103 protein-coding genes, 1 tRNA gene and 1 pseudogene (2 of these 105 only partly in view) are annotated in these 115,343 nt (G+C 52.6%); 53 read left to right on the top strand and 52 right to left on the bottom strand.

What is annotated here, in order from left to right:
• The 4 genes in view from HV302_RS16610 to cecR are tightly spaced (each overlapping or abutting the next) and all read right to left on the bottom strand, a layout consistent with a single transcriptional unit that may run on beyond the window.
• A protein-coding gene (locus HV302_RS16610; RefSeq protein WP_181626302.1) for an ABC transporter permease crosses the window boundary here: on the bottom strand, nucleotides 1–431 show its beginning. Its footprint begins 703 nt before the window's first position; the window shows 431 of its 1,134 coding nt (coding positions 1–431); the start codon lies at nucleotides 429–431; the stop codon falls past the left edge of the window.
• On the bottom strand, nucleotides 424–2,160 hold the full coding sequence (locus HV302_RS16605; RefSeq protein ID WP_103283655.1) for an ATP-binding cassette domain-containing protein: 1,737 nt from the start codon (nucleotides 2,158–2,160) through the stop codon (nucleotides 424–426). Before HV302_RS16605 ends, HV302_RS16610 begins: the two co-directional genes overlap by 8 nt.
• Nucleotides 2,153–3,148, bottom strand: a complete 996-nt coding sequence (gene hlyD, locus HV302_RS16600; RefSeq protein WP_019076344.1) for a secretion protein HlyD — start codon at nucleotides 3,146–3,148, stop codon at nucleotides 2,153–2,155. Before hlyD ends, HV302_RS16605 begins: the two co-directional genes overlap by 8 nt.
• Complete coding sequence (gene cecR, locus HV302_RS16595) at nucleotides 3,145–3,822, bottom strand: transcriptional regulator CecR (RefSeq protein WP_016152358.1); 678 nt, start codon at nucleotides 3,820–3,822, stop codon at nucleotides 3,145–3,147. The genes hlyD and cecR overlap by 4 nt, the downstream gene beginning before the upstream one ends.
• 221 nt (nucleotides 3,823–4,043) lie before the next feature.
• Between cecR and rhlE the strand changes: the two genes are divergently transcribed.
• The 4 genes from rhlE to HV302_RS16575 all read left to right on the top strand — a co-directional run bounded on the left by rhlE (nucleotide 4,044) and on the right by HV302_RS16575 (nucleotide 9,879).
• On the top strand, nucleotides 4,044–5,387 hold the full coding sequence (gene rhlE, locus HV302_RS16590; RefSeq protein ID WP_181626301.1) for an ATP-dependent RNA helicase RhlE: 1,344 nt from the start codon (nucleotides 4,044–4,046) through the stop codon (nucleotides 5,385–5,387).
• A 96-nt stretch (nucleotides 5,388–5,483) separates the two neighbouring features.
• A complete protein-coding gene (gene dinG / locus HV302_RS16585) occupies nucleotides 5,484–7,634 on the top strand; it encodes an ATP-dependent DNA helicase DinG (protein ID WP_046274637.1) in 2,151 nt (716 codons plus the stop codon).
• A 29-nt stretch (nucleotides 7,635–7,663) separates the two neighbouring features.
• Nucleotides 7,664–8,632, top strand: coding sequence for a DNA-binding protein YbiB (gene ybiB, locus HV302_RS16580; protein WP_046274638.1), 969 nt, complete (start codon nucleotides 7,664–7,666; stop codon nucleotides 8,630–8,632).
• Between the two features lie 161 nt (nucleotides 8,633–8,793).
• Entirely contained in the window at nucleotides 8,794–9,879 is a 1,086-nt protein-coding gene (locus tag HV302_RS16575; protein WP_104651554.1) for a malate/lactate/ureidoglycolate dehydrogenase, read from the top strand.
• Nucleotides 9,880–9,977: 98 nt separating this feature from the next.
• On the opposite strand, the gene ybiJ is transcribed toward HV302_RS16575, so the two are convergent.
• The 5 genes from ybiJ to mcbA all read right to left on the bottom strand — a co-directional run bounded on the left by ybiJ (nucleotide 9,978) and on the right by mcbA (nucleotide 14,441).
• Entirely contained in the window at nucleotides 9,978–10,238 is a 261-nt protein-coding gene (gene ybiJ, locus HV302_RS16570) for a DUF1471 family protein YbiJ (protein WP_016152363.1), read from the bottom strand.
• 300 nt (nucleotides 10,239–10,538) lie between these two features.
• A complete protein-coding gene (locus HV302_RS16565) occupies nucleotides 10,539–10,805 on the bottom strand; it encodes a DksA/TraR family C4-type zinc finger protein (RefSeq protein WP_003035233.1) in 267 nt (88 codons plus the stop codon).
• Nucleotides 10,806–10,880: 75 nt separating this feature from the next.
• Entirely contained in the window at nucleotides 10,881–11,558 is a 678-nt protein-coding gene (gene ybiX / locus HV302_RS16560) for a PKHD-type hydroxylase YbiX (RefSeq protein ID WP_047359437.1), read from the bottom strand.
• Between the two features lie 43 nt (nucleotides 11,559–11,601).
• Nucleotides 11,602–13,887, bottom strand: coding sequence for a catecholate siderophore receptor Fiu (locus tag HV302_RS16555; protein ID WP_181546250.1), 2,286 nt, complete (start codon nucleotides 13,885–13,887; stop codon nucleotides 11,602–11,604).
• A 293-nt stretch (nucleotides 13,888–14,180) separates the two neighbouring features.
• Complete coding sequence (gene mcbA, locus HV302_RS16550; protein WP_016152367.1) at nucleotides 14,181–14,441, bottom strand: DUF1471 family periplasmic protein McbA; 261 nt, start codon at nucleotides 14,439–14,441, stop codon at nucleotides 14,181–14,183.
• 210 nt (nucleotides 14,442–14,651) lie between these two features.
• Here mcbA and rlmF point away from each other — a divergent pair, with 210 nt between their 5' ends.
• Nucleotides 14,652–15,578: a 23S rRNA (adenine(1618)-N(6))-methyltransferase RlmF gene (gene rlmF, locus HV302_RS16545; protein WP_047359435.1), complete on the top strand. Its 927-nt coding sequence runs from the start codon at nucleotides 14,652–14,654 to the stop codon at nucleotides 15,576–15,578.
• On the opposite strand, the gene ybiO is transcribed toward rlmF, so the two are convergent.
• From ybiO to rhtA, 6 genes are all read right to left on the bottom strand, one after another.
• Complete coding sequence (gene ybiO, locus HV302_RS16540; protein WP_046274641.1) at nucleotides 15,575–17,812, bottom strand: mechanosensitive channel protein; 2,238 nt, start codon at nucleotides 17,810–17,812, stop codon at nucleotides 15,575–15,577. The genes rlmF and ybiO overlap by 4 nt on opposite strands.
• A gap of 118 nt (nucleotides 17,813–17,930) precedes the next feature.
• The gene (gene glnQ / locus HV302_RS16535; RefSeq protein WP_003035246.1) at nucleotides 17,931–18,653 is read right to left on the bottom strand and encodes a glutamine ABC transporter ATP-binding protein GlnQ; all 723 of its coding nucleotides are present in this window, start codon (nucleotides 18,651–18,653) and stop codon (nucleotides 17,931–17,933) included.
• Nucleotides 18,650–19,309 carry a glutamine ABC transporter permease GlnP gene (gene glnP, locus HV302_RS16530; RefSeq protein WP_003035248.1) on the bottom strand — a complete coding sequence of 220 codons (660 nt, stop codon included), beginning with the start codon at nucleotides 19,307–19,309 and terminating at the stop codon, nucleotides 18,650–18,652. Before glnP ends, glnQ begins: the two co-directional genes overlap by 4 nt.
• Nucleotides 19,310–19,416: 107 nt before the next feature.
• The gene (gene glnH, locus HV302_RS16525; RefSeq protein WP_016152370.1) at nucleotides 19,417–20,163 is read right to left on the bottom strand and encodes a glutamine ABC transporter substrate-binding protein GlnH; all 747 of its coding nucleotides are present in this window, start codon (nucleotides 20,161–20,163) and stop codon (nucleotides 19,417–19,419) included.
• Between the two features lie 365 nt (nucleotides 20,164–20,528).
• Nucleotides 20,529–21,032: a DNA starvation/stationary phase protection protein Dps gene (dps, locus tag HV302_RS16520; RefSeq protein WP_006685362.1), complete on the bottom strand. Its 504-nt coding sequence runs from the start codon at nucleotides 21,030–21,032 to the stop codon at nucleotides 20,529–20,531.
• A gap of 303 nt (nucleotides 21,033–21,335) precedes the next feature.
• Nucleotides 21,336–22,223: a threonine/homoserine exporter RhtA gene (gene rhtA, locus HV302_RS16515; protein WP_016156069.1), complete on the bottom strand. Its 888-nt coding sequence runs from the start codon at nucleotides 22,221–22,223 to the stop codon at nucleotides 21,336–21,338.
• A gap of 411 nt (nucleotides 22,224–22,634) precedes the next feature.
• Between rhtA and ompX the strand changes: the two genes are divergently transcribed.
• Nucleotides 22,635–23,150: an outer membrane protein OmpX gene (ompX, locus tag HV302_RS16510; protein WP_016152372.1), complete on the top strand. Its 516-nt coding sequence runs from the start codon at nucleotides 22,635–22,637 to the stop codon at nucleotides 23,148–23,150.
• Nucleotides 23,151–23,213: 63 nt separating this feature from the next.
• Here the strand turns inward: ompX and HV302_RS16505 are convergent, their stop codons facing one another.
• Together HV302_RS16505 and mntS are read right to left on the bottom strand one after the other, a co-directional pair.
• The gene (locus tag HV302_RS16505; RefSeq protein WP_019076355.1) at nucleotides 23,214–24,800 is read right to left on the bottom strand and encodes a phosphoethanolamine transferase; all 1,587 of its coding nucleotides are present in this window, start codon (nucleotides 24,798–24,800) and stop codon (nucleotides 23,214–23,216) included.
• Nucleotides 24,801–25,075: 275 nt separating this feature from the next.
• On the bottom strand, nucleotides 25,076–25,204 hold the full coding sequence (gene mntS, locus HV302_RS16500; protein ID WP_016152374.1) for a manganase accumulation protein MntS: 129 nt from the start codon (nucleotides 25,202–25,204) through the stop codon (nucleotides 25,076–25,078).
• 186 nt (nucleotides 25,205–25,390) lie between these two features.
• On the opposite strand from mntS, the gene mntR reads away from it, so the two are divergent.
• Together mntR and HV302_RS16490 are read left to right on the top strand one after the other, a co-directional pair.
• Nucleotides 25,391–25,864 (top strand): manganese-binding transcriptional regulator MntR, encoded by a 474-nt coding sequence (gene mntR, locus HV302_RS16495; protein ID WP_003831586.1) that lies wholly within the window; start codon nucleotides 25,391–25,393, stop codon nucleotides 25,862–25,864.
• Entirely contained in the window at nucleotides 25,861–26,970 is a 1,110-nt protein-coding gene (locus HV302_RS16490; RefSeq protein ID WP_181626300.1) for an anion transporter, read from the top strand. Before mntR ends, HV302_RS16490 begins: the two co-directional genes overlap by 4 nt.
• Before the next feature lie 80 nt (nucleotides 26,971–27,050).
• Here HV302_RS16490 and ldtB read toward each other — a convergent pair whose 3' ends face one another.
• The gene (ldtB, locus tag HV302_RS16485; protein WP_003035268.1) at nucleotides 27,051–27,971 is read right to left on the bottom strand and encodes a L,D-transpeptidase; all 921 of its coding nucleotides are present in this window, start codon (nucleotides 27,969–27,971) and stop codon (nucleotides 27,051–27,053) included.
• 232 nt (nucleotides 27,972–28,203) lie between these two features.
• Here ldtB and HV302_RS16480 point away from each other — a divergent pair, with 232 nt between their 5' ends.
• From HV302_RS16480 to HV302_RS28355, 3 genes are all read left to right on the top strand, one after another.
• On the top strand, nucleotides 28,204–29,796 hold the full coding sequence (locus tag HV302_RS16480) for an ABC-F family ATPase (protein WP_049043037.1): 1,593 nt from the start codon (nucleotides 28,204–28,206) through the stop codon (nucleotides 29,794–29,796).
• Between the two features lie 108 nt (nucleotides 29,797–29,904).
• Nucleotides 29,905–30,249: a hypothetical protein gene (locus tag HV302_RS28360; protein WP_326928719.1), complete on the top strand. Its 345-nt coding sequence runs from the start codon at nucleotides 29,905–29,907 to the stop codon at nucleotides 30,247–30,249.
• Nucleotides 30,203–30,751, top strand: coding sequence for a hypothetical protein (locus tag HV302_RS28355; protein WP_326928718.1), 549 nt, complete (start codon nucleotides 30,203–30,205; stop codon nucleotides 30,749–30,751). Before HV302_RS28360 ends, HV302_RS28355 begins: the two co-directional genes overlap by 47 nt.
• 69 nt (nucleotides 30,752–30,820) lie before the next feature.
• Here the strand turns inward: HV302_RS28355 and HV302_RS16470 are convergent, their stop codons facing one another.
• The 4 genes from HV302_RS16470 to HV302_RS16455 form a co-directional block, all read right to left on the bottom strand.
• Complete coding sequence (locus HV302_RS16470) at nucleotides 30,821–32,083, bottom strand: DUF1479 domain-containing protein (protein ID WP_181626299.1); 1,263 nt, start codon at nucleotides 32,081–32,083, stop codon at nucleotides 30,821–30,823.
• A gap of 153 nt (nucleotides 32,084–32,236) precedes the next feature.
• Nucleotides 32,237–33,052: a Cof-type HAD-IIB family hydrolase gene (locus HV302_RS16465; protein ID WP_016152381.1), complete on the bottom strand. Its 816-nt coding sequence runs from the start codon at nucleotides 33,050–33,052 to the stop codon at nucleotides 32,237–32,239.
• A 121-nt stretch (nucleotides 33,053–33,173) separates the two neighbouring features.
• On the bottom strand, nucleotides 33,174–35,606 hold the full coding sequence (locus HV302_RS16460) for a glycyl radical protein (RefSeq protein ID WP_181626298.1): 2,433 nt from the start codon (nucleotides 35,604–35,606) through the stop codon (nucleotides 33,174–33,176).
• 5 nt (nucleotides 35,607–35,611) lie between these two features.
• Nucleotides 35,612–36,511, bottom strand: coding sequence for a glycyl-radical enzyme activating protein (locus HV302_RS16455; protein WP_181626297.1), 900 nt, complete (start codon nucleotides 36,509–36,511; stop codon nucleotides 35,612–35,614).
• 132 nt (nucleotides 36,512–36,643) lie between these two features.
• Here HV302_RS16455 and fsa point away from each other — a divergent pair, with 132 nt between their 5' ends.
• Nucleotides 36,644–37,306 carry a fructose-6-phosphate aldolase gene (gene fsa, locus HV302_RS16450; protein WP_181626296.1) on the top strand — a complete coding sequence of 221 codons (663 nt, stop codon included), beginning with the start codon at nucleotides 36,644–36,646 and terminating at the stop codon, nucleotides 37,304–37,306.
• A gap of 119 nt (nucleotides 37,307–37,425) precedes the next feature.
• Here fsa and moeB read toward each other — a convergent pair whose 3' ends face one another.
• The gene (gene moeB / locus HV302_RS16445; RefSeq protein WP_016152385.1) at nucleotides 37,426–38,175 is read right to left on the bottom strand and encodes a molybdopterin-synthase adenylyltransferase MoeB; all 750 of its coding nucleotides are present in this window, start codon (nucleotides 38,173–38,175) and stop codon (nucleotides 37,426–37,428) included.
• Nucleotides 38,175–39,410, bottom strand: coding sequence for a molybdopterin molybdotransferase MoeA (moeA, locus tag HV302_RS16440; RefSeq protein WP_019076362.1), 1,236 nt, complete (start codon nucleotides 39,408–39,410; stop codon nucleotides 38,175–38,177). The genes moeB and moeA overlap by 1 nt, the downstream gene beginning before the upstream one ends.
• 176 nt (nucleotides 39,411–39,586) lie before the next feature.
• On the opposite strand from moeA, the gene HV302_RS16435 reads away from it, so the two are divergent.
• The 6 genes from HV302_RS16435 to gsiD all read left to right on the top strand — a co-directional run bounded on the left by HV302_RS16435 (nucleotide 39,587) and on the right by gsiD (nucleotide 46,839).
• Entirely contained in the window at nucleotides 39,587–40,375 is a 789-nt protein-coding gene (locus tag HV302_RS16435; RefSeq protein WP_181626295.1) for an aminoglycoside adenylyltransferase family protein, read from the top strand.
• 192 nt (nucleotides 40,376–40,567) lie between these two features.
• The gene (gene iaaA, locus HV302_RS16430) at nucleotides 40,568–41,533 is read left to right on the top strand and encodes a beta-aspartyl-peptidase (protein WP_016156081.1); all 966 of its coding nucleotides are present in this window, start codon (nucleotides 40,568–40,570) and stop codon (nucleotides 41,531–41,533) included.
• Nucleotides 41,520–43,391 (top strand): glutathione ABC transporter ATP-binding protein GsiA, encoded by a 1,872-nt coding sequence (gsiA, locus tag HV302_RS16425; protein ID WP_047415279.1) that lies wholly within the window; start codon nucleotides 41,520–41,522, stop codon nucleotides 43,389–43,391. The genes iaaA and gsiA overlap by 14 nt, the downstream gene beginning before the upstream one ends.
• 28 nt (nucleotides 43,392–43,419) lie before the next feature.
• Nucleotides 43,420–44,958 carry a glutathione ABC transporter substrate-binding protein GsiB gene (gene gsiB, locus HV302_RS16420; RefSeq protein ID WP_181626294.1) on the top strand — a complete coding sequence of 513 codons (1,539 nt, stop codon included), beginning with the start codon at nucleotides 43,420–43,422 and terminating at the stop codon, nucleotides 44,956–44,958.
• A gap of 46 nt (nucleotides 44,959–45,004) precedes the next feature.
• Nucleotides 45,005–45,925 carry a glutathione ABC transporter permease GsiC gene (gsiC, locus tag HV302_RS16415; RefSeq protein WP_016152391.1) on the top strand — a complete coding sequence of 307 codons (921 nt, stop codon included), beginning with the start codon at nucleotides 45,005–45,007 and terminating at the stop codon, nucleotides 45,923–45,925.
• A gap of 2 nt (nucleotides 45,926–45,927) precedes the next feature.
• Complete coding sequence (gene gsiD, locus HV302_RS16410) at nucleotides 45,928–46,839, top strand: glutathione ABC transporter permease GsiD (protein WP_016156084.1); 912 nt, start codon at nucleotides 45,928–45,930, stop codon at nucleotides 46,837–46,839.
• A gap of 57 nt (nucleotides 46,840–46,896) precedes the next feature.
• Here the strand turns inward: gsiD and rimO are convergent, their stop codons facing one another.
• Nucleotides 46,897–48,222, bottom strand: a complete 1,326-nt coding sequence (gene rimO / locus HV302_RS16405; RefSeq protein ID WP_016152393.1) for a 30S ribosomal protein S12 methylthiotransferase RimO — start codon at nucleotides 48,220–48,222, stop codon at nucleotides 46,897–46,899.
• A gap of 230 nt (nucleotides 48,223–48,452) precedes the next feature.
• On the opposite strand from rimO, the gene bssR reads away from it, so the two are divergent.
• Both bssR and HV302_RS16395 read left to right on the top strand, forming a co-directional pair.
• Nucleotides 48,453–48,836 (top strand): biofilm formation regulator BssR, encoded by a 384-nt coding sequence (bssR, locus tag HV302_RS16400; RefSeq protein ID WP_094760733.1) that lies wholly within the window; start codon nucleotides 48,453–48,455, stop codon nucleotides 48,834–48,836.
• 102 nt (nucleotides 48,837–48,938) lie between these two features.
• Nucleotides 48,939–50,036: a PQQ-dependent sugar dehydrogenase gene (locus HV302_RS16395; RefSeq protein WP_181626293.1), complete on the top strand. Its 1,098-nt coding sequence runs from the start codon at nucleotides 48,939–48,941 to the stop codon at nucleotides 50,034–50,036.
• Nucleotides 50,037–50,041: 5 nt separating this feature from the next.
• On the opposite strand, the gene HV302_RS16390 is transcribed toward HV302_RS16395, so the two are convergent.
• On the bottom strand, nucleotides 50,042–50,668 hold the full coding sequence (locus HV302_RS16390) for a glutathione S-transferase family protein (protein ID WP_181626292.1): 627 nt from the start codon (nucleotides 50,666–50,668) through the stop codon (nucleotides 50,042–50,044).
• A 328-nt stretch (nucleotides 50,669–50,996) separates the two neighbouring features.
• On the opposite strand from HV302_RS16390, the gene dacC reads away from it, so the two are divergent.
• Complete coding sequence (dacC, locus tag HV302_RS16385; RefSeq protein ID WP_065554553.1) at nucleotides 50,997–52,199, top strand: serine-type D-Ala-D-Ala carboxypeptidase; 1,203 nt, start codon at nucleotides 50,997–50,999, stop codon at nucleotides 52,197–52,199.
• 45 nt (nucleotides 52,200–52,244) lie between these two features.
• On the opposite strand, the gene deoR is transcribed toward dacC, so the two are convergent.
• Both deoR and ybjG read right to left on the bottom strand, forming a co-directional pair.
• A complete protein-coding gene (gene deoR / locus HV302_RS16380; protein WP_016156090.1) occupies nucleotides 52,245–53,003 on the bottom strand; it encodes a DNA-binding transcriptional repressor DeoR in 759 nt (252 codons plus the stop codon).
• Between the two features lie 64 nt (nucleotides 53,004–53,067).
• Nucleotides 53,068–53,676, bottom strand: a complete 609-nt coding sequence (ybjG, locus tag HV302_RS16375) for an undecaprenyl-diphosphate phosphatase (protein WP_137352034.1) — start codon at nucleotides 53,674–53,676, stop codon at nucleotides 53,068–53,070.
• 297 nt (nucleotides 53,677–53,973) lie between these two features.
• Between ybjG and HV302_RS16370 the strand changes: the two genes are divergently transcribed.
• Nucleotides 53,974–55,206: an MFS transporter gene (locus HV302_RS16370; protein ID WP_047501216.1), complete on the top strand. Its 1,233-nt coding sequence runs from the start codon at nucleotides 53,974–53,976 to the stop codon at nucleotides 55,204–55,206.
• Between the two features lie 28 nt (nucleotides 55,207–55,234).
• Here the strand turns inward: HV302_RS16370 and HV302_RS16365 are convergent, their stop codons facing one another.
• From HV302_RS16365 to HV302_RS16355, 3 genes are all read right to left on the bottom strand, one after another.
• Nucleotides 55,235–55,516: a hypothetical protein gene (locus HV302_RS16365; RefSeq protein WP_019076373.1), complete on the bottom strand. Its 282-nt coding sequence runs from the start codon at nucleotides 55,514–55,516 to the stop codon at nucleotides 55,235–55,237.
• 106 nt (nucleotides 55,517–55,622) lie between these two features.
• Complete coding sequence (locus HV302_RS16360) at nucleotides 55,623–56,438, bottom strand: Cof-type HAD-IIB family hydrolase (RefSeq protein WP_047359406.1); 816 nt, start codon at nucleotides 56,436–56,438, stop codon at nucleotides 55,623–55,625.
• Entirely contained in the window at nucleotides 56,438–57,646 is a 1,209-nt protein-coding gene (locus HV302_RS16355) for an MFS transporter (RefSeq protein WP_029139467.1), read from the bottom strand. Before HV302_RS16355 ends, HV302_RS16360 begins: the two co-directional genes overlap by 1 nt.
• A gap of 85 nt (nucleotides 57,647–57,731) precedes the next feature.
• Between HV302_RS16355 and HV302_RS16350 the strand changes: the two genes are divergently transcribed.
• On the top strand, nucleotides 57,732–58,292 hold the full coding sequence (locus HV302_RS16350) for a TetR/AcrR family transcriptional regulator (RefSeq protein ID WP_029139468.1): 561 nt from the start codon (nucleotides 57,732–57,734) through the stop codon (nucleotides 58,290–58,292).
• Here the strand turns inward: HV302_RS16350 and HV302_RS16345 are convergent.
• Together HV302_RS16345 and HV302_RS16340 are read right to left on the bottom strand one after the other, a co-directional pair.
• Nucleotides 58,279–59,076, bottom strand: a complete 798-nt coding sequence (locus tag HV302_RS16345) for an SDR family NAD(P)-dependent oxidoreductase (RefSeq protein WP_181626291.1) — start codon at nucleotides 59,074–59,076, stop codon at nucleotides 58,279–58,281. The genes HV302_RS16350 and HV302_RS16345 overlap by 14 nt on opposite strands.
• 270 nt (nucleotides 59,077–59,346) lie before the next feature.
• Nucleotides 59,347–61,032: an aspartate:alanine antiporter gene (locus HV302_RS16340; protein WP_016152406.1), complete on the bottom strand. Its 1,686-nt coding sequence runs from the start codon at nucleotides 61,030–61,032 to the stop codon at nucleotides 59,347–59,349.
• Between the two features lie 269 nt (nucleotides 61,033–61,301).
• Here HV302_RS16340 and HV302_RS16335 point away from each other — a divergent pair, with 269 nt between their 5' ends.
• Nucleotides 61,302–61,682 (top strand): inner membrane protein YbjM, encoded by a 381-nt coding sequence (locus tag HV302_RS16335; RefSeq protein ID WP_181626290.1) that lies wholly within the window; start codon nucleotides 61,302–61,304, stop codon nucleotides 61,680–61,682.
• A 34-nt stretch (nucleotides 61,683–61,716) separates the two neighbouring features.
• On the opposite strand, the gene HV302_RS16330 is transcribed toward HV302_RS16335, so the two are convergent.
• The gene (locus tag HV302_RS16330) at nucleotides 61,717–61,980 is read right to left on the bottom strand and encodes a GrxA family glutaredoxin (RefSeq protein ID WP_016152408.1); all 264 of its coding nucleotides are present in this window, start codon (nucleotides 61,978–61,980) and stop codon (nucleotides 61,717–61,719) included.
• 172 nt (nucleotides 61,981–62,152) lie between these two features.
• On the opposite strand from HV302_RS16330, the pseudogene HV302_RS28050 reads away from it, so the two are divergent.
• From HV302_RS28050 to rlmC, 10 genes and pseudogenes are all read left to right on the top strand, one after another.
• A pseudogene (locus tag HV302_RS28050) lies at nucleotides 62,153–62,442 on the top strand (YbjC family protein).
• Nucleotides 62,426–63,148: an oxygen-insensitive NADPH nitroreductase gene (gene nfsA, locus HV302_RS16325; RefSeq protein WP_220131628.1), complete on the top strand. Its 723-nt coding sequence runs from the start codon at nucleotides 62,426–62,428 to the stop codon at nucleotides 63,146–63,148. Before HV302_RS28050 ends, nfsA begins: the two are co-directional and overlap by 17 nt.
• A gap of 59 nt (nucleotides 63,149–63,207) precedes the next feature.
• Nucleotides 63,208–64,110, top strand: coding sequence for a 30S ribosomal protein S6--L-glutamate ligase (rimK, locus tag HV302_RS16320; protein ID WP_016152412.1), 903 nt, complete (start codon nucleotides 63,208–63,210; stop codon nucleotides 64,108–64,110).
• Nucleotides 64,111–64,200: 90 nt separating this feature from the next.
• Nucleotides 64,201–64,677, top strand: a complete 477-nt coding sequence (locus tag HV302_RS16315) for a YbjN domain-containing protein (protein ID WP_016152413.1) — start codon at nucleotides 64,201–64,203, stop codon at nucleotides 64,675–64,677.
• Nucleotides 64,678–65,110: 433 nt separating this feature from the next.
• A complete protein-coding gene (potF, locus tag HV302_RS16310; protein ID WP_016152414.1) occupies nucleotides 65,111–66,223 on the top strand; it encodes a spermidine/putrescine ABC transporter substrate-binding protein PotF in 1,113 nt (370 codons plus the stop codon).
• 138 nt (nucleotides 66,224–66,361) lie between these two features.
• A complete protein-coding gene (gene potG / locus HV302_RS16305) occupies nucleotides 66,362–67,495 on the top strand; it encodes a putrescine ABC transporter ATP-binding subunit PotG (RefSeq protein ID WP_016152415.1) in 1,134 nt (377 codons plus the stop codon).
• Nucleotides 67,496–67,504: 9 nt separating this feature from the next.
• Nucleotides 67,505–68,458 (top strand): putrescine ABC transporter permease PotH, encoded by a 954-nt coding sequence (potH, locus tag HV302_RS16300; protein ID WP_019076381.1) that lies wholly within the window; start codon nucleotides 67,505–67,507, stop codon nucleotides 68,456–68,458.
• Nucleotides 68,455–69,300, top strand: a complete 846-nt coding sequence (gene potI, locus HV302_RS16295) for a putrescine ABC transporter permease PotI (RefSeq protein WP_047501199.1) — start codon at nucleotides 68,455–68,457, stop codon at nucleotides 69,298–69,300. Before potH ends, potI begins: the two co-directional genes overlap by 4 nt.
• 59 nt (nucleotides 69,301–69,359) lie before the next feature.
• Nucleotides 69,360–69,848 carry a YbjO family protein gene (locus tag HV302_RS16290; protein WP_181626288.1) on the top strand — a complete coding sequence of 163 codons (489 nt, stop codon included), beginning with the start codon at nucleotides 69,360–69,362 and terminating at the stop codon, nucleotides 69,846–69,848.
• A gap of 41 nt (nucleotides 69,849–69,889) precedes the next feature.
• Nucleotides 69,890–71,017, top strand: coding sequence for a 23S rRNA (uracil(747)-C(5))-methyltransferase RlmC (gene rlmC / locus HV302_RS16285; RefSeq protein ID WP_181626287.1), 1,128 nt, complete (start codon nucleotides 69,890–69,892; stop codon nucleotides 71,015–71,017).
• Between the two features lie 322 nt (nucleotides 71,018–71,339).
• On the opposite strand, the gene HV302_RS16280 is transcribed toward rlmC, so the two are convergent.
• The 3 genes from HV302_RS16280 to HV302_RS16270 form a co-directional block, all read right to left on the bottom strand.
• Nucleotides 71,340–71,427 (bottom strand) — tRNA-Ser (locus HV302_RS16280).
• A 149-nt stretch (nucleotides 71,428–71,576) separates the two neighbouring features.
• Entirely contained in the window at nucleotides 71,577–72,254 is a 678-nt protein-coding gene (locus HV302_RS16275) for an isochorismatase family protein (RefSeq protein ID WP_016156101.1), read from the bottom strand.
• A 16-nt stretch (nucleotides 72,255–72,270) separates the two neighbouring features.
• Nucleotides 72,271–73,131 (bottom strand): pirin family protein, encoded by an 861-nt coding sequence (locus HV302_RS16270; protein ID WP_181626286.1) that lies wholly within the window; start codon nucleotides 73,129–73,131, stop codon nucleotides 72,271–72,273.
• A gap of 108 nt (nucleotides 73,132–73,239) precedes the next feature.
• Here HV302_RS16270 and HV302_RS16265 point away from each other — a divergent pair, with 108 nt between their 5' ends.
• Nucleotides 73,240–74,151, top strand: a complete 912-nt coding sequence (locus HV302_RS16265; protein ID WP_016152423.1) for a LysR family transcriptional regulator — start codon at nucleotides 73,240–73,242, stop codon at nucleotides 74,149–74,151.
• A 79-nt stretch (nucleotides 74,152–74,230) separates the two neighbouring features.
• Here the strand turns inward: HV302_RS16265 and infA are convergent, their stop codons facing one another.
• From infA to trxB, 5 genes are all read right to left on the bottom strand, one after another.
• Nucleotides 74,231–74,449 carry a translation initiation factor IF-1 gene (gene infA, locus HV302_RS16260; protein WP_002211347.1) on the bottom strand — a complete coding sequence of 73 codons (219 nt, stop codon included), beginning with the start codon at nucleotides 74,447–74,449 and terminating at the stop codon, nucleotides 74,231–74,233.
• A gap of 285 nt (nucleotides 74,450–74,734) precedes the next feature.
• Nucleotides 74,735–75,439, bottom strand: a complete 705-nt coding sequence (gene aat / locus HV302_RS16250; RefSeq protein ID WP_016152424.1) for a leucyl/phenylalanyl-tRNA--protein transferase — start codon at nucleotides 75,437–75,439, stop codon at nucleotides 74,735–74,737.
• 44 nt (nucleotides 75,440–75,483) lie between these two features.
• Complete coding sequence (gene cydC, locus HV302_RS16245; protein WP_181626285.1) at nucleotides 75,484–77,205, bottom strand: heme ABC transporter ATP-binding protein/permease CydC; 1,722 nt, start codon at nucleotides 77,203–77,205, stop codon at nucleotides 75,484–75,486.
• Nucleotides 77,206–78,972 (bottom strand): heme ABC transporter permease/ATP-binding protein CydD, encoded by a 1,767-nt coding sequence (cydD, locus tag HV302_RS16240; protein WP_181626284.1) that lies wholly within the window; start codon nucleotides 78,970–78,972, stop codon nucleotides 77,206–77,208.
• 114 nt (nucleotides 78,973–79,086) lie between these two features.
• The gene (gene trxB / locus HV302_RS16235) at nucleotides 79,087–80,055 is read right to left on the bottom strand and encodes a thioredoxin-disulfide reductase (RefSeq protein ID WP_047359391.1); all 969 of its coding nucleotides are present in this window, start codon (nucleotides 80,053–80,055) and stop codon (nucleotides 79,087–79,089) included.
• 547 nt (nucleotides 80,056–80,602) lie between these two features.
• On the opposite strand from trxB, the gene lrp reads away from it, so the two are divergent.
• The 8 genes from lrp to HV302_RS16195 all read left to right on the top strand — a co-directional run bounded on the left by lrp (nucleotide 80,603) and on the right by HV302_RS16195 (nucleotide 92,773).
• Nucleotides 80,603–81,097 (top strand): leucine-responsive transcriptional regulator Lrp, encoded by a 495-nt coding sequence (lrp, locus tag HV302_RS16230; protein ID WP_002439523.1) that lies wholly within the window; start codon nucleotides 80,603–80,605, stop codon nucleotides 81,095–81,097.
• A gap of 134 nt (nucleotides 81,098–81,231) precedes the next feature.
• On the top strand, nucleotides 81,232–85,137 hold the full coding sequence (gene ftsK, locus HV302_RS16225) for a DNA translocase FtsK (RefSeq protein WP_181626283.1): 3,906 nt from the start codon (nucleotides 81,232–81,234) through the stop codon (nucleotides 85,135–85,137).
• 111 nt (nucleotides 85,138–85,248) lie between these two features.
• On the top strand, nucleotides 85,249–85,860 hold the full coding sequence (gene lolA / locus HV302_RS16220; protein ID WP_003831898.1) for an outer membrane lipoprotein chaperone LolA: 612 nt from the start codon (nucleotides 85,249–85,251) through the stop codon (nucleotides 85,858–85,860).
• 10 nt (nucleotides 85,861–85,870) lie between these two features.
• Nucleotides 85,871–87,214, top strand: coding sequence for a replication-associated recombination protein RarA (gene rarA / locus HV302_RS16215; protein WP_181626282.1), 1,344 nt, complete (start codon nucleotides 85,871–85,873; stop codon nucleotides 87,212–87,214).
• Between the two features lie 92 nt (nucleotides 87,215–87,306).
• On the top strand, nucleotides 87,307–88,599 hold the full coding sequence (serS, locus tag HV302_RS16210) for a serine--tRNA ligase (protein WP_003831902.1): 1,293 nt from the start codon (nucleotides 87,307–87,309) through the stop codon (nucleotides 88,597–88,599).
• Between the two features lie 236 nt (nucleotides 88,600–88,835).
• On the top strand, nucleotides 88,836–91,280 hold the full coding sequence (gene dmsA, locus HV302_RS16205; RefSeq protein WP_019076391.1) for a dimethylsulfoxide reductase subunit A: 2,445 nt from the start codon (nucleotides 88,836–88,838) through the stop codon (nucleotides 91,278–91,280).
• A gap of 10 nt (nucleotides 91,281–91,290) precedes the next feature.
• Nucleotides 91,291–91,908, top strand: a complete 618-nt coding sequence (locus HV302_RS16200; protein WP_181626281.1) for a DMSO/selenate family reductase complex B subunit — start codon at nucleotides 91,291–91,293, stop codon at nucleotides 91,906–91,908.
• Nucleotide 91,909: 1 nt separating this feature from the next.
• Nucleotides 91,910–92,773: a dimethyl sulfoxide reductase anchor subunit family protein gene (locus tag HV302_RS16195; protein WP_016152432.1), complete on the top strand. Its 864-nt coding sequence runs from the start codon at nucleotides 91,910–91,912 to the stop codon at nucleotides 92,771–92,773.
• 29 nt (nucleotides 92,774–92,802) lie between these two features.
• On the opposite strand, the gene ycaC is transcribed toward HV302_RS16195, so the two are convergent.
• On the bottom strand, nucleotides 92,803–93,429 hold the full coding sequence (ycaC, locus tag HV302_RS16190) for an isochorismate family cysteine hydrolase YcaC (RefSeq protein WP_016152433.1): 627 nt from the start codon (nucleotides 93,427–93,429) through the stop codon (nucleotides 92,803–92,805).
• Nucleotides 93,430–93,814: 385 nt separating this feature from the next.
• Between ycaC and HV302_RS16185 the strand changes: the two genes are divergently transcribed.
• A complete protein-coding gene (locus HV302_RS16185; RefSeq protein WP_137352027.1) occupies nucleotides 93,815–94,963 on the top strand; it encodes an MFS transporter in 1,149 nt (382 codons plus the stop codon).
• Nucleotides 94,964–95,008: 45 nt separating this feature from the next.
• Here HV302_RS16185 and HV302_RS16180 read toward each other — a convergent pair whose 3' ends face one another.
• From HV302_RS16180 to HV302_RS16160, 5 genes are read right to left on the bottom strand one after another with little or no spacing between them, the layout of a single operon-like run.
• Nucleotides 95,009–95,485 (bottom strand): PTS sugar transporter subunit IIA, encoded by a 477-nt coding sequence (locus tag HV302_RS16180; protein WP_016152435.1) that lies wholly within the window; start codon nucleotides 95,483–95,485, stop codon nucleotides 95,009–95,011.
• 53 nt (nucleotides 95,486–95,538) lie between these two features.
• Nucleotides 95,539–96,450, bottom strand: coding sequence for a transketolase family protein (locus tag HV302_RS16175; RefSeq protein ID WP_181598388.1), 912 nt, complete (start codon nucleotides 96,448–96,450; stop codon nucleotides 95,539–95,541).
• Nucleotides 96,450–97,247 (bottom strand): transketolase, encoded by a 798-nt coding sequence (locus HV302_RS16170; protein WP_181626280.1) that lies wholly within the window; start codon nucleotides 97,245–97,247, stop codon nucleotides 96,450–96,452. The genes HV302_RS16175 and HV302_RS16170 overlap by 1 nt, the downstream gene beginning before the upstream one ends.
• A 12-nt stretch (nucleotides 97,248–97,259) precedes the next feature.
• Nucleotides 97,260–98,525, bottom strand: coding sequence for a PTS ascorbate transporter subunit IIC (locus tag HV302_RS16165; protein ID WP_104651581.1), 1,266 nt, complete (start codon nucleotides 98,523–98,525; stop codon nucleotides 97,260–97,262).
• A 16-nt stretch (nucleotides 98,526–98,541) separates the two neighbouring features.
• Complete coding sequence (locus tag HV302_RS16160) at nucleotides 98,542–98,817, bottom strand: PTS sugar transporter subunit IIB (RefSeq protein ID WP_016152439.1); 276 nt, start codon at nucleotides 98,815–98,817, stop codon at nucleotides 98,542–98,544.
• Between the two features lie 121 nt (nucleotides 98,818–98,938).
• Between HV302_RS16160 and HV302_RS16155 the strand changes: the two genes are divergently transcribed.
• Complete coding sequence (locus HV302_RS16155; protein WP_181548111.1) at nucleotides 98,939–99,787, top strand: MurR/RpiR family transcriptional regulator; 849 nt, start codon at nucleotides 98,939–98,941, stop codon at nucleotides 99,785–99,787.
• Between the two features lie 57 nt (nucleotides 99,788–99,844).
• Here HV302_RS16155 and pflA read toward each other — a convergent pair whose 3' ends face one another.
• The 4 genes from pflA to ycaO all read right to left on the bottom strand — a co-directional run bounded on the left by pflA (nucleotide 99,845) and on the right by ycaO (nucleotide 106,135).
• Nucleotides 99,845–100,585, bottom strand: coding sequence for a pyruvate formate lyase 1-activating protein (gene pflA / locus HV302_RS16150; RefSeq protein ID WP_003035751.1), 741 nt, complete (start codon nucleotides 100,583–100,585; stop codon nucleotides 99,845–99,847).
• A 185-nt stretch (nucleotides 100,586–100,770) separates the two neighbouring features.
• Nucleotides 100,771–103,053 carry a formate C-acetyltransferase gene (gene pflB / locus HV302_RS16145; RefSeq protein WP_016152441.1) on the bottom strand — a complete coding sequence of 761 codons (2,283 nt, stop codon included), beginning with the start codon at nucleotides 103,051–103,053 and terminating at the stop codon, nucleotides 100,771–100,773.
• A gap of 59 nt (nucleotides 103,054–103,112) precedes the next feature.
• A complete protein-coding gene (gene focA, locus HV302_RS16140; RefSeq protein WP_181626279.1) occupies nucleotides 103,113–103,970 on the bottom strand; it encodes a formate transporter FocA in 858 nt (285 codons plus the stop codon).
• A 404-nt stretch (nucleotides 103,971–104,374) separates the two neighbouring features.
• Nucleotides 104,375–106,135: a 30S ribosomal protein S12 methylthiotransferase accessory factor YcaO gene (gene ycaO / locus HV302_RS16135; RefSeq protein ID WP_181626278.1), complete on the bottom strand. Its 1,761-nt coding sequence runs from the start codon at nucleotides 106,133–106,135 to the stop codon at nucleotides 104,375–104,377.
• Nucleotides 106,136–106,271: 136 nt separating this feature from the next.
• Between ycaO and HV302_RS16130 the strand changes: the two genes are divergently transcribed.
• From HV302_RS16130 to msbA, 8 genes are all read left to right on the top strand, one after another.
• A complete protein-coding gene (locus tag HV302_RS16130; protein WP_016156114.1) occupies nucleotides 106,272–106,964 on the top strand; it encodes a DUF421 domain-containing protein in 693 nt (230 codons plus the stop codon).
• A 212-nt stretch (nucleotides 106,965–107,176) separates the two neighbouring features.
• Complete coding sequence (serC, locus tag HV302_RS16125; protein WP_181626277.1) at nucleotides 107,177–108,265, top strand: 3-phosphoserine/phosphohydroxythreonine transaminase; 1,089 nt, start codon at nucleotides 107,177–107,179, stop codon at nucleotides 108,263–108,265.
• Nucleotides 108,266–108,333: 68 nt separating this feature from the next.
• A complete protein-coding gene (aroA, locus tag HV302_RS16120; RefSeq protein WP_181626276.1) occupies nucleotides 108,334–109,617 on the top strand; it encodes a 3-phosphoshikimate 1-carboxyvinyltransferase in 1,284 nt (427 codons plus the stop codon).
• A gap of 233 nt (nucleotides 109,618–109,850) precedes the next feature.
• Nucleotides 109,851–110,534: a (d)CMP kinase gene (gene cmk / locus HV302_RS16115; RefSeq protein WP_016152447.1), complete on the top strand. Its 684-nt coding sequence runs from the start codon at nucleotides 109,851–109,853 to the stop codon at nucleotides 110,532–110,534.
• A gap of 113 nt (nucleotides 110,535–110,647) precedes the next feature.
• Complete coding sequence (rpsA, locus tag HV302_RS16110) at nucleotides 110,648–112,321, top strand: 30S ribosomal protein S1 (RefSeq protein ID WP_003035776.1); 1,674 nt, start codon at nucleotides 110,648–110,650, stop codon at nucleotides 112,319–112,321.
• Between the two features lie 160 nt (nucleotides 112,322–112,481).
• On the top strand, nucleotides 112,482–112,766 hold the full coding sequence (gene ihfB / locus HV302_RS16105) for an integration host factor subunit beta (RefSeq protein ID WP_003035780.1): 285 nt from the start codon (nucleotides 112,482–112,484) through the stop codon (nucleotides 112,764–112,766).
• Nucleotides 112,767–112,972: 206 nt separating this feature from the next.
• A complete protein-coding gene (locus HV302_RS16100; RefSeq protein ID WP_181626275.1) occupies nucleotides 112,973–115,237 on the top strand; it encodes a ComEC family protein in 2,265 nt (754 codons plus the stop codon).
• Between the two features lie 36 nt (nucleotides 115,238–115,273).
• A protein-coding gene (gene msbA, locus HV302_RS16095; protein ID WP_047414130.1) for a lipid A ABC transporter ATP-binding protein/permease MsbA crosses the window boundary here: on the top strand, nucleotides 115,274–115,343 show its 5' end (the start). 1,679 nt of this gene lie beyond the right edge of the window; 70 of the gene's 1,749 nt are visible here — the first part of the coding sequence; it begins with the start codon at nucleotides 115,274–115,276; the stop codon falls past the right edge of the window.

Genomic DNA, 115,343 nt, shown 5'->3' with positions numbered 1-115,343 from the left:
CCTTCGACATAACCCTGTACAAAGTTAGCGGTATTCGGTTCACTGCCGTCGGTGATCACCTGGATCGGCGCCACGTCGTTGGGTCGCGCCATCTGCTGGGCGAAATCCACCGGGATCACCACCAGCCCGCGAATGCGCCCGGCCTGCATTTTCTCAATCAATTCCTGACGGTTATCGCTGATGGTGGCGTCAATATACGGTGAACCGGTCATGGTATGGGTAAAATCCAGCGCCTCTTCGCTTTGCTGTTCGAGCAAAATCCCTACCCGCAGCTTGCTGGAGTCGAGGTTGATCCCGTAGCCGAAGATAAACAGCAGCAGCAGCGGGATCACCACCGCAATCAGCCAACTGCTGGGATCGCGGACGATCTGGCGCGTCTCTTTCACGCACAGCGCGCGTATGCGACGCCAGGAGAGAACGGAGTTACTCATGCGTATGCTCCTTATCCCAGTCATTGATTAGCGTGATAAAGGCCTGTTCCATGGTCGGGTCTGGCGTCTCACTGTCAGCAGCCTGAGCTTTCAGGTCGTCCGGCGTACCGCTGGCAATCAGTTTGCCGCGATACACCAGCCCGATGCGATCGCAGTATTCTGCCTCATCCATAAAGTGGGTGGTCACCATCACCGTGACGCCTTTTTCCACCATACTGTTGATATGTAACCAGAACTCCCGACGGGTGAGGGGATCGACCCCGGAAGTGGGTTCATCGAGGAACAGAATGTCGGGTTCATGCATCAGCGAACAGGCCAGCGCCAGGCGCTGTTTAAAGCCCAGCGGCAGTTCGTCGGTGGCGTGGGAGGCGATACTCTTCAGGCCGAATGCCTCGCTCATCCGCTCGATTTTCTCCTTCTGCGCCCGACCGCGCAGGCCGTAGACGCCGGAGAAAAAGCGCAGGTTCTGTTCAACCGTCAGGTTGCCATACAGGGAGAATTTTTGCGCCATATAGCCCAGATGCTGGCGCGCTTTACCGGAGCTGACCTTCAGGTCCATGTCCAGCACCAGCGCTTTACCCGAGGTGGGGACCAGCAGGCCGCACATCATTTTAAAGGTGGTGGATTTGCCCGCGCCGTTGGGGCCTAACAAACCAAAAATCTCGCCGCGCTGCACGGCAAAGTCTACGTGGTCGGTAGCGGCAAAATCGCCAAATTTTTTGGTCAGCGCTTTGGCTTCGATCACCGTTTCACCTGGCGTGCCTTCCACGGTATGCAGGATAGCGCCCAGCGGGGACTCCGATGTTCCGGCCCCGCCGAGTAAATCGATAAAGGCATCCTCGAAGCGGGGGGCGGTTTCGTTGATGGTTATCTTCGGCATGCCGTCAGCGTTTTGAATCTGCTGGGCCGTCGCTTCTTTTTTCAGGATTAAGCGGACGGATTTCCCCTGAATCATCCCGTCGCTAACCTGCGGCAGTTTTAACGTGCGTTGCAGCAGTCGGCGGTTATTTTCCTGCGAACTGCTCATCAGGAAGCTGCGACCCGACATGGTTTGCGTAAGCTGAGTGGGATCGCCCTGATACAGCAATTCACCTTCGTTCATCAGCAGCACATCACGGCATTGTTCAGCTTCATCCAGATACGAAGTGCTCCAGAGGATCAGCATGCCGTCCCCGGCCAGCTCATGAACCATTTGCCACAGTTCGCGACGGGAAATAGGGTCGACGCCCACGCCAGGCTCATCCAGCAGTAACACGCTGGGTTCACCGACCAGCGTACAGGCAAGTCCGAGCTTCTGCTTCATGCCGCCGGAAAGCTTGCCGGCCAGTCGTCCGGTAAACGGCCCCAGCGAGGTAAATTCCAGTAGTCGGGCAAAGGTTTTTTCTCGCGCTTCACCGGTAACGCTACGTAAATCTGCATAGAGATTAAGGTTCTCCATGACGGTCAAATCTTCATACAGACCAAATTTCTGCGGCATGTACCCCAGTACCGCATGCAGCGCGCTGTCGTCTTTGATGGGATCAAAACCAATTACCGTTGCGCTACCGGCGTCGGGTTTCAACAGCCCTGCCAGCATTCGCATCAGCGTGGTTTTGCCAGCGCCATCCGGCCCGACCAGCCCGGTCACGTAGCCCGCATGAACGGTACAGTCGAGCGGGGCGACGGCCGGTTTATCCATTCCGGCAAAGTTTTTCGTCAGTCCATTCAGCGTAATGACGGCGTCATTCATGCCGTGCCTCATCGCTGAACTTTATCGTTACCGGCATTCCCTGGCGCAGCGCATCGTCCGCGTCGGTCACCACAATACGCAGGCGATAAACCAGGTCGGTGCGCAGGTCAGGGGTCTCGACTGTTTTTGGGGTAAACTCGGCGGTGGGCGACACGAAGCCGATTTTACCGTGATACGGTTTGTCCGGACGGCCATCGGTGTAAAGCAGGATTTCGCGTCCTGGCTGCGCCTGGCTCAGATTTCGTTCATCAACGTAGGCGCGAACCCATACCGGACGCGTGAGTGACAGCGTCAGTACCGTGCCCCCTTCGTTCAGCATGCTGCCGGGTTCGACCGCACGGGTGAGTAACGTGCCGTCAGACGGGGAGGTCAGCGTGGTGTCATGCAAATTAAGCTCTGCCTGGGCCAGCTCGGCCTGAGCTTGTTCGAGCGTGGCTTTCGCCTGCTCAATGTCCTGCACACGATTACCGCTGCGGTATTGGGTGAGTTTATCCTGTGCGGATTTCAGAGAGGCCAGCGCCTGATCGCGTGATGAACGGGCGTTTTCCAGATCGTTGGCGGAGATAGTGCGGCTTTTCCACAATCCCACCTGCCGATTGTAAAAGTTTTGCGCGTAATCATAGGCTGCCTGCGCCTGTTTGACTGCCGCTGCGGTTTGCGCGATCTCCTCTTCACGATACCCTGCCAGCATCAGATCGTATTGCGCCTGGGCGGCGGCAACATTCGCTTTTGCCTGCATTAATGCGTTTTCGTACGGTGCACGGTCCAGTTCGCCCAGCACCTGACCGGCGGTAATGGCATCGCCTTCGTCAACCGCCAGCGAGGCCAGCCTGCCGCCGACGCGAAAACTCAGGTTGACGCTACGGATATCGACATTGCCGTACAGCGTCAGACCGTTATCTTGCCGACTTTGATACCACCACGTTCCACCGGCAATCACGGCAACGAGGGCCGCGATGACCAGCCCGAGAACGACAGGTTTTTTCATGACTCCAGACTCCTTTGCGTTAAACCTTGCAGAATAAGATCGATGTGACAGGTGATCGTTTGGTCAATCAGCGCCGTTTTATCCTCATCAAATTGTGACCAGCCCGTACGCAACAGAATGGTTTCTTTCCCCAGACGAAAGGCCAGTACCTCGCCGAGTAGGGCGTGGGTGTGCAGGATCATTTGGGTATCGTTGGCATCGCCGCCGGTATAGGCAGCAATCAGGCGCGTCAGGTGAGTATGTAGCGGATTGATAACCTGGTCGTGCACCAGTTGATAAGCCGCGGTGGGGGAAAGCTGTTCGCGCGAAATAAATTTGCTCAGGTTAACGGTATCGTCCTGGGTTAACAGCATGATCATATTTTTGCAGGCGCGGAGGATCAGTTCGCGCATCGCGCCACGATCCGGTTCCGGCTGAGCAAACAGACGCTCGGCTTCTTCAGCGTGCGGGCGAAACTGTGAGCCGATAAAATCCGCAATCCACTGGGCGCAGGCGAGATATAAATCCTCTTTTGAGCCAAAATAGTAGGTGATGGCAGCAATATTTTGCCCGGCCTGCGCGGCGATATCGCGCGTTGTGGCGTGCAGACCATACTCGCCAAACTGCGCCAGCGCGGCGGCAATGAGCTGATTTTTCGCCTGTTCACCTTTGGTTGTCATGGTGGGTGTATTCATAGCACGACTCAGATCTTAATCAATCGATTGATTAAGATTATGACTGATGTGTAACCTTGTCCAGTCCGGACCGTTATTTTTCAGCGCAGGGATAATTTATGCGGCATATCACAAAAACTGCTACACTCCGCCCCTTCATGACATTGTGGTTTTTGTCATCTTTATTATATGTATCTCCCTGAAAACGACACCGGTAACGGTCAGGGGGGTTCGGAGTTGTTATGTCTTTTGATTCCCTTGGTTTAAACCCTGATATTTTACGTGCCGTTGCCGAGCAGGGTTACCGTGAACCTACCCCTATTCAGCAGCAGGCGATCCCTGCCGTGCTGGAAGGCCGCGATCTGATGGCTAGCGCCCAGACCGGTACGGGGAAAACGGCAGGTTTTACCCTGCCGCTGTTGCAGCACCTGATTACCCATCAGCCGCATGGCAAAAGCCGTCGTCCGGTGCGTGCGCTGATCCTTACGCCAACCCGCGAACTGGCGGCCCAGATTGGCGAAAACGTACGTGATTACAGTAAGTATCTGAATATTCGCTCGCTGGTGGTCTTCGGCGGCGTGAGCATTAACCCGCAGATGATGAAGCTGCGCGGCGGTGTGGATGTGCTGATCGCCACGCCTGGTCGTTTGCTCGATCTGGAACACCAGAATGCGGTGAAACTGGATCAGGTTGAGATTCTGGTACTGGATGAAGCTGACCGCATGCTGGATATGGGCTTTATTCATGATATCCGTCGCGTTCTGGCGAAATTGCCGGCAAAACGCCAGAACCTGCTGTTCTCAGCAACGTTCTCTGATGATATTAAGTCGCTGGCCGAAAAGCTGCTGCACAATCCGCTGGAAATCGAAGTGGCGCGCCGTAATACCGCGTCAGAGCAGGTGACTCAGCACGTTCATTTCGTTGATAAAAAGCGTAAACGTGAACTGTTGTCGCAGATGATCGGTCAGGGCAACTGGCAGCAGGTGCTGGTGTTTACCCGTACCAAACATGGTGCGAACCATCTGGCGGAACAGCTGAATAAAGACGGCATTCGCAGCGCGGCGATCCACGGTAATAAATCTCAGGGGGCGCGTACGCGTGCGCTGGCTGATTTTAAATCCGGTGATATTCGTGTGCTGGTGGCAACCGATATTGCCGCGCGCGGTCTGGATATTGAAGAGCTGCCGCACGTGGTGAACTACGAGCTGCCAAACGTCCCGGAAGATTATGTGCACCGTATTGGTCGTACCGGTCGTGCGGCCGCTACCGGCGAAGCGTTGTCTCTGGTGTGCGTTGATGAACACAAGCTGCTGCGTGACATCGAGAAGCTGCTGAAAAAAGAGATCCCGCGAATTGCGATGCCAGGCTACGAGCCAGACCCGTCCATCAAAGCCGAGCCGATCCAGAATGGTCGCCAGCAGCGTGGCGGCGGTGGTCGCAGTCAGGGTGGCGCAGGGCGTGGCCAGCAGCCGCGTCGTCAGGATGGCGGTGCGCCAAAAGCGAAACCGCGTAGCGGCGAAGGCAAACCGGCGGGCGATAAGCCTCGTCCACCGCGCCGTCCGCGCAAACCGTCTTCAGCGCAGTAATTGCGAGCCCGGCCGAAAGGTCGGGCTTTTCTTTTTGCGACACGTATCAGAAAGTGCCACAATAGTGGCTGTTTATACAGTATTTCAGGTTTTCTCATGGCACTAACGGCTGCGCTAAAAGCGCAAATTGCCGCCTGGTATAAGGCGCTTCAGGAACAGATCCCCGACTTTATTCCCCGTGCGCCGCAGCGGCAGATGATTGCTGACGTCGCGAAAACGCTCACTGGGGAAGAAGGGCGGCATCTGGCAATTGAAGCGCCGACCGGGGTGGGGAAAACGCTGTCGTACCTGATTCCCGGTATTGCCATAGCGCGTGAAGAACAAAAAACGCTGGTGGTCAGTACCGCCAACGTTGCTTTACAGGATCAGATCTACAGCAAAGATTTACCGCTGCTGCGCAAAATTATCCCCGATCTGCGTTTTACCGCCGCGTTTGGTCGCGGGCGTTATGTCTGCCCGCGTAATTTAGCGGCGCTGGCCAGTAGCGAACCCAATCAGCAGGATCTGTTGGCCTTTCTCGATGATGACCTGACGCCCAACAACCAGGAAGAACAAAAGCGCTGCGCCAGGCTAAAAGGCGATCTCGACAGCTACAAGTGGGACGGGCTGCGCGATCACACGGATATCGCTATCGACGACGGACTCTGGCAGCGCCTGAGCACTGATAAAGCCAGCTGTTTGAATCGTAACTGTCACTACTATCGTGAATGCCCCTTTTTTGTCGCCCGCCGTGAGATTCAGGAAGCCGAAGTGGTGGTGGCTAACCACGCGCTGGTGATGGCGGCCATGGAAAGCGAAGCTGTTTTGCCGGAGCCGAAGAACCTGCTGCTGGTTCTTGATGAAGGTCACCATTTGCCGGACGTCGCGCGTGATGCGCTGGAGATGAGCGCAGAAATCAGCGCCCCCTGGTATCGACTGCAGTTGGATCTGTTTTGCAAATTAGTGGCCACCTGCCTGGAACAGTTTCGTCCAAAAACCACGCCGCCGCTGGCGAATGCCGAGCGTCTGAACGGTCACTGTGAGGAACTGTATGAGCTGATTTCATCGCTCAATAACATTCTTAATCTGTACATGCCTGCGACCCAGGAGGCGGAACACCGCTTCGCGATGGGCGAACTGCCTGCGGAAGTGATGGAGATTTGTCAGCGTCTGGCGAAGCTAACAGAAATGCTGCGCGGTCTGGCGGAACTGTTCCTCAACGATCTCAGCGAAAAAACCGGCACCCACGATATTGTGCGTCTGCATCGGGTTATTTTGCAGATGAATCGGGCGTTGGGCATGTTTGAGGCGCAAAGCAAACTGTGGCGGCTGGCTTCGCTCGCGCAGTCGTCAGGCGCGCCGGTGAGTAAATGGGCGACGCGCGAAGTGCGTGACGGGCAGATCCACGTCTGGTTCCACTGTGTGGGGATCCGTGTGAGCGATCAGCTTGAACGACTGCTGTGGCGCAGCGTACCGCATATTATCGTGACCTCCGCCACGCTGCGTTCGCTCAACAGCTTCTCGCGTTTGCAGGAGATGAGCGGGCTGAAAGAAAAAGCAGGGGACCGGTTTATCGCGCTGGATTCACCGTTTAATCACGTTGAGCAAGGCAAAATCGTCATTCCGCAGATGCGCTACGAACCGTCAATTGATAACGAAGAGCAGCATATCGCGGAAATGGCCGCCTATTTCCGCGAACAGCTGGAAAGTAAAAAGCATCAGGGCATGCTGGTACTCTTTGCCAGCGGTCGGGCAATGCAGCGTTTTCTTGAGCACGTTACCGATCTGCGTCTGCTGTTGCTGGTACAGGGCGACCAGCCGCGCTATCGACTGGTGGAGCTGCACCGCAAGCGGGTGACCAACGGCGAGCGTAGCGTACTGATTGGGCTGCAATCTTTTGCCGAAGGTCTGGATTTGAAAGGCGACTTGCTGACCCAGGTGCATATTCACAAAATTGCTTTTCCGCCTATCGACAGCCCGGTGGTGATCACCGAGGGCGAGTGGCTGAAAAGCCTGAACCGCTACCCCTTTGAGGTGCAGAGCTTGCCCGCAGCGTCGTTCAATTTGATCCAGCAGGTTGGGCGACTCATTCGTAGCCACGGCTGCTGGGGAGAAGTGGTTATTTATGACAAGCGTTTATTGACCAAAAGCTATGGCAAGCGTTTACTGAACGCATTACCCATATTTCCTATAGAGCAACCTGCTGTGCCAGACGTTATAGTAAAACCAAAAGAAAAAGCGAAACCCACGCGTCGCCGTCGGCGTTAACGATGCGAGCAACAGGCAAGGAGTTATCGATGGATTACCGCAAAATCATCAAAGAGATTGGGCGAGGAAAAAATCACGCGCGTGACCTGGATAAGGATACTGCTCGCGGACTGTATACCCATATGATGAACGGCGAGGTGCCCGATCTTGAGATGGGCGGTGTACTGATTGCGCTGCGCATTAAAGGCGAAGGCGAAGCGGAGATGCTGGGCTTTTACGAAGCGATGCAGAACCACACCATTCGCCTGACTCCGCCAGTGGCCAAACCCATGCCGATTGTCATTCCCAGTTACAATGGCGCGCGCAAGCAGGCAAATTTGACTCCGCTGCTGGCGATTTTACTGCATAAGCTGGGCTTCCCGGTGGTGGTGCACGGTGTCAGCGAGGATCCAACCCGCGTGCTGACTGAAACCATTTTCGAACTGATGGGGATTGCGCCGACGCTGCATGCCGGGCAGGCGCAGGCAAAGCTGGATGGTCATGAGCCGGTGTTTATCCCGGTGAGTGCGCTGTGTCCTCCGCTGGAAAAACAGCTGGCGATGCGCTGGCGAATGGGCGTGCGTAACAGTGCGCATACGCTGGCTAAATTAGCCACGCCGTTTGCCGAAGATGCCGCGCTGCGTCTTTCCAGCGTTTCTCACCCGGAATACGTGTCGCGCGTGGCGAAATTTTTCGGCGATATCGGTGGGCGTGCCCTGTTGATGCACGGTACCGAGGGTGAAGTGTACGCCAACCCGCAGCGCTGCCCGCAGATAAGCCTGATAGATTCGTCCGGCGTGCGAGTGCTACAGGACCGGCAGAGCGAGATGCCCGATGAGCCGGTCCCACTGCCGGTGGCTAAAGACCCGGAAACTACCGCGCGCTGGATTGAGCGTTGTCTGGCGGGCAGTGAGCCGGTTCCGGCATCGCTGAAAATCCAGATGGCCTGCTGCCTGGTAGCAACCGGTGAATCCGCGACGCTGGCTGAAGGACTTGACCGCGTCGAGCAAAGCTTCTGATTTTTCTTTCTCCCGACGGGTCATTTGCCAGTCCCGTCGGTTCACGCTTTCCGGCAACGTGAAATTTCTGCACGTTTATTGATCTCCTGAGCGCTGTGGCGCAGCATAGTTTGTTGAAAAATAAGAACCACAATCAACACGCGACACAACAGGAGATAACAATGAACACTGGACATCGCTTCCATGTGCCAACGCTGCACGCCTTTATCCAGGCCGTTTTTCACCAGATGGGAAGCAATGAGCTGGAGGCGCGGCTGGTGGCCGATCATCTGATAGCCTCTAACCTCGCCGGCCACGACTCCCACGGTATCGGCATGATCCCAAGCTATATTCGCTCATTTTCGCAGGGACACCTGCAGATCAACCGTCATGCCAAAGTGGTCAACGATGCGGGAGCGGTGATTACGCTTGACGGCGACTGCGCATTTGGTCAGGTGGCGGCCCACGAGGCAATTACGCTTGGGATCGAAAAAGCGCGCCAGTACGGTATCGCTGCCGTGGCATTACATAATTCGCACCATATTGGACGCATTGGCTACTGGGCAGAGCAATGTGCGGCGGCGGGTTTTGTTTCGGTGCACTTTGTGAATGTGGTAGGGATCCCGATGGTCGCACCGTTTCATGGCCGCGATAGTCGATTTGGCACCAACCCCTTCTGCGTGGTGTTCCCGCGTAAAAATACGTTCCCGTTGTTGCTGGACTATGCAACCAGCGCCATCGCGTTTGGCAAAACCCGCGTGGCATGGCACAAGGGTGAGCCGGTGGCTCCGGGATGCCTGATTGATGCTAATGGGGTACCCACAACCGATCCCGCCGTAATGCAGGTCTCTCCGCTGGGGTCGTTGCTGACCTTCGCCCAACACAAGGGTTATGCGCTGGCGGCAATGTGCGAAATTATGGGGGGAGCGCTTTCTGGTGGTAAAACCACACATGAAGAGAGCCTGCAGACCAGCGCGGATGCCATCATTAACTGTATGACGACCATCATTATGAATCCGGAACTGTTTGGCGCGCCGGACTGCGACAACCAGGTCACGGCCTTTGCTAAGTGGGTGAAAGCGTCCCCCCATGCTGAAGATGCCCCGATCCTGTTGCCAGGGGAGTGGGAGGTGAATACTCGTGAAGAACGGCTGGAGCAAGGTATTCCGCTGGATGCCGGAAGCTGGCAGGCGATTTGCGAGGCGGCGTTGCAAATAGGGATGCCAGACGCCGTGTTGCAGGAATTCCGTCAACGACTGGAACACTAAGCAAAAAAAAAGCCCGTCCAGTGGCGGACGGGCAAACAAAGGGTAACAAACAGGGTCAATGAGGGTTGGAGCATTGGGTCGTACAGGTAATCTTTCGGTTATTTATAGATAACCGCGGTGCCGCTCATTTTGTCTTTGCCGATAGCGGAAGTGATGCTGTAACCCGTTGCGCCAGCAGCAGTCGCTTTTTCAGCCAGTTTTGCTTCCAGGCCGTCCAGCGTGGTGGCGCCGTCAGCAGATACCACACCAATTTTGTTCATGTTTTGCGCCTGAGTAGAGGAAACTGGCTCGGCAGCGAAAACGCCAAATGACAGGGTAGACAGAGCGATGGCGGCAACAGCAAATTTGATATTTTTCATGATTAATTTCTCGCAGGTTTGTTCTGTTAGTCAGTGTTCTTTAAGAAGACGTTGTTTCGTCGATGTGAGAAGTATCACGTTTTTTTATGCGAGATAAAATCGAATAGAATTGACGACATTAATCAAAAAAATTGAATGACAAATAACTTATTGAATATTAATAAATTCGAAAGAGGGATTTACAGTTCTTGTCATTGCGCTTTACAGAGAAACCGACAACGGCACAATTTGCTACACAGAGTGCAAAAAAGCGTGCTCGTAAAGGAAATCGTATGCGCTGAAACTTTCGGTAAAGATAAGTCAACGTAGCTGGCTGTCTTTCGAACCTCTGCGATTATATCCTGAAAATGCAGCGCTATGTGAATCTTTATCCTGCTGGCATGTGATGCACAAGCGTACGCCGGGCACGGCCTCCCGTCTGGCCTGAGGGATTGGATTACCACATTCTTCGCATTCATACAGACTTTCCCCCGTCGGTAACTCACCGCGGGCGCGGGCAACAGCATCTTCAATAGTATTGTTGATCTGTTCGTTAACAGCGTCGTCATTTGCCCATCCGGATGCCATACCTACCTCCTGCTGATGTCTACAGAATAAGTATAGCGAATGTGATGGCTGAAAAACGACCACGCGTCAGCGGTATCAGATTTCAGACCATTCGCGCAGCAGGTTATGGTAGAGATTGAGAAGCGACAGGATCTCGCTACTCTCCCCATGACGTGTCTTCAGGGACTGGATGTTTTTATCCAGTTCAAAAAGCATGGCGCGATTTTTATCGTCCCGGATCATCGACTGGAGCCACATAAAGGATGCCACCCGAACCCCACGGGTCACCGGCGTAACGCAGTGCAGGCTGCTGGAAGGGTAAAGTACCAGATCGCCTGCCGGAAGTTTTACCGCATGCTGGCCGTAGGTGTCATTGACCAGCAGCTCTCCTCCCTCATAATCGTCGGGATTACTCAGGAATAAGGTGGCGGAAAGATCTGTGCGCATCCAGCCGTTTTGCGGATGACTACGCACCGCGCCGTCAACGTGAAAACCGTAGGTCTCGTTGTCCTGGTAGCGATTGAACAGCGGTGTGGAGAGCGTTTTCGGTAATGCAGCGGCGAAGAATAACGCGCTGTTGTTCACCGCGTTTTGTACCGCCTGTTGTAAAACGCCGTAACGTTCACTTTGCGTATTCACCTGCTGGTTGTTTTTAACCTGCGCGCCCTGAGCGCCCGTGGTTGCGCGGCCATCAACCCAGTCGGCAGCGTCCAGCTGTTCGCGAAACCAGGCGACATCCTGCGCCGACAGAATGCCGGGAATGTGATACATCATCAGTGTTTCTCCTGAAAGTGGGGCTTACGCCCCACGTAAAAGATCAGAAATGCATATTTGCCGTGAGCAGGAAGGTTCTTGGCTCACCCGGATGGTAACGGTATCCACTCTTATTAATGGAGGATACATAATCGGTGTCGAACAGGTTATAGACGTTCAACTGGAAATCGAGATTGCGATTCACGCGATAACCCAGTTTCGCGTCGGCGACCCAGTAACCTTCGGTGTAGGATGGCGTACCCACGGCCCCGTCGGAACCGCGATGCATACTGCCCACGTAGCGAGCGCCCGCGCCAACAGAGATATCATCGGTAGCCTGATACTGGTTCCACAGCGTGAACGCATGTTCTGGCGTATACGGCAGAGATGAAGAACCATCCTGAGCAACGTTTTTGCCGCTGTGGATCGTCGCGCGCTGCTGGGTGTAACCCCCAATAACCTGCCATGCGGGAGTGATGTTCCCTGCTACCGAGAGTTCGTAACCTTCAACGCGCTTCTCCCCGTACTGGGAATATGTGCCGTCGTCGTTCTGCTCAACTTCGTTCTCAATATCCGTACGGAAAATCGCGGCAGTTAACAGCAGGCGCTTATCCAGCACCTCCCATTTGGTGCCGATCTCGCTGGTTTTCGCTTTCTGCGGTTTGAAATCGGTACGGTTCGCACTGTTACCGCTTCCGCCCTGAGCGAGGGCAAAGTTGCTGCCGCCCGGCGGTTGCTGAGAAACGGCGTAGTTAATGTAAACGTTACCGTTATCGGTCAGGTGATACAGCGCGCCCGCTTTCCAGTTCACCAGATTGCCTGATTTGGCAGTATCCACGGTGGTGACCGGAGAACCTTTCGCCACGCCTGTCGGACACGCGACCGCGCCGCGACCAGAAGCGCCGCAAGCGGTGGCGCTGTCATATTCCGTGCGGTAATTGTCGAGGCGAATACCACCGTTTAGTTCAAACTCACGGGTAATCTGTAGCGTATCAAAGGCGTATACACCGAAGGTATCGGTTTGCCCGTTAGCATTAGCGCCGTTACGAGATAATCCACCGATATTCACATTGCTGTCGGGATGATAGATATTTACCGGCGGCGGGGTGATCGGGTTTACACCATAGTTGGTTTGCGTTTCACGCGTTAGCTCCACGCCGGTGCTGATGTCGTGACCGATGGAGCCCGTGTAAAATTTTGAGGTCAGGTTGGTCTGGTTGGTCAGGATCTTATTGCTGACATCTTTGGTATTAGCCAGGCGTGACCAGGTCCAGGTGTCGACGCTGCTGGTGGGTTGGGTGATGTTAGTCGCGCCGCCCATCACCGCCGTCATCAGATAATCCTGCTTAATGCGTGACCAGCGGGTGGTGTTGCGAATAGTGGTGCTGTCGTTCAGATCATGTTCAAAACGCATCGTTGCGGTATCGGTCGTTGAATCGTCGTAATCCGAGTTGGTACCGTAGAAGTTATGCGTATCCACTTTTCCTGACTGATTCAGTGCAGCAGTCCCCGCGGAAGGTGCGGAATATCCCGGCAGACCGATGGTGGGGACACCGCCATCCGGGGTGTTGTGCTGGGTGACATGCAGATAGTTCAGATACAGTCGGTTCTCAGTGCCTAAGCCAAAGGCGAGAGAGGGGGCCACACCATAACGTTCATTCTTAACGTTATCGCGACCGGCATCATGCGTTTTTTCACCCATCAGGTTTAACCGTGCAGCGGTGGTCTCGCCGATGACCTGGTTAATGTCCAGCGTACCACGGCGGAACCAGGCGCTACCGACGCTGGCCGAGGCATCGATCCCTGAGTCGGTGCGCGGCTGTTTGCTGATCATATTGATGGAGCCCGTTGGTGCGCTACGGCCATAGTCGGTGCCGGAGGGGCCTTTGATCACTTCAACCTGTTCGGTATTGAAAGTGTCGCGCGTAACGCTGCCAATATCTCGGATACCGTCGATATAAATACTGTTCGAGGTATCCGCACCACGCATGTACACCGCGTCACCGGTGGTGGAGTTACCGTTCTCACCGGCGAAAAACGCGCCAACGCCCGGTACGTTTTTCAGCGCATCGGTCAGATTGGTTGCACCTTGATCCTTAATCACCTGCTCAGAAATCACTGTCATGGTGCGGGTTGTATCCGCTAGCGGGCGGGAGAACTTAGGGTCGGCAGACTGCGTTGGGGCGTATAACGAAGGTTTGGCCGCTTCAACAACCAACGTATCTTCTTGTTTTTTATCTTGATCGCCCGCGGCGACAGCCTGAGCTACCGGAGACAGGCCAATACACAGACCGGCAAAAAAAGTCAGTGAATGAAAACTACTGGCAGGCAAATTGCGATTTTTATCCATGTTAGTGAGTGACTTATTATTTTTTGAGTAGACGGTTTCACTCGCGCGAAGGGACATCTCTGTGGATGTTATACCCTGCAGGCCTCGCGGGAGTGAATGTGTAATTGATAATGATTTTGATAAGCATTACTAATCAGTGCGACGTTTTAGCATTCATTAATTCAAAAATAAATACATTTATTTACATTGGATTCAAAATTGCTACACGATGATTACAATTTGAGCGGTGAACGACGTGAACAGTAGGTAGCAAACTGCATTCGGGGTGAATGCAGTTGGGCTAAGGTGAGGGACTACTTATAGATAGTTGCGCTGCCGTACATCTGGTTTTTACCGCCCGCAGAATTGACGACAAAGCCTTTTGCGCCTTGCTCTTTCGCTTTCTCTGCCAGCTTGTCTTCGAGATCGCTCAGGTTAGAGGCTCCGGTAGCGAAAACAGTGCCGGAAGCTTGTAGCTGGCCGGTTTGAGGGCTGGTGTAGGGCTGTGCAGCAAAGGACGCAAATGTCATGCCGGTCAGTACGGTAGCGGCAAGGAATGTGAGGCATTTCTTCATGGTGATATCCTCTGAGAAACAACAGGTCGTGCCTGATAAGTTTAGGCCGTCAGAGGATGACATTTACCGCAAAAAACTGGTGATGAGCCGTCTGTTTTTTGAACAATCAGCAAGCCATCAAATAGGTATAAAAAAAGCAAATTTCCTTGCTGTGTGTTTACCGCGTGGCGTTATGCGGGTATCTTACGCCGCTGTTAAAAGGAGAATGCTATGCCCCCCCAGAAACCGGGATTACACCCACGCAACCGCCACAATGGCCGTTATGATCTTGCGACTTTATGCCAGGTTACACCCGAGTTGACGCAATTTCTCACCCTCACGCCAGGCGGCGAGCAGAGTGTTGATTTCGCGAATCCGCAGGCAGTGAAGGCGCTCAATAAAGCACTGCTGGCGCATTTTTATGCGGTGAAAAACTGGGATATTCCAGACGGTTTTCTGTGCCCGCCGGTTCCTGGTCGCGCTGACTACATTCATCATCTGGCCGACCTGTTAGGTGAAACCAGCGGAACCATTCCGGCAAATGCGAGCGTGCTGGACGTGGGAGTTGGGGCAAACTGTATTTATCCGCTGATCGGCGTGCATGAATACGGCTGGCGATTCACCGGCAGTGAGACCAGTAGCGAAGCGTTTAACAGCGCTCAGGCGATCGTAAACGCCAATCCGGGGTTAACCCGTGCTATTCGTCTGCGTCGCCAGAAAGATGCTACGGCAATCTTCAACGGTATCATTCACAAGAATGAGCAATATGAAGCCACATTGTGTAACCCGCCTTTCCATGATTCTGCGGCTTCAGCCCGCGCCGGAAGCGAGCGCAAACGTCGTAATCTGGGGCAGGATAAAGATGATGCGCTGAACTTTGGCGGGCAGCAGCAGGAGCTGTGGTGTGAAGGCGGTGAAGTGGCATTCATCAAAAAAATGATCGCCGAAAGCCAGGCCTTTGGCCGTCAGGTGATGTGGTTCACCACGCTGGTTTCGCGCGGTGAGAATTTGCCTCCGCTGTACCACGCGTTAACGGATGCGGGTGCGGTGAAAGTGGTTAAGAAAGAGATGGCCCAGGGGCAAAAGCAGAGTCGCTTTATTGCCTGGACCTTTATGGATAACGATCAGCGTCGCCGTTTTATGGCGCGTAAACGCTAAAGCGTTGGCTCGGTTGGCGGCAGCGGTTCGCTTGCTGCCGACGCAGGGCCATTCACCGGTGCAGGCAAGACCTGATAGGTCTGTACCGGCGCGCGTACGTTGGCCAGATCGAAGTATTTCTTCACCTGGCTGTCGAGCGCGAAACGTACCGTCCACTGTTTCAGCGGTAATGTGGTAAATGAGACCCGTAGCGTGAAGGCCGTATTGGTTAACCCCACAATCCCGGCAAACGACGGCTCGCCAATAATCAGCCCGCGAATATCGTCCTGTTCCATCACTGCAGCCACAGCGTCTTTCAACGCCTGATTCGCTTTATCTGCATCCTCATGGCGGTCTACGTCGTAATTGGCGACGACCGATCCAATCCCGCGCACAAAGTTGGCGAAGGTCGTTATCGATGACCAGGGAATGATATGGTACGCCCCGGTGTCCTGACGGACGCCCACAGAGCGGATGGACATCCGTTCAACCGTACCGGTGAGTGGACCGATAGTCACCAGGTCACCTGTGTTCATGCCATTTTCGAACTGAATAAAGATCCCGGTAATAATATCTTTTACCAGCGTTTGCGAGCCGAAAGAGATAGCCAGCCCCAGCGCCCCGGCCCCGGCCAGTAAGGGCGCGATATTGACGCCAATTTCGGATAGCACAATCATGATAGTGATCGTGCTGATGATCACCGCCAGCGCGTTGCGAAACAGCGTCAGCAGGGTGCGGGTACGAGCGCTGGGGAGCGGGCGGCCGTGAATATCGGAAGCCAGACGATTTTCAATCAGGCTGGCAAGGATCGTCCAGCCGATGGCGGAGAAGAATAAAATCAGCGCGATACGGATCAGGATATCCACCGTTTTTTCTCCTGCGCCGTAATGCAGCCAGTTCCAGAAGTCGAACAATCCCCAGGCATTCAGTAGCAGCATTACCGCGACGCACACCGTCAGGATCCTGGCCACGCTTAACGCCGTCGACAGCCAGCCATTCAACCGTTTTTGTAATTCCGGATAGCTGCGCTGGGTGTGTGGCGAAAGGGTAATAGTCTTGGCTATCCAGCGGGAAAGCATACCGGAAACAAAGGCGGCGATCCCAATGATCACCAGACTGCGCAGCGTAGCGCCCATCATGAATTTCAGGCTGTTGCCAGGATCAAACAGCGAGAAGAAAAACAGCACAATGAAGTAGGCGCTGGCCAGCCAATGCCATACCAGCGCAAAGGCGCGGATAAACAGGCTGAAAAACGCTAACGATCTTTCCGCCAGATTCAGCAAATGCTGCGTTATCTCTTTCTTGTTTCTGAAAATCAGGTACAGCGCCCATAGCGTGATACACAGCATGATGATGACGTTGGCCATCGCGCCGACCTGCACGTTGACCTGATTCGAGATAATGGGCACGGCAACGATAAGTCCGTATCCAATCAGGCTGCTCAATGAACTTAAACGGCGATTCCAGTAGCGCGCACCGGCATCCTGAATGTTAAACGGGCGCAGTTCGGCCACCGTCGGGCAAAATATCAGGCGTAGAATGGCTTTGAAGAACTCAATCAGCGCAAAGGCATTGAGAAACAGACTTTGCTGAAAGGCGATAGTGCGGCTACCGGCGTTCATTCTGTCGCTCAGTATCTGCCCGACAAACAAAGTCAGCGCCAGCAGAAGCAAATCGATAATGAATGCGCCGACGATCATCGCCGGAAGCTGGAGCCAGTTGCTGCGTTCGCGGTTTTTCCGTCGTGCCCATTGCCCCATTTTGCGATACAGCGGCAGCGCGCACAGGCGAAGCAGCCAGAAAAAACCGAACACTGACGCCGCCAGCATTAAAAAATGGGTCAGGGCATTGGTGAACGTTTGCGGGTTGAAGGTCTTGTGTGGTGCATCGGTAATATTGCGGTAAAGCTGAGCAAAGCGGCTGGAGAGCGCCTCACCGTAGTGGCGGGTGACATCCGTGACGTTTTCCAGCACCGTTTTTTCTTCCGTTAACGTGGGCGGAACAATGGTTGGCACCGGCTCGGCAGGGGGCGCTGTCGCCACTTTGCGTAACTGACCGATCAGTTCCTGGCGCGAGGCGTCATTTTCCAGCACATCAGCCAGTGCGCCGTAGGCCGCTTTCTTCTGTTCAACATCCGGCTCTTTCGCCGGCGCGGTTTGCGCGTTGGTTGACGTTGGCGTAGTGACGCCAGGTATCGTCACCGCCTGAGTCGGGAGACTCACCAGACAAACAAAGATGAACAGGATCCAGCGCATGACTCCTCCCATGAGAAAATAAATTCAAAAGGATAAGTATAGATGTCAGGGCGGGGGAGAAATGAAATGAGAGGATTCTGGTGAAAAACCTCCCTTCAGGCGAAGGGAGGGAGAGCTATCAGGAAACGTGCTGCAAGAATTCCTGTAAACGTTGGCTGGGCGGATTTTCAATCAGGGCCTGCGGATTACCGTCTTCGGCAATACGTCCCTTATCGATGAAAATCAGGCGTGAAGCCACTTTTTCGGCAAAGCCGATTTCGTGGGTCACAATGACCATGGTCATCCCTTCCTCCGCCAGATCCTGCATAACTTTCAGAACTTCGTGGCGCAGTTCCGGGTCCAGCGCTGAGGTTGGCTCATCAAACAGCATCATTTTAGGCTTCACCGCCAGCGCACGGGCGATCGCCACACGCTGCTGTTGACCGCCAGACAGTTCAGAAGGGTAGTGATGCGCACGCTCGGCCAGACCTACTTTCGCCAGCAGCTCTTTAGCCAGTTTCTCGGCCTGTTCTTTATTCGCCCCGCGTACGCGCTGCGGTCCGAACATGACGTTTTCCAGCGCCGTCAGATGCGGGAACAGGTAGAACTGCTGAAACACCATCCCGGCTTCCTGGCGGATTAACCGCTCGTCTACCTTTGGATCGTTTACCTTCAGACCGTCGACGATCAGATCGCCAGAGGTTATCTCTTCCAGTTTGTTAATGCAGCGCAGCAGGGTTGATTTACCGGACCCGGATGGCCCGATAATTACCACCACTTCGCCCTGCTGAATGTTCAGGTCAATATTGTGCAGCACCTGGGTTGGGCCAAAGTGCTTAGAAACGTTTTTAAATTCAATCACAGGATTTTCATCCTTCTTTCCAGACGACGCAGAATGAAGCTCAGCACCAGCGTAATGATCAGATAGAACACCGCAACGGCGCTCCAGATTTCCAGTGCGCGGAAGTTACCGGCAATGATTTCCTGGCCCTGACGGGTCAGTTCAGCGACGCCAATGACAATAAACAGCGAGGTATCTTTAATGCTGATGATCCACTGGTTGCCCAGCGGTGGCAGCATACGACGCAGCGCGAGAGGTAAAATAACGTGGCGGATAGTCTCTGTACGTGAAAGCCCAAGCGCCAGTCCGGCTTCGCTGAATCCTTTATGGATTGAGAGCACCGCGCCGCGGGTGATTTCCGCAATATAGGCGCCGGAGTTGATCATGATGGTGACAACAGCGGCGCTAAAGGGATCAATGCGTAAATCGTTAAATGCCATTGGCAGGGCAAAGTAAATAAACATCACCTGCACAACGATTGGCGTACCGCGAATGACTTCGATAAACACCAGCGCTACGTGGTTGGCTATCCAACCGCCGAAAGTACGCGCAAACCCTGCTGCAAGCCCGATTATCAGACCGCCTGCCAGACCGAGGACCGAGATCCACAGGGTCATTTTGGCGCCTTCAATCAAAAGCGGGATGGCGGGCCAGATGGCACTCCAGTCAAACTGCATATTTCGTTCCTGTTACCGTGGTGAGAAAAGTAATGAGCCATAACGCGATGACTCAAAATTGCAGGCCCGGCGGCGCTGGCGCTACCGGGCGTTACAGAACGTTCTTGTTATTTAGGTTCGGTACCGAACCATTTTTTGTAGATTTCGTTGTATGTGCCGTTCTCTTTCAGCGTTTTCAGCGCGCCGTTCACTTTCTCACGCAGTTCATCGCTGCCTTTCGGGAAGGCGATACCGTACTGCTGGGCTTCCAGGGATTCGCCTACAGCTTTGAACTGACCGTTGCCAGCGGTTTTGATGAAGTAAAGAATGTTTGGCGTGTCGTGCAGCACGGCGTCTGCGCGGTTGGTGCCCAGTTCCATATATGCGTTATCGATATTCGGGAACTGACGCAGATCTTTGGTTTTGATGTTAGCTTTCGCGTAATCAACGGAACCCGTGCCGCTCTTCACAGCGACGACTTTACCATCCAGATCTTTCACGCTTTTCACGTCGTTATTATTCGCTTTGACCATCACTAACAGACCGCTTTTGTAGTAGCCGTCAGAGAAGTCGATCGCTTTTTTACGCTCATCAGTGATGGTGATACCCGCCAGCGCCAGGTCGATATTCTTGGTTTGCAGAGCCGGGATGATGCCGCTGAAATCCATTGGTTTCAGTTCATAATCCAGCTTCAGTTCTTTGGCCACGGCAGCCCACAGATCCACATCAAAACCAACGTATTTGTCACCCTGTTTGAATTCGAACGGTACAAATGCGGTGTCGGTTGCGACAACCAGTTTCTTATCTGCGGCATGGGAGGACACCGCAAAAGCCAGGGTAAGTGCAGCCAGTGAGACTTTTAATACAGACTTCATAGGATTTCCTTTTATATCCACGGGGCGATCCCCTGCGAGAACATATGGCTTAATGAAAAAATCGTGCCAGTTTTGCAACTCATTGTTTTAACAAGAGGGTGTCTCGTTTCTCTGCACAATAAGTAGGGCAAAGCGGGTAATCTGCACTGTTTTGGGGCACCCATTTGGTGCGTACCTGACACAGTGCAAACGGTATGACTATTTAGCGTAAAAATTGTTGATAAAACAATCTTTCGTTAACGATTGTGTGAAGTGATTATTACAAATAATTTACTTTGGAGTGACGAACGATCAATGTCATGCACCATAGATGTGCAAAACCCCCGCCAGGGCGAGGGTTATATAGGTAATTCTTATGTCTGCTGTTATTCAATGTTGGCTTCGATAAACCACAGGAATTTGTCGAGGTCGCGTGAAGCGGCGGTGAAGATATCTGCTGTATCTTCGTCTTTTGCTTCGCTAATGGCTTTACGGACGCTGTTAGCGACGACGGCATAACGATCGGCCAGCTCTTTTAAGTGGTCCTGTACGCTATGGATATCCAGCGGATAGCTTTTCAGAGGCGTTTTGCTGTTAATAACCTGGGTGGTACCCAATGCCACACCGCCTAACTGTACGGCGCGCTCAGCCATGGTATCGAGGTGGTCGGTCAGGGCAGTACGGAAGCCATCGAGCATTTCATGCACAGCAATGAAGTTCGCGCCACGCATGTTCCAGTGAGCCTGTTTGGTGATCAAAGACAGGTCGATGAACTGGATCACTTGCTGATTCAGCAGCTCTACGGTCGCTTTCTTTTCGCTATCTGTTACATCGTTGCGGGTATAAAGGAGGGCAGATGCTTTTGTTTTTACCAGTTTTGCGGTACTCATATTTTCATATCCTCTTGATAATTATGTCCCAGCTCTTCAACGGGAATAAGTATAGCGTGAATTTTGGATTTATTTTTCTGGTGTTACCTATCACTTTAATAGCAAAGAGAGGGGTAGATATGAAATAACTAATAAAATCATATAGATATGATGTTTGTTAATGGAGGTGTGTTATTTTTATGTTAATGTAAAAATTTCAAGAAATATGCAGATGAGAAAATTATATTTATTAGAATAATTATCACGCAGATTTACAATTGGATATTCTGCATGATTATGCAAACCATGCAGAATATTAAGTGGTTAATTCACGTCAACTTGCTTAATTTGTGGTTCTTTGCGAATAGTGAGCGTCGAACCCATTGATGCGACAATAATGGCGCCCAGAGCGAGCGTCTGGACAAGCGTCAGCGTTTCACCGAGGAAAATCATTCCTGAAACCGCAGCCAGTGCGGGTTCCATACTCATCAGAGTACCAAAAGTGCGTGTTGGCAGCCGCGTCAACGCAATCATCTCCAGCGAGTAGGGAAGCGCAGTGGAGAGGACCGCAATGGCCAGGCCTAACGGCAGAATGGACCAGTGCCACAAGGCATCCCCAGCCTGGAGCGCGCCGATGGGTACAAAAATCAGCGCCGCAATTAATGACCCTACCGCAACGGTCGCCGGACCATGTTCCGCGCCGGCACGCTGCCCGGTAAGAATATAGATTGCCCAGCAGGCGCCAGCGCCCAGCGCCAGCGCAGCACCGGTTAAATCCACGTGAGAAACGTCCTGACCTAACGGCAGCAGGAACCAAAGCCCGAGTACAGCCAGTGCAACCCAAATGAAATCCACCGGACGTCGGGATGAAAACAGTGCTACCGCGAGCGGGCCGGTGAACTCCAGCGCTACGGCAATTCCCAGCGGGACGGTCTGGATTGACAGATAGAAGAGATAGTTCATCCCGCCCAGAGACAGACCATAAAACAGCAGCGGCAGGCGTTGTTCTTTGGCGAATCGCAAACGCCAGGGTTTAAAGAAGGCAATAAGGATGAGGGTGCCCAGCGCAAGGCGCAATGCGGTAACGCCCGGCGCACCGACGAGTGGGAATAGCGATTTTGCCAGAGATGCTCCGCTTTGAATGGAGGACATAGCAATAAGCAAAACCAAAATAGGCAACCAGACTGGCGCTTTACGTGACGACCCCGGCATCCTTTCTCCTGTCAAATGATAATTACACGCCTTCATCTGCGCGACGTTGCAAATTTGCTACGACACGGATGACGTGATGTATAGAAAAGTAAAACAGCGAGTGTAATGGAAATACGCACCGCTGGTTGAGTATTCGTTGAAAAAAAAATTGCTCAGTTCCGTACAATGGCATGAAAGTGATGGATTAATAATCTGTGTGATTAGGAATATTCTGGATGAATGTGCCATATTGTGCGCGCAATAATGGCATTTTTGGTTAGAAAAGTGATGTTAATTGAAAGAGATAGCGGGTTTCTGAAACGTTCTGTTACATGAAAGACCCTGTTAGACATCGCGAATCGCAAAGAGTTTCCCATCAATTTTTGGTATATTTAAAACTTAGGATTTACTTGAAGCACATTTGAGGTGGTTATGAAAAAAATTGCATGTCTTTCAGCACTGGCCGCTGTTCTGGCTTTCTCCGCAGGTACTGCTGTAGCTGCGACTTCTACCGTTACCGGTGGTTACGCTCAGAGCGATGCTCAGGGCGCAGCGAACAAAATGAACGGTTTTAACCTGAAGTATCGCTACGAGCAGGACAGCAATCCGCTGGGTGTTATCGGTTCCTTCACTTACACTGAAAAAGATCGTACCGATGCGTCTGGCGACTACAACAAAACCCAGTACTACGGTATCACTGCTGGCCCGGCTTACCGTCTGAACGACTGGGCAAGCATCTACGGTGTAGTGGGTGTTGGCTACGGTAAATTCCAGAACGCAGCATCCCCGGCTGATAACCACACCACCAGTGACTACGGTTTCTCTTACGGTGCTGGTCTGCAGTTCAACCCGATCGAAAACGTTGCTCTGGACTTCTCCTACGAGCAGAGCCGTATTCGTAGCGTTGACGTTGGCACCTGGATCGCTGGCGTGGGTTACCGCTTCTAATCACTTCGGTGATACAAAAAATCCGCCTCTCGGGGCGGATTTTTTTTGTGCGCAATTCAGAGATTAACGAGATTTGATCTCAAAGATGTCGGTACCCAGATGGTTGTAGTCCACCTTCTGCAATTTGAAGTTGGTGATGTACACCGGGCCAGCCTTTTTCTCTGAAATAAAGCGATAGCTGTTGGTGATTTCCTTCGCGCTTATCCCCGTCCACTGCGAGAAAAAGCTGAGGAAATCATTGGCGGAGCGACGGGCTTTAATCACCCGGTGCGCTTTATCATCGCTCGACAGCACCATAAATGGTACCTGGAAATTCTGCTGGAACTGATCGTCATGCGCCAGGTACTGCACCTCTTTCCCCCGCTCTTTAAACGCGAGGCCATGATCGGAGAAATAGACCATCGAGAAGCTGTTACCGCTGTTACGTAACTGATCGTAAAGCTGGCGCAGCAGGTCATCCGTCTGCGTCATCGTGTACAGATAGCAAGATGTCTCTTTCGACTGGACGAAAGTCTCGTATTTACCCTGCGTACGGTCGCAGGCCTGCGGATGCGAGCCCATTAAATGCAGCACGATAAGCTGTGGCTGAGTGCGCTCGGTTGCCAGCACCTGGGCGGTCATCTTCAACAACGCTTCGTCACGGGTATTTTTATCCGCTTCGAAATCACCGCTTTTGAGAAACTGAACTTCATCAGCTCGCTTCGCAATGCTGGCGATGGCCGTATCGTATTCACCAATCTGTCCCTGATTGGAGAACCACCACGTCTGGAATCCCGCGCGGTTGGCCAGAGTGACAAAGTTATCCTGGAACTGGGGTTTATTGTCGACCACCCGATTCAGCGTCAGGCCGAGTGATTTTTGTGTCGAACCGCTTGCCGCAATGTAATCCGCGAAGATGTAGCCGTTAACGGAACTGGCAAACGGGGTGTTATCCCAGTGGCCGCCAAAAGCGCCTAACGCATCGCGGCGGGCGCTTTCGCCGATGACCACCACGTAGGTATGATACTTCGGCTTCACGGCGGTTACCGTCCAGCTGTCTTTCACGCTCGCCAGCTTCGCCATACGCTCTTGTTCGTCGAGCACTTCGTTGTTATTAACGATAACGTCCTTGGCAAAGCGGAAAACCGGATAGCCGGTGTCTTTCAGCTTGAACACGCCGCCCCAGGCCAGGTTTTGCACCGGGGTCACAAAGAACGCGACAACGCTGAACAGCAAACAAATGCTGTCGAACTTGTTCCAGCTACGCTGCGGCACCTCTTTTTTACGGCGTACGGCGATAACACCGAGGGCGAAAATAAACACCCCAACCAGATAACTGTACCAGGGGAAGATGGTCAGGATTTCAGTAGACTCTTCCATATTGGTTGAGTGCAGCGCCAGCAAGGTATTGAAGTTCGGCGAACCGTAAGCCTGGCCAAACGGGAAGTACATTGCCGCTACCAGCGAGCAAATGCCAATCAGCACTTTCTGCGCACGCGGCGCGCTGCGCCACAGCAGCATCAATATACAGGTGAAAGCAACGCTATAGAGCAGGCTAAGCGGATAGCCCAGCGCAAGGTTGATCAGCAGAGACTGTAAGAAATAGAGGCCAGTCCACGGACTAATCGCCCGGCTACGAGCAATGATTGAATCTTTGAGGGTTAAATTCATATGCCACTGTTACAAAAACGCCATGTGCTTACCCTGGCGCTAAGGGTCATTGCCTGCCTGAGAGAGCGAGAAGGGGGATAGGGTCCGCATCCGCGAGCCGCAATATATGCAGGGCTGCGAAAAGATAGAGTGTGTGCAAGAGAAGGTCAACTACTACTAAGAAATTGTTTTGCGAGGGGCGTGGCAAAACTGACAAAAAGAAGGGTTATTGGCACGAAAACGATCACCGTATCCGAGTTACGGCAGGAAATGAAGCGGCGTACCGCGACGCCGCATTATTTATCTGCAGGTTTATCCTGCTCTGGTTTGCTGTTAATCATGTCGCACAGCATAGAGATCAGCATTAACCGTACTTTAAAGGGAGAGTGGCTAAACACGCGTATACACCTCTTAAATTCATTCATATAAACCTCCTGACTTCACGATCCCATCAGTCCTTGAGGGATGTCTTTATTATATACAGATATAGCACAGGCTATATTATATAGCTATTGCTAAAACGTTAATTTTTTGTGCCCACGCAACTCTGGTTTACAATGAGCGTTCTCTAATCAGATGCCGTTAACGCGTCACAGTAACGAGGAAGCAGAATGAGTCGTCGCGCAGGTATGCCAACAACAAAAAAAGTGACGCAATTGGTGAATGTCGAAGAACACGTTGAAGGATTTCGTCAGGTCCGGGAGGCACATCGCCGTGAGCTGATTGATGACTACGTAGAGCTGATTTCCGATCTCATTATTGAGGTGGGTGAAGCGCGCCAGGTAGATATGGCAGCACGGCTTGGGGTTTCCCAGCCGACGGTTGCTAAAATGCTTAAGCGTCTTGCTTCAGTTGGGTTGATTGAAATGATCCCCTGGCGGGGCGTGTTTTTAACCGCAGAAGGTGAGCGACTGGCTCAGGAGAGTCGGGAGCGTCACCAGATTGTGGAGAACTTCCTGCTGATGTTAGGTATCAGCCCGGAAATTGCCCGTCGCGACGCGGAGGGAATGGAGCATCACGTCAGTAAGGAAACGCTGGAGGCTTTTAGCCGGTTTACGCAACAGCAAGGCACAGGCTCTGAATGAGTTTTCCTTTACTATGCGCCTTACAGCGCGATCGCTTTTTTCAGCTGTTAATCATCGTCGGGGTTGTACTGAGCCTGTTCGTGCCATTTATGCCAAGGTCGTGGCCGGGGGCGATAGACTGGCACACGATTATTACGCTTAGCGGCCTGATGTTACTGACCAAAGGCGTGGAGCTAAGCGGTTACTTCGATGTGTTAGGGCGCAAGATGACCCGGCGCTTTAACACCGAACGTCAATTGGCGATATTTATGGTGCTGGCGGCGGCGCTGCTGTCGACGTTTCTGACCAACGATGTTGCGCTGTTTATTGTTGTTCCGCTGACGATCACCCTGAAAAAATTGTGTGCCATTCCTGTAAATCGCCTGATTATCTTTGAGGCGCTGGCGGTAAACGCCGGATCGTTGCTCACGCCAATAGGTAATCCGCAAAACATTCTGATGTGGGGACGCTCCGGCTTATCGTTTACCGCGTTTACCTGGCAGATGGCGCCGCTTGCGGGGACCATGATGCTGACGCTGGTGGTGTTGTGCTGGTTCAGTTTCCCGCATAAAGCTTTGCATTATCATACCGGTACGCGCGCGCCTGACTGGCAACCGCGCCTGGTGTGGAGCTGTCTGGGGCTGTATATCATCTTCCTGGCGGCACTGGAGTTAAAACAAGAGCTGTGGGGCCTGGCGATCGTCGCGGCAGGATTCATGGTGCTGGCTCGCCGCGTGATCCTCAGCGTGGATTGGACGCTGCTGTTGGTGTTTATGGCGATGTTCATTGATGTGCACTTGCTGACGCAGCTCCCGGCCTTGCAGGAGATTACCCACCAGATTGGCACGCTTTCAGCGCCGGGGCTTTGGTTGACGGCCATTGGCCTGTCGCAGTTTATCAGTAATGTTCCCAGCACGATTTTGCTGCTGAACTACGTCCCGCCAACGCTGCTGCTGGCCTGGGCGGTCAATGTGGGCGGTTTTGGGTTGTTGCCGGGATCGCTGGCGAATCTTATTGCTTTACGGATGGCAAACGATCGACGGATCTGGTGGCGTTTTCATTGGTATTCGGTGCCGATGCTAATATGGGCGGCGCTGGTAGGGTATGGTTTATTGCAGGTGATGTGAGGATGGTGCCCGATGGGGCTGGCGCTTATCGGGCCTACAGGTTAAGTAGGCCCGATAAGGCGAAAGGGCAGTTTTGATGCTTAGTTCAGACGAACCGGCATACCTGAACGGTTCTGTACCGCCTGCTCAACGACGGCCTGATCGACGTCAGACTGACCGGTGATGCTGGTAATGCTCTTGTTCAGCGTAATCGGTACGATTTCCCCGCCTTCGAACTGTGCTTCAGTGGTAGACAGTGGGTTGTGTACCTCGATGTAACGGCTGCCGTCTGGTTCAGTCGTGGCTTTTACCGGCTCATCGATAAACTGTACGCGGGTGCCGACCGGCACATTTTCAAACAGGAATTTGATGTCGTCGTTACGCAGACGCACGCAACCGTGGCTGACGCGTAAGCCGACGCCGAAGTTAGCATTGGTGCCGTGGATGGCGTACAGGCGACCGATATACAGCGCGTACAGGCCCATCGGGTTATCCGGACCTGCCGGAACAACAGCTGGCAGCGGTTCGCCCGCAGCGCGGTATTCCGCATGCATTTTTGCCGTTGGCGTCCAGGTTGGGCCCGCTTTTTTACGTTCTACTTTGGTGGTCCAGTTGATTGGCGTGTCTTTGCCCAACTGGCCAATACCGATCGGCAGAACAATAACGGTGTTGGTGCCTTTCGGGTAGTAGTACAGACGCATTTCAGCGCTGTTAATAACAATACCTTCATGCACGGTATCCGGCAGGATCAATTGCTGAGGTATGTTCAGGACGGTGCCGCCCTTCGGCAGGAAGGTATCCACGCCCGGGTTGGCTTCCAGCATATTAGACAGACCCATCTGATACTCCGCCGCAAAATACTCCAGCGGTTGGGTGTTGCCTTCAGGAATAGTGATGACCTGGTTTTGGCCGATCAAACGGCTGCCATCGGTAGGCAGCGGGTACGTGACGGCAGAAGCGGTGTTACAAAAACCAACTATTGCGAGTGCCGCCGCGAAAAGCGTTGTTAATTTCATATTCATGTTCATGTATGCGAGATTCAGTGCCAGGCAGGCTAGTGGGTTGAGATTTATGTAGTGTTGGGCACGCATTATATGTGCAATCTGAGCAACAAGGAATTCGGATGTGTACTAAATCACATTTTTTTCCTTTTGCTTTCACTTTATCCCTTCAGCATCAAGGCGCGATCTTATTGCAGACTTATGGCATAATAAGCGGTTCGTCACATATTTCTTTCTCTTTCAGGATACGCCAGTGTTAGTTTCCAGCAACGTCACCATGCAGTTCGGCAGTAAGCCGCTGTTTGAAAATATTTCCGTCAAATTTGGCGGCGGCAACCGTTACGGCCTGATTGGCGCGAACGGTAGCGGTAAATCCACTTTTATGAAAATTCTCGGCGGCGACCTCGAACCGACGCTGGGCAACGTTTCCCTCGATCCGAACGAGCGTATTGGTAAGCTGCGTCAGGATCAGTTCGCCTTTGAAGAGTTCACCGTGCTTGACACCGTGATCATGGGTCACGGTGAACTGTGGGAAGTAAAGCAGGAGCGCGATCGCATTTACGCCCTGGCCGAAATGAGCGAAGAAGACGGCTATAAAGTTGCTGACCTTGAAGTTCAGTATGGCGAAATGGACGGCTACTCTGCGGAAGCGCGTGCGGGTGAACTGCTGCTGGGCGTAGGTATTCCGGTAGAACAGCATTATGGCCCGATGAGCGAAGTCGCCCCCGGCTGGAAGCTGCGTGTGCTTCTGGCACAGGCGCTGTTCTCTAACCCGGACATTCTGCTGCTCGACGAACCAACGAACAACCTGGATATCGACACCATCCGCTGGCTGGAGCAGACGCTGAACGAGCGTGACAGCACCATGATCATCATTTCGCACGACCGTCACTTCCTGAACATGGTCTGTACGCACATGGCGGATCTGGACTACGGCGAACTGCGTGTTTATCCGGGTAACTACGACGAATATATGACGGCGGCAACCCAGGCGCGTGAACGTCTGCTGGCTGATAACGCCAAGAAAAAAGCGCAGATTGCCGATCTGCAATCCTTCGTCAGCCGCTTTAGCGCCAACGCATCTAAATCTCGTCAGGCGACTTCTCGTGCGCGTCAGATTGATAAGATCAAGCTTGACGAAGTGAAGGCGTCCAGCCGTCAGAACCCGTTCATCCGCTTCGAACAGGATAAGAAACTGTTCCGTAACGCGCTGGAAGTGGAAGCGCTGACGAAAGGGTTTGATGAAGGTCCGTTGTTTAAAAACTTTAACCTGCTGCTGGAAGTTGGCGAGAAAATTGCCATTCTTGGTGCCAACGGCGTGGGTAAATCAACCATGCTGAAAACGCTGGTCGGCGAATTACAGCCGGATAACGGTACCGTGAAATGGTCTGAAAACGCCCAGGTTGGTTACTACGCTCAGGATCATGAGTACGAATTCGAAAACGATCTGACGGTCTTCGAGTGGATGAGTCAGTGGAAACAGGAAGGCGATGATGAGCAGGTAGTACGTAGCTTCCTTGGTCGCTTGCTGTTCAGCCAGGACGATATCAAGAAACCTGCTAAAGTGCTGTCCGGTGGTGAAAAAGGACGCATGCTGTTCGGTAAGCTGATGATGCAGAAACCGAATATCCTGGTAATGGATGAACCGACCAACCACCTGGATATGGAATCTATCGAGTCGCTGAACATGGCGCTGGAAATGTACCAGGGTACGCTGATCTTCGTTTCTCACGACCGTGAGTTCGTCAGTTCGTTGGCAACCCGCGTGATTGAAATTACGCCGGAACGCGTAATCGACTTCACCGGTAACTACGAAGATTACCTGCGTAGTAAAGGTATTGAATAAGTCTCTCCCCGCACTTTTCTGAAAAAAAGTTCTGCTTATTAATCTTAGCCACAATTGTGGCTAAGATACTTTCCATAACTACCTACACAGGGAAAGGAAATAAGTCAGATGGAACCGCTTTCTTTAGCCAATCTTAAATTAAACTTACTAAGTTTAAACAACAGCAACGAGCATCCTTTCATTTTACGTGAAGATGGCGATGATATTGTTGCATCCTGGAATATCGTAGATGCTGAGTGGATAGATTACTTCAGTCAATACGGATTGCAAAAACAATATGAGTTAAGACTGTTCTTCGATGAAAGTAAAAAGCAGATTAGCTATCGGGAAAAAACTACCGATGTGGAGTGGGATTCAGATTTGGGTGGGTTCAGATTGAGCAAATCTGTCCAAATCGGGCAACGTCTTGAGTTTTCTGCTGGGGGATCCTTGGGGGAAAAAAGAAGATGGTAGCTTTGGTAAAATTGATGGCTACAAATTTGCATCAACGGAAATTACCGACCCTGTTTTTGATATAGTTCGTGATGCTGGATGGCTGGTTCGTGGTGTGTTAGCAGACAAGAAAAAAAGGAAATTTGTTATTGCGGGAGCGGTGATTGCCGCACTAATTATTTTTATTGGTATTGGCACTTTCCTTTTTTCCACGATGGGTGATTTGAAGGATGCTGCGCGAACAGAGATAGATTTGCTCCGTAATGGACAATATGTTCAGGCTTATCAGGCAAGCTCTTCTTTTCTGCAAAGAAAAATGAACAGCGAGGATTTTAAGCTTGTAACCGAGTCTGTTCATTTTGATGATATTAGCGAATACAGTTTCGATAGTTTCAATGTAGTAAATGATGTTGGTTCTTTGTCTGGAAGCGTAGAGTTTAAAAACGGAGAGTCTGGCGAGATTAACGTTACAATGCTCAAAGAAAATGATAAATGGAAACTGGCAGCAGTATCAATAGAATAAAAAAATATCCGGTTTTTGTCATGTAGTGAAGAAAACCGGACTGTTTTAAAGGCGTTGGAAGGGGACGGATTATTCCATCCCCAGCGCACGCTTGCCATGGATATTCAAATCATCCAGCGTGAAGCGTCCTTCCCAGTGAGTTTCATAATCCTCGCGTGGGAAATCACCTGGCGATACGCCTTTTTCCAGCGCGGCCTTCACTTTATGGGCGTAGGCCAGATTCTTTTCGCACATCGGTGCGGCAGGGATGTACATCACGTTGCCCCAACCCTGCTGATTTTCTACCGGCGCGACGGAGTGGATCACATCGCAATGCCACCAGACGGAGTCTCCGGCGTCCAGTTGCGGAATGCTGGTTAACGCTTCAATCAGCAGCGGATGCCATTGCGCAGAAATCGGCAGAACTCTGCCGGGCGCTACGCCGCAAAGTTCATCTTCCGGCACATCGTCAAGCAATGGGCGTAACAGTACCCAGGCCATTGCTTCAGGGATAGGGACCACGTGCAACAACCCCTGACCTGGCAGCATATCAGAGAGTGCAGTCCAGCCCTGGAAGGTACGGAATACTGAACATTTGGTGGTGTTATCCACCGTGTACTCTTCTACTTCAGTGCGATGCGCGGCCTGCCACGGGTCGTAATCTTCCAGCTTACCATTGAAAACATTAGCAAAGACCTGCTGATATGCCGGCAGAAGCCAGCGTTCCAGCGCACCGGAATCCGTATGCGCGCCCAGCCCTTTGGACGTCGTTCCCGGTGGACGACGGCGTATGCGGTCGGGGTAGATAATGCTGACATCCGGGTTAAACCATTGCTTACCTTCGCCTGCAAATGCCCAAAGACGGTTGAGAAATGACTGCGCATTTGCCATTTCTTCACTCTGACGGGCCTGCATCTGCGCCTGGGACCAGTAGATGGGGTAGATTTCAGGCCGCGATGCGCTCAGGGTACCAAAGAAATTATCGCCCGGTCCTTGGTAAACGTCGTCAAAATGGTTGCGGTCCAGATAGTCCAGCATTGACCTATCCCAATCGAGGGCTTGTTCGCGAGAGAAATGGCCTTTAATGACCGCGCATCCGCGACGCTTAATTTCTTCACGCTGCTCAGTACTCACGCGACCTGCCTTGATATCCGCATAGGACAACACAGGCCATACCGGAGAGCCTTGCGCTTTGAGGGCGTTGATTTCCGCCACGCGATTAACAATGGCCTCGCTCAACTGATTGAAAATCGACTGAACATCTCCAAGCTGTTCACGCAATTGCTTTTTCATCTGCCGGATTGCCGCTTTGTGATCGGTGGGCAACGTGTCGCTGGTAAAAGTAAAAGCCATATCCACCTCGCATTAACTTTCATTCGAAACTTATTTAACTTACAGGTGATAATATAAGTTAAAATTTAGTTAACGCAAGTTTAAAATTTGATGGTGTGAGAAACATGAAAAAGCGTGGAAACCGGGGCAAGGGGATACCCCGGTTGGGCAGGATTAGCAATTAAAAGGGGAAGTGTTATCCAGCACCGCCTGAATCACGTTCAGCGCGCCCTGATGGTTATTGTCGTCGGTCTGATAGCGGGCAATCGATTTGATACTCTCTGCCGCATTGGCCATGGCGAAAGAGTAGCGCGCCATTTTCAGCATTTCTGCGTCATTGCCGCTATCGCCAATGGCGACCACGTTTTGCGGGGACAGGTTCCAGCGCTTTAGCAGACGGCTGATTCCGTTGGCTTTATGCAAACCTGGAATGATCAGGTCGATAAATCCAAAGCCGCTGGTGACGGGCTTCATTATACCGTCAAGGGCAGAATGAAGGTGATCGATCACTAATGGGATTTGTTGGTCCGGTAAATTCAGCGAGAACTTGAACAGCACATCATCGATGTCCTGATAATCCTTCACGGGTTTCAGGCGATGGTAGTGTTTTGACATCAATGCGACAAAGGACTCGGGGGCATTTTCGCTAACGTAGGCGCTTTGCAGGCCACAAGCCACAAAGTTGAGATGCGTATCTTTGAGCAGTTCGCCAATGACAATGCGGGATTCGTGGCGGGTCAGCTCACCGTGAAACAGCTGTTTGCCATGTTCAAAAACTAACGCCCCGTTCTCGGCAACAAAAGAGATCTCATTTTTGAGTTCCGGGAAAAAGGAGATCAGTTGGTAATACTGATTGCCGCTGGCCACGACAAATTCAATATCTCGTTTTTTCAGTTCCTGATACTGCGCCATAAAACGTGCATGATCGTATTTTTTGGCGTCGTCGAGAAAAGTTCCGTCCATATCGGTGACGATAACTTTGATGGTCATACTTGCTCCTGGCTCATAACTGCGACCAGAAACATTTTAATAACAATGTGAGCTAAAGCACAAATTTATTTCATTCGAAAGAAGAATACCCGGCAAGCGAAATGCCGCCGGGTAAGGGGGATTACAGCATATGTTCAGTACGTGCGATGATATCGTCCTGCGCATCTGGAGACAGCGCGGTGAAGAAGGCCGAATAACCTGCTACACGGACCACCAGGTCACGATACTGATCCGGGTGCTTTTTGGCTTCCAGCAGCGTTTCACGGGAGACAATGTTGTACTGAATATGCCAGCCTTTGTGCTCTTCAAAGAAGGTACGCAGCAGGATCATCAGCTTTTGCTTATCGGATTCATTCTCCAGCGTGGCCGGGTTCAGCTTCTGGTTTAACAACACGCCGCCGAGGATTGAACCGGTCGGCAGTTTACCCACCGAGCCAATTACCGCTGTTGGGCCGAGATGGTCCGTTCCGGAAGCCGGGCTTGCGCCTTCTGCCAGCGGAGTGTGCGCCTTACGACCATCCGGTGTGGCCATCGTTGCCGCGCCAAACGGTACGTTTGCGGAGATCGATGAGGTACCCGCGTAGTAATTGCCGCCAACCGGGCCACGTCCGTAACGCGGATTATGATACTGTTTCAACTCATTGATATAGGTCTGATAAGCGCGGGCCAGCAGCGTATCAACGCTATCGTCATCGTTGCCGTATTTCGGTGCGCCGTTGATCAGCCGCTGGCGTAATTGTTCGTGGGTCAGACCGTCAAAATCGTCGGCCAGCGCGGCGGCCAGCTGTTGCTGACCGATAGCGCCTTGTTCAAAGACCAGTTTCTTCACCGCAGCCAGGCTGTTGCCGAGGTTGGCAATACCCACCTGCAAACCCGATACCCAGTCGTATTTCGCACCGCCTTGCTTAATGCTTTTCGCGCGTTCAATACAGTCATCTACCAGCGCAGAGCACAGAATATCGTGTACGTTCTCTTCCAGCATGGTGTCGACAACATACTCAATTTCGATAGATTTACGCGTGTAGTAGCGAATCTGCGCATCCCAGGCGTCCATCACTTCGTCGAAATTGTTGAAGTTACCAGCCGAGAGCGCTTTTTCCTGTGGCAGAAATACTTTACCGCTGGTGGCATCGCGACCACCTTCCAGCGCTGCCAGCATCACGCGGGCAAAGTTAATAAAGCTCATACCGGTACAGCGGTAGCCCCATTTGCCGCCAACGGCGGTTTCGATGCAACCAATGGCCGCATAGTCATAGGCGTCCTGCGGTTCAATGCCAAGCTTAATGAATTCAGGTATGACGATTTCGTCGTTATTAAAGGCAGGCATCCCGAAGCCGCAGCGGATCACCTGTACACAGGCATCCAGGAAATCATTACTCATCCCTGCATGATAACGCACGCTCAGGTTTGGCTGAGTAGAACGCAGGCGACCGCAGGATTCCAGAATGGCGTAGGAGAGCGGATTGACAGCATCCATTGCCTGACCGTTGACCAGGTTTTGGCCACCAATGGTCACGTTCTGATACAGCGGGCTACCCGCCGAGGCTTTCGAATGGGAGCCGGAGCGGATTTTGTTCACTTCCAGCAGTTTCAGCCAGCAGCTGTGTAGCAGCTCAATGGCGTGCTCACGATCGAGGCTCTGGTTCAGTTCTACGTCACGACGGTAGAACGGATAGAGGTACTGATCCATGCGACCAAACGACACTGAGTGACCATTCGATTCAATTTGCAGGATCAACTGGATGAAATAGCACAACTGCAGCGCCTGCCAGAACGTTTTTGGCGGCTCATGGGCGATAACATCGCAGTTGTCCGCCATGGTCAGCAGTTCATCACGACGACTGGCGCGAGTTTCCGTGGCCGCCATTTTACGTGCCAGCGCGGCAAAGCGCTCAATGTGCAGACTGACGGCCTCCAGCACGGTATCAATCGCTTTCAGAAACTGATCGCCATGAAGGTCTTCCAGACATGTCAGATTGATGCGGGAACGACGTTCATCAACTTTGTGGCGCAGGCCGTCGAGACCCTTTTCCAACAGCAGCGGGAAGTTTACCGCCAGGTGTGCGTCACCGGAGGTCATGTTACCTTCAGCTTTGATAATGCCGGTTTCCAGCAACCCTTTCTGCTCGTCCGTAAACATCCCGTAGCAGCGATCCTGCACGGTCTGACCACGCCACCATGGACACACCTCGTGCAACACGCGTTTGTTCTCTTCGCTTACCGCAAAGCCCGCGCCCGGCCTGTCGGCGAGGTCATCGATCTCTTTTTCAATCCACGACACGGTGTATTCCGGGAAGATTGGCGCGGCACGCACTTCGCTTGCCTGGTTACCAATGATCAGTTCGTCATGCTTGATCCAGATGGTGCGTTCCGCCAGATGATGGGCCAGCGCCAGCGCGCGGCGAACCGGGATAGGTTTATCCAGATGCTGTTGATACATCTCGGTATAGTGCTGGGCGCGCTCGGTACAAACCGGCGGCTTCACGATGTGGATCAGGGCCGTTTTATGCGCTTTGATACGGTCGCTGAGTGTGTCCAGTTTCAGAGTGGTCATGGCGATTATCCTCGTAGGGTCGCGGTTAAACCTTTAAGGCTGGCGTACTGCTGGGCAAATTCGAGCAGCGCAGGCGCATCAAGCGGTTTATCCGGTGCGTTGTAGGGTTGACTGAGTAAGTGGTATTTGTTGATGCCCAGCGTGTGGTAGGGCAAAAAATGGATCTCATCGACGTGAAGCTCGTCGGCAGCAAAATCGGTAATGGCCTGAATAGCGGCTTCGTCAGCGTTGAACCCCTGAATCAGGGGGACGCGGATAACCATTTTTTTACCGGCGGCGGCCAGTTTTTTCAGATTTTCCAGTACGCGAGAGGCGCTGCCATCGGTCCACTGTTTAAACGGCGCGTCGGCGACATGTTTTAAATCGGCCAGGAACAGGTCGACGTCAGGTAATGACGGTTCAATATACTTCCACGGGACATGCAGACAGGTTTCAACCGCTGTATGAATACCTGCATCGTGGCTGGCTTTGAGCAGCGCTGCCGCCAGTTCTGGCTGCATAAAGGGTTCACCGCCAGACAGGGTGAGACCCCCGCCGCTGCGATCGTAAAACGGTTTATCACGCACTACGGTCGCCATGATGTCGTCCACGCTTTTTTCCTCTCCGCAGACGGTCAGCGCCTGGGTTGGACAGCAGTGGGTCAGCGCCGTGAGCGCATCATCGGTCAGTTTTTCGCGATGAATCAGCAATCCGTTCAGCGCGCGTTCAATCACCTTCGGTGCGGCCTGAGCACAGAGATCGCAACCGTCGAGGCACAAACGTGCGTCATAGAGCAGATCCTGCGTGCGGGCGCGGCTTTCCGGATTCTGGCACCACCGACAGCCCAGGGAGCATCCCTTAAGGAACACCACAGTACGGATACCGGGACCATCATGTGTGGAATAGCGCTGGATATTGAAAATCATAAGCGGCCTCTCATCTTTCGTATAAAGATTAAATTACTTTCGAATGAAAGTTATATTGACGTACGTCAACTAACCGTGAGGTTTCGCCGTGCTACCTTTTATTCATGCTAATTATTCGTTTGAGGAAAGGTTATGGAACTCTATTTAGATACGTCTGACGTTGACGCGGTAAAAGCTCTGGCGCGGGTTTTTCCGCTGGCAGGGGTGACCACTAACCCAAGCATTGTGGCGGCAGGTAAGCAGACGCTGGAGGTGTTACTGCCGCAACTGCAGGAAGCGATGGGAGGGCAAGGACGCCTGTTTGCTCAGGTAATGGCGACCACCGCCGAAGGCATGGTCAGCGATGCGCGTAAGCTGCGGGCAATCATTGCGGATATCGTGGTCAAAGTGCCGGTCACGGCAGAAGGTCTGACGGCCATTAAATTGCTGAAAGAAGAGGGGATCCCGACGTTGGGTACCGCGGTATACGGCGCTGCTCAAGGGCTATTAGCTGCGCTTGCGGGGGCCGAATACGTTGCGCCATACGTTAACCGTGTGGATGCGCAGGGGGGGGACGGCATTCAGACGGTGACCGATCTGCAGACCTTACTGAAAATGCATGCCCCGCACGCCAAAGTACTGGCCGCCAGTTTTAAAACGCCGCGTCAGGCGCTGGATTGCCTGCTGGCAGGCTGCGAGTCCATCACGCTGCCGCTGGATGTCGCTCAGCAGATGATTAGCTCTCCGGCCGTTGATGCTGCCGTAGCGAAGTTCGAGCACGACTGGCAGAGCGCATTTGGACGCACTTCTCTGTAAGTCTGTTTTGCCGGATGGCGGCTGACACCTTATCAGGCCTACACAATGCGCTGTTGTAGGCCTGACAGGAGGCGTTAGCATCGCTCTCTGGCAATAGTGTGGTGCCGACGATTTCTCTGCTAACTCCCGCAGACCTCACAGGTGGGATTGCGCATCAGCTTCATTTCGCGAAACTGGCAGGTCATGGCGTCGTACATGACGATTTTTCCTGAAGCCGGTTTACCGTAGTTAGCCAGCAGCTTAATGGCTTCCATCGCCTGTAACGAGCCGATCACGCCGATCAGCGGGGCCATCACTCCGGCCTCTACGCAGGTCAGGGCGTTTTCACCGAACAGACGGCTCAGGCAACGGTAGCAGGGCTCTCCTTCCTGGTAGGTAAATACGGTAATTTGTCCTTCCATGCGAATTGCCGCACCGGAAACCAACGGAATCCTGGCGGCGAAGCATCCGGCATTCAACTGATTGCGGATGCTGACATTATCCGTACAGTCCAGCACCAAATCGTGTTCGGTAATAAGCGTGTGAATCTCGCTCTCGTCCAGCAGCGCATTCACCGGTGTAATGGCGATATAAGGGTTAATCCGCGCCAGTGCGTCGCGGGCGGATAGCACTTTTGGCTGTCCAACGGTCGCATCGCTGTGCAGCGTCTGGCGCTGGAGGTTCGACACGGAGACCGTGTCAAAGTCGAGCAAGGTTAAATGCCCGACGCCAGCGCCTGCAAGGTACTGAGTTGCTGCACATCCCAGTCCCCCCACACCAACGACCAGTACCCGCGCCTCCTTGAGCGCTTCCTGACCTTCGAAATCGAAGCCGCGCAGAATGATTTGCCGGTTATAGCGCATCATCTCCTGGTCGCTGAGTTCTGCCATTACAGGCCTCCAAACAGTGCGTTAAACGGCTCGACCTCAACCCATTCGCCGGCTTCGACGTTACCGCGATCGCGCTCCAGCACGATAAAACAGTTACCCTGGCTAAAAGAGCTAAAAATATGCGAGCCCTGGTGCCCGGTAGTGGTGACTTCCAGTTCGCCTTCAGCGGTACGCTGCAATACACCGCGCTGAAAATCCAGACGGCCAGGTGTTTTCTTCAGGCGTGAAGCGGTGCGCACGCGCTGGCGAGGCGGTAGTCCACAGGCGGTGTTGCCGCTGAGTTTCGCCAGGAGCGGTTGTACCAGTTGATAGAAGGTGAGGGCCGCAGACACTGGATTACCCGGCAGACCGCAAAACCAGCTGTTGCTCAGTTTGCCAAACGCGAACGGTTTGCCCGGTTTGATGGCCAGCTTCCAGAAGGCAATTTCTCCCAGCTCTTCCAGAATAGTTTTAGTGTAATCCGCTTCGCCTACTGAAACGCCACCGGAGCTGATGACGACATCGGCCTGGCTGTCGGCTTCGATAAACGCGGCACGCAGCGCGTTGGGATCGTCGCGAATAATCCCCAGGTTGATCACTTCGCAGCCCAACTGTTGCAGCATCAGGTGAACGGTCAGACGGTTAGTGTCATAAATCTGCCCGTCTCCCAGCGGCTGACCTGGCAACTGCAGTTCATCACCGGTGGAGAACAGCGCCACGCGGACTTTGCGCACTACGGGAGCATCGGCAACACCGAGCGAAGCCAAAACGGGAAGCTCGGCGGTTGTCAGGCGAGTCCCGGCGGGAAACACCACCGCGCCGTTTGCAATATCTTCACCGCGCAGACGAATATTTTGCCCGCGGCGGACTTCGGCGGTAAAACGCACCCCGTCGTCAGTTTGTTCCGTTTGCTCCTGCATCACCACTGCTTCACAACCAGCAGGCACCGGGGCGCCGGTCATAATACGGATGCAGGTTCCCGCAGGCCACTCGCCATGGAAAGGCTGACCGGCAAAGGCTTTACCCGCCACCGCAAGCGGCTGATCAGATTGTAAATCGGCTAATCGTACCGCATAGCCATCCATTGCTGAGTTATCGAATCCCGGTACATCAATGGGGGAGACAACGTCGGTGGCCAGAATACGGCCAAAACATTGAACCAGCGGCAGCGTTTCGACGGCGGTGAGCGGGGTAATACGCGAAAGCATCTGAGAGAGAGCCGTTTCAAGCGGCATCAGTCCGGCGGTAAATTCCATGAGAAGACTCCTGCGGGGCAAAATCGAATCTGCTCATTATGTCAGAAAATGGACGCGGGCAGTATGCTACCTCAGACTTAGAATCAGATCTGGTAAAGGTTTTGTGCCAGGGATAGCGCTGCAGGAAGAATGCAGTATAGACTCAATATTTCCGCTCTTTTTTCCCAGGGGGCTAAATGGCCAATATTATTCCAGACGCAATTCGACGACAGGTGGAGGCCGCCAGTGCGTGCATCCGTCAGATTTTCGAGGGGAATCTCATTGCCCTTCATTTGTATGGCTCTGCGGTTGAAGGCGGCTTAAAACCCCAAAGCGACATTGATTTATTGGTCACCCTGCGTGAACCCATAAATGCCCGACAAAGAAAAAAACTGATGCAGGATTTGCTGACCATTTCAGCGCCTCCCGGCACCTCCGGGCCATATCGTGCGTTGGAAGTGACCGTTGTTCTGCACTCGCAGATCGTGCCGTGGCGATTTCCACCGGCGAGAGAAATGCAGTTTGGCGAATGGCTGCGTGATGATATTCGCGCTGGCGTGTTTGAACTGGCAATGGTGGATGCTGATCTTTCTATTCTGCTGACCCAGGCCCGGCGCGCCAGCGTACCGCTGTTCGGTGAACCGGCTGAGATGTTATTTAACGTCATTCCGTTTAGCGATGTATTGCAAACATTTCGGCATATCCTTGAGATGTGGCAGAAACCGGCTGATTTAGAGGGGGACGAGCGTAATATCATCCTTGCTCTGGCACGTATCTGGTATAGCGTGGTTACGGGTAATATTGTCGCTAAAGATGAGGCCGCATCCTGGCTTCTGCCGCAATTACCCGCTGAGCATGCTGATTTGCTGCAAGCAGCGCGTGCGGAATATCTGGGGTTAACCAAACATAACTGGGCAGCGTGTATGCCGTCTGTAGAACGCTTTGTATTTTATGCAAAAAAACAGATTACCGATCGGCTTGAATAATTTAGCACCAACGTCGAGAGATCTCCTTTCCGTTAAACACATCTGAATGGCCTGATGAGACGGGGTGTGAGGTGCGAGCCTTTACCTTTACATGACGTCTGCATCTTTCTATATTCAAAAATCGAATCAATAAGTCACCGAAATTCTGATATTTATAACCCTCCAGTACCCGCCACCTAATGGACGAATAAAATGGGTAAAGCAGTCATTGCAATTCACGGCGGCGCAGGGGCTATCACCCGCGCGTTACTGAGCCAGGAGCAAGAATTGCGTTATATACAAGCGCTGTCGGATATCGTTGAAACCGGCCAACGGATGCTTGAAGACGGTCGTAGCGCACTGGATGTGGTCACCGAAGCCGTGCGTTTGTTGGAAGAGTGTCCGTTGTTTAATGCCGGAATTGGCGCGGTGTATACCCGTGATGAAACCCATGAACTGGACGCCTGTGTGATGGACGGTAATACGCTAAACGCGGGAGCCGTCGCCGGGGTTAGCCATCTGCGCAACCCAATTCTCGCGGCACGCCTGGTGATGGAACACAGCCCACACGTCATGATGATAGGTGAAGGGGCTGAAAACTTTGCCATTGCGCAGGGTATGGAGCGCGTTTCGGCGGATATTTTCTCGACGCCAGAACGCTACGCTCAACTGCTGGCAGCGCAATCGGCGGGTGAAACGGTGCTGGATCATAGCGCGACCCCGCTGGATGAAAACAACAAAATGGGTACTGTGGGTGCGGTCGCGCTGGATATGTTTGGCAATCTGGCGGCGGCAACATCGACCGGCGGAATGACCAATAAATTACCGGGTCGGGTAGGTGACAGTCCGCTGGTCGGCGCTGGCTGTTATGCCAATAACGCAAGTGTGGCCGTTTCCTGCACCGGAACCGGTGAAGTCTTTATTCGTGCGCTGGCGGCCTATGACATTGCGGCGTTGATGGACTATGGCGGCCTGAGTTTATCGGAGGCGTGCGAACGCGTAGTAATGGAAAAATTACCGGCGCTCGGCGGTAGCGGCGGTTTAATTGCCGTCGATCACGAGGGCAACGTCGCCTTGCCCTTTAACAGCGAAGGCATGTACCGTGCCTGGGGATATGCAGGCGATACGCCAACCACCGGTATTTATCGGGAAAAAGGAGATACCGTTGCCACACAGTGATGAGCTTGACGCCTGCGACGTGCTGGCAGTCAGCAACCTGAACATTGCCTTTGAACAGGAGCAACAGCGCATCAGTGCGGTGCGTAATCTGTCATTTCGCCTGAAGCGTGGTGAAACGCTGGCGATAGTGGGTGAATCCGGTTCAGGAAAGTCGGTAACAGCCTTGTCGCTGATGCGTTTGATTGAACAGTCAGGCGGCGAGGTGAGCTGCGATGAAATGCTCCTTCGACGCCGTAACCGACAGGTTATTGAGCTGGGTGAACAGAGCGCGTCGCGGATGCGTCACGTGCGTGGCGCAGATATCGCCATGATCTTCCAGGAGCCCATGACATCGCTTAATCCGGTATTTACCGTGGGTGAGCAGATTGCTGAGTCAATCCGTTTGCATCAGGGGGCCAGCCACGAAGAGGCGATGGTGGAAGCGAAACGGATGCTCGACCAGGTGCGTATCCCCGAGGCGAAGGCTATTTTATCGCGCTATCCGCACCAGCTTTCTGGCGGCATGCGCCAGCGGGTAATGATCGCCATGGCGCTATCGTGTCGCCCTGCGGTTTTAATTGCCGATGAACCGACTACCGCGCTGGATGTCACTATTCAGGCACAGATCCTGCAACTGATAAAAGTGTTGCAGCAGGATATGTCGATGGGAGTGATCTTTATTACCCACGATATGGGCGTCGTAGCGGATATTGCCGATCGCGTGCTGGTGATGTATCAGGGCGAGGCGGTAGAAACCGGCAGCGTTGAGCAGATTTTTCACGCTCCCCAGCATCCTTACACCAAAGCGCTGCTGGCAGCCGTGCCGCAGCTTGGGGCGATGACCGGACAAGCGTACCCGCGCCGGTTTCCACTCATTTCGTTACACGATCCCAGCCATGTAGAACCACAGACTGAACAGGATACCGTGGTTGAAGGCGAGCCTATTTTGCAGGTACGTAATCTGGTGACGCGTTTTCCGCTGCGCAGCGGCATTCTTAATCGGGTGACCCGCGAGGTGCATGCGGTGGAAAACGTCAGCTTTGACCTGTGGCCCGGGGAGACGCTCTCGCTGGTGGGGGAGTCAGGCTGCGGGAAATCCACCACCGGTCGGGCGCTGCTACGTCTGGTAGAGTCTCAACGCGGGGAGATTGTTTTCAACGGACAGCGTATCGATACCCTGGCCGCCAGTAAGCTACAGCCGCTGCGTCGGGATATTCAATTTATCTTCCAGGACCCCTATGCTTCGCTCGATCCGCGTCAGACCGTGGGATATTCCATTTTAGAACCGCTGCGGGTGCATGGGCTACTGCAAGGCGATGCGGCGGCAAAACGGGTTGCATGGCTGCTGGAACGCGTAGGATTGCTCCCTGAGCATGCCTGGCGCTATCCGCATGAGTTTTCCGGTGGTCAGCGTCAGCGTATCTGTATTGCCCGGGCGCTGGCGCTCAATCCCAAGGTGATTATTGCCGATGAGTCAGTCTCGGCGCTGGATGTCTCAATTCGCGGGCAAATTATCAACCTGTTGCTCGACCTCCAACGAGAAATGGGGATTGCGTACCTGTTTATTTCCCACGATATGGCGGTGGTGGAGCGGATCAGTCATCGGGTGGCGGTGATGTACCTTGGGCAAATCGTCGAGATCGGCACCCGACGCGCGGTGTTTGAAAATCCGCAGCATCCGTACACCCGCAAACTGATGGCGGCAGTCCCGGTCGCCGATCCCTCACATCACCGGCCCCAGCGCGTGCTGCTGTCGGATGATATCCCCAGTAATATCCGCAAACGCGGTGAAGAGATTTCCCCCGTTTCACTACAGCAAGTTGGCCCGGGGCATTATGTTGCGCGTCCGCAACCAGAAAATGCGCTTTCGCGTTTATAACAGGCAGGCAGGGTTTAAGGAGAATAACATGACAAAAATTGTTGCTCGAAAATGGCTGGTTGCTGTGGGAGTGGCCTCTGCGCTGGCCGCCACACCTGGCTGGGCCGCCAAAGATGTAGTAGTGGCGGTAGGATCCAATTTCACCACCCTCGATCCCTACGACGCAAACGACACGTTGTCGCAGGCGGTAGCGAAGTCGTTTTACCAGGGGCTGTTTGGCCTTGATAAAGAGATGAAGCTGAAAAATGTGCTGGCGGAGAGTTATACGGTTTCTGATGATGGCCTGACTTATACCCTTAAGCTGCGACAGGGTGTGAAGTTTCAGGACGGCACCGACTTCAACGCCGATGCGGTTAAAGCTAACTTCGACCGGGCCAGCAACCCGGAAAACCATCTGAAACGCTACAACCTGTATAAGAATATCGATAAAACCGAGGTCGTCGATCCGTCGACGGTGAAGATAACGCTGAAGCAGCCGTTCTCTGCATTTATCAATATTCTGGCGCACCCGGCTACGGCGATGATCTCTCCCGCCGCGCTGGAGAAATACGGCAAGGAGATCGGTTTCCATCCCGTGGGGACCGGGCCGTATCAGCTTGAGACCTGGAATCAGACGGATTTTGTAAAGGTTAAGAAGTTCGCGGGTTACTGGCAGCAAGGGCTGCCAAAGCTGGATACGATTACCTGGCGTCCGGTGACCGACAACAACACGCGTGCGGCAATGCTGCAGACCGGGGAAGCGCAGTTTGCCTTCCCGATCCCTTACGAGCAGGCGGCGCTACTGGCGAAGAATAAAAACCTGGAACTGGTGGCCAGTCCGTCTATTATGCAGCGTTACATCAGCATGAACGTCACGCAAAAACCGTTCGATAACCCGAAGGTGCGTGAAGCGCTGAATTATGCCATCAACCGTCAGGCGCTGGTGAAAGTGGCGTTTGCCGGTTACGCGACGCCAGCAACCGGCGTTCTCCCACCGTCGATCGCCTATGCGCAAAGCTATACGCCATGGCCATACGACCCGGCAAAAGCGCGCGAACTGCTGAAAGAAGCGGGTTATCCGAACGGTTTTACCACCACGCTATGGTCTTCTCATAACCATAGTACCGCGCAAAAAGTGCTGCAATTTACCCAGCAGCAACTGGCGCAGGTGGGCGTTAAGGCTCAGGTGACGGCGATGGATGCCGGTCAGCGCGCGGCGCAAGTCGAAGGTAAAGCGCAGAAAGAGAGCGGGGTACGCATGTTCTACACCGGCTGGTCTGCCTCTACGGGTGAAGCAGACTGGGCGCTGTCACCGCTGTTTGCATCTCAAAACTGGCCGCCAACGCTGTTTAATACGGCGTTCTACAGCAATAAGCAGGTGGACAGTGATTTAGCGGCAGCGTTGCAAACCAACGATCTGGCCCAGAAAGCGAAGCTGTACAAGGATGCGCAGGATATTATCTGGAAAGAGTCGCCTTGGATCCCACTGGTAGTGGAACAACTGATTTCGGCGCACAACACCAGATTGACCGGGTTCTGGATCATGCCGGATACCGGATTTAGCTTTGATGATGCGGATTTAAAATAAGCTATTCATCCGGCCCCGCCACGCAGGGGCCGGCGAAGGGAGTGTGATGCTTAACTATGTTTTCAAGCGCCTGCTGGGGTTGATTCCAACTCTGTTGATTGTAGCGGTGCTGGTATTTTTATTTGTTCACCTGCTACCCGGCGATCCGGCCCGGCTGATTGCTGGACCGGAGGCTGACGCTGAGGTTATCGAACTGGTGCGTCAGCAGTTGGGTCTGGACCAGCCGCTGCATATTCAGTTCTGGCATTACATTACTAACGTGTTGCAAGGCGATTTTGGAACCTCAATGGTTTCTCGTCGCCCGGTCTCCGAAGAGATAGCCAGTCGTTTTATGCCATCGCTATGGCTGACCATTGCCAGCATGGCGTGGGCGGTGTTATTCGGCATGACGGCAGGGATCATTGCTGCTGTATGGCGCAATCGTTGGCCGGACAGATTGAGTATGACGCTCGCCGTCACCGGGATCTCTTTCCCGGCGTTTGCGCTCGGCATGCTGCTCATGCAGATATTCTCCGTTGAGCTTGGCTGGTTACCCACCGTTGGCGCTGATACCTGGCGGCACTATATCCTCCCGTCTATTACCCTGGGTGCGGCGGTGGCTGCGGTGTTAGCCCGGTTTACCCGCGCTTCGTTTGTCGATGTGCTCAGTGAAGACTATATGCGTACCGCGCGGGCCAAAGGGGTGAGTGAAACCTGGGTGGTGTTAAAACATGGTTTGCGTAATGCGATGATCCCGGTGGTCACCATGATGGGGCTACAGTTTGGCTTTTTGCTTGGCGGCTCAATTGTGGTTGAGAAGGTGTTTAACTGGCCAGGGCTTGGGCGGCTGTTGGTGGACTCAGTCGAAATGCGCGACTATCCGGTGATTCAGGCCGAGGTGCTGTTGTTTTCTCTGGAGTTTATTCTTATTAACTTAGTGGTGGATGTGCTCTATGCCGCCATTAATCCGGCTATCAGGTACAAGTAAGGATGCGATTTTTTAACTGGCGCCGACAGGCGATTTTAAATGCGATGCCCCTTGTTAAGCCTGAGCAGATACGCACGCCGTGGCATGAATTCTGGCGTCGTTTCCGTCGCCAGCGCATGGCGATGTTAGCGGGGTTATTTGTCGTGCTGCTGATAATGGTGGCGATTTTTGCTCGCTGGTTAACGCCATTTGATGCCGAGAATTACTTCGATTATGACCGTCTGAATGACGGACCGTCGATGCTGCACTGGTTCGGCGTTGACTCGCTGGGGCGGGATATTTTTAGCCGCGTGCTGGTGGGGGCGCAAATCTCGCTGGCGGCGGGGGTCTTTGCCGTATTTATTGGCGCAGCGATTGGCACCGTGCTGGGTCTGCTGGCGGGATACTACGAAGGCTGGTGGGATCGACTGATTATGCGTATCTGCGATGTGCTGTTCGCCTTTCCGGGCATTTTGCTGGCGATAGCCGTGGTCGCTGTGCTGGGCAGCGGCATTGCAAACGTGATTATTGCCGTGGCCATTTTCTCCATTCCGGCCTTCGCGCGGCTGGTGCGCGCAAATACGCTGGTGTTAAAGCAGCAGACCTTTATTGAATCCGCGCGCAGTATTGGTGCCAGCGATGCGACCATCATCTTCAACCATATCTTGCCGGGTACGGTTTCATCGATCGTGGTCTTTTTTACCATGCGTATTGGCACGTCGATTATCTCTGCCGCGAGCCTGTCATTTCTGGGATTGGGTGCGCAGCCGCCGACCCCGGAGTGGGGGGCAATGCTCAATGAAGCCCGCGCTGATATGGTGATCGCGCCGCACGTGGCGATTTTCCCGGCGGTGGCGATATTCCTGACGGTGCTGGCGTTTAACTTACTCGGAGATGGTCTGCGCGACGCGCTGGACCCGAAAATTAAAGGATAAATCACAGGGCCGGATAAGACGTAACGCTTATCCGGCCTACAGTTGGGTTGCGCTTATTTAAACGCGGGTGCCCCACAGATCGTATTCATCAGCGTTTTCGACCTTCACGCGGATGATATCGCCAGGTTTCACCTTGGTTTCGCCATTCAGGTATACCGCGCCGTCGATTTCAGGGGCGTCAGCCATGCTGCGGCCAATCGCGCCTTCTTCGTCAACTTCATCAACGATAACCAGAATTTCGCGGCCCACTTTTTCCTGCAAACGTTCAGCGGAGATTTGCTGTTGCAATTGCATAAAGCGGTTCCAGCGTTCCTCTTTCACCTCTTCCGGGATTTGGTCCGGCAGGTCATTGGCGCCAGCGCCTTCTACCGGGCTGTATTTAAAGCAGCCCACGCGGTCCAGACGCGCTTCCTTCAGGAAGTCGAGCAGCATCTGGAAGTCTTCTTCCGTTTCACCCGGGAAACCGACAATGAAGGTTGAGCGCAGCGTCAGTTCAGGGCAGATTTCACGCCACTGCTTGATGCGTGCCAGTTGTCTGTCCACGGAGCCTGGGCGTTTCATCAGCTTAAGAATACGCGGGCTGGCATGCTGCAGCGGGATGTCCAGGTACGGCAGGATTTTCCCTTCCGCCATCAGTGGGATCACGTCATCAACGTGCGGGTAGGGATAGACGTAATGCAGACGAGTCCAGATCCCCAGTTTTGATAACTGCTCGCACAGATCAACCATGCTGGTTTTGACCGGCTCGCCGTTATGGAAACCGGTGCGATGCTTCACATCCACGCCGTACGCGGAGGTATCCTGAGAAATGACCAGTATCTCTTTCACGCCCGCATCCACCAGACGTTTGGCTTCGCTGAGGACGTCGCCAATCGGACGGCTCACCAGATCGCCACGCATCGACGGAATAATGCAGAACGTGCAGCGGTGGTTGCAGCCTTCAGAAATTTTCAGATAGGCATAATGACGCGGAGTGAGCTTGACGCCCTGTTCAGGAACCAGGCTCAGGAACGGGTTGTGCTTCGGTTTGGGCACATAGTGGTGAACGTGCTCCAGAACCTGTTCGTAGCTATGCGGCCCGGTGATTTCCAGCACCTTCGGGTGGACTTCACGGATCTGATCGACTTTCGCGCCCAAACAGCCGGTGACGATCACCTTGCCGTTTTCGTTCAGCGCTTCGCCGATTGCTTCCAGCGACTCCTGAACCGCGCTGTCGATAAAGCCACAGGTGTTAACGATAACCATATCCGCGTCGTCGTAGCTTGGCACAACGTCATAGCCTTCGGTACGAAGTTCGGTCAGGATGCGTTCAGAATCGACGAGGTTTTTCGGGCAGCCGAGGGAGACAAAGCCGATTTTCGGCTGGTGGGTTACATTGCTCATAGCGTAAAAATTGTTCAGTTATTGGAATATTCAGGGCACGGATTCTACAGAGTTCTGAATAAAAATTGTATCGCAATCTCATACCATCAGTCGCCACGCCCGGCGTGGAATTAAAGATTATTTGTAAATAGTGTTAATTTTCGGTGATGGATTGATCCTGGACACGACTTTGTTCAAAAAATGACCATACTATTAAGTTGCACCATAGTTGGAAAGAGGAGGAACAAAGTATGGTTGTTGACAGACTGAGAACCGATCTTCTCAACAAATTGATAAACGCCCGTGTCGAACTTGCCGCTTATCTGCTGTTGAGAAAAGCGAAAGGCTACATGTCAGTCAGCGAGAGCGATCGTCTGCGTGATAATTTTTTTGTACTGAATCGCGAATTGCACGAGCAATCACAGCTTCACGGTATGCATCTTGATCAGGAAGAGTGGAATGCCCTTCATCGTGCTGAAGGGGCGTTAGCCGCCGCCGCTGTTTGTCTTATGAGTGGACATCACGATTGTCCAACCTTTATCGCCGTTAACGCAGAGAAACTGGAAAACTGCCTGACAACGCTGACGCTAAGTATCCAGTGTTTGCAATCTTATTCAACGCTGGAACACGTCTGAATCAGGGGGAGGGCGCTCCCCCTTTTCGTTAAGATTATGTAAATGTGGCAGGATAATTCCCCTTGCTGGCTACGCTTTATGCAGAGCCATTAAGGAGGTGTTATGCGTCGACTCTTTCTCTGTGCTGTCCCACTCGCGCTATTTTCCTCTTATGCCGCCGCGGTAGAGGTGGAAGTGCTGCAAACGAAACTCGATCATCCGTGGTCGCTGGCGTTTTTACCCGACAATCGCGGCATGCTCATTACGCTCAAAGGCGGCCAGCTTCGACTTTGGCAGTCAGGGAAGGGGCTTTCCGACCCGCTGACCGGCGTACCCAAAGTCTGGGCGAATGGTCAGGGGGGATTGCTTGATGTGGCATTAGCTCCGGATTTTAAACAATCCCGCCGGGTGTGGCTTAGCTTTGCTGAAGCTGACAGTGAAGGTAACGCCGGGACAGCGGTTGGTTACGGACGACTGAGCGACGATCTCAAACATCTGCAAGGGTTCCAGACCATTTTTCGCCAACAGCCGAAGCTCTCCAGCGGAAACCATTTTGGCGGACGTATGGTTTTTGATGGCAACGGTTATCTGTTTATTGGTCTTGGTGAAAATAATCGACGTTCTACCGCCCAGGATCTGGATAAGCTGCAGGGCAAGGTCGTACGACTGACCGATGAGGGAAAAATTCCGCCGGATAATCCGTTTGTGAAGCGGGCAGGAGCACGGGCAGAGATTTGGTCATATGGTATCCGCAACCCGCAGGGGATGGCGATGAATCCCTGGAGCGATACGCTGTGGCTTAATGAGCATGGTCCACGCGGGGGCGATGAAATCAATATCCCGGAGAAAGGGAAAAACTACGGCTGGCCGCTTGCGACCTGGGGCGTTAACTACAGTGGTCTTAAAATTCCCGAAGCAAAAGGCCCAATTGTTGCTGGAACAGAGCAACCCATCTTTTACTGGGAAAAGTCACCGGCGGTCAGCGGAATGGCTTTTTATAATAGCGATACCTTCCCACAGTGGCGGCAGAAGTTATTCATTGGCGCGTTGAAAGATAAAGAAGTGATCGTGCTGAGCGTCAAAGGGAATGCCGTCACCGAAGAGGGTCGTCTGTTGCAGGAAAGGGGACAACGGATCCGTGATGTGCGCGTCGGACCAGACGGGTACTTATACGTACTAACCGACGAGTCCGACGGGGAATTACTGAAAGTGAGTCCCTGATTGAGTTAGCTGACCGGGATCATTACGACTTTTTGAAACGCCGGACGTTCGGTCAGTTGCTGATACCAGTTCTCCAGATGTGGGCGTGGGGTCCAGCTCAGGCCAACGTTGAACAGGTTATAGATAAACGGCGCAACGGCGATATCGGCAGTGCCAAATTCAGCCCCGGAGAACCATGGCTGGTCCGACAGCGCGTTATCCAGAATAGCAAACAGGTTATCGCACACCTGACTACCCGCCTCGATTGCCGCCATATCGCGTTTCTCGGCAGGGGTTCTGACCAGGCCAAACAAGATAACCCGATGCGCAGGACTTAGCGTCTGGTTTGCCCAGTCCATCCATTTTTCACCGACGGCGCGCGCGGCCGGGGCGTCAATCCACAAACGCTTTTGTCCGTACTGAGCTGCCAGATAGCGGACAATGGTATTGGATTCCCACAGAACAACGTCCGTTTCATCATCGCGTAGCAGCGGGACCAGTCCGTTCGGGTTGAGTGCCAGATAGTCGGCATCGCGGTTACCGCCATGCTGTCCGCCCGCCAGAATTTGGTTATACGGCAGTTCCAGTTCCTCGAGCGTCCACAATACTTTTTTTACGTTGGTCGAGTTATTGCGACCCCACAGTGTAATCATAGTAACCCCGCAAATTAATTGAGCAGCTTTATGGCTGCAGATGCCATCTGACTAGCCCACATGGTGGGGTAAACCTAATATTTACGCAACAAAGTCTAAAAAAATCGTGCCAGGAGCAGCGCAGCGCGGTGTTATTGCATAAACTTTAAAAACTTTACCAACTTACGGTTTCTTTAAGCTCGTTAGTGCGTTATTACTCACCGCACTTATTTTACACGTCATCCATCAGACCTTTTCTGCATGGGTTGGCCAGGGTCGCTTGGCTGGTTTTGTGTAAACACGGTGTGGTATGACGTGGTTTTTTGGAATGGATACTCGGGTGGCATTTATGACGCAATACTTCTCTTCACTTCGCAGCTTTGCTGCAGGTTCTGCACTCTTAATCCTTTTGTCGCCGAGCGTACAGGCGGCGGAGCAACCAACGGCCCCACCGAGCGTCGACGCGCGCGCGTGGATCCTAATGGATTACGCCAGCGGTAAGGTTCTGGCGGAAGGTAATGCTGATGAGAAACTGGATCCTGCCAGTCTGACCAAGATCATGACCAGCTATGTAGTCGGTCAGGCGCTGAAGGCCGGGAAAATTAACCTCAACGACATGGTCACTGTGGGCAAAGACGCCTGGGCGACCGGTAATCCGGCCCTGCGCGGTTCGTCGGTTATGTTCCTCAAGCCCGGCGATCAGGTTGCAGTGTCCGATCTGAATAAAGGCGTTATTATCCAGTCTGGTAACGATGCCTGTATCGCACTGGCTGATTACGTTGCGGGCAGCCAGGAATCCTTCATTGGTCTGATGAACGGCTACGCGAAAAAACTGGGGCTGACCAATACCACTTTCCAGACCGTGCATGGCCTGGATGCGGCAGGACAGTTCAGTACCGCACGTGATATGGCCCTGCTCGGGAAGGCGCTAATCCACGATGTACCGGAAGAGTACGCTATCCACAAAGAGAAAGAATTTACCTTTAATAAAATCCGCCAGCCGAACCGCAACCGTTTGTTGTGGAGCACCAACCTGAACGTGGACGGTATGAAAACCGGTACCACGGCCGGGGCGGGATACAACCTGGTTGCTTCCGCGACCCAGGGGGATATGCGCCTGATCTCCGTGGTGTTGGGGGCGAAAACCGACCGTATTCGTTTTAATGAGTCAGAAAAGCTGCTGACCTGGGGCTTCCGCTTCTTTGAAACCGTTACGCCGATTAAACCGGATGCCACTTTCGTGACGCAGCGCGTCTGGTTTGGCGATAAGAGTGAGGTTAATTTGGGCGCCGGAGAAGCGGGCTCGGTGACTATCCCGCGTGGTCAGCTCAAAAACCTGAAGGCCAGCTTTACCCTGACCGAACCACAGTTAACCGCGCCGCTGAAGAAAGGCCAGGTTGTGGGGACTATCGACTTCCAGTTGAACGGGAAATCCATCGAGCAGCGTCCACTGATGGTGATGGAGGCCGTGGAAGAGGGGGGATTCTTTAGTCGCATGTGGGACTTTGTGATGATGAAATTCCACCAGTGGTTTGGCGGCTGGTTCTCTTAAGCTTAGCGTTTGCCGGATGACGCTATCGCCATCCGGCAGTATCGCTTAATACATCAGTTTGATACGTTGCGCTTTCGCGTGCTCAACAAACGCCTCGTCAGGACGGCTATCGCTGACGATGGTATTAAAGCGTTTTACTTCACCCATCCGCGCAGGACGCACCTTACCAAATTTGCTGTGATCGACCACCAGCACGTGATGCTGCGCCATCGACATCGCCCAGTGTTTCACCGGTAGCTCTTCCAGGTTAAAACAGGTCGCGCCTTTCTCAATATGAACGCCAGCTGCGGAATAAAAAGCGATATCCGGGCACAGGTTGTTCAGCGTTTCCTGGAAATCAAGCGGTTTGAAAATTGCGTTGCTGGCATGGAATTCGCCACCACACAGAATGACGCGGCACTGCGGTTTTTCCTGCAGCACCAGAAACGTATTCAGCGAGTAGCAGATTGCGGTGAAAGGCAATTCATTGTCGATAGCCTCAATGATCCACGGCGTGGTGGTACCACAGTCGAAAAAGATAGTCTGATGTGCCTGCACGAGGCTTGCCGCCATCTGGGCGGCACGGCGCTTTTCATCTACCAGTCGGGATTTTTGATCGCTGATTAAATAGTGATTGGCGCTGCGGGGTTCCAGAACAATATAGCCCCCGAGCAAGACGACGGGAGCATCGTGATTATTCAGGTCGCGACGAATGGTCATCTCAGATACGCCCAGCAGCGTCGCGGCTTCTTTGAGGTGTAATTTATCGCTGCGTTTCAGCGCCTGCAGTAATTGACCAATACGCTCGTCGCGTCGAGTTTCCATAGTTCCCCTGGAGAGTAGAATAAGTGCTCAGTATCGCGCTTAATACTACTCTTTTTACCGTGGGTTAGTCACGCACCCAGCCTTTACGGATGGGCAGAGCGAAGCAGGCGCGATAGCCATTTTGCAAGCCGAGGTACAGGGGCTCGCCAAACCGCTGCCAGATCATCTGGGCGCTCAGGCAGCCAATCAGCCCGACGAGTAATCCTCCCAGCATATCCAGCGGCCAGTGTACGCCAAGGTAGACCCGCGACCAGGCAATCGCCACAGCAACGACCATCAGCAGAGCGCCCGTCCACAGGCGATGCCAGAACAGGAAAGCCAGTGCAAAGGTAAAGATAACCGTACCGTGATCGCTCGGGAAAGAGTCATCCGCCGCATGATGCAGGAAGTTGTAACCGATGTGGTTAACAAACGGACGATCGTGAGGGAACAGATGCCCCATCAGCCATGAAATCGTCAGACCGACGATCAGCGCAATCGCCATTTTTATAACTAACTGGCGCTGGAGAGTAACCTGGGCCCGCGGCCCCCAAAGCCAAAGCACAACGGCTAACAGCGGTACGATGTTAATCAGGTCTTTGGCAATAAAAATGGCAAGCGATATCATCCATTGCGCAGAGTCCGGCGTGGCATTGATGAGATAAAAAAGTGAGTTGTTCAGATTTTCCAGCATAACGTCCAGACTCAGTGTAATCGTTAAAAAGGCCCAAGAGGGGAGAGCATAAAATTGCTTTCACGGGATAAAAAGCGGTCTTGTCTTATTTGTCTGTTAAATGACTATTTTTCAGACAATTAATGAGACTTATTGAACATGATAGCGGTCTCAACTTAAATTAACCTTAACGCAAAATGTTCCTGAGCAAATGAGTGTAAAAATGTGCGCAATTTGCTTTCAAATCACATAATTCACTATCACCAGTACGGCGCATTTATTACACTTTGCGCGATTTTTCTATAGTTAAGAGACTGCATGCAGAACCGTTTATCTTCAGGCGCCCGTTTGGGGCGTCAGGCATTACTTTTCCCTCTCTGTCTGGTGCTTTACGAATTCTCTACTTATATCGGCAACGATATGATCCAGCCCGGAATGTTGGCGGTGGTGGAGCAATATAATGCCGGATTAGATTGGGTGCCCACATCCATGACCGCCTATCTGGCTGGCGGCATGTTTTTGCAGTGGTTATTAGGACCGCTGTCGGATCGAATTGGACGTCGCCCGGTGATGTTAACCGGCGTGCTCTGGTTCATTGTGACCTGCCTTGCAACCCTGCTTGCGCAGAATATTGAGCAATTTACCTTCCTGCGTTTTTTACAAGGGATAAGCCTGTGCTTTATTGGCGCGGTGGGTTACGCCGCAATTCAGGAATCCTTTGAAGAAGCGGTGTGCATAAAAATTACCGCGCTGATGGCAAACGTAGCGTTGATTGCGCCCCTGCTGGGGCCGTTGGTCGGCGCAGCCTGGGTACATGTTCTGCCGTGGGAAGGGATGTTTATCCTGTTTGCTGCCCTGGCCGCCATCTCTTTTTTTGGTCTGCAACGCGCGATGCCGGAAACGGCAACCCGGCTTGGTGAAAAGCTGTCGATTAAAGAGCTGGGCAAAGATTATAAGCTGGTGCTGAGGAACGTGCGCTTTGTTGCAGGCGCGCTGGCATTGGGTTTTGTCAGCCTGCCGTTACTGGCGTGGATTGCGCAGTCCCCGATTATTATCATCAGCGGTGAACATCTCAGCAGCTACGAATATGGCCTGTTGCAGGTGCCGATTTTTGGCGCGTTGATTGCCGGTAACCTGGTACTGGCGCGCCTGACCTCGCGAAAAACCGTACGTTCGCTGATTATCATGGGCGGCTGGCCAATCGCCGTCGGGCTGGTGATTGCCGCTGCGGCCACGGTGGTGTCATCCCATGCGTATCTATGGATGACGGCGGGTTTAAGCATCTATGCGTTTGGTATTGGCGTGGCGAATGCGGGACTGGTACGTCTGACGCTGTTTGCCAGTGAAATGAGTAAGGGCACGGTTTCTGCCGCCATGGGTATGTTGCAGATGCTGATTTTTACCGTCGGTATTGAGCTGAGTAAACACGCTTATCTGCTCGGAGGAAACGGCTTGTTCAGCCTGTTCAATCTGGCAAGCGGCGTACTGTGGGTGATTCTGATGGTTATCTTCCTGAAAGATAAACGGGTAGGGGATTCACGGGAAGGTTAAAGCCCGGTTGCCCGGGCCAGGCAAAAACTTAGTGGTGATCGTCAATCTGGTGTTCGATGATCATTCCTTCACCGACGCTTGCAACATGTCGCGCATAAGGATGTGCGCGATAGACAGGCGCCGGGGCAGGCGCCGGAGCAACATACACCGTTTGTGGCGCTGTGGTAACGCTGACCGCCTGCGGAACGCTGACGGAAGAGGGCACTACCACCACCTTATAACCGCTTGGTACATCAACGGTAACGCTTTGCGCAAATGTTGTCCCCGCAAAACCCAGTAACAATGTCGCTATCAGTACACTTTTCTTCATAATCCGCTCGTCTGAATATTCACTGGAGGTAATAATCCAGCGGGTTAATTTGAGGCGGATTATGAATAGATCATGCCATCATTTTGTTGCCGTCTGTGCTGAGGCGTTATTGCGTAAACGGTGCTTCATTCTTTAACACGCGGTCGATAATATCCAGCACGCCCTCTTCGTTGTTCGACCCTGCGCGATATTTTGCCGCCTGGATAACCGGCTCATGGGCGTTCGCCATTGCAAAACTAAATCCTGCCTGACGCAGCATCTCAATATCATTGCCGCCATCGCCAAACACAACAACCTCATCGTCGGTAATATTCCAGCGTTGTTGCAGCAGACGCAGACCGTTTGCCTTATGCACACCGGGTATAATTAAATCGATGCTGCCGTAGCCGGTATGTACCGGCACCATAATGTCGCCAATCGCCTCATGGAGGTCAGCCTGCACCAGGGGGATACGATCGTCTGAAATATTTAGCCCGAACTTGAAAAAAACGTCATTGAGGTTGTCAAAATTATCCACAAATTCAAGACGATGATAATACATGGCGGAGACCGTCTTATGCTCATCGCTGTACCGCTTCAGGGTATAGGCGCTATTTTTACCGCAGGCGATAATGTCGATGTCCGTACGTGTCAGCAGATGTTCCACAATGGCCTGGAAATCGTCTTTTGCCAGCTCGCCGTTAAAGACATCTTCCCCTTCACTGACCACCCATCCGCCGTTTTCGGCGACAAATGAGATTTCACTGGCCAGTTCAGGGAAAAAGGAGATGAGCTGGTAATACTGGTTGCCGCTGGCGACCACAAAGCGGATCCCTTGTTCTTTCATCTGACGGTATTGCGCCATAAAGCGCTCACGATTATAGGTTTTTTGGTCGCTTAAAAATGTGCCGTCCATGTCGACTGCAATCAGTTTGATACGCATTAGCTGTTCTCCATCACAGTGGTGTTTTTGAGATCCGGTTTTGCCACCGCTTTCGCGACGATGGCGGCGACAAGCACCAGCGCCAGCACCACCAGCATAGCGCTACGCAGGCCGTAGTGTTCACCCAGGTAGCCCAGCAGCGGTGGTCCAACCAGGAATGCCAGATAGCCGGTAGTGGCGACAACGCTGACGCGGGTTGGCGCATCGGGGCCGGTGTCGCTGGCAGCCGAAATGGTCAGTGGGAAGCCCAGTGATGCGCCGAGTCCCCACAGAATAACGGAAACACCCGCCACCCAAGTGCTGTCGACAAAAATAATCAGGCTAATCCCAAGAGCCCCCATAAGCGCACTGGCGCGTACTACCGCGACGCGGCTGTAGCGGTCGATGAACCAGCCGCCAGTAAATCGTCCAACGGTCATACCCAGCGTAAATCCGGCATAAATCAGCGAGCCTGATGTCGGGCTAAATCCATGTCCGTCCACCATCAGTAGCGGAAGCCAGTCGTTGGCGGAACCTTCAGCAAATGCCATTGCAAGCACCACGACGCCAATCAGCAATAGCTGAATATCGCGATAAAAAGGCAGTCCTTTTTCGCCGGAGTGAGACCCGTCAGCGGCATTTTTACCCGTGCCGTCAGGAATGGCTTTGATGGCGATGAAGATAGGGGTGATAGCCACCATCGCCGCCAGCAAGATATGCGCGGTCGCCGGTACGCTGAAGGCGGTAAGCATCATCCCGACTCCGGCACCCGCTAGCGTTCCCAGGCTGTAAAAACCGTGCATCATCGGCAGTACGGTTTTATTCATTTCGCGCTCAACAGCCGCACCTTCGACGTTGATGGCAACTTCTGCTGCGCCAAAGCTGGCGCCGAACACGCCCAGACCAAATGCGAAAAGCCATGCGGAATGCAGCCAGAGCGCTACGCTGAGGATTGCCATTCCGAGGACTGCGCAAGACATGGTGGTGCGGATCACTTTACGCGTGCCAAATCGTTTCACCAGCCAGGCCGAACAAAGAATGCCACTCATCGAACCAATTGAGAGTCCAAACAGCACCGCGCCCATTTCGGCGGTTGAGATGGAGAGGATATCTCTGATGGCAGGGGTACGCGTTGCCCAGGAGGCCATTAATAATCCTGGTAAAAAGAAGAACGTGAACAGTGCCCAGGTGCGACGTCTTAAGGCTTTGCGTGATGAGATGCCAGTCATGAATTCGAGCCGAAGAAAAGAGGAAAGAAGACAACCTTAGCAAGGTTGTGTACATTTGTACACAAATGCAAGAAGAGGTAATGCAGTGCGACGTGCGAACGATCCGCAGCGGCGGGAAAAAATAGTTCAGGCGACTCTGGATGCGGTAATAGCCCATGGTATTCATGCGGTTACACATCGGAAGATTGCGACAATTGCTCAGGTGCCCTTGGGTTCTATGACCTATTACTTTTCGGGAATTGATGAGCTTTTAATGGAGGCGTTTGACCGTTTTACTGACAGGATGATGCTGCAGTATCAGGCTTTTTTTGCCGACGTTGCGGATGCGTCGCAGGCTTGCCATGCGATTACCGATATGATTTACAGCTCCCAGGTCACGACACCCGATAACATGGAACTCATGTATCAGCTGTATGCCTTCGCCAGCCGTAAACCGGCACTAAAAACGGTGATGCAAAACTGGATGTTACGCAGCCAACAAACGCTGGAGCAGTGGTTTGCTCCGGTTACGGCGCGGGCGCTGGATGCGTTTATTGAAGGGATGACGCTGCATTTTGTCACGGACAAAAAGCCGCTGCGGCGAGAAGATATCTTGCTGATGGTGGAGCGTATTGCGGGGTTGCCCGCGACGGTCAGTTGTGCGTAGCGCCGCCTGTAATATTCACCACCGTTGCGGTGATTGCTCCGGCATGGTCTGAAGCCAGAAAGGTCATTACCTCAGCGATTTGTGCAAGCGTAGGCAGACGCCCAAGCATGGTACTTTGCGCCGCACCAGCTAACCATTGTGCGACGGTAATACCCATTGACTGCGCTTTAGCGGTAAAAATTTCCCCGGTATAGGAACCGGCCTGAACGGCATCCACAATCGCATGCGAGCGCACGCCGACGACCCGAATATTCGCCGGCCCCAGTTCGCTGGCAAGCGCTTTAATAAAGGCCTCTGTTCCCGCACAGCCAACGATGTGTCCCAGATGTCCAGGCATCGCCATCGGGGCCGCAGGCGCAACAACGGTGAGAATGACGCCCGCACGATTGCCGCTCATGTGTGGCGTTACGGCTTTTGCGATATTGAACTGCGCCGAGAGGAAAGGGGTGATACCGCTCATAAACTCAGAAAGGGATAATGCCTCGATGCGTTTGCCTTGTTCATGCATAAAGCCGGTTGCGTTAACCACCACATCTATTCCACCGGTTTGATGCGCAAGGTGAGTAACTTGTTTTGAGGTACCGTATTCGTCGAGGACATCGGTGACAAAGGTTTCGACGGCACCGCCCGCGGTTCGAATGCTACTGGCCGCCCAATCCAGCTTTTCCTGACTGCGCGCGCCCAGATACACATGAGCGCCTTCACGCGCCATAGCATGCGCAACTGCACTGCCTATAGCGCCGCTGCCACCGAAAATTACCGCGACTTTGCCTGCGAGTAACATAGCAACCACCTATTACCATTTAGCTTTGACTAAAAGTATGTGTCATAACCAGCATGCTGCAAATGTGACAGAGAGTTTCGGGGGAGGGAGTCAGCGATCGCAAAATTCAGGCAACAAAAAACCCATCAACCTTGAACCAAAACGGCGGGGTTGATGGGCTCCACAAATTGGGGACATCAAAGAAAAGCAGTGGCAATAGTTATGACTGACGTCTTGAAGAAAAGTTCTGCTTACCTGCAAAAAATTTTCGTTTAAGAGTAAATTTCAGCGCTAACCAAGCCCAGGCCAGACAATGACGATGAGTGTCCCCGCTAATGTCAGCAGTACGTTGGCAATTGCGTAGGTCCCGGCATAGCCTAATGCGGGGATGTTGCTGCGTGCCGTATCGCTGATGATTTCCATTGCCGGAGCGCAGGTACGCGCGCCCATCATGGCGCCAAAAAGCAGGGCGCGGTTCATGCGCAATACGTAAGCACCGAATAAGAAACAGATGACAACCGGCACCAGGCTGACAACCAGGCCGGCAATCAGCATTTGCCCACCCACGGCGCCAAGGCCATTGCCAATGCCGCTGCCCGCGCTTAAACCGACGCCTGCCATAAATACCATCAGGCCAAACTCTTTGACCATGTTCAGCGCCCCCTGTGGGATATAGCCAAACGTTGGATGGTTGGCACGCAGGAAGCCCAACATGATCCCGGCGAACAGCAGTCCAGCCGCATTCCCGATGCCGAAGCTGAAATTACTGAACTGGAAGGTGATCATCCCGATCATCAGACCGATGATAAAGAAGGCGCAGAAGGCCAGCAGATCGGTCACCTGACTGTGAATGGAAATGAAGCCGATACGATCGGCAATGGTTTTGACGCGGCGAGCATCCCCACTGACCTGCAGCACGTCGCCTTTATTAAGCACGACGTTATCATCGATAGGCATTTCAATCTGGCTACGGATCACGCGGTTGAGAAAACAGCCGTGATCGGTCAGCTTTAACTGGGCCAGGCGGCGGCCAACGGCATTGTGGTTTTTCACCACAATCTCTTCAGTGACGATGCGCATATCGAGCAGATCGCGATCGAACACCTCTTTACCATTACGGAAACTGGGATCGAGGCGGGCATGCGCATCCGGATAACCCACCAGGGCTATCTCATCACCCATTTGCAGTACCGCGTCGCCATCCGGATTGGCCAGAATGCCGTTGCGACGGATGCGTTCAATGTAACAACCGGTCTGGCGATAGATACCCAGCTCGCGCAGATTTTTGCCATCGGCCCATGCCACCAGTTCCGGGCCAACGCGATAGGCACGAATTACCGGCAGATAAACCTTACGGTTGGCATCAGTGTCCAGACCTCGTTCACGTGCGATTTGTTGGGCGCTGGTTTGCAGATCCTGATGCTGAAGTTTCGGCAGGTAGCGCGCGCCAACAATCAGACTGACCAAACCAATCAAATAGGTGAGCGCATAACCGAGGCTCAGGTTATCGAGGGCGGTTGAAAGCGATGTCCCCGACATTCCGGAATGGCGCAAGGTGTCACCCGCGCCGACCAGCACCGGCGTTGAGGTCATCGAGCCGGCCAGCATACCTGCCGTCAGGCCGATGTCCCAGCCAAATAGCTTACCCAGCCCCAGGGCGATCAGCATGGCGCTGCCGACCATCACCAGAGCAAGCATTAGATAATTTTTCCCATCGCGAAAAAAAATCGAAAAAAAGTTGGGACCGGCTTCGACGCCGACACAAAAAATAAACAGCATAAAGCCGAGATTTAATGCATCGGTGTTAATACTAAAGTGCTGTTGACCTAATAATAGGGACACCACTAAAACGCCAATGGAATTACCGAGTTGGACTGAACCCAGACGTAATTTACCCAGACACAGGCCCAGTGCCAGGACCACAAATAATAACAGGATGTAATTCCCATTTAACAAATCTGCGACGTTTATATTCACGGAGACTAACTTCTTGTTTACTAGTAAGCTATTGAAAGAAATGGCAATTTACGCTAATGTTTTTGCCAGAAATTAAGGGGCGACAGCTTCGTACACAGCCCCAAATAATGCAGCATAACAATATATGCGGTTAGTTTAATCTCATTACGTATCAACGGCTATAAGAATCGTGTGAGTGTGTTTTTGGCATGGAATGCCTGGTTACTTTATCTGACTGGACGCCTGCGGGCGAAAAGAGTGTTCGATAGAGAATGTGTCAGGAGGAACAATTGAAACATAAGCAAAGTTGGGCGGGTGCGGTCTGCTGCTTTGTGCTCTTTATTGTGGTGTGTCTTTCATTAACGCTGAACGTGAAAGGGGCATTCAGAGCGGCAGGGCATCCTGAGGTCGGATTGTTGTTTTTTATCCTGCCTGGTGCTGCAGCAAGCTTTTTCTCCCATCGTCGGGAGGTGCTCAAACCCCTTCTTGGTGCCATGTTTGCGGCGCCGTGCTGTCTGTTACTGATGCGGTTCGTTTTTATGCCGACGCGTTCGTTGTGGCAAGAGCTGGCGTGGTTGTTTAGTGCGGTGTTTTGGTGCGCGCTTGGCGCATTGTGTTTTTTGTTTATCAGCAACTTGTTCAATCAGCATCATCGACGGAAAAAGAACTGAAGACGCCCTCCAGCGGAGGGCGTAGAAACGGCGATCAGGCGAACAGATTCATGTTCTCTTTTGCCCACGCTTCAAAATCCGTGCAGCCGCCGATGTGTTTTTGATCAACAAAAATCTGCGGAACGGTTTCAACTGGCTTACCTACCGTCTTTTCCAGATCGGCTTTCGTAATACCTTCGGCATGGATATCAATGTAGCGGAAGTTAAAATCGTCATGCTCATTGCTTAATTTTTCTGCTAATTCTTTTGCGCGCACGCAATACGGGCACCCTGGGCGACCAAAAATAACGGCAAACATCTCTCTCTCCTCGAACTTATCAGGCCGGATGGCAATACTTGTTATGATGCCGCGATTTGTGACAGATGAAAAGCAGGTTCAGCCTGTTGCTTTGATATCCTCAAGCTATAACTGTTAAACACGACAAGCCGGAACGTTTTATAATGAAAGCCATTTCGCCGGGAGGCCGCTTATGCGCACAATTGGTGCATTACCCAAAAGCGTATTGATGCTGGAAATAATCGGGATGGTTTTGTTATCGCTGGCGCTGCTATCGCTTAACGATTACCTCACTTTACCCGCACCGCTTGGCAGTCCGTTAGCCTGCGTGGTGATGATATTTCTGGGTGTGCTGCTGATGCTTCCCGCCGCGGTGGTATTAACGTGGCGTATTGCTCAACTGGTTGCGCCGCAGCTGATGTCACGAACCCCCGGTGATTCTTCACGTTCAGACAGAGAAAAAGAGATGACGCCAACCATTGATTTACTTCGTAGCCACCGTTCCATTCGCCATTTCACCAATGATGCCATTTCGGATGCGCAGCGGGAGGCGATTATTGCCGCCGCTCAGGGGACCTCAAGCTCCAGTTTTTTACAATGCACAACCATCGTTCGCATAACAGATAACGCCCTGCGTGAATCACTGGCTATTTTATCCGGCGGACAAAAACATGTGGCGCAGGCCGCTGAGTTTTGGGTGTTTTGCGCTGACTTTAATCGCCATTTGCAGATTTGCCCTGACGCGCAACTCGGGCTGGCGGAACAGCTGCTACTGGGCGTCGTTGATACCGCGATGATGGCGCAAAATGCGCTGACGGCGGCAGAGTCTTTGGGGCTTGGCGGCGTGTTTATTGGCGGTCTGCGAAATAATATTGAGCCGGTCACTGAACTGCTGAAGCTTCCGCAACATGTTCTGCCGTTGTTTGGGCTATGCCTCGGCTGGCCTGCTGATAACCCGGATATCAAGCCGCGACTGCCAGCGTCGCTTGTGGTGCACGAAAATCAGTATCAGCCACTCAACAAAGACGTTTTGTCGCAATATGATGAGCAGCTCGCGCAGTACTATCTGACCCGCGGGAGCAATACGCGTCGTGACACCTGGAGCGACCATATTCGCCGCACCATCATTAAAGAAAGTCGTCCCTTTATCCTGGAATATTTGCATAAACAGGGATGGGCTACGCGCTAAAGATTTTAACGCAGTGTATGATACGCCAGCTTTTACCAGGTCATTCAGAGAGGTGCAGGGTGAAAATTGCCATTTTGTCCCGGGACGGAACGCTCTATTCTTGTAAGCGCCTGCGTGAAGCGGCGATGCAGCGTGGTCACCTGGTTGAAATTATCGATCCCCTTTCTTGCTATATGAACATCAGCCCGGCGGCGTCCTCTATTCATTACAAGGGCCGCCAGCTTCCTCATTTCGATGCAGTGATCCCAAGGATTGGTTCAGCGATTACCTTTTACGGTACCGCGGCGTTGCGCCAGTTTGAGATGCTGGGTAGCTATCCGCTGAATGAGTCGGTAGCGATTACGCGTGCGCGCGATAAGCTGCGTTCGCTGCAGCTGCTGGCGCGTCAGGGAATCGATTTACCCATCACCGGGATTGCTCACTCTCCGGACGATACCAGCGACATGATTGACATGGTTGGCGGCGCGCCGCTGGTGGTGAAACTGGTTGAAGGTACGCAGGGGATCGGCGTGGTACTGGCGGAAACGCGCCAGGCTGCAGAAAGCGTGGTGGATGCCTTTCGTGGGTTGAATGCCCATATTCTGGTTCAGGAATATATCAAAGAAGCGAAAGGGCGAGATATTCGCTGTTTCGTGGTGGGTGACGAGGTGGTGGCCGCCATTGAGCGCCGGGCCAAAGAAGGTGATTTTCGTTCTAATCTCCATCGCGGTGGGGTTGCCACTATTGCGAATATCACGCCGCGCGAAAGGGAAATTGCGCTCAAAGCCGCTCAGACAATGGGTCTGGACGTTGCTGGCGTTGATATTCTGCGTGCTGAACGTGGGCCGCTGGTCATGGAGGTCAACGCTTCTCCTGGCCTGGAAGGGGTGGAGAAAACCACCGGAATAGACATTGCCGGCAAGATGATCCAGTGGATTGAGCGTCACGCTACGCCTGAATTTTGCCTTAAAATCGGCGGCTAAGCACAATATCGATTGCGATCGTAGTATGACACGCTCTTTTTGCGTAAGCTGTGCCGGTATTTTTTTCATCAATAGAGGTCGCACATTATTATGACATCACTGGTCGTTCCCACTCTGGATACGTTGCGTCAATGGCTCGACGACCTGGGCATGAGTTTTTTTGAATGCGATACCTGTCAGGCGCTGCATTTGCCGCACATGCAGAATTTTGACGGCATCTTTGATGCAAAAGTTGATTTGGTCGATAACGTCATTCTGTTTTCCGCGATGGCAGAAGTCAGACCTTCTGCACTACTGCCGCTGGCCGCCGATCTGTCTGCGATTAACGCCAGTTCACTGACGGTGAAAGCCTTTCTGGATATGCAGGATGATAATCTGCCAAAGCTGGTGGTCTGCCAGTCTTTATCCGTTATCCCGGGCGTGACGTTTGAGCAGTTCGAATATTTTGTTCGCCAGAGTGAAGAGCAAATATCGATGGTGATCCTCGAGGCCGGTGCGCATCAGCTGTTATTTAACGCTGAAGAAGATGCGCAAAACAGCAACGCCGAAGTTCATTTCCTCCATTAATTCTTCCTGAATCTGGACATATATTGCGCAGCCGCTGCCAAAGCGGTTGCGTATTGCCTGTTTTTATTCTGCATTTAACCGTTCATTAAAGAATTATTCACCTCCATTCAGCGCCTTCCGCTGTATGTCATAGACAATTCATGCATAAAAAATTGATAAAAGACGTTTTTTAATCTGGGCTATATCCACAAATCCTGGCTAAAGTTATTCTTGCGAAGCTGATCAACGTCATCATTCAAACAGCCCCTTGTGGCCTGACCTGTGGCCACAATGCATATTGAATGCATGGGGGGATACCAGCGCGCAATAGCGGCGTGAGGAGAGTCCTCTCTTTTCATGGGTGCCGCTTGAAAGAATATGCACGTTTCTTGCATATCATTAGAGTGTGACATTTTTGTTCGTTTGTTAACGAACTTTCAGAAGGAAAGAGATTATGACCGCCTTAAATAAACGATGGTTACCAGGCCTGGTTGCGGGTGCTCTGATGGCCATCTCTGCTGGCACGCTCGCTGCTGAACAAAAAACGCTGCATATTTATAACTGGTCTGATTATATTGCCCCGGATACGGTGGCTAATTTTGAAAAAGAGACCGGAATTAAAGTTATCTATGACGTATTTGATTCCAATGAAGTGCTGGAAGGTAAGCTCATGGCTGGCAGTACCGGCTTTGACCTTGTCGTTCCATCCGCCAGTTTCCTTGAGCGTCAACTGACCGCGGGCGTCTTCCAGCCGCTGGATAAGAGCAAATTGCCTGGCTGGAAAAACCTCGATCCTGAATTGCTGAAGCTGGTGGGTAAACACGATCCGGACAACAAGTTTGCGATGCCGTATATGTGGGCAACAACCGGTATTGGCTATAACGTGGATAAAGTGAAAGCGGTACTGGGGCCAGATGCGCCGGTTAATAGCTGGGATCTGATCCTCAAGCCAGAAAATCTGGAAAAACTCAAAAGCTGCGGCGTCTCTTTCCTCGACGCGCCCGAAGAAGTGTTTGCCACCGTGCTGAATTATTTGGGTAAAGATCCAAACAGTACCAAAGCGGATGATTACACCGGACCGGCAACCGATCTGCTGTTGAAACTGCGCCCAAATATTCGCTACTTCCACTCCTCGCAGTACATTAACGACCTGGCAAACGGTGATACCTGCGTGGCGATTGGCTGGGCCGGGGATGTATGGCAGGCGGCAAACCGGGCGAAAGAAGCGAAAAATGGCGTCAATATTTCCTTCTCAATTCCTAAGGAAGGTGCGATGGCCTTCTTTGATGTGTTCGCGATGCCAGCCGATGCGAAAAACAAAGACGAAGCCTACCAGTTCCTCAACTACCTGCTGCGCCCTGATGTAATTGCGCATATTTCTGACCACGTGTTCTATGCCAATGCCAACAAAGAAGCGACAGCACTGGTCAGCCAGGACGTTCGCGACAACCCGGGCATTTACCCGCCTGCCGATGTCCGCGCCAAGCTGTTCACGCTGAAAGTACAGGATCCGAAGATCGACCGTGTACGTACTCGCGCCTGGACGAAGGTAAAAAGCGGGAAATAACCCGATGTACGGGACGTGACCCGGCAGGATTTACGCCTGCCGGGCAGTGTTGATCCCGGACACATATAACCCGGCAATACGCACCACCGTGGTGCGTTATTTGCACCGTTTCTTTGTTTTATGCCGGAGAGCGCCTAATTGAATGATGCAACCCCACGCCCACAAGCGAAAATCCGCAAGGCGCTGACCCCGCTGCTTGAAATTCGCAACCTGACCAAGTCCTTTGACGGTCAGCACGCCGTTGATGACGTCAATCTTACTATCTACAAAGGTGAAATATTTGCTCTGCTCGGGGCGTCCGGCTGCGGTAAATCGACCCTGTTGCGGATGCTGGCGGGATTTGAACAGCCAACAACCGGGCAAATTATGCTTGATGGCGTCGATTTAGCGCATGTTCCGCCTTATCTGCGTCCGATTAATATGATGTTTCAGTCCTATGCACTGTTTCCGCACATGACGGTAGAGCAGAACATTGCCTTTGGTCTCAAGCAGGACAAGCTGCCGAAGGCTGAAATCGCCAGCCGGGTGAGTGAGATGCTGGGCCTCGTGCATATGCAGGAGTTCGCCAAACGTAAGCCGCATCAGCTTTCTGGCGGTCAACGTCAGCGCGTGGCGTTGGCGCGTAGCCTGGCGAAACGCCCGAAGCTGCTGCTGTTGGATGAACCGATGGGGGCGCTGGATAAAAAGCTCCGTGACCGCATGCAACTGGAAGTGGTGGATATCCTTGAACGTGTCGGCGTGACCTGCGTGATGGTGACGCACGATCAGGAAGAAGCCATGACGATGGCGGGCCGCATTGCGATCATGAACCGTGGCAAATTTGTCCAGATCGGCGAGCCTGAAGAGATCTACGAGCATCCGACTACGCGTTACAGTGCAGAATTTATCGGTTCGGTTAACGTCTTTGAGGGGCTGCTGAAAGAACGTCAGGAAGATGGTCTGGTTATTGAGTCTCCAGGACTGGTACATCCGCTGAAAGTGGACGCAGACGCTTCCGTTGTCGATAACGTCCCGGTGTATGTTGCGCTGCGCCCGGAAAAAATCATGCTCTGCGAAGCCCCTCCGCCAGAGGGATATAACTTCGCGGTAGGCGAAGTGGTGCACATTGCCTATCTGGGTGATTTGTCGGTGTACCACGTACGTTTGAAAAGCGGCCAGATGCTGAGCGCTCAGCTACAAAATGAACATCGTTATCGCAAGGGATTACCCACCTGGGGTGACGAAGTCCGTTTATGTTGGGATGCGGACAGCTGTGTGGTGTTGACGGTTTAAGGAGCGAAGATGAGTACACTTGAACCTCCGGCGCGCGTGGATAACGTGGGGCGTTTCACGCTGTTTATGTCGCGGCTGCAAATGAAGCACGGGCGCAAGTTGGTCATCGCGCTGCCGTATGTGTGGCTGATGCTCCTGTTTCTGCTGCCATTTCTGATCGTCTTCAAAATCAGTTTGGCTGAAATGGCGCGGGCTATTCCGCCGTATACTGACCTCATTTCATGGGCTGACGACCAGTTATCCATCACCCTCAATTTAGGCAATTTCCTGCAACTGACGGACGATCCGCTCTATTTTGATGCGTACCTGCAATCTTTGCAGGTAGCGGGGGTTTCGACTGTCTGTTGCCTGCTATTGGGATATCCGCTGGCATGGGCGGTCGCGCACAGCAAACCCTCGACACGCAATATTCTGTTGCTGCTGGTGATCCTGCCGTCCTGGACGTCATTTTTGATTCGCGTATACGCCTGGATGGGGATCCTGAAAAATAACGGTGTCCTGAACAACGTTCTGATGTGGCTGGGCGTTATCGACCAACCGTTGACGATTCTGCACACCAATCTGGCGGTCTATATCGGTATTGTTTACGCCTATTTGCCCTTTATGGTGCTGCCGATTTATACCGCGCTGACGCGTATTGATTACTCGCTGGTGGAAGCGGCACTGGATTTAGGCGCCCGACCATTGAAAACCTTCTTTAGCGTGATCGTGCCGTTGACCAAGGGCGGGATTATCGCTGGGTCAATGTTGGTGTTTATTCCGGCGGTTGGGGAGTTTGTTATCCCGGAACTGCTGGGCGGCCCGGACAGCATCATGATTGGGCGCGTGCTTTGGCAGGAATTTTTCAATAACCGTGACTGGCCGGTGGCTTCTGCCGTCGCCATTATTATGCTGCTGTTACTGATTGTGCCGATCATGTGGTTTCATAAATATCAGCAAAAAAGCGTGGGGGAACACGGATGAATAACTTACCGGTCGTTCGCTCGCCGTGGCGTATTTTTATCCTGGTACTGGGTTTTACCTTCCTGTACGCGCCGATGCTGATGTTGGTTATCTACTCGTTTAACAGCTCCAAGCTGGTGACGGTCTGGGCGGGGTGGTCAACGCGTTGGTATGGTGAGCTTTTCCACGATAGCGCGATGATAAGCGCCGTCGGCATGAGCTTAACGATTGCCGCCTGCGCTGCGACGATGGCGGCAATTCTCGGTACCATCGCCGCCGTGGTGATGGTGCGCTTTGGTCGTTTTCGTGGATCAAATGGTTTCGCCTTTATGATCACCGCACCGCTGGTGATGCCGGATGTCATTACCGGTTTGTCGCTGCTGCTGCTGTTTGTGGCTTTGGCGCACACCATCGGCTGGCCAGCGGATCGCGGTATGTTGACCATCTGGCTGGCGCACGTCACATTCTGTACAGCGTACGTGGCGGTAGTGATTTCCTCGCGTTTACGCGAACTGGATCACTCCATTGAGGAAGCGGCGATGGATCTTGGTGCCACGCCGCTGAAGGTTTTTTTCGTCATCACGCTGCCGATGATTATGCCGGCGGTGATCTCAGGGTGGTTACTGGCCTTTACGCTGTCGCTCGATGACCTGGTCATTGCCAGTTTTGTCTCTGGTCCTGGCGCCACAACGTTACCCATGCTGGTGTTCTCCAGCGTACGTATGGGGGTCAATCCGGAGATTAACGCGCTGGCGACGTTGATACTTGGCGTGGTAGGAATTATCGGATTTATCGCGTGGTATCTGATGGCGCGAACAGAAAAACAACGGATTCGCGATATCCAACGTGCAAGACGCGGCTGAAAAAACTAAAATCTGCCAACCTGTCTATACGGCGCAGCTGCGGTGGCTGCGCCGTTTTCATGGAAGACGACGCGTTGGGATTTTTTAAGAAATCATCCACATCACATGCCCGTTTAAACGTCCCTACTTTAGTGCAGGTGGCGGCGCTGGCTATTATCATGATCCGCTGTCTCGATCTGTTGATGATTTTTAATACGCTCGGGTTTCGCGGAACCAGCGAGTTTATTCATCGCAGCGTCCAGTCCTGGAATTTGACGCTGGTGTTTCTGGGTAGCCTGGTGCTGCTGTTTATCGAAATTTACTGCGCATTTTCGCTGGTTAAAGGTCGGAACTGGGCACGCTGGGTCTATCTACTGACCCAGATTATCGCCAGCGTCTATCTGTGGGCGGCCTCATTGGGCTATGGATATCCGGAACTGTTCAGTATTGCGGGAGAGTCCAGATGTGAAATCCTGCATACGCTGGTGATGCAAAAATTGCCGGATATGCTGGTGTTGCTACTGCTGTTTGTTCCTGCGTCCAGCAGGCGGTTCTTCCGCTTGCAATAACGTGTATAATCTTCGCCCCCTGTTAATTTTTAGGTTTTTGTATGCAGTGCGCACTTTATGACGCCGAACGCTGCCGCTCTTGTCAGTGGATAACGCAGCCTGTCGCCGATCAACTCTTCGCCAAAACAGCCGATCTGCAGAATCTGCTGGCCGATTATCCGGTCGGAGAATGGTGCGCGCCGGTCAGCGGCTCGGAGAGCGCTTTTCGTAATAAAGCCAAAATGGTGGTCAGCGGCAGCGTGGAAAAACCGCTGCTGGGGATGTTGCATCGTGACGGTACGCCGGAGGATTTGTGCGAGTGTCCGCTCTATCCTGAGTCTTTTGCGCCGGTGTTTGCTGCACTTAAACCGTTTATCGCCCGTGCGGGGTTGACGCCCTATAACGTGGCGCGCAAACGCGGGGAGCTGAAATATCTGCTGTTAACGGAAAGCCGGTTTGATGGCGGTATGATGCTGCGTTTTGTTCTGCGCTCCGATGCGAAACTGGCACAACTGCGTACGGCGCTGCCATGGTTACAGGCGCAGCTTCCGCAGTTAAAAGTGATCACCGCCAATATTCAACCTGTGCATATGGCGATTATGGAAGGGGAGAGCGAAATCTTCCTGACGGAACAACAGGCGCTGGCTGAACGCTTTAACGATGTGCCATTGTGGATACGCCCACAGAGCTTCTTCCAGACCAATCCTGTGGTGGCTGGGCATTTATATGCCACGGCGCGCGACTGGGTGCGTCAGCTTCCGGTTAATCACATGTGGGATCTGTTTTGCGGCGTCGGGGGTTTTGGTTTGCACTGCGCCACGCCGCAGATGAAACTGACGGGTATTGAAATTGCGCCAGAGGCCATTACCTGCGCGAAACAGTCGGCGCAGGAGCTTGGGCTGCAGAATCTGCATTTTCAGGCGCTGGATTCAACCCAGTTTGCTACCGCGCAGGGAGAAGTGCCGGACCTGGTGCTGGTGAATCCGCCTCGTCGGGGGATTGGGAAGCCGCTGTGCGATTTTCTCTCCCGCATGGCACCGCGTTTTATCGTTTACTCCAGCTGTAATGCACAAACCATGGCAAAGGATATCCGCGAGTTGCCTGGATATCGCATTGAACGCGTCCAACTTTTTGATATGTTCCCACATACCGCGCATTACGAAGTGTTAACTCTGCTCAGCCGACAATAACCGACATGCCTGATGGCGCTACGCTTATCAGGCTACGCAGAGATGTTGAAATGTAGGCCCGATAAGGCGCATGCGCTGCATCCGGCAAATGCAACATGCGAAAAAAAAGCCCGTACTTGCGTACGAGCTCTTTCTCGAATATGGCGGTGAGGGGGGGATTGACTCGCTTCGCTCGCCCTTCGGGCAGCCTGTTCGCTGCGCTCTCAGTCTGTCCAACTGGCTGCGCCAGTTGTCGACCCCCGGTCGGGGCTTCTCATCCCCCCGCAGGCGTGCAACATGCGAAAAAAAAGCCCGTACTTACGTACGAGCTCTTTCTCGAATATGGCGGTGAGGGGGGGATTCGAACCCCCGATACGTTGCCGTATACACACTTTCCAGGCGTGCTCCTTCAGCCACTCGGACACCTCACCATATTGTATTGCTGCCTGACCGCTTGGGGGGCAACGGGGCGCTACTATAGGGAGTTGCGCTAAAACGGTCAAGCAGAATTTACGTGTTAACTCTCGTTTGGTTACGCAATGTACATATTCCTCCGCCCGGACAGGCGCGGAGAATATGATTAGCGCTGAGAGTCCAGTTTTTCGCCGTTGGTCACGACTTCCTGGGCCTTGCTATAGCTCTCGATCAGCAACTGATAAGCCGGGAAGATTTTGGTATACACTTCCGCCCATTCAGCGGCGTCTTCACGGTTCCATGTCCCCTGAATTTCAGAAGCGACGGCGGCGGTATCCATCGGTATCACGCCAGCCTGAACAACACGTGCCAGGGTGATTTCCTGTGCCATTTTGCTGTAAGTACCGGAAGCGTCGATCACTGCGAAGACCTTGTAGCCCTCCGCAACCGCGCTGATGGCCGGGAAAGCCATGCACACGCTGGTGATCGTACCGGCGATAATCAGCGTCTTACGACCCGTAGCTTTGACCGCTTTCACGAAGTCTTCGTTATCCCAGGCGTTGATTTCGCCTTTACGTGCTACGTATTGGGCATGTGGCGCATTGGCATGGATCTCTGGGATCAACGGGCCGTTAGGCCCCTGCGGTACCGATGCCGTGGTAATTACCGGCATCTTCGCCAGGGTTGCGATTTTAGCCAGCGCGGCGGCACGCGCACGCAGTTCCGGCATGGGCATATCGCCGACGGTCTGGAATAGCCCACTCTGATGATCGATAAGCAGCATGACGGAATCATTCACATCGATGACCGGACGTGAACCATTAAAGTTTGCAGGACTGGACATATTCTTCTCCTTCGATTCAGATTTGGCCAAAGCGGCCGGCGTTAAAGTCGCGGACGGCTTCAGCGATTTCTTGTTTCGTATTCATCACAAACGGGCCGTAACCTACAATCGGCTCGTTCAACGGTTCGCCAGACAACAGCAGCACGCTGGCGTCGCTGGTGGCTTCAATGTGTAGCGTTTTCCCCTGCTGACTTAGCACTACCAGTTGCGCTTCGCTGGCAGGCGTGGTGCCGTTTACGGTGATATTCCCTTTTAATACCACCAGAGCGGTGCTCCACCCTTCAGACTGGGACAACGTCAGCGGATGATTACGTTGCAGGCGCATATCCCAGACGTTCAGCGGTGAAAAGGTGTGTGCCGGGCCTTTCGAATCCTGATAGCTGCCCGCGATCACGCGAACGCTGCCTGCATCATCGGGCAAGGCGACGGTGGGAATAACATCGCTGCTGATGCCCTGATAACCCGGTACGGCCATTTTGTCTTTTGCCGGCAGATTGACCCACAGTTGCACCATTTCCAGTTCACCGCCCTGACGGGTAAATTCCGGGGAGTGGAACTCTTCGTGTAATATTCCTGCACCAGCGGTCATCCACTGCACATCGCCAGGGCCGATAATGCCGCCGCGACCGGTTGAATCACGGTGTTCAACTTCGCCGCTGTAAACGATAGTCACCGTCTCAAAACCGCGGTGAGGGTGTTCACCTACGCCGCGTTTTTCGTTACCCGGCGTAAACGTATGCGGACCCGCGTAATCAAGCAGCAGGAACGGGCTTAATTGCTCAGCATGAGACTGGTAAGAGAACATCGAGCGAACCGGAAATCCATCGCCAACCCAGTGTGGGCGAGGTGCGGTGTAGACGCCTGTTACTTGTTTCATATGTGTCTCCTCAGTGGCGTTGTTATGATGTAAATAAGCTTATATTCATGACAGCGAGCTGAGTAGTAGCTAAAATAGCTCTCACTGTCTCAAAAATAGGACAATGAAATGACAAGGCCGGATCTCAATGATTTTGCATGGTTTGTGCATGTTGTAGAGGAAGGGGGATTCGCGGCGGCGGGTCGGGCGCTTGATGAACCAAAATCAAAACTGAGCCGACGAATAGCGCAACTCGAAGAGAGGCTGGGGGTACGACTGATTCAGCGAACCACCCGGCAATTTAACGTGACTGAAGTCGGGCAAACCTTTTACGAACACTGTAAGGCGATGCTGGTGGAGGCGCAGGCGGCGCAGGATGCCATTGCCGCGTTACAGGTTGAACCGCGTGGCGTTGTGAAGCTGACTTGTCCTGTCACATTGCTGCATGTGCATATCGGGCCAATGCTTGCCCGTTTTATGGCACGTTATCCTGACGTATCAGTACAACTGGAGGCCACTAACCGTCGTGTTGACGTCGTTGGAGAAGGTCTGGATGTGGCGATTCGCGTCAGACCTCGGCCATTTGAGGATAGCGACCTGGTGATGCGCGTCCTGGCGGACAGAGGACATCGCTTGTATGCCAGCCCACAGTTAATTGAGCAGATGGGGGCGCTACACTCTCCGGCAGAGCTGACCCGTTGGCCAGGTTTGAGTCTGGCCTCTGGTAAACATGTGCATCGTTGGGAATTATTCGGCCCGCAGGGCGCGCGGGCGGAGGTGCATTTCACGCCGCGTATGATCACCACCGATATGCTGGCGTTACGCGAAGCCGCAGTCGCCGGCGTAGGTGTTGTTCAACTTCCACAGTTGATGGTAAAAGATCAATTAGCTGCGGGTGAGTTGGTGGCGTTGCTCGACGGTTGGGAACCTAAGCGAGAAATTATTCACGCAGTCTTTCCATCACGCAGGGGATTATTACCGTCAGTGCGCGCATTAGTGGATTTCTTAACGGAAGAATATGCGCGGATGATTGAGGATTAAATACCAGGCTTCAGCCCACAAAAAAGGCCGGTTAAACCGACCTTTTATTATCTGGACGCCATTCGGGCGTTAAAAACAATCAGCGACTACGGAAGACAATGCGGCCTTTGCTCAGGTCGTACGGGGTCAGCTCAACAGTCACTTTGTCGCCCGTCAGGATGCGGATATAGTTTTTACGCATTTTACCGGAGATGTGTGCAGTAACCACGTGACCGTTTTCTAACTCTACGCGGAACATGGTATTAGGTAACGTATCGAGAACGGTACCCTGCATTTCAATATTGTCTTCTTTGGCCATCTAATCCTCTGGGGTATCACTACCGTAATTTGAACCGGCAAGATAATGCCGAAGTTCTTTTAATAAGTAAAGATTTGTGCGTTTAAAACACAGCAAATCGGGTTTGGCGCATTACTCTATCCACACACGGCAAAGCCGCACTTAAAGCGCAACGTGTAAGGGAACGAGGAGATAAACGATAGGCGTTGCCTGACGCGAACTGTTCCTTAACGGCGGCGGGGTAATGGGCTAAACCAACTCTGCGCGACAATTATAACACCCCGACAAAAAATGTGCCGAAAACATTCACTCCTGAGGTGAAAATAACGTCCTGGGAATCCAGAAATGGCTCGGTAGCCGCTGCTGGCGCAGTCTGCTCAGGTGCTCAAGGTACTCCCGACGCGGTGTTTCGACGGCGCCCAGCGAGGCTGTGTGGCTATTTAATACCTGGCAGTCGATTAATTTTCCGCCCTGACGGATAAATTCAGCGCAAAAAACAAGCAGTGCGGTTTTCGACGCATTTTCCTGACGGCTGAACATCGATTCGCCACAAAACAGCGTACCTTGCGCCACGCCATACATACCGCCCACTAATTCATTTTGTCGCCACACCTCAATTGAGTGGGCATGCCCCAGTTCGTGCAGCCGATGGTAAGCATCCACTACATCATGCGTTATCCAGGTGCCTTCTTCCCGGTCATTCGCGCAGCCTTCAATCACCTGACCAAACGCGTAATTGAGCGTCACGCGATAAGGCGAATTTTTATGAAAGCGTTTCATGCTGCGGCTGAGGTGAAATTTCTCGGGCCAAAGAATGGCGCGCGGATCGGGCGACCACCAAAGGATAGGGTCGCCAGGTGAAAACCATGGGAAAATACCGCGCTGATAGGCCATCAGCAGGCGGGCAGGGCTGAGATCGCCGCCAAGCGCCAACAAACCGTTAGGCTCGCGTAAAGCGCCTTCCGGTGACGGGAAGGCTATGGAATGGCGGGACAGTTGCACCAGGCGCATGACAGCGAAACTCCACTACGCGAGTTTGATCGTTCAATAATAGCTTACAGACGTTGCTTAAACTGGTAATAACGCCCCTGCCTGGCTAACAGATCTGCGTGATTACCTTGCTCAATAATTTGTCCGTTGTCCATTACTATTATTTGATCAAAACGTGACAGCCCACGCAGACGATGTGTAACCATTAATACGGTTTTGTTGCGCATGACATCGCTAATTAATTCAAGCATTTGACTTTCCGTTGTGGCATCCAACCCTTCGGTGGGTTCATCCAGCAGCATCAGCGGAGCATCGTGCAATAAGGCGCGGGCGATAGCCAGACGACGGAGCTCGCCGCCAGAAAGCTGACGACCGCCTTCGCCCAGCCATGCGTTGAGTCCATCATCCTCAAGCAGTTTGTCCAGACCGACGCGGCGCAACATCGCGGCTAATGCGTCATCCCCGGTGTGCGGTGCCGCCAGTAACAGGTTATCGCGAAGCGTAGCGCTGAACAGATGCACGCGCTGTGGCACGACGCTGATACTCTGGCGCAGTGTGGCTTCACTAAGGGTCGCAATTTGCTGTCCGTTAATCAGAATCTCGCCACTCTGCGGATCCCATGCGCGGGTTAGCAATTGCAATAACGTTGACTTACCACAGCCGGTGCGACCGAGAATCGCAATGTGTTCACCGGGGTTGGCTTGCAGGGAAAGTGTATCGAGTGCCTTTTGCGCCTGTCCTGGATAGCTGAATGATACATCGCGTAGCGTAAGGGTTACCTGCTCTGAAACCGAGGAACCCGCATCCGGGAAGGTCACTTCTGGCTGCTGTTCGGTCAGTTCGGTGATGCGCAGCGCAGAGGCAATAACCTGGCCGAGATGCTGAAATGCGCCGGTGACAGGCGCTAGCGCTTCGAACGCGGCTAGCGCACAGAAGACAAACAGCGCGATCAGTGCGCCTGGCTGGGTGTTATCGCCCACGCCGCCTGAGGCCATCCATAGCATCATAATCACTGCCAGCGCGCCGACTAACAGCATGACCGCCTGCGACAACGCCGTTAATTCAGACTGGCGTCTCTGGGCTTCGTGCCACTGCAGCTCGGTGGCTTCCATTTGAGCGCGGTAACGTTCACTGGCGCCAAAAATGGTCAATTCAGCCTGGCCCTGTAGCCAGGAGGTTAACTGCTGACGATATTGCCCACGCAGATGCGTCAGACTTTGTCCGGTGCTTTTGCCTGCCTGATAAAAGAGTGGGGGCAGAATAAATAAGGTCAGCAGCATAATACCGCCGAGGGTGATAGCCAGCGTGAAATCGAGAACGCTTAGCCCCAGCGTGACCACCATGATGACGACAAAAGCCCCTACCAGCGGGGAGATCACGCGCAAGTACAGATGATCGAGCGTGTCGACATCAGCCACCACGCGGTTAAGTAATTCACCCTGTCCATAGCGGGACAGGCCCGCAGGGGAGAGCGGCAGCAGTTTGCTGAAGGTATAAATACGCAAATGCTGCAGCACACGGAATGTTGCGTCATGGCTGACCAGTCGTTCGAAATAACGCCCCGCGGTGCGGGTGATCGCTGCGCCGCGTACGCCTGCGGCAGGGAGCATATAGTTAAAGCTGTAAATCCCGGTGACGCCAACCACCGCAGAAGCCGACAGGAACCAACCTGAAAGCGTCAGTAAGCCAATACTTGCCAGCAGCGTGACGATCGCCAGAACGATCCCCAGCGTTAACATCCATTTGTGACGTTTATACAGCGTCAGATAAGGTAGCAAAGCGCGCATTTAGATGTCCTCCTGACGATGAGCCAGTAATGTCGCAAAAGCCCCGTTGGCTGAGCTAAGTTCGGTCCAGGTACCTTGTTCAACGATCTGTCCGTCGTGCATCACCCAGATAGCGTCCCAGTCGGCAAGATCTTCCAACTGGTGCGTCACCATCAGCGTGGTCTGGCGGCGAGATGCCGCGTTTAACGCCTGCATCACGCGTTGTTCGCTGTGCGCATCAAGACTGGCGGCGGGTTCATCCAGCAGCAGTAACTGACAGGGATTGAGTAAGGCGCGAGCAACGGCAACGCGCTGCGCTTGCCCGACGGAAAGTCGGGCCGCCTGATCGCCGACTGGCGTATCCACACCCTGCGGCAGCAGCGGTAAAAACTCGCTGACCCAGGCGCTGTCGAGTGCGGCTTGTAGCTGTTCTTCGCTGGCATCGGGGCGAGCCAGCAGAACGTTTTCGCGTAACGTGGCGGCAGGAAGCTGCGGATTTTGCCCGACCCATGACAGCTGTTTACGCCAGGAATCAGGTGACAGGTCGCGAAGTTCAAAGCCGTTAATTCGCAGCGATCCCCGATAAGAGAGGAAACCGGACAGGACATTAAGCAGCGAACTTTTACCGGAACCGCTGCGTCCAACCAGCACTGCGCGTTGACCGGCTGCCAGGGTAAAGTTGAGCGGGCCGGCCAGCACTTTACCTTCCGGCGAAGTGATAATCAGATCGTGTGCCTCAATTGAAACGGCGTCTTTCGTCGCCAGCTCAATGTCGCCACGCTCTGGATGAGCCAGCGGGGTTTCCATGAAGGTTTTCAGACTATCAGCTGCACCAACGGCTTGCGCTTTGGCGTGATAAAACGTGCCCAGATCGCGCAGGGGCTGGAAAAACTCCGGCGCCAGAATGAGCGCGAGGAAGCCTGCTGCCAGCGTGACGCCTGTCCCATAGTGGCCGAAATCTAGCTCTCCGAGGTAGGAAAAACCGAAGTAAACCGCCACCAGCGCAATAGACAGAGAGGTAAAGAACTCAAGGACACCGGATGACAGGAACGCCAGGCGCAGGACTTCCATGGTGCGCTGGCGGAAATCTTGCGACGCAGCGCGGATGCTTTCCGTTTCGGCTTCACCGCGACCAAATATTCTTAGCGTTTCCATGCCCCGCAGACGATCGAGGAAATGACCGCTGAGGCGGGCAAGAGCCTGAAAATTGCGGCGGTTAGCATCGGCAGCGCCCATTCCGACCATTGCCATAAATAACGGGATCAGCGGGGCTGTTCCGAGCAGAATAAGGGCGGCTACCCAGTTTGACGGGAATACCGCCGCCACAATCAATAATGGGACGCATACGGCCAGCGCCATTTGCGGCAGATAACGTGCATAGTAATCATGCATATCGTCAATCTGTTCCAGGATCAGCGTGGCCCAGCTTCCGGCCGGTTTGCCCTGTATCCAGGCCGGACCAGCCTGTTGCAGACGGTCAAGCACCTGGCGGCGAATTTCAAAGCGAATATGTTGCCCTGCGTGAAACCCGACCCGTTCGCGTAACCAGACGACCCATGCCCGCAGGATGAAAATCAATACCAGCACGATGAACGGAAGCAGCAGCGCCTCTCGGGGAATATTGGCCATGATCATATGGTCCAGAATGCGGGCCATGAGCCAGGCCTGAGCGACGATTAACAGACCACTCACGAACCCCAGCAGGCGTGAAATGTTCAGCCATCGTTGGGAAATTACACTTTGCTGTTTTAACCAGCGGGTCAGCTCTTTTTGACGGGTTTTATTCATTGCACGCTTAGCAGGTGAGTTATTGGAATTTTTGGGCAGGGCAATGTTACAACGAGGCAAAAATAAAGGCGACTTATAGTCGCCTTTTTTACTTTTGTTACTGATTTGTAAAACTTATTTGCAAGCGTCCGCCAGACCGTCGAGATAACGTTCTGCATCAAGCGCGGCCATACAGCCTGTGCCCGCAGAGGTGATCGCCTGGCGATAAATATGATCCATCACGTCACCGGCTGCGAAGACCCCTGGAATGCTGGTTTGTGTGGCATTACCGTGAATACCGGACTGAACTTTGATGTAGCCGTTTTCCAGTTCAAGCTGACCGTCGAAAATGGCAGTATTCGGGCTGTGACCGATAGCGACAAACAATCCGGCAACGTCAAGTGACTCCACATTGTCAGTGTTTTGCGTATCGCGCAGGCGCAGCCCGGTTACGCCCATTTGATCACCGGTTACTTCTTCCAGCGTGCGGTGGGTGTGCAGCACGATGTTGCCGTTTTCAACTTTATCCATTAAACGCTTGATGAGGATTTTCTCAGCGCGGAAACTGTCGCGACGGTGAATCAAATGCACTTCAGATGCGATATTCGCCAGATACAGTGCTTCTTCAACCGCAGTGTTGCCACCGCCAATCACCGCAACTTTTTGGTTACGGTAGAAGAAACCGTCGCAGGTCGCGCAGGCGGAAACGCCGCGGCCTTTGAATGCTTCTTCTGAAGGCAAGCCCAGGTAACGTGCTGAAGCGCCGGTAGCGATGATCAGTGCGTCACAGGTGTACTCTCCGCTATCGCCGGTCAGACGGAAAGGGCGGTTTTGCAGATCAACTTTGCTGATGTGATCAAAAATGATTTCTGTATCAAATTTGGTCGCATGTTCGTGCATACGCTCCATCAGCAGCGGGCCAGTGAGATCGTGCGGATCGCCAGGCCAGTTTTCCACTTCTGTTGTTGTGGTCAGTTGACCACCTTTTTCCATACCGGTAATCAGTACCGGTTGCAGGTTAGCGCGTGCAGCGTAGACCGCAGCGGTATATCCCGCAGGGCCTGAGCCCAGAATAAGAAGTTTACTGTGTTTGGTTACGCCCATGAGATCCCCATAGTTGTTGGCAGGCAATGAGCAGGATTGTAGGGAATTTACAGGCGTAAAAAAAGAGTATGGCGATTTTGTTAACAATTTGTGTAATAGCAGAAACCGATGAGCGGGGGAATAAGTCGTAATACTATAACGATTTCTACTAAAAATCGGTCAGTTATAAGGTGATAAAATGACGATTTTCCATCGCTGCGAATGAATAACTGGCATGTTGTACTAAAAATTGATGTTTTGCTTTGACAATCACCTGCTGTTTTGCGAAAACAGTCAAGGAAGAAAAAAAATGTGTCATGTATGTGCTGCATAATCATGCATGTAGTTACCATGTTTACCGTGTTAGCGAAATCTACGCATGGTGTGGACAGATGCCATTCGTGATGTCGATAGCCGCCGACAGGCAACGGTCTTCTCACCATAAGCCCAGGCATTACAAACCGAAAATCCCTCTGGGTTGCGGTTTATTTTGATGGGTAGCGGCTCTGAACAGTGATGTTGGTAGAGTCAGGCAGGAGTAGGGAAGGAATACAGAGAGACAATAATAATGGTAGATAGTAAGAAGCGCCCTGGCAAAGATCTCGACCGTATCGATCGTAACATTCTTAATGAGCTGCAAAAGGATGGGCGTATTTCTAACGTCGAGCTTTCTAAACGTGTGGGACTTTCACCAACGCCCTGCCTTGAGCGTGTGCGTCGGTTGGAAAGACAGGGTTTTATTCAGGGCTATACAGCGCTGTTAAACCCGCATTATCTGGATGCATCACTTCTGGTTTTTGTTGAGATTACTCTGAATCGTGGCGCCCCGGATGTGTTTGAGCAATTTAACTCTGCAGTACAAAAACTTGAAGAAATTCAAGAGTGTCATTTGGTTTCCGGTGATTTCGACTATTTGTTGAAAACACGCGTACCGGATATGTCGGCGTACCGTAAGCTGTTGGGGGAAACCCTGCTGCGTCTGCCTGGCGTGAATGACACACGTACTTATGTCGTAATGGAAGAAGTCAAACAGAGCAATCGTCTGGTAATTAAGACGCGCTAACACGGAACAGGTGCAAAATCGACGCAGTTTGATTACACTCCTGTTAATCCATACAGCAACAGTGCCGGGGCAACCCGGTGCTGTTGTCCGTTTTAGCATCGGGCAGGAAAAGCCTGAAACCTGGAGAGCCGTTTTTGAGCCAGGAATACACTGAAGACAAAGACGTCACATTGACGAAGTTAAGCAGCGGGCGCCGACTCCTGGAAGCGCTACTGATCCTTATTGCCCTTTTTGCCGTCTGGTTGATGGCTGCCTTACTCAGCTTTAACCCTTCGGATCCCAGTTGGTCGCAAACCGCGTGGCACGAACCTATCCATAATCTGGGGGGAATACCCGGAGCATGGCTGGCAGACACACTGTTCTTTATTTTTGGCGTCATGGCCTACACCATTCCCGTCATCATTGTCGGCGGCTGCTGGTTTGCATGGCGACACCAGGCCAGCGACGAATACGTCGATTATTTTGCCGTTTCGCTGCGTATTATTGGCGTTTTGGCGCTGATCCTTACCTCCTGCGGGCTTGCCGCAATCAATGCCGATGACATCTGGTATTTCGCCTCTGGCGGCGTGATCGGCAGCCTGCTCAGCACCACGTTGCAACCATTACTGCACAGTAGCGGCGGTACGCTGACGCTATTGTGCATTTGGGCTGCGGGATTAACGCTATTTACCGGCTGGTCATGGGTGAGCATTGCGGAAAAACTGGGCGGCTGGTTACTCAATATCCTGACGTTTGCCAGCAACCGTACCCGTCGCGACGATACCTGGGTCGATGACGAAGAATATGAAGATGAAGATGAGTCTTTCGACACCGCTGATGGCAAACCTCATGAATCGCGTCGGGCGCGTATTCTGCGCGGTGCGTTAGCGCGCCGTAAGCGTCTGGCGGAGAAATTTACCAACCCGCTTGGCCGTCATACTGATGCCGCGCTATTTTCCGGCAAACGCATGGATGATGAAGACGAAATTGAATACAGCGCTCGTGGCGTGGTTGCCGATCCTAACGATGTGCTGTTCTCCGGTAATCGTGCGACGCTGCCTGAATATGACGAACTTGACCCACTGCTGAATGGTCATTCGGTGACAGAGCCAGTTGCCGCCGCAGCGGCAGCGACAACGGCAGCTCAGGCCTGGAGCGCACCGGTTGATCCGCTGCTGCAAACATCGCCAGTGACCAATACCGTTATGGAGCAACCGGCCCCAGCCGTAGCCTGGCAAGCCGTGCCTGGCCCGCAAACCGGTGATGCGGTGATTGCGCCAGCGCCTGAGGGTTATCCTCAGCCAGCCCACTACGCACAGCCACCAGTGCAGCAGCAGTATGAACCATGGCAGCAGCCGGTAGTGGAGGAGAGTCCGCAGCCGCAGGGATTTACCGCGGAGCACAACTGGCAGCCGGAACCTGCTTATCAGCCGGATCCCGTGCAGCAACCTGTTTATCAGCCGGAATCAACCTTTCAACAAAACGCCGCGTTCCAGCAGCCTGCGATTGAACAACCGCCTGTAGTGGAACCAGAACCGGTGGTTGAAGAGGTTAAACCGACTCGTCCGCCACTCTACTATTTTGAAGAAGTTGAAGAGAAACGTGCACGTGAGCGCGAGCAACTGGCCGCCTGGTATCAGCCGATTCCAGAGCCTGCTCAGGAGCCCGAACGTGTTAAGCCATCTATGCCGACGGCAGCATCCATACCGCCCGTTGAGTCAGTTGCTGCCGTTGCGCCGCTGGCCGCTGGGGTGAAAAACGCCGCTTTAGGGGCGGGTGCGGCTGCCGCAGCACCTGTCTTTAGTCTTGCGGGTAGCGGTGCACCGCGTCCACAGGTGAAGGAGGGGATTGGTCCGCAGTTACCGCGTCCGAATCGTGTGCGCGTACCTACTCGTCGGGAGCTGGCGTCATATGGCATAAAACTGCCGTCACAACGTATGGCTGAAGAGAAAGCGCGCGAAGAGCATCTTGATACAGATGCGTACAGTGACGAAGAAATTGACGCAATGCAGCAAGATGAGCTGGCGCGTCAGTTCGCCCAGTCGCAGCAGCACCGCTATGGCGAGGAGTATCAGGATGATGCCAGTCAGACTGATGATGATTCCGCCGCAGAAGCAGAACTGGCTCGCCAGTTTGCCTCTTCCCAGCAGCAGCGCTATTCCGGTGAACAGCCTGCCGGAGCGAATCCGTTCTCGCTTGATGACTTTGAATTTTCGCCAATGAAAACGCTGGTGGATGATGGTCCGCATGAGCCGCTATTTACTCCAGGCGTAATGCCGGAGCCTGCGCCGCAGTACCAGCAGCCTGTCACACCGCAGCAGCATTACCAGCAGCCAGCGCAGCCTGTCGCACCACAGCAGCATTATCAGCAACCAGCGCAGCCTGTCGCAGCGCAGCAGCATTATCAGCAGCCAGCGCAGCCTGTCGCACCGCAGCAGCATTACCAGCAGCCAGCGCAGCCAGTCGCACCACAGCAGCATTATCAGCAGCCGGCGCAGCCTGTTACAGCGCCGCCGCAGGATAGCCTGATCCATCCGCTCCTGATGCGTAATGGCGACAGTCGTCCGGCGCACCGTCCAAGTACGCCGCTGCCATCGTTGGATCTGCTCACGCCGCCGCCGAGTGAGGTTGAGCCGATAGATACTTTCGCTCTGGAGCAAATGGCTCGTCTGGTGGAGGCTCGTCTGGCGGACTTCCGCATTAAAGCCGATGTGGTGAACTACTCACCTGGTCCGGTTATTACCCGCTTTGAGCTTAATCTTGCTCCTGGAGTTAAAGCGGCGCGTATTTCCAACCTGTCGCGAGATCTGGCGCGTTCATTGTCGACCGCAGCGGTACGCGTGGTCGAGGTAATTCCGGGCAAACCGTATGTCGGGCTGGAGTTACCCAACAAAAAACGTCAAACCGTTTATCTGCGCGAAGTGTTGGATAACGCCAAATTCCGTGATAACTCATCTCCGCTGACCGTGGTACTGGGTAAAGATATTGCGGGCGAACCGGTGGTTGCCGATCTGGCGAAAATGCCGCACCTGCTGGTGGCAGGGACAACCGGTTCCGGTAAGTCGGTTGGGGTGAACGCCATGATCCTCAGCATGTTATACAAGGCGCAGCCGGAAGACGTTCGCTTTATCATGATTGACCCGAAAATGCTGGAACTGTCGGTTTATGAAGGCATTCCGCATTTGCTGACTGAAGTTGTGACCGACATGAAAGATGCTGCCAACGCCCTGCGCTGGAGCGTCAATGAAATGGAACGTCGCTACAAGCTGATGTCGGCGCTTGGCGTGCGTAACCTTGCCGGTTATAACGAAAAAATTGCTGAAGCCGCCCGTATGGGACGTCCGATTCCGGACCCGTACTGGAAGCCGGGCGACAGTATGGATGTTCAGCATCCGGTGCTGGAAAAACTGCCGTATATTGTTGTGCTGGTGGATGAATTCGCCGACCTGATGATGACCGTGGGTAAAAAGGTGGAAGAACTGATTGCTCGTCTGGCGCAAAAAGCGCGTGCGGCGGGGATCCACCTGGTGCTGGCGACCCAGCGACCGTCGGTTGACGTTATCACTGGTCTGATTAAAGCGAACATCCCAACGCGTATCGCCTTTACCGTGTCCAGTAAAATTGACTCGCGTACCATCCTTGACCAGGGCGGAGCGGAATCGCTGTTGGGTATGGGTGACATGCTTTATTCCGCACCAAACTCAACGATCCCTGTGCGTGTACACGGCGCCTTTGTACGTGATGAAGAAGTTCACGCTGTGGTTCAGGACTGGAAAGCGCGCGGTCGTCCACAATACGTTGACGGCATAACGTCTGACAGCGAAAGCGAAGGCGGCGGTGGCGGCTTTGATGGTGGCGAAGAGTTGGATCCGCTGTTCGATCAGGCGGTAAACTTTGTCACCCAGAAACGCAAAGCCTCAATCTCCGGCGTCCAGCGTCAGTTCCGTATCGGTTACAACCGAGCGGCGCGTATCATCGAACAGATGGAAGCGCAGGGAATTGTCAGCGAGCAAGGGCATAATGGTAATCGTGAAGTGCTGGCTCCACCGCCCTTCGAATGATTGCAAAGTTAAGTAATTCAGTATTTTCTACTTTCCTCATGCTGATTTTTGGCCTGAAATGGATAGCAGAGGGATCTCCCCGTTGGGAGTGACGTATTTTGAGGAATAACGATGAAAAGAATCGCAATCACCTGTGCATTATTGTCGAGCTTTGTGGTGAGCAGCGTCTGGGCAGATGCTGCCAGCGACCTGAAAAGCCGCCTGGATAAAGTCAGTAGCTTCCATGCCAGCTTTACTCAGAAGGTCACGGACGGTAGCGGTGCGGCGGTGCAGGAAGGTCAGGGTGACTTATGGGTTAAACGTCCCAATCTGTTTAACTGGCATATGACGCAGCCTGACGAGAGCATCCTGGTTTCCGATGGTAAAACGCTGTGGTTCTTTAACCCGTTTGTTGAGCAGGCGACTGCGACATGGCTGAAAGATGCCACGGGCAACACACCGTTCATGCTGATTGCGCGTAACCAGGCCAGCGACTGGCAGCAGTACAATATTAAGCAAAATGGCGATGATTTCGTGCTGACGCCAAAAACCAGCAGCGGTAACCTTAAGCAGTTTACTATCAATGTTGGGCGTGACGGGACGATCCACCAGTTCAGCGCCGTTGAACAAGACGATCAGCGCAGCAGCTATCAGCTGAAATCTCAGCAGAATGGTGCGATTGAACCCTCTAAATTCACCTTTACCCCGCCGCAAGGTGTAACGGTTGACGATCAACGTAAGTAGAGGCGTGTGAGTGAGCAATCTGTCGCTCGACTTTTCTGATAATACTTTTCAGCCGCTGGCCGCGCGTATGCGGCCAGAAAATTTAGCGCAGTATATCGGCCAGCAGCACCTGCTGGCTGCTGGCAAACCCTTGCCGCGCGCTATCGAGGCCGGGCATCTGCACTCCATGATTTTATGGGGACCGCCGGGGACCGGGAAAACGACGCTTGCCGAAGTTATTGCCCGTTACGCTAACGCCGATGTCGAACGAATTTCGGCAGTTACGTCTGGCGTGAAAGAAATTCGTGAAGCGATTGAGCGTGCGCGTCAGAACCGTAACGCGGGTCGACGCACGATCCTGTTCGTGGACGAAGTTCACCGTTTTAATAAAAGCCAACAGGATGCGTTTTTACCGCATATTGAAGACGGTACCATTACGTTTATTGGCGCCACCACTGAAAACCCCTCGTTTGAGCTCAACTCGGCGCTGTTGTCGCGTGCACGCGTTTATCTACTGAAATCGTTAACTTCCGACGACATTGAACAGGTACTGGACCAGGCGATGTCAGACAAATCGCGTGGTTATGGCGGCCAGGATATTGTTCTGCCGCCAGAGACGCGTCGGGCTATTGCCGAACTGGTTAATGGTGACGCGCGGCGGGCGCTGAATACGCTGGAAATGATGGCCGATATGGCCGAAGTTGATGATTCCGGCAAGCGCGTATTGAAACCAGAATTGCTCACCGAAATTGCCGGTGAACGTAGTGCGCGTTTCGATAATAAAGGCGATCGTTTTTACGATCTCATCTCCGCATTACACAAGTCGGTACGTGGAAGCGCCCCAGATGCGGCGCTTTATTGGTATGCGCGAATTATTACCGCTGGTGGCGATCCGCTGTACGTTGCCCGTCGCTGTCTGGCGATTGCCTCAGAAGATGTCGGCAATGCCGATCCCCGCGCCATGCAGGTGGCGATTTCCGCATGGGACTGTTTTACCCGCGTGGGACCCGCGGAAGGCGAACGCGCGATTGCTCAGGCGATTGTTTATCTGGCCTGTGCGCCGAAGAGTAATGCGGTTTACACCGCCTTCAAAGCCGCGCTGTCTGATGCCCGCGAACGTCCGGATTACGACGTGCCGGTTCACCTGCGCAATGCGCCGACTAAGCTGATGAAAGAGATGGGCTACGGTCAGGAGTATCGTTATGCCCATGATGAGCCTAATGCCTATGCCGCCGGAGAAGAGTACTTCCCGCAGGAAATGGCACAAACGCGCTATTATCGCCCCACAAACAGAGGTCTTGAAGGCAAGATTGGCGAAAAGCTCGCCTGGCTCGCCGGACAGGATCAAAATAGCCCTATAAAACGCTACCGTTAGTGTTATCGTTGCGGTAATGTTGTCTCTGTATCCCTGTGACCGCAGGCTGTGGTCACTTTCTCCTATTTTAATTCGATAAGCACAGGATAAGCATGCTCGATCCCAATCTGCTGCGTAATGAGCCAGACGCAGTCGCAGAAAAACTGGCAAGCCGGGGCTTTAAGCTGGATGTAGATAAGCTGCGCGCTCTTGAAGAGCGTCGTAAAGTTCTGCAGGTACAAACTGAAAACCTGCAGGCAGAGCGTAACTCGCGATCGAAATCCATCGGCCAGGCAAAAGCGCGCGGGGAAGATATCGAGTCTTTACGTCTGGAAGTGAACAAACTGGGCGAAGAGCTGGATGCCGCGAAAGCTGAACTTGATACCTTACAGGCCGAGATCCGCGACATTGCGCTGACTATTCCTAACCTGCCAGCGGACGATGTTCCGGTGGGTAAAGATGAAAATGACAACGTCGAAGTCAGCCGCTGGGGTACTCCGCGTGAGTTTGATTTCGAAGTGCGCGATCACGTTACCTTGGGTGAAATGCACACGGGTCTTGATTTCGCCGCGGCGGTTAAGCTGACCGGCTCTCGTTTCGTGGTCATGAAAGGGCAGATTGCGCGTATGCACCGTGCGCTGTCTCAGTTCATGCTGGATCTGCATACTGAACAGCATGGCTATAGCGAAAACTACGTCCCGTATCTGGTTAACCACGACACGCTGTACGGTACAGGCCAACTGCCGAAATTCGCTGGCGATCTATTCCATACCCGTCCGCTGGATGAAGAAGCTGATAGCAGCAACTATGCGCTGATCCCAACGGCAGAAGTTCCGCTGACCAACCTGGTGCGCGACGAAATCATCGATGAAGATGCGCTGCCGATCAAAATGACTGCGCATACGCCGTGCTTCCGTTCTGAAGCAGGTTCTTACGGTCGTGACACGCGTGGTCTGATCCGTATGCACCAGTTCGATAAAGTTGAGATGGTGCAGATTGTTCGCCCGGAAGATTCGATGGACGCGCTGGAAGAGATGACCGGCCATGCCGAGAAGGTCCTGCAACTGCTGGGTCTGCCGTATCGCAAAATCATCCTGTGCACTGGCGACATGGGCTTCGGCGCATGCAAAACTTACGATCTGGAAGTGTGGATCCCGGCGCAGAATACCTATCGCGAAATCTCCTCTTGCTCCAACGTGTGGGATTTCCAGGCTCGTCGTATGCAGGCGCGTTGCCGCAGCAAATCCGACAAAAAGACCCGTTTAGTGCATACTCTGAACGGTTCCGGTCTGGCGGTTGGGCGTACGCTGGTTGCGGTAATGGAAAACTATCAGCAGGCTGATGGCCGCATTCAGGTTCCGGAAGTATTACGTCCGTACATGAATGGCCTGGAATTCATCGGTTAAGTTACCTTTCTCTGCTAAAAAAGCGCCTCAGGGCGCTTTTTTTATGCCCGTTTGACGTCGGACAATAACGACTACTCCCATAGAGGTAATACTGACTTCGAATGAAAGTCAGTATTTTTCTCTGTCTTTTAGCAAATTCAGTTTCTACCAGCCCGTATATCGATATTAACGTTATATAAAAAACTATACATCGAATGTTTGTATTTTGTTTATTGTGAGCAGCAGAGTGAGCCACTATGAAAACTAAGATCCCCGATGCCGTGCTGGCAGCTGAGGTTACTCGCCGCGGTTTGGTGAAAACGACGGCGATAGGCGGACTGGCGGTGGCCAGTAGCGCGTTTACCCTGCCATTTACCCGTATTGCAAATGCTGCAGAAGCCCTTAATCCGACGCCGATTAATGAGAAAGTGATCTGGAGCGCGTGTACGGTAAACTGCGGCAGCCGCTGCCCGCTGCGTATGCATGTGGTCGACGGTGAAATAAAGTATGTCGAAACCGACAACACCGGCGATGACAACTATGACGGTCTGCACCAGGTACGCGCCTGTCTGCGTGGTCGATCCATGCGTCGCCGAGTCTATAATCCCGATCGTCTGAAATACCCGATGAAACGCGTTGGTAAGCGTGGCGAAGGAAAATTTGAGCGCATCAGTTGGGATGAAGCCTACGACATCATTGCCAGCAATATGCAGCGTCTTATCAAAGACTACGGCAATGAGTCTATCTACCTGAACTACGGTACCGGTACGCTGGGTGGCACTATGACGCGCTCGTGGCCGCCGGGTAAAACGCTGGTAGCACGGTTGATGAACTGCTGCGGCGGCTATCTTAATCACTACGGTGACTACTCTTCAGCGCAAATCGCTGCCGGGTTGAACTATACCTACGGCGGCTGGGCTGACGGTAACAGCCCGTCCGATATTGAAAACAGCAAGCTGGTGGTTCTGTTCGGTAATAACCCTGGTGAAACCCGTATGAGCGGGGGTGGGGTAACCTATTACCTTGAACAGGCGCGACAGAAATCCAATGCCCGCATGATCATTATCGATCCCCGTTATACGGATACCGGTGCGGGGCGTGAAGATGAATGGATCCCGATCCGTCCTGGTACTGATGCGGCGCTGGTCAATGGTCTGGCGTATGTCCTGATCACCGAAAACATGGTTGACCAACCGTTCCTCGACAAATACTGCGTGGGTTACGACGAGAAAACCTTACCGGCCGACGCACCGAAGAACGGTCACTATAAGGCGTATATTCTTGGGCAGGGTAAGGATGGCATTGCCAAGACCCCGGAGTGGGCGGCGCAGATTACCGGTATTCCCGCTGAACGTATCGTCAAACTGGCGCGTGAAATAGGTAGCGCTAAACCGGCATACATCAGCCAGGGGTGGGGGCCGCAGCGTCATGCTAACGGTGAAATAGCGACCCGCGCCATTTCTATGCTCGCTATCCTGACCGGTAACGTTGGGATCAACGGCGGCAACAGCGGGGCGCGTGAGGGCTCATACAGTTTGCCGTTTGAGCGTATGCCAACGCTGGAAAACCCTGTTGAAACCAGCATCTCGATGTTCATGTGGACGGACGCGATTGAGCGAGGCCCGGAGATGACGGCCCTGCGTGACGGCGTACGCGGCAAAGACAAGCTCGATGTTCCTATTAAGATGATCTGGAACTATGCCGGTAACTGTCTGATTAACCAACACTCTGATATTAACCGCACGCATGAAATCCTCCAGGACGAGAAGAAGTGCGAGATGATTGTCGTCATCGACTGTCATATGACTTCCTCGGCGAAATACGCGGACATTTTGCTGCCGGACTGCACCGCCTCCGAACAGATGGATTTTGCGCTGGATGCCTCATGCGGGAACATGTCCTATGTGATTTTCACCGATCAGGCGATCAAACCACGCTTCGAATGCAAGACTATCTACCAGATGACCAGCGAACTGGCGAAGCGCCTTGGCGTCGAGCAGCAGTTTACAGAAGGTCGTACTCAGGAAGAGTGGATGCGCCATCTGTATGAGCAGTCGCGCAAAGCGATTCCTGAACTGCCTACGTTTGAAGAATTCCGTCAGCAAGGGATCTTTAAACAGCGCGATCCGCAAGGACATCATGTGGCGTACAAGGCATTCCGTGAGGATCCTAAAGCCAATCCGCTGACCACGCCGTCAGGTAAGATCGAAATTTATTCGCAGCAGCTTGCCGAGATCGCGGCAACCTGGGAACTGCCGGAAGGTGATGTAATCGATCCGCTACCGATTTATACCCCAGGCTTTGAAAGCTTAAACGATCCGCTGGTGGAGAAATTCCCTTTGCAGCTGACCGGCTTCCACTATAAGTCTCGCGTTCACTCGACCTATGGCAACGTCGATGTCCTGAAAGCATCCTGCCGCCAGGAAATGTGGATCAACCCGATGGATGCGCAGCGACGCGGTATAAACAACGGCGACAAGGTACGTATCTTTAACGATCGTGGTGAAGTGCATATCGAGGCGAAAGTGACGCCACGTATGATGCCCGGCGTGGTGGCATTGGGCGAAGGGGCCTGGTATGACCCGGATGCAAAACGCGTGGATCAGGGCGGTTGCATTAACGTCCTGACGACCCAGCGTCCGTCTCCTCTCGCAAAGGGGAATCCGTCACACACGAACCTTGTTCAGGTTGAAAAGGCGTAAGGAGTAACCGATGACAACCCAGTATGGATTTTTTATTGATTCCAGCCGTTGCACCGGTTGCAAAACCTGCGAACTGGCCTGCAAAGATTTCAAAAATTTAACCCCGGAAGTCAGCTTCCGCCGCATTTATGAATACGCAGGCGGCGACTGGCAGGAGGACAACGGCGTCTGGCATCAGAACGTCTTTGCTTATTACCTCTCCATTGCGTGTAACCACTGTGAAGATCCGGCCTGTACCAAGGTTTGTCCGAGCGGTGCGATGCACAAACGTGAAGATGGTTTTGTCGTTGTCGACGAAGATGTGTGCATTGGCTGCCGGTATTGCCACATGGCATGTCCTTACGGCGCGCCACAGTACAATGCTGAAAAAGGGCATATGACTAAATGTGATGGCTGCCATGAGCGCGTCGCTGAAGGCAAGAAACCTATCTGCGTGGAGTCCTGCCCACTGCGTGCGCTGGATTTTGGTCCGATTGAAGAGTTGCGCAAAAAACACGGTACTTTGGCTGTGGTAGCGCCACTGCCGGGCGCGCACTTTACCAAACCAAGTATTGTCATCAAACCTAACGCCAATAGCCGCCCGACCGGGGATACTACAGGTTATCTGGCCAATCCGAAGGAGGTGTAAGATGGGAAGTGGATGGCATGAATGGCCGCTGATGATCTTCACTGTCTTCGGACAGTGTGTAGTTGGTGGCTTTATCGTTCTGGCGCTGGCGTTGATGAAAGGGGACTTACGCCCTGAATCGCAGCAGCGCGTGATTGCCTGCATGTTCGGGCTGTGGGTATTAATGGGCATTGGCTTTATTGCTTCTATGCTCCACCTGGGCTCACCGATGCGCGCCTTTAACTCACTCAATCGTGTAGGGTCTTCTGCGTTGAGTAATGAAATTGCCAGCGGCTCAATCTTCTTTGCCGTTGGCGGCATCGGCTGGCTGCTGGCAACGTTGAAAAAAATGTCGCCCGTATTACGCAATCTGTGGTTAGTTGTCACCATGGTATTGGGCGTGGTTTTTGTCTGGATGATGGTGCGCGTGTATAACACCATCGATACCGTACCGACCTGGTACAGCATCTGGACGCCGCTGGGCTTCTTCCTGACGATGTTTATGGGCGGTCCGCTGCTGGGATATCTGTTGCTGAGAATTGCTGGCGTGGACGGTTGGGCGATGCGCCTGTTGCCGGCTATTTCAGTGCTTGCTCTGGTCGTGAGCGCCATCATGTCTGTAATGCAGGGGGCTGAACTGGCGACGATCCACAGTTCCATTCAACAGGCGTCTGCGCTGGTTCCGGATTACGGCTCGCTGATGGCGTGGCGGATTGTCGCTCTGGCATTAGCGCTGTGCTGCTGGATTGTACCGCAAGTGAAAGGCTACCAGCCTGCAGTTCCGCTGCTTTCCGTCGCGTTTATTCTGCTGTTAGTCGGCGAGTTGATTGGTCGTGGCGTGTTCTACGGGCTGCATATGACCGTCGGTATGGCGGTTGCCAGCTAAATGACAAACCGGGGCATAGCCCCGGTTTTTTACTTCTGTTTAGTTAACGTGTCGTAGCTGGTCATCAGATTGCGATAATCAGGAATGTGATTAGAGAACAGCGTCGCCAGACCTTCGATATCGTTGCGCCAGTCGCGATGCAACTCACATGCGACACCAAACCACGTCATCAGTTGAGCACCGGCCTGGGACATCCGATCCCATGCTGAATGGCGAGTAATTTCATTAAACGTACCCGACGCATCGGTTACGACAAAGACATCAAAACCTTCTTCAATAGCCGAGAGCGCAGGGAAAGCAACGCAAACTTCCGTCACGACACCGGCAATAATCAGCTGTTTTTTACCGGTCGCTTTCACTGCTTTCACGAAATCTTCGTTATCCCACGCGTTAATGTTTCCGGGGCGAGCAATATAAGGCGCATCGGGAAATTGAGCTTTCAGTTCCGGTACCAGTGGCCCGTTTGGTCCTGTCTCGAAACTGGTTGTCAGAATGGTTGGGAGTTTGAAGTATTTTGCTAAGTCGCCGAGGGCAAGCACGTTGTTTTTAAATTTATCGGGATCGATATCCCGAACCAGAGAGAGCAGGCCTGCCTGATGGTCGACCAGCAGTACTGCCGCATTATCTTTATCAAGTCTTACGTAAGGTTTAGTCATGATATTTCTCCTGTTCAGCATCAGTGGGGGAAATTTGATGAGTTTAAGTCTACAGAAAGAACGATATATGGATTAGATACCTAAATAAGAACTCACTGTTCTATTTTGAAGACAATGCAGATCTGCATCCCGCATAGAGTTTAGTAAGAAATAAAAGTAAGGGGAGTCCATGAAATTTTTCGACTGAACGCAACGCGAGATTTTTGTTTTAGATCAATAAAAACAAGCAGATGTGTTTTTGTGTTTTTTATCTATTCACATTAAGAATCAGTAATGCAAATCGATCGTCCGGAAAGCGCCTCAGCCCTTTGATTGCGCCGATTGACAATGTTTTTGGCAGTGGCATGATGCGCATGAAATTTGAACTTCCTCACGGTTTTTATTCATGTCCATCTATACCCGTCCCGTCATGCTGTTGCTGTGCGGGCTGCTTCTGCTGACCCTGGCGATCGCCGTGTTAAACACGCTCGTCCCGCTTTGGCTCGCCCATGAAAATTTGCCCACCTGGCAGGTAGGTGTGGTGAGTTCTTCCTACTTTACCGGCAATCTGGTAGGGACGTTGCTGACTGGGTATTTAATAAAACACCTTGGTTTTAATCGCAGCTATTACATTGCCTCGCTTATTTTTGCCGCGGGCTGTATCGGCCTGGGGGTTATGGTGGGATTCTGGAGCTGGATGACCTGGCGTTTTATCGCCGGTGTTGGCTGCGCCATGATTTGGGTGGTAGTGGAAAGTGCGCTGATGTGCAGCGGGACTTCGCGTAATCGCGGACGCTTGCTTGCCGCCTATATGATGATCTATTACGTGGGGACTTTTTTAGGCCAGCTACTAGTTAGTAAAGTATCAACAGAATTGATGAACGTCCTGCCGTGGGTGACGGGTACGATCCTGGCTGGCGTTTTGCCATTGCTCTTTACGCGCATTGCCAATCAGCAGGGTGATGAACAGCAGTCTACTCCTATTACCTCCATGCTGAGGCTGCGTCAGGCGCGTCTGGGCGTTAACGGCTGTATTATTTCCGGGATTGTGCTGGGGTCTTTGTATGGCCTGATGCCGCTGTATCTCAACCATCAAGGGGTGAGCAACGCCAGCATTGGTTTCTGGATGGCGGTTCTGGTTAGCGCTGGTATTCTGGGGCAATGGCCGATTGGCCGCCTGGCAGACAAGCTGGGGCGCCTGCTGGTTTTACGCGTCCAGGTCTTCGTGGTTATCGTCGGAAGTATCGCCATGCTGAATCAGGCGGCGATGGCGCCTGCGTTGTTTATGTTGGGTGTGGCAGGTTTTACCCTCTATCCGGTGGCGATGGCCTGGGCCTGTGAAAAGGTTGAACATCATCAGCTGGTCGCCATGAATCAGGCATTGTTATTAAGCTATACCGTTGGCAGCCTGCTTGGTCCTTCATTCACCGCAATGCTGATGCAGAATTATTCCGATAATCTGTTATTCATTATGATTGCCAGCGTATCGTTTATTTATCTGCTGATGTTGTTGCGTAGCGCCAGACATACACCGACTCCGGTGGCTCACGTATAAAGCGCGCCAGACGGTATGCAAGGCAAAATGTTTGCATACCGTGACTCATTTTCCCATTGCGGGTATGCCGGAAGTTGCGAGGTATTCGCATGCTTTCAGCGTGCAGTGAAGTTGCGCCTGACTGGTCATACTCGTCAGCTGTTGTAAATGCTCCCCTTCATCCAGCCAGCAAACCAGTTTTTGAATCATTTCAATATGTCGGGTGCTGCTGGCAGCCGCCAGGACAATAATTAACCGCACATCTGGATGCCCTGGAAAAGGCACCGCCTCTTTCAGACACAAGAGCGACAAATGTGTCTCACTGCTTATCACTCCTTCTTCCGGACGAGCGTGCGGCAGGGCAAACTCAGGGCTTAAGATGTACCACGGACCCAGTTGTTCTGTTTCACGGATGATTGCCTGAGCGTAGGCGGACGTAATCGCGCCCAGTTCTTCCAAAGGCTGGCAAGCCAGCGTCACGGCCTCCTGCCAGGAGTGGCATTGTTCACGAAACTGACAGGCAGAAAATAGCGCAGATGTCATTGTGTTCTCCTTATTTCAGAGCAGCAGACCGCATTGCGGTCTGCCAACCCGAACTATCTCAGGGCTTCAAAGAGTGCGGTCGCCGAAATACCGTATTTCTCTTTCAACTGGCGGCTATTGCCTGATTCCGTAAACGTATCTTGTGTCCCCAGTCGGATTAATCTCGTGGTTAATCCTTCCTCCGCCAATACTTCAGCAACCTGTCCGCCAAGCCCACCGGTGATCGTGTGATTTTCAATCGTTGCGATCTGCGGGCAGTTGGCAATCAGTTGCAGAAAGCGCTGGCGGTTAAACGGTTTTAGCATGGCGACGTGAATCAGCTTGCCACGTTTTCCCTGGGCGTACAGCTGCACATAACCTGCGCTTGCCTGCTCCAGAACGGTCCCTTCATAGAGAATGGCGAAGTCATTGCCTGAGTCCTCCACGGCGGCGATATCGGTCACTCGCGGAACGGCAGATTTATCGCGCACGGGCATAGGTTCTCGGGCTACGCGAATATAGACCGGACCGGGAATGTTTACTGCCTGTTCAAATGCGGACTCAACTTCTTCAGCGTCGGCAGGCGTTAGAATTGTGAGCCCCGGCAGTACGCGCGTCAGGGCCAGATCTTCCAGCGCATGATGCGATGCGCCGTCAGGTCCATCATCCATTCCTGGGTGGCTACCAACTAATTTAATGTTAGCTTTGGCGTAGCACGCCTGGCGCAGTTGAGTCCAGGCGGTGCCTGTCACAAACATCGCAAAGTTAACGTAGAACGGAATATTTCCTTCCAACGCCTGGCCAGTGGCAAAGCTCATTGCCGATCCTTCCGCAATACCCATTTCAAAGAAAGCGTCTGGATAGACGGCCTGGAACTGGTCAGTGCGGGTGGAGCTGGCTAAATCACTATCAATGGCGACAATGGGATAGCCCTTTTTTTTCAGGGCAATGAGTGCGTTACCAATTTCATCACGTGGGGCTTTCATCACTGCAACTCCTCCATAGCCTGCTGATATTGTTCGGTGGTTGGGGTTTTTGAATGCCAGTCACCGTTATTTTCCATATAGCTAACGCCACTGCCTTTAGTGGTATGCGCAATAATGGCGACAGGTTTTCCTTTCAGATGGCGTGAGAGCATCAGCGTGTCGGCAACCTGATGCATATCGTTACCGTTATGGAGTTCGAGTACGTGCCAGCCGAAAAGACGCACTTTGTCGGCCAGAGGTTCCAGATTCACCACCTGATTCACGGGGTCGTGGGAGGAAAAACCGTTGTAGTCGATAATCGCCACCAGGTTATCCATCTTCATATGGCCTGCCTGTTGTAGCGTCTCCCAGATTTGCCCTTCGTGCATTTCGCCATCGCCAATGATGGCGAAAACGCGCTGTGATTCCCCCCGCTGTTTTTTGGCCGCCGCCATACCAAAGGCAATGGATAATCCCTGGCCCTGCAGGCCGGTTGTTGCATCGACTTCGGGCAGAGATTTGATGCTAGGGTGCCCCTGTAAACGTGAGTTAATTTGTCGAAAAGTATTAAATTCGCTGCGCTCAATTTTGCCTTTTTGATGCAGCATGGCGTACTGAGCAGCAACCGCATGACCTTTGCTCATGACCACGCGAGCGCGAGGGGTGCAGGAGAAGTCCACCTCTTGATCGTAAATCCAGGTCAGAATGTCGATGATGGACAATGCACCGCCAGGATGGCCAATGCCTGATTCATAAATCATGGTGACAATATCCCGGCGAGCAGCCAGCGCATGGGATTTTAATTCGTCAATATTCATGTTCATTCCTTATCAGGGCAACATTTTGCCGATGTAATAAACCACTAAGCCGAGGGCGACAAAATCTGTCTCCGGGAAGCTAGTACCGGACAAACCCACCGATTCCATGATGGGATAGATGAGTGCCGGGCCAATACCAATTAATATGCCAGTGACAAAGCTACCGGCGATGGCCCCTTTCCAGCCTCCTGACGCATTACCGAAGACGGCGGCGGTAGCACCAATGAAGAAGTAGGGGATGGCGACGGGGATAATGACCGTTTGCCCAATTAATGCGAGTACCCCCATAACCACCAATCCACCCACAAAGGAAGAGATGAAACCTAAAACGGTGGCGGTTGGGGCATACGGAAAGACGACTGGGCAATCCAGTGCGGGTTTGGCGTTCGGGATAAATTTTTCAGAGATGCCCAGAAATGCCGGGACTATTTCTGACAACAGCAAGCGAACGCCGGTGATGATGATATAAAGCGATGCGGTAAACGTGAGTGACTGGAATAGCGGATAAACCAGCCAATGCATTCCACCGGCGGCGGCCGTTACCGCTTCTTTGCCTGCGGCAAGCGCCGCGATGTAATAGAAAATACTGACAGAGATGGACACGGAGACGATGTAGTCTTTAAAAATCCCCAACCATCCGGGAAGATTTAGCTTTTCTGTTGACTGCTTAGGATCACCCACTTTCGAACCGATCCATCCCGATAGCGCGTAGGCCAGAGTAACGTAATGACCCATCGCGATTTCATCATTACCGGTAATCTTACGCATCCACGGCTGAGCGATAGCTGGATAGACACAGGCCGCAAGCCCCAGCAGTATGGAGCCGACGATAATTGTTGTCACATCGCTGTAGCCAAGCGCCTTAAGCGTAACGGTTAAGAGGGCAGACAGATACAGATTATGTTGGCCCGTCAGGAAGATGTATTTGAACGGCGTTACGCGGGCAAAAAACAAGTTCCAGCCGAAACCAACGACCATGATGAGTGAAACGCACATGGCAAACTTGGTTTGTGCCAGCCCAGTTAACGCTTCGGCTAACGGCATCACACCTTTCAGACCGAATCCATCGCTGAATAAGGTCTGAAAATTACCTAAGGATGTCACCGCAATCCCTGCTCCGCCGGCAAATACCAGAAATCCGACGATGGTTTTAAAGGTACCTGAAAGCACTTTTTCGATGGGTTTACGCTGGATAAGCAAACCAATTAGCGCAATAAAGCCAACTAAAAGTGGGGTTACACCCAAAATGTCGAATACAATGAACTTTAGGAGATCCATATTTCCCCCGGAGAGGTTAGTTGTTTTGAACAACGCTGGTGAGCGCAGATTCCATTTCTTCGCTGTTCATCAGATCGGTGATACCGATTGCTCTGAACCCGGCGGCTTCTACCTCATCGGTCAGGTCGCTCATGGTGATCACGAAGTCGATGTTTTGCCAGGTTCGTAGCCCTGACAGGACATCGTGTTCAAGATCGATATCCCAGCCATGTTTATCGATGACTTTTTGGGCTTTGATTTTCAGCATTAGCGAACTGCCCATACCGGTACGACAGACGATTAGACCTTTCATTAGACGTTCTCCTGTTTGTAAAAATAATTATTTTTAATTATCATTGGTGCGATAAAAATTATTATCGCAAAGCCGGGCAAAGTATGTGACAGCATTTGCATTTTGTGCAAAAAGGCGAAAAATGAGTCAGATAGATACTAATTTATTGATTAACATAAGAAATGGGGCTTCAGAGCTTAGTCCGATCCTGGAAAAGGTAGGGCGTTTTATCACTGAAAATCCTGATTTTGTGATGCGGCATACGATAACCGAGCTGGCCGATTCTATTGATACCAGTGAGGGGAGCATCACTCGTTTTTGCCGCGCCTTTGGTTTTAAGGGGTTTTCTGATTTCAGAACGGCTCTTGCACTGGAGCAAGGAGCTGCACGGCCGAATGATGGAGGAAGTGAGGAGACGGCGGCGGTACTGGCGAGCGTTTGTGACAGTAATGCCATCATCGACAGCAAAGAGTTGCAGGCGGTTGCGACCTGGTTAAATCAGCTCAGTAATATTGCAATTTATTCGGTAGGTACTGCGGTGCCGGTGGCGTTATTCCTGCAAATCAATCTGGTGCAGATGGGGAAAATAGCCAGTTATATCGACCGATTTTATCCGGCGGCTATCTCTCCGTTGGCGGACAGCCAAAAAACAGGGATTATCGTTATTCATACAGAACAAGTCTCTACCGATATGATGCAGTCGCTGACGCTAGCGAAGGAACAAGGCATAAAAATTCTCTCGTTAACTCGCGGATCGTTTGCTCCATTAAATCGGCTTTCTGACTGGAATTTGCAGGCGGCGGTTGCGTTACAGGGGGAGGGTGAGTCTGGTTTTGCTGAAATTGCTGGTGCGATGATGGTGGCAGATCGCATACTCAGTGCTCTGGAAGAGCAGGATGAGCGTTACGTGCAGTGTCGTAAAGCACACCAGAAACGTATTTTCTCTATTGAAAGCGTGACCAATAAACTTTCAGAATATTTTATGTCGTAGGCATCGAACGTTGGCGTCGCGCTACTCAAGCAGAGCGCTGCGACGCCGTGGTCGTCATTAGTACATCACTTTATGACCATACTGCTCAAGAATGCCTTTCACGCGCTCCATGGTCTCTTTCTTCGGTGGCTTAACACCGTCAAGTTTGTACTCTTCACCCATTGCCACCCATTTGTGTTTGCCCAGCTCATGGTATGGCAGCAGTTCGATTTTCTCTACGTTGCCCATATCGCGGGTAAACTCGCCCAGGCGGTGCGCGGAGTCGTCATCGTCAGACCAGCCAGGCACAACGACGTAGCGGATCCACACCTTGATGTCTTTATTGGACAGGTAACGTGCAAACTCAAGCGTGCGATGGTTAGATACGCCCACCAGATTCTGATGGATTTCATCATTCATCTGTTTGAGATCGAGCATCACCAGGTCAGTGACTTCCAGCAATTCATCGATCACCGGATCGTAGCGGCGAACAAAACCGTTGGTATCCAGACAGGTATGAATACCTTCTTTTTTACAGGCACGAAACCAGTCGCGTACAAATTCAGCTTGCAGGATAGCTTCGCCACCGGACGCTGTCACACCGCCACCGGAGGCGTTCATAAAGTGGCGGTAGGTCACGACCTCTTTCATTAACTCGTCGACGGTGACTTCTTTGCCGCCGTGCGTATCCCATGTGTCACGGTTATGACAATACAGGCAGCGCATCAGGCAGCCCTGGAAGAAGGTAATAAAACGGATGCCCGGGCCATCAACAGTGCCACAGGATTCAAAGGAGTGAATGCGACCAATAACTGACATTGCGGTGTTTCTCCAGGTGTGGCCCATCCGGGGCCAGTGTTAGTGCACAGTTATTAACTGTGTCGAGTCTGTTTTGGCTGCTATCCATAAGTATAGATAGCTGACAAAGCAGGCTATTAAAAAGGCCCCACTTACGTGGAGCCTTTATTGTACGCTTTTTAAAGTACGATTTCAGTCAAAACCAATTACATGGTCTGAGTGAAGGTACGAGTAATAACGTCCTGCTGCTGTTCTTTAGTCAGGGAGTTAAAACGTACTGCGTAGCCAGAAACACGGATGGTCAGCTGCGGATATTTTTCCGGATGTTCCATCGCATCCAGCAGCATTTCACGGTTCATGACGTTCACGTTCAGGTGCTGACCACCTTCGATGGACGCTTCGTGGTGGAAGTAACCATCCATCAGACCAGCCAGGTTGGTCTTACGAACTTCGTCGTCTTTACCCAGTGCGTTCGGAACGATAGAGAAGGTGTAAGAGATACCATCTTTAGCGTAAGCAAACGGCAGTTTAGCAACGGAGGTCAGAGAGGCAACAGCACCTTTCTGGTCACGACCGTGCATTGGGTTAGCACCCGGTCCGAACGGCGCGCCAGCACGACGACCATCTGGGGTGTTACCGGTTTTCTTACCATAAACCACGTTAGAGGTGATGGTCAGAACAGACTGAGTCGGGATAGCGTTACGATAAGTAGTCAGTTTCTGAATTTTCTTCATGAAACGTTCTACCAGGTCAACCGCCATGTCATCAACGCGAGAGTCGTTGTTACCAAACTGCGGGTATTCGCCTTCGATTTCGAAGTCGACAGCCAGACCGTCTTCGTCACGAATCGGTTTAACTTTCGCATATTTGATTGCAGACAGGGAGTCAGCAGCAACGGACAGACCAGCGATACCACACGCCATGGTGCGGATAACGTCACGGTCGTGCAGCGCCATCAGAGAGGCTTCGTAGCTGTACTTGTCGTGCATGTAGTGGATAACGTTCAGTGCAGTGACGTACTGTTTAGCCAGCCAGTCCATGAAGTGATCCATGCGCTCCATAACTTCGTCGAAGTTCAGAACGTCGCCTTTGATCGGTTCAGATTTAGGACCAACCTGCATTTTCAGTTTTTCATCAACGCCGCCGTTGATTGCGTACAGCATGGTTTTCGCCAGGTTTGCACGCGCACCGAAGAACTGCATTTGTTTACCAACAACCATCGGGCTTACGCAGCAAGCGATAGCGTAGTCGTCGTTGTTGAAGTCCGGACGCATCAGGTCATCGTTCTCGTACTGCAGAGAAGAGGTGTCGATGGACACTTTAGCGGCGAATTTCTTGAAGTTCAGAGGCAGTTTTTCAGACCACAGAACGGTGATGTTCGGCTCCGGAGAAGGACCCATGGTGTACAGGGTATTCAGGAAGCGGAAGCTGTTTTTGGTAACCAGAGTACGGCCATCAACGCCCATACCACCGATAGATTCAGTTGCCCAAATCGGGTCACCGGAGAACAGTTCATCATATTCAGGGGTGCGCAGGAAACGAACCATACGCAGTTTCATGACCAGGTGGTCAATCATTTCCTGAGCGTCTTGCTCGGTGATTTTGCCTGCTTTGATATCACGTTCGATGTAGGCATCCAGGAAGGTGGATACGCGACCGAAGGACATTGCTGCGCCGTTCTGAGATTTAACCGCGGCCAGGTAGCCGAAGTAAGTCCACTGGATAGCTTCCTGAGCGTTGGTTGCCGGACCAGAGATATCGCAGCCATATTTAGCAGCCATTTCTTTGATCTGACCCAGTGCGCGGTGCTGTTCAGCAATTTCTTCACGCAGACGGATAGTGGCTTCCAGGTTTACGCCGTTTTCCAGATCGGACTGCAGAGAGACGAACTGAGCGTATTTGTCTTTCATCAGGTAGTCGATACCGTACAGCGCAACGCGACGGTAGTCACCGATGATACGGCCACGGCCATAGGCATCTGGCAGACCAGTCAGAACACCGGATTTACGGCAGTTCAGAATGTCTTTGGTGTAAACATCGAATACGCCCTGGTTGTGGGTTTTGCGGTATTCGGTGAAGATTTTTTTCAGCATCGGGTCCAGTTCGCGATTGTACGCTTTGCAGGAACCTTCAACCATTTTGATGCCGCCAAACGGAATGATCGCACGTTTCAGCGGAGCTTCAGTCTGCAGACCAACAATTTTCTCGAGCGCTTTGTTGATGTAGCCAGCGTCGTGAGAAGTGATGGTAGAAGCAACGGAGGTGTCAAAGTCAACAGGCGCGTGAGTGCGGTTTTCCTGTTTAACGCCTTCCATCACGCTGTCCCACAGTGCAGTGGTCGCATCAGTTGCGCCAGCCAGGAAGGACTCGTCACCCTCATACGGAGTGTAGTTTTTCTGAATGAAGTCACGGACGTTTACTTCATTCTGCCAATCACCTTTGGTAAAACCTTCCCAGGCTGTGGCTAACTTTTCATTAAGCTCGGACATGTAACACCTACCTTCTTAAGTGGATTTTTTATTTACTGCGTGTAATGGGCATCATCAGATTAATGATGATCGTTACCACGCAGATAAATGACCCAGTATGTCAACCCGACCAACAAACCGCCGCCGATAATGTTGCCGATCGTAACCGGAATCAGGTTATCGGTGATGAAATTCATCACGGTCAGGTGAGAAAAATTCTCCGGAGAAGACCCAACAGCGGTCCAGAATTCCGGGGTGGCGAAATCGCGAATTACAATACCCATAGGGATCATAAACATGTTTGCGATACTGTGCTCAAAACCGCTGGCAACAAACATTGCGACCGGTAATACCATGATAAACGTTTTGTCCATCAGGCTGCGACCCGAATAGCTCATCCATACTGCCAGACACACCATCAGGTTCGCCAGGATGCCAAGACTTACCGCCTCAACAAAAGTATGGTGCACTTTGTGGTCGGCTGTTTGCAGGACGTTGAGACCCCACGCGCCGTTAGCGGTCATATACTCGCCAGAAAGCCACATGAGTAACACGAAGATCAGGGCGCCAATCAGATTGCCGACATAAACGTTAAGCCAGTTTTTAGCCAATTGGCCCCAGGTGATGCGACCACTGGCTTTCGCTACGACAATCAGTACGGTTGAGGTGAAGAGGTCTGCACCGCAGACAACGCAGAGAATCAGCCCCAGGGAAAAGCAGATACCACCTACTAGCTTCGCCATGCCGAAAGGCATTGTGCCGGTACCGGTTGTGGCGGTGATATAGAAAACAAAGGCAATTGAAATGAATACACCGGCAGTAATTGCCAGATAGAACGTCTTAAGCGGATGTTTCGTTGCTTTATAGACGCCTGCTTCTTCGGCAACTTTGGCCATTGCAGCAGGAAGAATAAGATCAAAAGGGTTGTCAGCTTTCACACTAACTCTCTCTTTATTAAGTCGGCGACGAGATACTAACAAAGCATTATAGATGAGAATTTGATATAGATCATATCTCGCCTGGCTTATAGGCCCGTAAGGCGCATGGTTTTTATGCGATTACGGTGTAACTTGTTGATTATCCAAATAAAAATAAATTTTAAAAATTATAAAGTGAGTTGAATTTTTTCTTTCTGTCTCCTCTGGGGCGGTTAATTAAAATGGAGTAATTGAGATAAAAAACCACATTAATAAGCTAATTTTCTTAATATCAACTACTAATATTTAACCTTGTTTTTACATTTATTTTTTGATTTGACCAAAATAAAAAACAGGGCGCATTAAGCGCCCCGTAATATAGCCCAGACAATACCTTTAGCCTACTCAGCGCAGGCTGATTGTCACTATTTTGACCAATGTGCTGCTTTCGCGCGCTGCAGTTTTTCGTAAGCTTTCAGCAGAGACTGATGCGCCGGGAAAGCCTGCAGATCGCTATCAACAGTTTGAAGCCCGTAGAACGGCGCTTCGCCACTTAATGCTGCACTTGCGGCTTCAACCGCCTCGGCACCGTACATGCGAACAAACGCGTTCAGATATTGTAGCGGCAGACGATCTTCTTCCTGAGATAGCAACAGCAGCGTTTGCAGACAGCGGTAGTAGTTGGCACGTTCAGCGCTAAAGACAGAGGCGTTGAATTCCATCGTCCATTCTGTCCAGACCAGCGCCTGCTCCAGGTCGCCGCCGGCCAGCGCCAGCATCACTTTAAGCTCGCCAATGCGCAGGGTGTACCAACCGTTATCCGCACCGGTTGCCAGACCGAGCAGCTCGCGTACGCGGGTGAAGTCGTCAAAGCCTTCCTCATCCAGTTGTTCGATCAGATTGAGATAGTCTTCTTTATCCCATTCACTGCCCGGGAGCGAGAGAATAGTGTCACGCAGATGGGCGCCCATGGCGTTATTGGCTAACCACAGATCTTCAGCCGGATAGATGTCAGACATTCCCGGAACAATAATGCGGCACGCGTAAACGCTCAGGTGCTCGTAGTCGGCGATATACACTTCTTTATCTTCAGCATTGAAGATGGCCATCAGGGTGGCGAACTCTTCTTCGGTGGTACCGGAGAAATTCCAGTCAACGAACGGATAGTCAGCATCCTGCTTGAACAGATCCCAGGAGATCAGGCCGCTGGAATCGATGAAGTGGGTTTCAAGGTTAGTGTGTTCAGCCACTTCTTCGTCGTCAAAGGTTGGTGGGGTGAAGACATCAAGATCTTTCAGACCACGGCCCTGCAGCAGTTCAGTGACAGTACGCTCCAGCGCAACGCCGAAATCCGGGTGCGCACCGAAGGAGGCAAAGCAGGTACCATTGGCCGGGTTGAACAGGACAACGCAAATCACCGGATACTTGCCGCCCAGCGAGCCATCGTAGGCGAAAATTGGGAAACCTTCCGCTTCCAGTTTGGCGATGGACTCCACCACTGCCGGGTAGCGCGCCATGACTTCGGCCGGGATTTCCGGCAGGCTGATGCTTTCCGCAATAATACGGTTCTTCACATGACGCTCAAAGACTTCAGACAGGCCCTGAACGCGCGCTTCGTTACGGGTGTTACCCGCAGACATGCCGTTAGAAACGTACAGGTTGCCAATAATGTTCATCGGAATATAGACGGTCTGGTTATCCGACTGACGGGTAAACGGTAGGCCGCAGACCCCACGTTCTTCATTACCGGATTGCAGATCGATAAGCATGCTGCCAGTCAGTTCGTTGTCTGGATCGTAAAACGCACGCAGACGAGCATCCAGCAGACCTTCTGGTACGTCGTCTTCTTCAGTCAACGGGAACCATTTTTCGTTCGGATAATGCACGAATGGGCCGTTGGCGATGGTTTCACCCAGCCAGAAATCCGCAAAGAAATAGTTAGTCGACAGACGCTCAAAATATTCGCCCAGCGCGGAAGCCAGCGCCGCTTTCTTCGTCGCGCCTTTACCGTTGGTGAAGCACAGCGCGCATTCTTTGTCGCGAATATGTACAGACCAGACGTTAGGGACGGGATTCAACCACGAGGCTTCTTCAATTTGAAAACCAAGGTCGAGCAATTTTTGCTGGAAGCGAGCGATGGAGTCTTCCAGAGCGGCATCTTTGCCGGGGATAAATGTATGCGTCATGAAAATCACTTTTGTCGTACGGAAAGCGCGCAATGATACGGGTTTTAAATGAATGGCGCTATCGTCGCCGGAGTTCAGACGTAAATAAAAGTATTAGCTATGCTTTCCTACAGCCAACCACGTTTAGAGCATAATAATGAAAGCTTTCGATTTACACCGAATGGTACTGGATAAGGTGCCCATGGATTTTCTGGGAGAAGTTGCTCTGCGCAGCCTCTATACCTTTATATTGGTTTTTCTGTTTTTAAAAATCACCGGACGTCGCGGCGTACGCCAGATGTCGCTTTTTGAAGTGCTGATCATCCTTACGCTGGGGTCCGCGGCGGGAGACGTGGCATTTTATGATGATGTCCCGATGCTGCCGGTGCTGGTGGTCTTTATTACGCTTGCCGTGCTGTATCGGCTGGTTATGTGGCTGATGGCGCATAGCGAGAAAATGGAGGATTTGCTGGAGGGCAAGCCCGTTGTGATCATTGAGGACGGCGAGCTGGCATGGTCGAAGCTCAATAGCGCCAATATGACGGAATTCGAATTCTTTATGGAATTGCGTTTGAACGGCGTGGAGCAATTGGGACAGGTGAGACTGGCCATCCTGGAGACAAATGGGCAAATCAGCGTCTATTTCTTTGCCGATGAAGACGTAAAGCCGGGGCTCAGTATTTTGCCTAAACGTTGTACACAGCGATTTAAAGTGATACCTGAGGCTGGGGACTATGCCTGTATACGGTGTAGTGAAGTGGTGCAAATGAACGCCGGAGATCATCAATTATGTCCACGCTGTGCAAATCCAGAATGGTCGAAGGCCAGTCGGGCAAAACGGGTCACCTGACAGCGAAAATCTCGGTTTTTACCCGTCAATCCGATAGATTCTGTTGTGTGACCAATGACACATTTTTACCCTGGCCAGTTTTACCCATTGCGGCGCGTGTCACTGAATGATAAAACCGATATCCACAGGAATAACTTATACCAATGTCTGTCACCGGATTATCGCCAATGACAGGATGTTGATTGGACAACAACACAACGTGGTGAGGGGAAATGGCTCAGGTCTTCAATTTTAGTTCAGGTCCGGCAATGTTACCGGCAGAAGTACTTAAACTGGCTCAACAGGATCTTCGCGACTGGAACGGTCTTGGCACGTCGGTGATGGAAATTAGCCACCGTGGCAAAGAATTCATCCAGGTCGCAGAGGAAGCGGAGCAGGATTTTCGCGATCTTCTCAGCATCCCCTCCAACTATAAAGTGTTGTTCTGCCATGGCGGTGGGCGCGGGCAGTTCGCGGGTATCCCGTTAAATATTCTGGGTGACAAAACCACGGCGGATTACGTTGATGCCGGTTATTGGGCCGCCAGCGCAATTAAAGAAGCGAAAAAATACTGTGCGCCAAACGTTATCGACGCCAAAGTCACCGTTGACGGACTGCGTGCTGTTAAGCCAATGAGCGAATGGCAGCTTTCTGACAACGCGGCGTATTTGCACTATTGCCCGAATGAAACCATTGATGGCATTGCGATCGATGAAACGCCGAATTTTGCCAGCAATGTGGTGGTTACGGCGGATCTGTCCTCTACCATTCTTTCCGCACCTCTTGACGTGAGCCGTTATGGCGTAATTTATGCCGGGGCGCAGAAAAACATCGGCCCGGCCGGGCTGACCATTGTCATCGTACGTGAAGATTTGCTGGGTAAGGCTCATGTGTCATGCCCGTCAATCCTCGACTATACCGTGCTGAATGACAACGACTCCATGTTCAACACACCGCCAACCTTTGCCTGGTATCTGTCTGGCCTGGTCTTTAAATGGCTGAAAGAGCAGGGCGGTGTTAACGCGATGGATAAAATTAACCAGCAAAAAGCGCAACTGCTGTACGGCGTAATCGATAACAGCGATTTCTACCGTAACGACGTGGCAAAATCGAACCGTTCACGCATGAACGTACCGTTCCAGCTTGCTGACAGCGCACTGGATAAACTCTTCCTGGAAGAGTCTTTTGCTGCGGGTCTGCACGCGTTGAAAGGGCACCGTGTGGTCGGCGGTATGCGCGCGTCCATCTACAATGCAATGCCGCTAGAAGGTGTAAAAGCGCTGACCGATTTCATGGTCGATTTCGAGCGCCGCCGCGGTTAATCTGCTGTATTTTCATCCCCACAGCCAGTCTGTGGGGTTTTTATGTCTGTTTTTGAGAGTCGAGTTTCATGGAATCCCTGACGTTACAACCCATTGCGCGGGTGGATGGCACCATCAATCTGCCTGGATCCAAAAGTGTTTCTAACCGCGCTTTGCTGCTGGCTGCATTAGCAAATGGCACCACTGTCCTGACCAACCTGCTGGACAGCGATGATGTCCGCCATATGCTTAATGCTCTGAATGCGTTAGGAATTAGCTATACCCTTTCTGCCGACCGTACGCGTTGCGAGATTATCGGCAATGGCGGCGCGCTGCATGCCGAAGGCGCAGTGGAACTGTTCCTTGGCAATGCCGGAACCGCAATGCGCCCGCTGGCCGCTGCGCTATGTCTGGGCAGCAATGACATCGTGTTGACGGGCGAGCCGCGCATGAAAGAGCGCCCGATTGGCCATCTGGTTGATGCGTTACGCCAGGGCGGAGCCAACATTGAATACCTGGAGCAAGAAAACTATCCGCCTTTACGTCTGCGCGGTGGCTTTACCGGAGGACAGGTTGAGGTAGACGGCAGCGTGTCCAGCCAGTTCCTGACTGCGCTGCTGATGACTGCGCCACTGGCGCCGCAGGATACGACGATCGCCATTAAAGGCGAGCTGGTATCTAAACCTTACATTGATATCACACTGAACCTGATGAAAACGTTTGGTGTTGAAATTGAGAATCAGAACTACCAGCGCTTTCTTGTGCAGGGTCAGCAGCAGTATCAGTCACCGGGTGCATATCTGGTTGAAGGCGATGCTTCTTCCGCTTCCTATTTTCTCGCAGCGGGAGCAATTAAAGGCGGTACGGTAAAAGTCACCGGGATTGGCCGCAACAGTATGCAGGGTGATATCCGCTTCGCTGATGTGCTGGGAAAAATGGGCGCGACCATTACCTGGGGCGATGACTTTATTGCCTGTACTCACGGTGAGCTGAACGCGGTAGACATGGATATGAACCATATTCCCGATGCCGCGATGACCATCGCCACGGCAGCGCTGTTCGCTAAAGGCACCACGACCTTACGTAACATCTATAACTGGCGCGTCAAAGAGACCGACCGCCTGTTCGCGATGGCGACCGAGTTGCGTAAAGTGGGTGCGATCGTTGAAGAGGGCGAAGACTATATTCGCGTTACACCACCGGCGACGTTACAGTTTGCGGAGATCGCGACCTACAACGATCACCGCATGGCGATGTGTTTCTCGCTGGTGGCGTTGTCTGACACGCCGGTGACCATTCTGGACCCTAAATGTACCGCCAAAACCTTCCCGGATTATTTCGAACAGTTGGCGCGTATTAGTACACCTGCCTGATCCTCACATCTGACGATCGCGCTCCGCATATTCGTGAGCGCATCGCTGCAGATAAAAAGTAAATCAGTGTCATCTTCCGGGCTGGTTTCTCGCCAGCCCGCTATAATTGCGCAATTCTTCCTCACATCGTTACAGACTAATCGGGTTTTTACACTCTGTGTTAACGATTATTAGCGTTGGCGCGTATAATGCGCGGCGTTCACGTTAACGTATGCCCGTTTAAGGAGAAAAAGATGACGGCAATTGCCCCGGTTATTACCATTGATGGCCCAAGTGGTGCAGGAAAAGGCACCTTGTGCAAGGCAATGGCGGAAGCATTGCAATGGCATCTGTTAGATTCAGGCGCGATCTACCGCGTACTGGCGCTCGCAGCGTTGCATCACCATGTTGATGTCACATCTGAAGATGCTCTGGTACCGCTTGCCTCACACCTGGATGTGCGTTTTATCTCAACGGACGGCAACCTGGAAGTCATTCTGGAAGGTGAAGATGTCAGCGGCGAAATCCGCACCCAGGAAGTAGCGAATGCCGCATCTCAGGTCGCTGCGTTTCCTCGCGTACGCGAAGCGCTGTTACGCCGCCAACGCGCGTTTCGTGAAGCGCCCGGCCTGATTGCCGACGGACGAGACATGGGGACCGTGGTGTTCCCGGATGCACCAGTGAAAATTTTCCTGGACGCCTCCTCGCAAGAACGTGCGCATAGACGTATGCTACAGTTGCAGGAAAAGGGCTTTAGTGTTAACTTTGAACGCCTTTTGGCCGAGATCGAAGAACGCGATTTCCGCGATCGTAACCGTGCTGTAGCGCCGCTGGTTCCCGCTGCTGATGCTTTAGTTTTGGATTCAACCCGATTAAGCATTGAGCAAGTGATTGAAAAAGCGTTACAATACGCGCGCCAAAAACTGGCACTCGCTTAAGTGCGACCGAATTTGTAGTACCCCCGTTGCAATGGATTGACAGCGGGTATGTTAAACAACCCCATCCGGCATGGAGCCAGGTGGACGTTAAATATGAAACCTGAAGATTAAACATGACTGAATCTTTTGCTCAACTGTTTGAAGAATCCTTAAAAGAAATCGAAACCCGTCCGGGTTCCATCGTTCGTGGTGTTGTTGTTGCTATCGACAAAGACGTAGTACTGGTTGACGCTGGTCTGAAATCTGAGTCCGCCATTCCGGCAGAGCAGTTCAAAAACGCCCAGGGCGAGTTGGAAATCCAGGTTGGTGACGAAGTTGACGTTGCTCTGGATGCAGTAGAAGACGGCTTCGGTGAAACCCTGCTGTCCCGTGAAAAAGCTAAACGTCACGAAGCTTGGATCACGCTGGAAAAAGCTTACGAAGAAGCTGCAACCGTTACTGGTGTTATCAATGGCAAAGTCAAGGGTGGCTTCACTGTTGAGCTGAATGGTATTCGCGCGTTCCTGCCGGGTTCCCTGGTAGACGTTCGTCCGGTCCGCGACACGCTGCACCTGGAAGGCAAAGAGCTTGAATTCAAAGTAATCAAGCTGGATCAGAAGCGTAACAACGTTGTTGTTTCCCGTCGTGCCGTTATCGAATCCGAAAACAGCGCAGAACGCGATCAGCTGCTGGAAAACCTGCAGGAAGGCATGGAAGTTAAAGGTATCGTTAAGAACCTCACTGACTACGGTGCATTCGTTGATCTGGGTGGCGTTGACGGCCTGCTGCACATCACCGACATGGCATGGAAACGCGTTAAGCATCCGAGCGAAATCGTAAACGTTGGCGACGAAATCACTGTTAAAGTGCTGAAGTTCGACCGCGAGCGTACTCGTGTATCTCTGGGCCTGAAACAGCTGGGCGAAGATCCATGGGTAGCTATCGCTAAGCGTTATCCGGAAGGTACCAAACTGACTGGTCGCGTGACCAACCTGACCGACTACGGCTGCTTCGTTGAAATCGAAGAAGGCGTTGAAGGCCTGGTTCACGTTTCCGAAATGGATTGGACCAACAAAAACATCCACCCGTCCAAAGTTGTTAACGTTGGCGATGTAGTGGAAGTTATGGTTCTGGATATCGACGAAGAACGTCGTCGTATCTCCCTGGGTCTGAAGCAGTGCAAAAACAACCCATGGCAGCAGTTCGCGGAAACCCACAACAAGGGCGACCGTGTTGAAGGTAAAATCAAGTCTATCACTGACTTCGGTATCTTCATCGGCCTGGACGGCGGCATCGACGGCCTGGTTCACCTGTCTGACATCTCCTGGAACGTTGCAGGCGAAGAAGCAGTTCGTGAATACAAAAAAGGCGACGAAATCGCAGCTGTTGTTCTGCAGGTTGACGCAGAGCGTGAGCGTATCTCTCTGGGCGTTAAACAGCTCGCAGAAGATCCGTTCAACAACTGGGTTGCACTGAATAAGAAAGGCGCAATCGTAAACGGTAAAGTCACTGCAGTTGATGCTAAAGGCGCAACCGTAGAACTGGCTGACGGCGTTGAAGGTTACCTGCGCGCTTCTGAAGCTTCCCGCGACCGCGTTGAAGATGCAACTCTGGTTCTGAGCGTAGGCGACGACGTTGAAGCTAAATTCACCGGCGTTGATCGTAAGAACCGCGCAATCAGCCTGTCTGTTCGTGCTAAAGACGAAGCTGATGAGAAAGATGCAATCGCAACTGTTAACAAACAGGAAGATGCTAACTTCTCTAACAACGCAATGGCTGAAGCTTTCAAAGCAGCTAAAGGCGAGTAATATCGAGTGCTCCTAAATCCTTTGTGCTGTTAACAGCACAAAGGGCGACGAGTAGCTTGACAGATTACAGGATTCGTCCTGTAATCAATGACAAAGGGCGGCTAAGGCCGCCCTTAATCAATGCAGCAGCTAATTATGCCTTTAAGGAACCGGAGGAATCATGACCAAGTCAGAATTGATTGAAAGACTTGCAACCCAGCAACCTCATATTCCCGCGAAAGCGGTTGAAGATGCAGTTAAAGAGATGCTGGAACATATGGCCTCGACTCTTGCGCAGGGCGAGCGTATTGAAATCCGCGGTTTCGGCAGTTTCTCTTTGCATTACCGCGCACCGCGCACCGGACGTAATCCGAAGACCGGCGATAAAGTGGACCTGGAAGGAAAATACGTTCCGCACTTTAAACCAGGTAAAGAACTGCGCGATCGCGCCAATATTTACGGTTAAGTTTTTAGCGAGACTTAACGCCGAGAAAAGCACCCGCATGGGTGCTTTTTTCATTTCTGCCAACCCATCCTGGAATCTCCATCCCAGTTAATTTGCACGTTACAAGCGCCGCTAAATGTTAGCGGAATGCATACCGTATAACGCTAAATTGGCACCAGACAACCGTCGAACATTACTGCACACTTCCTGCTACAGGGAGGTGACTGATGAAAATAACAACGGTTAGTACGAGTGCATTATTCGGCATTCTCCCGCTTATGCTATTACCTGCGTTACCTGACATGCTGTGCATCGGCGTTATATTTGGTCTGGCAATTCTGCTCTGTCTTATTTCTCACAGCCCTGTACGTTTCGCCGGATTAACCCTGCTATTTTTTCTTTGGGGAGTTCAGGCTGCGAAAGATGCGCTGTGGGCCGGTAATACGCTGCCTGCAAAAAGTCAGCAGGCCATCGTGCGGATAACCGGAACCGATAATATGACAACGCACTACGGCCAGATCACGCATCTGCAGGGGAAGCGGGTATTTCCTGCTATCGGAATTACTCTGTATGGGCAGTACCTACCCGGCAACGTTTGTGCGGGCCAGACATGGGCGATGACGTTGAAGGTTCGTGCTATACACGGTCAATTGAACGAGGGCGGGTTTGATAGCCAGCGTTACGCATTGGCGCAGCACCAGCTGCTGACGGGAAGATTTTTGCAGGCTTCGGTTATCACACAACAATGCAGTTTGCGTTCGCGGTATCTCTCCTCGTTGAAAAGCGCGCTCGCTGACTATCCCTGGCAGCAGGTTATACTGGGCCTGGGAATGGGGGAGCGCTTGTCCGTGTTACAAGCGGTGAAAACCATTATGCGTGATACCGGTACGGCCCATTTGATGGCTATCTCCGGGCTGCATATTGCATTTGCCGCACTTCTGGCAGCAGGATTAATTCGCGCGGGGCAATTTTTTATGCCAACCAGATGGATTTGCTGGCAGGTTCCGTTAGTTGGCGGGATCGTCTGCGCAACATTCTATGCCTGGTTAACAGGGCTACAGCCCCCGGCATTACGTACGGTTGTTGCGCTACTGGTCTGGGGAGGGCTAAAACTCAGCGGCAGGCAGTGGAGTGGATGGTCGGTGTGGATCTGCTGTCTGGCAGCCATTCTGGTGGTGGATCCTGTCGCCGTTCTTTCACAAAGTCTGTGGTTGTCTGCTTTTGCCGTTGCGGCGCTGCTGTTCTGGTATCAATGGGTTCCGATGCCGGATTGGCCGCTGTCTCGCGTTGGACGCCAATTTCTGGCGCTTGCTCATTTGCAATTGGGAATTACGCTCCTGCTTCTGCCTGTGCAAATCGCGATGTTTCACGGTTTTAGCCTGACCTCATTTCTGGCGAATTTGTTTGCTGTACCGCTGGTTACGTTTATTTCCGTACCATTGATATTAGCAGGCATGATCGTGCATTTAACCGGGCTGGCGATGGTTGAGTCGAACCTATGGTATTTAGCGGATCGCTCCCTCGCGCTATTATTTTGGGGGCTCAGGAGCCTGCCTGAAGGGTGGATCAATATTGATGCACGTTGGCAATGGCTTGCATTTGTACCCGGACTCCTGCTCATCGCATATCGGCTGAACGCGTGGCGAACTATACCGGTAGTTTGCGTCACTGTGCTCCTTTTACTGAGCGCCCCGTTCTGGCGAACGCTACGTACTGATGTCTGGCAAGTGCATATGCTGGACGTCGGGCAGGGACTGGCGATGGTCATTTCGCGCAATGGGAAAGCGATTCTTTACGATACCGGTCTGGCATGGCCTGAAGGCGATAGCGCGCAACAGCTGATTATTCCCTGGCTACGTTGGCACAACCTGGAGCCAGAAGGCGTTATTTTAAGCCATGAGCATATGGATCACCGGGGCGGGTTGCGTTCGCTGCAGCAAGCCTGGCCGTCGCTATGGATAAGAAGCCCATTAGGTTGGGAAGGGCATCTCCCGTGTTTACGCGGGGAGCGCTGGCAATGGCAAGGGTTAACCTTTAGTGCGCATTGGCCCGTGCGTGGAAATAAAGATCTGGGGAATAACCACTCCTGCGTGGTTAAGGTCGATGACGGGCATCAGAGTATTCTGCTGACCGGAGATATTGAGTCTCCCGCTGAACAAAAAATGCTCAGTCACTACTGGCAGCATCTGCAGTCTACGGTGATACAGGTTCCACATCATGGTAGCAATACCTCATCGTCGCAGGCGCTGATTCAGCGGGTCGGCGGGCAGGCCGCGTTAGCCTCCGCATCCCGTTACAATGCCTGGCGTCTCCCGTCCAGGAAAGTGAAGCAACGTTATCGGCAACAAAATTATCAATGGTTGGATACACCCCACCAGGGGCAGATTACGCTGGATTTTTATCAAAAAAACTGGCGAATAAACAGCTTGCGGGATCAGATTTTACCTCGTTGGTATCATCAGTGGTTTGGCGTGTCGGAGGATAACGGGTAGAATATGCGGCTATTCTAACAAATGCTGGTTTTTTGAATGCATAACGATAAAGATCTCTCTACGTGGCAGACGTTTCGCCGACTATGGCCAACCATAGCGCCTTTTA

Source organism: Citrobacter sp. RHBSTW-00859, from assembly GCF_013729795.1.
GTDB classification, from domain to species: domain Bacteria; phylum Pseudomonadota; class Gammaproteobacteria; order Enterobacterales; family Enterobacteriaceae; genus Citrobacter; species Citrobacter braakii.
Note: the sequence above shows the minus strand (reverse complement) of the source record. Positions and strands in the feature narration are given on the sequence as shown.

Bases quoted from the DNA above. Each gene is read 5' to 3' on its own strand.
- HV302_RS16605 (WP_103283655.1), bottom strand. From the start codon at position 2,160: ATGAATGACGCCGTCATTACGCTGAATGGACTGACGAAAAACTTTGCC.
- hlyD (WP_019076344.1), bottom strand. From the start codon at position 3,148: ATGAAAAAACCTGTCGTTCTCGGGCTGGTCATCGCGGCCCTCGTTGCC.
- cecR (WP_016152358.1), bottom strand. From the start codon at position 3,822: ATGAATACACCCACCATGACAACCAAAGGTGAACAGGCGAAAAATCAG.
- rhlE (WP_181626301.1), top strand. From the start codon at position 4,044: ATGTCTTTTGATTCCCTTGGTTTAAACCCTGATATTTTACGTGCCGTT.
- dinG (WP_046274637.1), top strand. From the start codon at position 5,484: ATGGCACTAACGGCTGCGCTAAAAGCGCAAATTGCCGCCTGGTATAAG.
- ybiB (WP_046274638.1), top strand. From the start codon at position 7,664: ATGGATTACCGCAAAATCATCAAAGAGATTGGGCGAGGAAAAAATCAC.
- HV302_RS16575 (WP_104651554.1), top strand. From the start codon at position 8,794: ATGAACACTGGACATCGCTTCCATGTGCCAACGCTGCACGCCTTTATC.
- ybiJ (WP_016152363.1), bottom strand. From the start codon at position 10,238: ATGAAAAATATCAAATTTGCTGTTGCCGCCATCGCTCTGTCTACCCTG.
- HV302_RS16565 (WP_003035233.1), bottom strand. From the start codon at position 10,805: ATGGCATCCGGATGGGCAAATGACGACGCTGTTAACGAACAGATCAAC.
- ybiX (WP_047359437.1), bottom strand. From the start codon at position 11,558: ATGATGTATCACATTCCCGGCATTCTGTCGGCGCAGGATGTCGCCTGG.
- HV302_RS16555 (WP_181546250.1), bottom strand. From the start codon at position 13,887: ATGGATAAAAATCGCAATTTGCCTGCCAGTAGTTTTCATTCACTGACT.
- mcbA (WP_016152367.1), bottom strand. From the start codon at position 14,441: ATGAAGAAATGCCTCACATTCCTTGCCGCTACCGTACTGACCGGCATG.
- rlmF (WP_047359435.1), top strand. From the start codon at position 14,652: ATGCCCCCCCAGAAACCGGGATTACACCCACGCAACCGCCACAATGGC.
- ybiO (WP_046274641.1), bottom strand. From the start codon at position 17,812: ATGCGCTGGATCCTGTTCATCTTTGTTTGTCTGGTGAGTCTCCCGACT.
- glnP (WP_003035248.1), bottom strand. From the start codon at position 19,309: ATGCAGTTTGACTGGAGTGCCATCTGGCCCGCCATCCCGCTTTTGATT.
- glnH (WP_016152370.1), bottom strand. From the start codon at position 20,163: ATGAAGTCTGTATTAAAAGTCTCACTGGCTGCACTTACCCTGGCTTTT.
- dps (WP_006685362.1), bottom strand. From the start codon at position 21,032: ATGAGTACCGCAAAACTGGTAAAAACAAAAGCATCTGCCCTCCTTTAT.
- rhtA (WP_016156069.1), bottom strand. From the start codon at position 22,223: ATGCCGGGGTCGTCACGTAAAGCGCCAGTCTGGTTGCCTATTTTGGTT.
- ompX (WP_016152372.1), top strand. From the start codon at position 22,635: ATGAAAAAAATTGCATGTCTTTCAGCACTGGCCGCTGTTCTGGCTTTC.
- HV302_RS16505 (WP_019076355.1), bottom strand. From the start codon at position 24,800: ATGAATTTAACCCTCAAAGATTCAATCATTGCTCGTAGCCGGGCGATT.
- mntS (WP_016152374.1), bottom strand. From the start codon at position 25,204: ATGAATGAATTTAAGAGGTGTATACGCGTGTTTAGCCACTCTCCCTTT.
- mntR (WP_003831586.1), top strand. From the start codon at position 25,391: ATGAGTCGTCGCGCAGGTATGCCAACAACAAAAAAAGTGACGCAATTG.
- HV302_RS16490 (WP_181626300.1), top strand. From the start codon at position 25,861: ATGAGTTTTCCTTTACTATGCGCCTTACAGCGCGATCGCTTTTTTCAG.
- ldtB (WP_003035268.1), bottom strand. From the start codon at position 27,971: ATGAATATGAAATTAACAACGCTTTTCGCGGCGGCACTCGCAATAGTT.
- HV302_RS28360 (WP_326928719.1), top strand. From the start codon at position 29,905: ATGGAACCGCTTTCTTTAGCCAATCTTAAATTAAACTTACTAAGTTTA.
- HV302_RS16470 (WP_181626299.1), bottom strand. From the start codon at position 32,083: ATGGCTTTTACTTTTACCAGCGACACGTTGCCCACCGATCACAAAGCG.
- HV302_RS16465 (WP_016152381.1), bottom strand. From the start codon at position 33,052: ATGACCATCAAAGTTATCGTCACCGATATGGACGGAACTTTTCTCGAC.
- HV302_RS16460 (WP_181626298.1), bottom strand. From the start codon at position 35,606: ATGACCACTCTGAAACTGGACACACTCAGCGACCGTATCAAAGCGCAT.
- HV302_RS16455 (WP_181626297.1), bottom strand. From the start codon at position 36,511: ATGATTTTCAATATCCAGCGCTATTCCACACATGATGGTCCCGGTATC.
- fsa (WP_181626296.1), top strand. From the start codon at position 36,644: ATGGAACTCTATTTAGATACGTCTGACGTTGACGCGGTAAAAGCTCTG.
- moeB (WP_016152385.1), bottom strand. From the start codon at position 38,175: ATGGCAGAACTCAGCGACCAGGAGATGATGCGCTATAACCGGCAAATC.
- moeA (WP_019076362.1), bottom strand. From the start codon at position 39,410: ATGGAATTTACCGCCGGACTGATGCCGCTTGAAACGGCTCTCTCTCAG.
- HV302_RS16435 (WP_181626295.1), top strand. From the start codon at position 39,587: ATGGCCAATATTATTCCAGACGCAATTCGACGACAGGTGGAGGCCGCC.
- iaaA (WP_016156081.1), top strand. From the start codon at position 40,568: ATGGGTAAAGCAGTCATTGCAATTCACGGCGGCGCAGGGGCTATCACC.
- gsiB (WP_181626294.1), top strand. From the start codon at position 43,420: ATGACAAAAATTGTTGCTCGAAAATGGCTGGTTGCTGTGGGAGTGGCC.
- gsiC (WP_016152391.1), top strand. From the start codon at position 45,005: ATGCTTAACTATGTTTTCAAGCGCCTGCTGGGGTTGATTCCAACTCTG.
- gsiD (WP_016156084.1), top strand. From the start codon at position 45,928: ATGCGATTTTTTAACTGGCGCCGACAGGCGATTTTAAATGCGATGCCC.
- rimO (WP_016152393.1), bottom strand. From the start codon at position 48,222: ATGAGCAATGTAACCCACCAGCCGAAAATCGGCTTTGTCTCCCTCGGC.
- bssR (WP_094760733.1), top strand. From the start codon at position 48,453: ATGGTTGTTGACAGACTGAGAACCGATCTTCTCAACAAATTGATAAAC.
- HV302_RS16395 (WP_181626293.1), top strand. From the start codon at position 48,939: ATGCGTCGACTCTTTCTCTGTGCTGTCCCACTCGCGCTATTTTCCTCT.
- HV302_RS16390 (WP_181626292.1), bottom strand. From the start codon at position 50,668: ATGATTACACTGTGGGGTCGCAATAACTCGACCAACGTAAAAAAAGTA.
- dacC (WP_065554553.1), top strand. From the start codon at position 50,997: ATGACGCAATACTTCTCTTCACTTCGCAGCTTTGCTGCAGGTTCTGCA.
- deoR (WP_016156090.1), bottom strand. From the start codon at position 53,003: ATGGAAACTCGACGCGACGAGCGTATTGGTCAATTACTGCAGGCGCTG.
- ybjG (WP_137352034.1), bottom strand. From the start codon at position 53,676: ATGCTGGAAAATCTGAACAACTCACTTTTTTATCTCATCAATGCCACG.
- HV302_RS16370 (WP_047501216.1), top strand. From the start codon at position 53,974: ATGCAGAACCGTTTATCTTCAGGCGCCCGTTTGGGGCGTCAGGCATTA.
- HV302_RS16365 (WP_019076373.1), bottom strand. From the start codon at position 55,516: ATGAAGAAAAGTGTACTGATAGCGACATTGTTACTGGGTTTTGCGGGG.
- HV302_RS16360 (WP_047359406.1), bottom strand. From the start codon at position 56,438: ATGCGTATCAAACTGATTGCAGTCGACATGGACGGCACATTTTTAAGC.
- HV302_RS16355 (WP_029139467.1), bottom strand. From the start codon at position 57,646: ATGACTGGCATCTCATCACGCAAAGCCTTAAGACGTCGCACCTGGGCA.
- HV302_RS16345 (WP_181626291.1), bottom strand. From the start codon at position 59,076: ATGTTACTCGCAGGCAAAGTCGCGGTAATTTTCGGTGGCAGCGGCGCT.
- HV302_RS16330 (WP_016152408.1), bottom strand. From the start codon at position 61,980: ATGTTTGCCGTTATTTTTGGTCGCCCAGGGTGCCCGTATTGCGTGCGC.
- nfsA (WP_220131628.1), top strand. From the start codon at position 62,426: ATGACGCCAACCATTGATTTACTTCGTAGCCACCGTTCCATTCGCCAT.
- HV302_RS16315 (WP_016152413.1), top strand. From the start codon at position 64,201: ATGACATCACTGGTCGTTCCCACTCTGGATACGTTGCGTCAATGGCTC.
- potF (WP_016152414.1), top strand. From the start codon at position 65,111: ATGACCGCCTTAAATAAACGATGGTTACCAGGCCTGGTTGCGGGTGCT.
- potH (WP_019076381.1), top strand. From the start codon at position 67,505: ATGAGTACACTTGAACCTCCGGCGCGCGTGGATAACGTGGGGCGTTTC.
- potI (WP_047501199.1), top strand. From the start codon at position 68,455: ATGAATAACTTACCGGTCGTTCGCTCGCCGTGGCGTATTTTTATCCTG.
- HV302_RS16290 (WP_181626288.1), top strand. From the start codon at position 69,360: ATGGAAGACGACGCGTTGGGATTTTTTAAGAAATCATCCACATCACAT.
- rlmC (WP_181626287.1), top strand. From the start codon at position 69,890: ATGCAGTGCGCACTTTATGACGCCGAACGCTGCCGCTCTTGTCAGTGG.
- HV302_RS16275 (WP_016156101.1), bottom strand. From the start codon at position 72,254: ATGTCCAGTCCTGCAAACTTTAATGGTTCACGTCCGGTCATCGATGTG.
- HV302_RS16270 (WP_181626286.1), bottom strand. From the start codon at position 73,131: ATGAAACAAGTAACAGGCGTCTACACCGCACCTCGCCCACACTGGGTT.
- HV302_RS16265 (WP_016152423.1), top strand. From the start codon at position 73,240: ATGACAAGGCCGGATCTCAATGATTTTGCATGGTTTGTGCATGTTGTA.
- infA (WP_002211347.1), bottom strand. From the start codon at position 74,449: ATGGCCAAAGAAGACAATATTGAAATGCAGGGTACCGTTCTCGATACG.
- aat (WP_016152424.1), bottom strand. From the start codon at position 75,439: ATGCGCCTGGTGCAACTGTCCCGCCATTCCATAGCCTTCCCGTCACCG.
- cydC (WP_181626285.1), bottom strand. From the start codon at position 77,205: ATGCGCGCTTTGCTACCTTATCTGACGCTGTATAAACGTCACAAATGG.
- cydD (WP_181626284.1), bottom strand. From the start codon at position 78,972: ATGAATAAAACCCGTCAAAAAGAGCTGACCCGCTGGTTAAAACAGCAA.
- trxB (WP_047359391.1), bottom strand. From the start codon at position 80,055: ATGGGCGTAACCAAACACAGTAAACTTCTTATTCTGGGCTCAGGCCCT.
- lrp (WP_002439523.1), top strand. From the start codon at position 80,603: ATGGTAGATAGTAAGAAGCGCCCTGGCAAAGATCTCGACCGTATCGAT.
- lolA (WP_003831898.1), top strand. From the start codon at position 85,249: ATGAAAAGAATCGCAATCACCTGTGCATTATTGTCGAGCTTTGTGGTG.
- serS (WP_003831902.1), top strand. From the start codon at position 87,307: ATGCTCGATCCCAATCTGCTGCGTAATGAGCCAGACGCAGTCGCAGAA.
- dmsA (WP_019076391.1), top strand. From the start codon at position 88,836: ATGAAAACTAAGATCCCCGATGCCGTGCTGGCAGCTGAGGTTACTCGC.
- HV302_RS16200 (WP_181626281.1), top strand. From the start codon at position 91,291: ATGACAACCCAGTATGGATTTTTTATTGATTCCAGCCGTTGCACCGGT.
- HV302_RS16195 (WP_016152432.1), top strand. From the start codon at position 91,910: ATGGGAAGTGGATGGCATGAATGGCCGCTGATGATCTTCACTGTCTTC.
- ycaC (WP_016152433.1), bottom strand. From the start codon at position 93,429: ATGACTAAACCTTACGTAAGACTTGATAAAGATAATGCGGCAGTACTG.
- HV302_RS16185 (WP_137352027.1), top strand. From the start codon at position 93,815: ATGTCCATCTATACCCGTCCCGTCATGCTGTTGCTGTGCGGGCTGCTT.
- HV302_RS16180 (WP_016152435.1), bottom strand. From the start codon at position 95,485: ATGACATCTGCGCTATTTTCTGCCTGTCAGTTTCGTGAACAATGCCAC.
- HV302_RS16175 (WP_181598388.1), bottom strand. From the start codon at position 96,450: ATGAAAGCCCCACGTGATGAAATTGGTAACGCACTCATTGCCCTGAAA.
- HV302_RS16170 (WP_181626280.1), bottom strand. From the start codon at position 97,247: ATGAATATTGACGAATTAAAATCCCATGCGCTGGCTGCTCGCCGGGAT.
- HV302_RS16165 (WP_104651581.1), bottom strand. From the start codon at position 98,525: ATGGATCTCCTAAAGTTCATTGTATTCGACATTTTGGGTGTAACCCCA.
- HV302_RS16160 (WP_016152439.1), bottom strand. From the start codon at position 98,817: ATGAAAGGTCTAATCGTCTGTCGTACCGGTATGGGCAGTTCGCTAATG.
- HV302_RS16155 (WP_181548111.1), top strand. From the start codon at position 98,939: ATGAGTCAGATAGATACTAATTTATTGATTAACATAAGAAATGGGGCT.
- pflA (WP_003035751.1), bottom strand. From the start codon at position 100,585: ATGTCAGTTATTGGTCGCATTCACTCCTTTGAATCCTGTGGCACTGTT.
- pflB (WP_016152441.1), bottom strand. From the start codon at position 103,053: ATGTCCGAGCTTAATGAAAAGTTAGCCACAGCCTGGGAAGGTTTTACC.
- ycaO (WP_181626278.1), bottom strand. From the start codon at position 106,135: ATGACGCATACATTTATCCCCGGCAAAGATGCCGCTCTGGAAGACTCC.
- HV302_RS16130 (WP_016156114.1), top strand. From the start codon at position 106,272: ATGAAAGCTTTCGATTTACACCGAATGGTACTGGATAAGGTGCCCATG.
- serC (WP_181626277.1), top strand. From the start codon at position 107,177: ATGGCTCAGGTCTTCAATTTTAGTTCAGGTCCGGCAATGTTACCGGCA.
- aroA (WP_181626276.1), top strand. From the start codon at position 108,334: ATGGAATCCCTGACGTTACAACCCATTGCGCGGGTGGATGGCACCATC.
- cmk (WP_016152447.1), top strand. From the start codon at position 109,851: ATGACGGCAATTGCCCCGGTTATTACCATTGATGGCCCAAGTGGTGCA.
- rpsA (WP_003035776.1), top strand. From the start codon at position 110,648: ATGACTGAATCTTTTGCTCAACTGTTTGAAGAATCCTTAAAAGAAATC.
- ihfB (WP_003035780.1), top strand. From the start codon at position 112,482: ATGACCAAGTCAGAATTGATTGAAAGACTTGCAACCCAGCAACCTCAT.
- HV302_RS16100 (WP_181626275.1), top strand. From the start codon at position 112,973: ATGAAAATAACAACGGTTAGTACGAGTGCATTATTCGGCATTCTCCCG.